Annotated in this window: 111 protein-coding genes (2 of these 111 only partly in view); 67 read left to right on the top strand and 44 right to left on the bottom strand. The window is 40.9% G+C overall.

The genetic code is table 11. From position 1 onward, the window contains the following. Together Q0A08_RS09240 and Q0A08_RS09235 are read right to left on the bottom strand one after the other, a co-directional pair. Positions 1-568, bottom strand: the 5' end (the start) of a protein-coding gene (locus Q0A08_RS09240) for a class II histone deacetylase (protein WP_438466555.1). The gene continues 599 nt to the left of window position 1, outside the view; the window shows 568 of its 1,167 coding nt (coding positions 1-568); the start codon lies at positions 566-568; its stop codon lies beyond the left edge, outside the window. 21 nt (positions 569-589) lie between these two features. Further along, positions 590-2,035 (bottom strand): Na+/H+ antiporter NhaC family protein, encoded by a 1,446-nt coding sequence (locus Q0A08_RS09235; protein ID WP_438466553.1) that lies wholly within the window; start codon positions 2,033-2,035, stop codon positions 590-592. Between the two features lie 193 nt (positions 2,036-2,228). Between Q0A08_RS09235 and Q0A08_RS09230 the strand changes: the two genes are divergently transcribed. From Q0A08_RS09230 to Q0A08_RS09220, 3 genes are all read left to right on the top strand, one after another. Further along, positions 2,229-3,047: a helix-turn-helix transcriptional regulator gene (locus tag Q0A08_RS09230; RefSeq protein WP_438466551.1), complete on the top strand. Its 819-nt coding sequence runs from the start codon at positions 2,229-2,231 to the stop codon at positions 3,045-3,047. A gap of 401 nt (positions 3,048-3,448) precedes the next feature. Further along, positions 3,449-4,255, top strand: coding sequence for an outer membrane protein OmpK (locus tag Q0A08_RS09225; protein WP_438466549.1), 807 nt, complete (start codon positions 3,449-3,451; stop codon positions 4,253-4,255). 216 nt (positions 4,256-4,471) lie between these two features. Next, a complete protein-coding gene (locus tag Q0A08_RS09220) occupies positions 4,472-5,374 on the top strand; it encodes a LysR family transcriptional regulator (RefSeq protein ID WP_438466547.1) in 903 nt (300 codons plus the stop codon). Positions 5,375-5,387: 13 nt separating this feature from the next. On the opposite strand, the gene Q0A08_RS09215 is transcribed toward Q0A08_RS09220, so the two are convergent. Next, positions 5,388-6,296: a LysR substrate-binding domain-containing protein gene (locus tag Q0A08_RS09215; RefSeq protein ID WP_438466546.1), complete on the bottom strand. Its 909-nt coding sequence runs from the start codon at positions 6,294-6,296 to the stop codon at positions 5,388-5,390. Between the two features lie 153 nt (positions 6,297-6,449). On the opposite strand from Q0A08_RS09215, the gene Q0A08_RS09210 reads away from it, so the two are divergent. The 3 genes from Q0A08_RS09210 to Q0A08_RS09200 all read left to right on the top strand — a co-directional run bounded on the left by Q0A08_RS09210 (position 6,450) and on the right by Q0A08_RS09200 (position 9,658). Next, complete coding sequence (locus Q0A08_RS09210) at positions 6,450-6,824, top strand: DsrE family protein (RefSeq protein ID WP_438466544.1); 375 nt, start codon at positions 6,450-6,452, stop codon at positions 6,822-6,824. A gap of 149 nt (positions 6,825-6,973) precedes the next feature. Then, positions 6,974-8,980 (top strand): 2Fe-2S iron-sulfur cluster-binding protein, encoded by a 2,007-nt coding sequence (locus Q0A08_RS09205; protein WP_438466542.1) that lies wholly within the window; start codon positions 6,974-6,976, stop codon positions 8,978-8,980. Between the two features lie 45 nt (positions 8,981-9,025). After that, the gene (locus tag Q0A08_RS09200; RefSeq protein ID WP_438466540.1) at positions 9,026-9,658 is read left to right on the top strand and encodes a DJ-1/PfpI family protein; all 633 of its coding nucleotides are present in this window, start codon (positions 9,026-9,028) and stop codon (positions 9,656-9,658) included. Positions 9,659-9,736: 78 nt separating this feature from the next. Here Q0A08_RS09200 and Q0A08_RS09195 read toward each other — a convergent pair whose 3' ends face one another. Further along, positions 9,737-10,036, bottom strand: coding sequence for a putative quinol monooxygenase (locus Q0A08_RS09195; protein ID WP_438466538.1), 300 nt, complete (start codon positions 10,034-10,036; stop codon positions 9,737-9,739). A 146-nt stretch (positions 10,037-10,182) separates the two neighbouring features. Between Q0A08_RS09195 and Q0A08_RS09190 the strand changes: the two genes are divergently transcribed. Next, positions 10,183-11,190 carry a GlxA family transcriptional regulator gene (locus Q0A08_RS09190; protein ID WP_438466536.1) on the top strand — a complete coding sequence of 336 codons (1,008 nt, stop codon included), beginning with the start codon at positions 10,183-10,185 and terminating at the stop codon, positions 11,188-11,190. A gap of 19 nt (positions 11,191-11,209) precedes the next feature. On the opposite strand, the gene Q0A08_RS09185 is transcribed toward Q0A08_RS09190, so the two are convergent. Both Q0A08_RS09185 and Q0A08_RS09180 read right to left on the bottom strand, forming a co-directional pair. Next, positions 11,210-12,082 (bottom strand): amino acid ABC transporter substrate-binding protein, encoded by an 873-nt coding sequence (locus Q0A08_RS09185; RefSeq protein ID WP_438466534.1) that lies wholly within the window; start codon positions 12,080-12,082, stop codon positions 11,210-11,212. Positions 12,083-12,270: 188 nt separating this feature from the next. Further along, positions 12,271-12,831 (bottom strand): TetR/AcrR family transcriptional regulator, encoded by a 561-nt coding sequence (locus Q0A08_RS09180; RefSeq protein ID WP_438466532.1) that lies wholly within the window; start codon positions 12,829-12,831, stop codon positions 12,271-12,273. 149 nt (positions 12,832-12,980) lie between these two features. On the opposite strand from Q0A08_RS09180, the gene Q0A08_RS09175 reads away from it, so the two are divergent. Then, on the top strand, positions 12,981-13,394 hold the full coding sequence (locus Q0A08_RS09175; RefSeq protein ID WP_438466530.1) for a 4-oxalocrotonate tautomerase: 414 nt from the start codon (positions 12,981-12,983) through the stop codon (positions 13,392-13,394). Positions 13,395-13,492: 98 nt separating this feature from the next. Continuing rightward, on the top strand, positions 13,493-13,888 hold the full coding sequence (gloA, locus tag Q0A08_RS09170) for a lactoylglutathione lyase (protein ID WP_438466528.1): 396 nt from the start codon (positions 13,493-13,495) through the stop codon (positions 13,886-13,888). On the opposite strand, the gene Q0A08_RS09165 is transcribed toward gloA, so the two are convergent. After that, the gene (locus Q0A08_RS09165) at positions 13,885-14,370 is read right to left on the bottom strand and encodes an SRPBCC family protein (protein WP_438466526.1); all 486 of its coding nucleotides are present in this window, start codon (positions 14,368-14,370) and stop codon (positions 13,885-13,887) included. The two genes, gloA and Q0A08_RS09165, sit on opposite strands and share 4 nt — an antisense overlap. A gap of 249 nt (positions 14,371-14,619) precedes the next feature. On the opposite strand from Q0A08_RS09165, the gene Q0A08_RS09160 reads away from it, so the two are divergent. Beyond that, a complete protein-coding gene (locus Q0A08_RS09160) occupies positions 14,620-15,684 on the top strand; it encodes a helix-turn-helix domain-containing protein (protein WP_438466524.1) in 1,065 nt (354 codons plus the stop codon). Positions 15,685-15,719: 35 nt separating this feature from the next. Here the strand turns inward: Q0A08_RS09160 and Q0A08_RS09155 are convergent, their stop codons facing one another. Then, positions 15,720-16,808: an alpha/beta hydrolase family protein gene (locus tag Q0A08_RS09155; protein WP_438466522.1), complete on the bottom strand. Its 1,089-nt coding sequence runs from the start codon at positions 16,806-16,808 to the stop codon at positions 15,720-15,722. A 134-nt stretch (positions 16,809-16,942) separates the two neighbouring features. Continuing rightward, positions 16,943-18,433 carry an MFS transporter gene (locus tag Q0A08_RS09150; protein WP_438466520.1) on the bottom strand — a complete coding sequence of 497 codons (1,491 nt, stop codon included), beginning with the start codon at positions 18,431-18,433 and terminating at the stop codon, positions 16,943-16,945. A gap of 164 nt (positions 18,434-18,597) precedes the next feature. Here Q0A08_RS09150 and Q0A08_RS09145 point away from each other — a divergent pair, with 164 nt between their 5' ends. After that, positions 18,598-19,494, top strand: a complete 897-nt coding sequence (locus tag Q0A08_RS09145) for a LysR family transcriptional regulator (protein WP_438466518.1) — start codon at positions 18,598-18,600, stop codon at positions 19,492-19,494. Here Q0A08_RS09145 and Q0A08_RS09140 read toward each other — a convergent pair. Beyond that, on the bottom strand, positions 19,491-20,129 hold the full coding sequence (locus tag Q0A08_RS09140; RefSeq protein WP_438466516.1) for a Crp/Fnr family transcriptional regulator: 639 nt from the start codon (positions 20,127-20,129) through the stop codon (positions 19,491-19,493). The two genes, Q0A08_RS09145 and Q0A08_RS09140, sit on opposite strands and share 4 nt — an antisense overlap. Before the next feature lie 73 nt (positions 20,130-20,202). Between Q0A08_RS09140 and Q0A08_RS09135 the strand changes: the two genes are divergently transcribed. Further along, on the top strand, positions 20,203-20,697 hold the full coding sequence (locus tag Q0A08_RS09135; RefSeq protein WP_438466514.1) for a GlcG/HbpS family heme-binding protein: 495 nt from the start codon (positions 20,203-20,205) through the stop codon (positions 20,695-20,697). Between the two features lie 95 nt (positions 20,698-20,792). Here the strand turns inward: Q0A08_RS09135 and Q0A08_RS09130 are convergent, their stop codons facing one another. The 3 genes from Q0A08_RS09130 to Q0A08_RS09120 form a co-directional block, all read right to left on the bottom strand. Continuing rightward, positions 20,793-21,245, bottom strand: coding sequence for an NUDIX hydrolase (locus Q0A08_RS09130; protein ID WP_438466512.1), 453 nt, complete (start codon positions 21,243-21,245; stop codon positions 20,793-20,795). Positions 21,246-21,332: 87 nt separating this feature from the next. Beyond that, complete coding sequence (locus Q0A08_RS09125; RefSeq protein WP_438466511.1) at positions 21,333-21,686, bottom strand: hypothetical protein; 354 nt, start codon at positions 21,684-21,686, stop codon at positions 21,333-21,335. Positions 21,687-21,832: 146 nt separating this feature from the next. Then, complete coding sequence (locus Q0A08_RS09120; RefSeq protein ID WP_438466509.1) at positions 21,833-22,975, bottom strand: substrate-binding domain-containing protein; 1,143 nt, start codon at positions 22,973-22,975, stop codon at positions 21,833-21,835. A 280-nt stretch (positions 22,976-23,255) separates the two neighbouring features. Between Q0A08_RS09120 and Q0A08_RS09115 the strand changes: the two genes are divergently transcribed. The 7 genes from Q0A08_RS09115 to xylB all read left to right on the top strand — a co-directional run bounded on the left by Q0A08_RS09115 (position 23,256) and on the right by xylB (position 31,866). Next, complete coding sequence (locus tag Q0A08_RS09115) at positions 23,256-23,813, top strand: formate dehydrogenase subunit gamma (protein WP_438466507.1); 558 nt, start codon at positions 23,256-23,258, stop codon at positions 23,811-23,813. A 1-nt stretch (position 23,814) separates the two neighbouring features. Continuing rightward, positions 23,815-25,398: a formate dehydrogenase beta subunit gene (locus tag Q0A08_RS09110; protein WP_438466505.1), complete on the top strand. Its 1,584-nt coding sequence runs from the start codon at positions 23,815-23,817 to the stop codon at positions 25,396-25,398. Between the two features lies 1 nt (position 25,399). Next, complete coding sequence (gene fdhF, locus Q0A08_RS09105; RefSeq protein WP_438466503.1) at positions 25,400-28,291, top strand: formate dehydrogenase subunit alpha; 2,892 nt, start codon at positions 25,400-25,402, stop codon at positions 28,289-28,291. 132 nt (positions 28,292-28,423) lie between these two features. Beyond that, positions 28,424-29,257: a formate dehydrogenase accessory sulfurtransferase FdhD gene (gene fdhD, locus Q0A08_RS09100; RefSeq protein ID WP_438466501.1), complete on the top strand. Its 834-nt coding sequence runs from the start codon at positions 28,424-28,426 to the stop codon at positions 29,255-29,257. A gap of 28 nt (positions 29,258-29,285) precedes the next feature. Then, positions 29,286-29,522 (top strand): formate dehydrogenase subunit delta, encoded by a 237-nt coding sequence (locus Q0A08_RS09095; protein ID WP_438466499.1) that lies wholly within the window; start codon positions 29,286-29,288, stop codon positions 29,520-29,522. Between the two features lie 194 nt (positions 29,523-29,716). Beyond that, positions 29,717-30,124 (top strand): cupin domain-containing protein, encoded by a 408-nt coding sequence (locus tag Q0A08_RS09090; protein ID WP_438466497.1) that lies wholly within the window; start codon positions 29,717-29,719, stop codon positions 30,122-30,124. A 194-nt stretch (positions 30,125-30,318) separates the two neighbouring features. Then, positions 30,319-31,866, top strand: coding sequence for a xylulokinase (xylB, locus tag Q0A08_RS09085; RefSeq protein WP_438466496.1), 1,548 nt, complete (start codon positions 30,319-30,321; stop codon positions 31,864-31,866). A 57-nt stretch (positions 31,867-31,923) separates the two neighbouring features. Here the strand turns inward: xylB and Q0A08_RS09080 are convergent, their stop codons facing one another. From Q0A08_RS09080 to Q0A08_RS09050, 7 genes are all read right to left on the bottom strand, one after another. Next, positions 31,924-32,814: an AraC family transcriptional regulator gene (locus Q0A08_RS09080; protein WP_238326174.1), complete on the bottom strand. Its 891-nt coding sequence runs from the start codon at positions 32,812-32,814 to the stop codon at positions 31,924-31,926. A 77-nt stretch (positions 32,815-32,891) separates the two neighbouring features. Further along, positions 32,892-33,686, bottom strand: a complete 795-nt coding sequence (locus tag Q0A08_RS09075) for an L-iditol 2-dehydrogenase (protein WP_438466494.1) — start codon at positions 33,684-33,686, stop codon at positions 32,892-32,894. Positions 33,687-33,714: 28 nt separating this feature from the next. Beyond that, positions 33,715-35,148, bottom strand: coding sequence for a mannitol dehydrogenase family protein (locus tag Q0A08_RS09070; RefSeq protein ID WP_438466492.1), 1,434 nt, complete (start codon positions 35,146-35,148; stop codon positions 33,715-33,717). Beyond that, positions 35,141-36,244 carry an ABC transporter ATP-binding protein gene (locus tag Q0A08_RS09065; protein ID WP_438466490.1) on the bottom strand — a complete coding sequence of 368 codons (1,104 nt, stop codon included), beginning with the start codon at positions 36,242-36,244 and terminating at the stop codon, positions 35,141-35,143. Before Q0A08_RS09065 ends, Q0A08_RS09070 begins: the two co-directional genes overlap by 8 nt. 18 nt (positions 36,245-36,262) lie before the next feature. Continuing rightward, positions 36,263-37,096: a carbohydrate ABC transporter permease gene (locus Q0A08_RS09060; protein WP_438466488.1), complete on the bottom strand. Its 834-nt coding sequence runs from the start codon at positions 37,094-37,096 to the stop codon at positions 36,263-36,265. A 7-nt stretch (positions 37,097-37,103) separates the two neighbouring features. After that, the gene (locus tag Q0A08_RS09055) at positions 37,104-37,964 is read right to left on the bottom strand and encodes a carbohydrate ABC transporter permease (protein WP_438466486.1); all 861 of its coding nucleotides are present in this window, start codon (positions 37,962-37,964) and stop codon (positions 37,104-37,106) included. 113 nt (positions 37,965-38,077) lie between these two features. Beyond that, on the bottom strand, positions 38,078-39,397 hold the full coding sequence (locus Q0A08_RS09050; protein ID WP_438466484.1) for an ABC transporter substrate-binding protein: 1,320 nt from the start codon (positions 39,395-39,397) through the stop codon (positions 38,078-38,080). Positions 39,398-39,878: 481 nt separating this feature from the next. Between Q0A08_RS09050 and Q0A08_RS09045 the strand changes: the two genes are divergently transcribed. Together Q0A08_RS09045 and Q0A08_RS09040 are read left to right on the top strand one after the other, a co-directional pair. After that, the gene (locus tag Q0A08_RS09045; RefSeq protein ID WP_438466482.1) at positions 39,879-41,723 is read left to right on the top strand and encodes a monovalent cation:proton antiporter-2 (CPA2) family protein; all 1,845 of its coding nucleotides are present in this window, start codon (positions 39,879-39,881) and stop codon (positions 41,721-41,723) included. Positions 41,724-41,815: 92 nt separating this feature from the next. Continuing rightward, complete coding sequence (locus Q0A08_RS09040; RefSeq protein ID WP_438466480.1) at positions 41,816-42,739, top strand: histone deacetylase family protein; 924 nt, start codon at positions 41,816-41,818, stop codon at positions 42,737-42,739. An 83-nt stretch (positions 42,740-42,822) separates the two neighbouring features. Here the strand turns inward: Q0A08_RS09040 and Q0A08_RS09035 are convergent, their stop codons facing one another. Next, a complete protein-coding gene (locus Q0A08_RS09035; RefSeq protein WP_438466478.1) occupies positions 42,823-43,824 on the bottom strand; it encodes a sensor domain-containing diguanylate cyclase in 1,002 nt (333 codons plus the stop codon). A gap of 237 nt (positions 43,825-44,061) precedes the next feature. On the opposite strand from Q0A08_RS09035, the gene Q0A08_RS09030 reads away from it, so the two are divergent. Both Q0A08_RS09030 and Q0A08_RS09025 read left to right on the top strand, forming a co-directional pair. After that, positions 44,062-44,325 carry a hypothetical protein gene (locus Q0A08_RS09030; RefSeq protein ID WP_438466476.1) on the top strand — a complete coding sequence of 88 codons (264 nt, stop codon included), beginning with the start codon at positions 44,062-44,064 and terminating at the stop codon, positions 44,323-44,325. Positions 44,326-44,530: 205 nt separating this feature from the next. Then, on the top strand, positions 44,531-44,932 hold the full coding sequence (locus Q0A08_RS09025) for a VanZ family protein (protein WP_438466474.1): 402 nt from the start codon (positions 44,531-44,533) through the stop codon (positions 44,930-44,932). Positions 44,933-44,971: 39 nt separating this feature from the next. Here the strand turns inward: Q0A08_RS09025 and ubiM are convergent, their stop codons facing one another. Next, positions 44,972-46,171 (bottom strand): 5-demethoxyubiquinol-8 5-hydroxylase UbiM, encoded by a 1,200-nt coding sequence (gene ubiM / locus Q0A08_RS09020; protein ID WP_438466472.1) that lies wholly within the window; start codon positions 46,169-46,171, stop codon positions 44,972-44,974. 168 nt (positions 46,172-46,339) lie between these two features. Between ubiM and Q0A08_RS09015 the strand changes: the two genes are divergently transcribed. From Q0A08_RS09015 to Q0A08_RS09000, 4 genes are all read left to right on the top strand, one after another. Next, on the top strand, positions 46,340-47,071 hold the full coding sequence (locus tag Q0A08_RS09015) for a sulfite exporter TauE/SafE family protein (RefSeq protein ID WP_438466470.1): 732 nt from the start codon (positions 46,340-46,342) through the stop codon (positions 47,069-47,071). Between the two features lie 16 nt (positions 47,072-47,087). Continuing rightward, complete coding sequence (locus Q0A08_RS09010; protein ID WP_438466469.1) at positions 47,088-47,486, top strand: DUF4345 domain-containing protein; 399 nt, start codon at positions 47,088-47,090, stop codon at positions 47,484-47,486. Positions 47,487-47,604: 118 nt separating this feature from the next. Further along, complete coding sequence (locus Q0A08_RS09005; protein ID WP_438466467.1) at positions 47,605-48,132, top strand: 2TM domain-containing protein; 528 nt, start codon at positions 47,605-47,607, stop codon at positions 48,130-48,132. A 23-nt stretch (positions 48,133-48,155) separates the two neighbouring features. Then, a complete protein-coding gene (locus Q0A08_RS09000; protein WP_438466465.1) occupies positions 48,156-48,560 on the top strand; it encodes an NUDIX domain-containing protein in 405 nt (134 codons plus the stop codon). Positions 48,561-48,692: 132 nt separating this feature from the next. Here Q0A08_RS09000 and Q0A08_RS08995 read toward each other — a convergent pair whose 3' ends face one another. Together Q0A08_RS08995 and Q0A08_RS08990 are read right to left on the bottom strand one after the other, a co-directional pair. Next, complete coding sequence (locus Q0A08_RS08995) at positions 48,693-50,135, bottom strand: NCS2 family permease (RefSeq protein WP_438466464.1); 1,443 nt, start codon at positions 50,133-50,135, stop codon at positions 48,693-48,695. A gap of 567 nt (positions 50,136-50,702) precedes the next feature. After that, entirely contained in the window at positions 50,703-51,737 is a 1,035-nt protein-coding gene (locus Q0A08_RS08990; protein WP_438466462.1) for a GlxA family transcriptional regulator, read from the bottom strand. A 170-nt stretch (positions 51,738-51,907) separates the two neighbouring features. On the opposite strand from Q0A08_RS08990, the gene Q0A08_RS08985 reads away from it, so the two are divergent. From Q0A08_RS08985 to Q0A08_RS08965, 5 genes are all read left to right on the top strand, one after another. Continuing rightward, positions 51,908-52,726: an alpha/beta hydrolase family protein gene (locus tag Q0A08_RS08985; RefSeq protein WP_438466460.1), complete on the top strand. Its 819-nt coding sequence runs from the start codon at positions 51,908-51,910 to the stop codon at positions 52,724-52,726. A gap of 836 nt (positions 52,727-53,562) precedes the next feature. After that, the gene (locus Q0A08_RS08980; protein WP_438466458.1) at positions 53,563-54,636 is read left to right on the top strand and encodes a GGDEF domain-containing protein; all 1,074 of its coding nucleotides are present in this window, start codon (positions 53,563-53,565) and stop codon (positions 54,634-54,636) included. Then, the gene (locus Q0A08_RS08975; RefSeq protein WP_438466456.1) at positions 54,633-55,706 is read left to right on the top strand and encodes an MASE2 domain-containing protein; all 1,074 of its coding nucleotides are present in this window, start codon (positions 54,633-54,635) and stop codon (positions 55,704-55,706) included. The genes Q0A08_RS08980 and Q0A08_RS08975 overlap by 4 nt, the downstream gene beginning before the upstream one ends. 663 nt (positions 55,707-56,369) lie before the next feature. Next, positions 56,370-56,891 carry a MerR family transcriptional regulator gene (locus Q0A08_RS08970; protein ID WP_438466454.1) on the top strand — a complete coding sequence of 174 codons (522 nt, stop codon included), beginning with the start codon at positions 56,370-56,372 and terminating at the stop codon, positions 56,889-56,891. A gap of 315 nt (positions 56,892-57,206) precedes the next feature. Further along, a complete protein-coding gene (locus Q0A08_RS08965; RefSeq protein ID WP_438466453.1) occupies positions 57,207-58,685 on the top strand; it encodes an alanine/glycine:cation symporter family protein in 1,479 nt (492 codons plus the stop codon). 116 nt (positions 58,686-58,801) lie between these two features. Here the strand turns inward: Q0A08_RS08965 and Q0A08_RS08960 are convergent, their stop codons facing one another. Beyond that, the gene (locus tag Q0A08_RS08960; RefSeq protein WP_438466452.1) at positions 58,802-59,845 is read right to left on the bottom strand and encodes a diguanylate cyclase domain-containing protein; all 1,044 of its coding nucleotides are present in this window, start codon (positions 59,843-59,845) and stop codon (positions 58,802-58,804) included. 489 nt (positions 59,846-60,334) lie between these two features. Between Q0A08_RS08960 and Q0A08_RS08955 the strand changes: the two genes are divergently transcribed. Then, the gene (locus Q0A08_RS08955) at positions 60,335-61,279 is read left to right on the top strand and encodes a class I SAM-dependent methyltransferase (protein ID WP_438466450.1); all 945 of its coding nucleotides are present in this window, start codon (positions 60,335-60,337) and stop codon (positions 61,277-61,279) included. Positions 61,280-61,357: 78 nt separating this feature from the next. Here Q0A08_RS08955 and Q0A08_RS08950 read toward each other — a convergent pair whose 3' ends face one another. Continuing rightward, a complete protein-coding gene (locus Q0A08_RS08950; RefSeq protein ID WP_438466448.1) occupies positions 61,358-62,245 on the bottom strand; it encodes a LysR family transcriptional regulator in 888 nt (295 codons plus the stop codon). A gap of 213 nt (positions 62,246-62,458) precedes the next feature. Between Q0A08_RS08950 and Q0A08_RS08945 the strand changes: the two genes are divergently transcribed. Continuing rightward, entirely contained in the window at positions 62,459-63,238 is a 780-nt protein-coding gene (locus tag Q0A08_RS08945; RefSeq protein ID WP_438466446.1) for a HalD/BesD family halogenase, read from the top strand. Positions 63,239-63,495: 257 nt separating this feature from the next. After that, the gene (locus Q0A08_RS08940; RefSeq protein ID WP_438466444.1) at positions 63,496-64,494 is read left to right on the top strand and encodes a methyltransferase; all 999 of its coding nucleotides are present in this window, start codon (positions 63,496-63,498) and stop codon (positions 64,492-64,494) included. A 76-nt stretch (positions 64,495-64,570) separates the two neighbouring features. On the opposite strand, the gene Q0A08_RS08935 is transcribed toward Q0A08_RS08940, so the two are convergent. Together Q0A08_RS08935 and Q0A08_RS08930 are read right to left on the bottom strand one after the other, a co-directional pair. Then, positions 64,571-65,251, bottom strand: coding sequence for an FMN-binding negative transcriptional regulator (locus Q0A08_RS08935; protein ID WP_438466442.1), 681 nt, complete (start codon positions 65,249-65,251; stop codon positions 64,571-64,573). A 65-nt stretch (positions 65,252-65,316) separates the two neighbouring features. After that, complete coding sequence (locus tag Q0A08_RS08930) at positions 65,317-65,898, bottom strand: GNAT family N-acetyltransferase (protein WP_438466440.1); 582 nt, start codon at positions 65,896-65,898, stop codon at positions 65,317-65,319. Between the two features lie 392 nt (positions 65,899-66,290). Here Q0A08_RS08930 and Q0A08_RS08925 point away from each other — a divergent pair, with 392 nt between their 5' ends. Beyond that, positions 66,291-66,806: a TIGR03546 family protein gene (locus Q0A08_RS08925; protein ID WP_438466438.1), complete on the top strand. Its 516-nt coding sequence runs from the start codon at positions 66,291-66,293 to the stop codon at positions 66,804-66,806. Next, on the top strand, positions 66,799-68,643 hold the full coding sequence (locus tag Q0A08_RS08920) for a TIGR03545 family protein (RefSeq protein WP_438466436.1): 1,845 nt from the start codon (positions 66,799-66,801) through the stop codon (positions 68,641-68,643). Before Q0A08_RS08925 ends, Q0A08_RS08920 begins: the two co-directional genes overlap by 8 nt. 121 nt (positions 68,644-68,764) lie before the next feature. Here the strand turns inward: Q0A08_RS08920 and Q0A08_RS08915 are convergent, their stop codons facing one another. After that, entirely contained in the window at positions 68,765-69,946 is a 1,182-nt protein-coding gene (locus tag Q0A08_RS08915) for a phytanoyl-CoA dioxygenase family protein (protein ID WP_438466434.1), read from the bottom strand. A gap of 96 nt (positions 69,947-70,042) precedes the next feature. Between Q0A08_RS08915 and Q0A08_RS08910 the strand changes: the two genes are divergently transcribed. Together Q0A08_RS08910 and Q0A08_RS08905 are read left to right on the top strand one after the other, a co-directional pair. Continuing rightward, positions 70,043-71,053, top strand: coding sequence for a LacI family DNA-binding transcriptional regulator (locus Q0A08_RS08910; protein WP_438466432.1), 1,011 nt, complete (start codon positions 70,043-70,045; stop codon positions 71,051-71,053). 122 nt (positions 71,054-71,175) lie between these two features. Continuing rightward, positions 71,176-71,577 carry an acyl-CoA thioesterase gene (locus Q0A08_RS08905; RefSeq protein ID WP_438466430.1) on the top strand — a complete coding sequence of 134 codons (402 nt, stop codon included), beginning with the start codon at positions 71,176-71,178 and terminating at the stop codon, positions 71,575-71,577. Between the two features lie 384 nt (positions 71,578-71,961). On the opposite strand, the gene Q0A08_RS08900 is transcribed toward Q0A08_RS08905, so the two are convergent. Beyond that, positions 71,962-72,828, bottom strand: coding sequence for a pirin family protein (locus Q0A08_RS08900; protein ID WP_438466428.1), 867 nt, complete (start codon positions 72,826-72,828; stop codon positions 71,962-71,964). A gap of 151 nt (positions 72,829-72,979) precedes the next feature. Here Q0A08_RS08900 and Q0A08_RS08895 point away from each other — a divergent pair, with 151 nt between their 5' ends. Then, positions 72,980-73,885, top strand: a complete 906-nt coding sequence (locus Q0A08_RS08895) for a LysR family transcriptional regulator (protein WP_438466427.1) — start codon at positions 72,980-72,982, stop codon at positions 73,883-73,885. A gap of 160 nt (positions 73,886-74,045) precedes the next feature. Here Q0A08_RS08895 and ppsA read toward each other — a convergent pair whose 3' ends face one another. Next, the gene (gene ppsA / locus Q0A08_RS08890) at positions 74,046-76,442 is read right to left on the bottom strand and encodes a phosphoenolpyruvate synthase (RefSeq protein ID WP_438466425.1); all 2,397 of its coding nucleotides are present in this window, start codon (positions 76,440-76,442) and stop codon (positions 74,046-74,048) included. A 325-nt stretch (positions 76,443-76,767) separates the two neighbouring features. Here ppsA and Q0A08_RS08885 point away from each other — a divergent pair, with 325 nt between their 5' ends. From Q0A08_RS08885 to Q0A08_RS08790, 20 genes are all read left to right on the top strand, one after another. After that, positions 76,768-77,571, top strand: a complete 804-nt coding sequence (locus Q0A08_RS08885) for a pyruvate, water dikinase regulatory protein (protein ID WP_438466423.1) — start codon at positions 76,768-76,770, stop codon at positions 77,569-77,571. Positions 77,572-78,034: 463 nt separating this feature from the next. Further along, a complete protein-coding gene (rnr, locus tag Q0A08_RS08880) occupies positions 78,035-80,668 on the top strand; it encodes a ribonuclease R (RefSeq protein ID WP_438466421.1) in 2,634 nt (877 codons plus the stop codon). A gap of 90 nt (positions 80,669-80,758) precedes the next feature. After that, positions 80,759-81,523: a 23S rRNA (guanosine(2251)-2'-O)-methyltransferase RlmB gene (gene rlmB / locus Q0A08_RS08875; protein ID WP_438466419.1), complete on the top strand. Its 765-nt coding sequence runs from the start codon at positions 80,759-80,761 to the stop codon at positions 81,521-81,523. Positions 81,524-81,539: 16 nt separating this feature from the next. After that, positions 81,540-82,622 (top strand): nicotinate-nucleotide--dimethylbenzimidazole phosphoribosyltransferase, encoded by a 1,083-nt coding sequence (gene cobT, locus Q0A08_RS08870; protein WP_438466417.1) that lies wholly within the window; start codon positions 81,540-81,542, stop codon positions 82,620-82,622. A 21-nt stretch (positions 82,623-82,643) separates the two neighbouring features. Further along, positions 82,644-83,447 carry an adenosylcobinamide-GDP ribazoletransferase gene (locus Q0A08_RS08865; RefSeq protein ID WP_438466415.1) on the top strand — a complete coding sequence of 268 codons (804 nt, stop codon included), beginning with the start codon at positions 82,644-82,646 and terminating at the stop codon, positions 83,445-83,447. 109 nt (positions 83,448-83,556) lie between these two features. Further along, positions 83,557-84,156, top strand: a complete 600-nt coding sequence (locus Q0A08_RS08860; RefSeq protein ID WP_438466413.1) for a histidine phosphatase family protein — start codon at positions 83,557-83,559, stop codon at positions 84,154-84,156. Positions 84,157-84,190: 34 nt separating this feature from the next. Beyond that, positions 84,191-84,808, top strand: coding sequence for a trimeric intracellular cation channel family protein (locus Q0A08_RS08855; protein ID WP_036179914.1), 618 nt, complete (start codon positions 84,191-84,193; stop codon positions 84,806-84,808). A gap of 10 nt (positions 84,809-84,818) precedes the next feature. Then, positions 84,819-85,427, top strand: a complete 609-nt coding sequence (gene cobO, locus Q0A08_RS08850; RefSeq protein WP_438466411.1) for a cob(I)yrinic acid a,c-diamide adenosyltransferase — start codon at positions 84,819-84,821, stop codon at positions 85,425-85,427. Further along, positions 85,421-86,533: an endonuclease/exonuclease/phosphatase family protein gene (locus tag Q0A08_RS08845; protein WP_438466409.1), complete on the top strand. Its 1,113-nt coding sequence runs from the start codon at positions 85,421-85,423 to the stop codon at positions 86,531-86,533. Before cobO ends, Q0A08_RS08845 begins: the two co-directional genes overlap by 7 nt. Before the next feature lie 142 nt (positions 86,534-86,675). Next, complete coding sequence (locus Q0A08_RS08840) at positions 86,676-87,971, top strand: diguanylate cyclase (protein ID WP_438466407.1); 1,296 nt, start codon at positions 86,676-86,678, stop codon at positions 87,969-87,971. A 172-nt stretch (positions 87,972-88,143) separates the two neighbouring features. Beyond that, on the top strand, positions 88,144-88,758 hold the full coding sequence (locus Q0A08_RS08835) for a YitT family protein (protein ID WP_438466405.1): 615 nt from the start codon (positions 88,144-88,146) through the stop codon (positions 88,756-88,758). 418 nt (positions 88,759-89,176) lie between these two features. Continuing rightward, positions 89,177-89,869, top strand: a complete 693-nt coding sequence (locus Q0A08_RS08830) for a pseudouridine synthase (protein ID WP_438466404.1) — start codon at positions 89,177-89,179, stop codon at positions 89,867-89,869. A gap of 61 nt (positions 89,870-89,930) precedes the next feature. Beyond that, positions 89,931-90,305, top strand: coding sequence for a DUF2750 domain-containing protein (locus tag Q0A08_RS08825; protein ID WP_438466402.1), 375 nt, complete (start codon positions 89,931-89,933; stop codon positions 90,303-90,305). 198 nt (positions 90,306-90,503) lie between these two features. Next, a complete protein-coding gene (locus tag Q0A08_RS08820; RefSeq protein ID WP_438466400.1) occupies positions 90,504-90,857 on the top strand; it encodes a BufA1 family periplasmic bufferin-type metallophore in 354 nt (117 codons plus the stop codon). Between the two features lie 20 nt (positions 90,858-90,877). Further along, on the top strand, positions 90,878-91,798 hold the full coding sequence (bufB, locus tag Q0A08_RS08815; RefSeq protein ID WP_438466398.1) for an MNIO family bufferin maturase: 921 nt from the start codon (positions 90,878-90,880) through the stop codon (positions 91,796-91,798). Continuing rightward, a complete protein-coding gene (locus Q0A08_RS08810) occupies positions 91,791-92,606 on the top strand; it encodes an HvfC/BufC family peptide modification chaperone (RefSeq protein WP_438466397.1) in 816 nt (271 codons plus the stop codon). The genes bufB and Q0A08_RS08810 overlap by 8 nt, the downstream gene beginning before the upstream one ends. A gap of 3 nt (positions 92,607-92,609) precedes the next feature. Beyond that, positions 92,610-93,137, top strand: coding sequence for a DoxX family protein (locus tag Q0A08_RS08805; protein ID WP_438466395.1), 528 nt, complete (start codon positions 92,610-92,612; stop codon positions 93,135-93,137). 186 nt (positions 93,138-93,323) lie between these two features. Continuing rightward, the gene (locus Q0A08_RS08800) at positions 93,324-93,821 is read left to right on the top strand and encodes a HugZ family protein (protein ID WP_438466393.1); all 498 of its coding nucleotides are present in this window, start codon (positions 93,324-93,326) and stop codon (positions 93,819-93,821) included. A 79-nt stretch (positions 93,822-93,900) separates the two neighbouring features. Beyond that, on the top strand, positions 93,901-94,527 hold the full coding sequence (locus Q0A08_RS08795; protein WP_438466392.1) for a TetR/AcrR family transcriptional regulator: 627 nt from the start codon (positions 93,901-93,903) through the stop codon (positions 94,525-94,527). Between the two features lie 144 nt (positions 94,528-94,671). Continuing rightward, entirely contained in the window at positions 94,672-95,412 is a 741-nt protein-coding gene (locus Q0A08_RS08790) for a DUF4344 domain-containing metallopeptidase (protein ID WP_438466390.1), read from the top strand. A gap of 19 nt (positions 95,413-95,431) precedes the next feature. Here the strand turns inward: Q0A08_RS08790 and Q0A08_RS08785 are convergent, their stop codons facing one another. The 7 genes from Q0A08_RS08785 to Q0A08_RS08755 form a co-directional block, all read right to left on the bottom strand. Continuing rightward, complete coding sequence (locus Q0A08_RS08785) at positions 95,432-95,989, bottom strand: cytochrome b (RefSeq protein ID WP_438466388.1); 558 nt, start codon at positions 95,987-95,989, stop codon at positions 95,432-95,434. 31 nt (positions 95,990-96,020) lie between these two features. Beyond that, positions 96,021-97,457 carry a sensor histidine kinase gene (locus Q0A08_RS08780; RefSeq protein WP_438466386.1) on the bottom strand — a complete coding sequence of 479 codons (1,437 nt, stop codon included), beginning with the start codon at positions 97,455-97,457 and terminating at the stop codon, positions 96,021-96,023. Continuing rightward, a complete protein-coding gene (locus Q0A08_RS08775) occupies positions 97,457-98,134 on the bottom strand; it encodes a response regulator transcription factor (protein ID WP_438466384.1) in 678 nt (225 codons plus the stop codon). Before Q0A08_RS08775 ends, Q0A08_RS08780 begins: the two co-directional genes overlap by 1 nt. Positions 98,135-98,471: 337 nt before the next feature. Continuing rightward, on the bottom strand, positions 98,472-99,284 hold the full coding sequence (locus tag Q0A08_RS08770) for a pirin family protein (RefSeq protein ID WP_438466382.1): 813 nt from the start codon (positions 99,282-99,284) through the stop codon (positions 98,472-98,474). A gap of 1 nt (position 99,285) precedes the next feature. Next, positions 99,286-100,539 (bottom strand): multidrug effflux MFS transporter, encoded by a 1,254-nt coding sequence (locus tag Q0A08_RS08765; protein ID WP_438466381.1) that lies wholly within the window; start codon positions 100,537-100,539, stop codon positions 99,286-99,288. A 166-nt stretch (positions 100,540-100,705) separates the two neighbouring features. Further along, positions 100,706-102,844: a TRAP transporter permease gene (locus Q0A08_RS08760; protein WP_438466379.1), complete on the bottom strand. Its 2,139-nt coding sequence runs from the start codon at positions 102,842-102,844 to the stop codon at positions 100,706-100,708. A 163-nt stretch (positions 102,845-103,007) separates the two neighbouring features. Next, positions 103,008-104,039 (bottom strand): TAXI family TRAP transporter solute-binding subunit, encoded by a 1,032-nt coding sequence (locus Q0A08_RS08755; protein ID WP_438466377.1) that lies wholly within the window; start codon positions 104,037-104,039, stop codon positions 103,008-103,010. A 479-nt stretch (positions 104,040-104,518) separates the two neighbouring features. On the opposite strand from Q0A08_RS08755, the gene Q0A08_RS08750 reads away from it, so the two are divergent. From Q0A08_RS08750 to Q0A08_RS08735, 4 genes are all read left to right on the top strand, one after another. Then, positions 104,519-105,133 carry an HAD family hydrolase gene (locus Q0A08_RS08750; RefSeq protein ID WP_438466375.1) on the top strand — a complete coding sequence of 205 codons (615 nt, stop codon included), beginning with the start codon at positions 104,519-104,521 and terminating at the stop codon, positions 105,131-105,133. 101 nt (positions 105,134-105,234) lie between these two features. After that, the gene (locus Q0A08_RS08745) at positions 105,235-105,975 is read left to right on the top strand and encodes a class I SAM-dependent methyltransferase (protein ID WP_438466373.1); all 741 of its coding nucleotides are present in this window, start codon (positions 105,235-105,237) and stop codon (positions 105,973-105,975) included. 284 nt (positions 105,976-106,259) lie between these two features. Beyond that, on the top strand, positions 106,260-108,215 hold the full coding sequence (acs, locus tag Q0A08_RS08740; RefSeq protein ID WP_438466371.1) for an acetate--CoA ligase: 1,956 nt from the start codon (positions 106,260-106,262) through the stop codon (positions 108,213-108,215). 151 nt (positions 108,216-108,366) lie between these two features. Then, positions 108,367-109,017 carry a LuxR C-terminal-related transcriptional regulator gene (locus tag Q0A08_RS08735; protein WP_438466369.1) on the top strand — a complete coding sequence of 217 codons (651 nt, stop codon included), beginning with the start codon at positions 108,367-108,369 and terminating at the stop codon, positions 109,015-109,017. A 7-nt stretch (positions 109,018-109,024) separates the two neighbouring features. Here Q0A08_RS08735 and yidD read toward each other — a convergent pair whose 3' ends face one another. After that, a complete protein-coding gene (gene yidD / locus Q0A08_RS08730; RefSeq protein ID WP_438466367.1) occupies positions 109,025-109,267 on the bottom strand; it encodes a membrane protein insertion efficiency factor YidD in 243 nt (80 codons plus the stop codon). 134 nt (positions 109,268-109,401) lie between these two features. Here yidD and Q0A08_RS08725 point away from each other — a divergent pair, with 134 nt between their 5' ends. Further along, the gene (locus tag Q0A08_RS08725; RefSeq protein WP_438466365.1) at positions 109,402-110,280 is read left to right on the top strand and encodes a prephenate dehydratase; all 879 of its coding nucleotides are present in this window, start codon (positions 109,402-109,404) and stop codon (positions 110,278-110,280) included. Between the two features lie 79 nt (positions 110,281-110,359). On the opposite strand, the gene gloA2 is transcribed toward Q0A08_RS08725, so the two are convergent. From gloA2 to Q0A08_RS08710, 3 genes are all read right to left on the bottom strand, one after another. Further along, positions 110,360-110,731, bottom strand: coding sequence for an SMU1112c/YaeR family gloxylase I-like metalloprotein (gloA2, locus tag Q0A08_RS08720; protein WP_438466363.1), 372 nt, complete (start codon positions 110,729-110,731; stop codon positions 110,360-110,362). After that, positions 110,724-111,977, bottom strand: a complete 1,254-nt coding sequence (locus Q0A08_RS08715; RefSeq protein WP_438466362.1) for a multidrug effflux MFS transporter — start codon at positions 111,975-111,977, stop codon at positions 110,724-110,726. The genes gloA2 and Q0A08_RS08715 overlap by 8 nt, the downstream gene beginning before the upstream one ends. 157 nt (positions 111,978-112,134) lie before the next feature. Beyond that, a complete protein-coding gene (locus tag Q0A08_RS08710; RefSeq protein ID WP_438466360.1) occupies positions 112,135-112,899 on the bottom strand; it encodes an alpha/beta fold hydrolase in 765 nt (254 codons plus the stop codon). Positions 112,900-113,095: 196 nt separating this feature from the next. Here Q0A08_RS08710 and Q0A08_RS08705 point away from each other — a divergent pair, with 196 nt between their 5' ends. Then, positions 113,096-113,722, top strand: coding sequence for a CDP-alcohol phosphatidyltransferase family protein (locus Q0A08_RS08705; protein WP_438466358.1), 627 nt, complete (start codon positions 113,096-113,098; stop codon positions 113,720-113,722). Positions 113,723-113,754: 32 nt separating this feature from the next. Continuing rightward, a complete protein-coding gene (locus Q0A08_RS08700; RefSeq protein WP_438466356.1) occupies positions 113,755-114,159 on the top strand; it encodes a hypothetical protein in 405 nt (134 codons plus the stop codon). 95 nt (positions 114,160-114,254) lie between these two features. Here Q0A08_RS08700 and Q0A08_RS08695 read toward each other — a convergent pair whose 3' ends face one another. Next, a complete protein-coding gene (locus Q0A08_RS08695) occupies positions 114,255-114,908 on the bottom strand; it encodes a cupin domain-containing protein (protein WP_438466354.1) in 654 nt (217 codons plus the stop codon). 175 nt (positions 114,909-115,083) lie between these two features. After that, positions 115,084-115,343, bottom strand: the final stretch of a protein-coding gene (locus Q0A08_RS08690) for a GNAT family N-acetyltransferase (protein ID WP_438466352.1). 274 nt of this gene lie beyond the right edge of the window; 260 of the gene's 534 nt are visible here — the last part of the coding sequence; its start codon lies beyond the right edge, outside the window — the gene reads right to left on this strand; the stop codon is at positions 115,084-115,086.

Raw genomic sequence — 115,343 nt, 5'->3', positions numbered from 1 at the left:
AAAAGGCGTCTTGGGTGCCATTACCATGGTGAACATCCCAGTCGATGACAGCGACACGCTTTACGAGTTTTTTCGCTTGGGCTGCCATAATTGCAATAGGGATATTACCCAGAAGGCAAAAGCCCGACCCCTCATGAGCTCTTGCATGGTGTCCAGGTGGTCTACCTAATGCATAGGCATTTTTAACCTGACCAGTCATGACAGCTTCAATCGCTTTCATCGTCATACCTGCTGATTGTTTGGCGATATCAAAGCCACCTTGCGCAAAAGGAGCCCCATCTCCAGCATCACCTGAGCCTTGAGCGCTGGCTAAAGTGAGGTCAGCAATATATTCAGGAGTATGAAAGCGGATAAGGTCTTCATACTCGGCTGGCGCCGCTTTTAATTCTGCTAAACCTTCAAGCACGCCACTGACTTCAAGTAGGTTTCGTAATCTTCGCTTAGTTTCAGCGTTTTCTAAGGCTTTGTCTGGCTGAAAATAAATACCAACATCGTTATAAATAGATCTTGGGCCTGGATCATGCCACATACAAATTTCGTGATATAGGAAGCCTGTGTTTTTTTTCATTATAAATATCTCTTAGTTTGGTTAGGCCATTAGATAAAAGAGTGCAGCAGACATCGCAGCAGCAATGGCGGCATAAGGTAGTTGTGTTAATGCGTGACTATAAGGAGAACAACCTGCTCCTTTTGAGGTAATCACAGTAGCATCACCAAAGAAGCATGCATGGCTACCAAAAACACCAGCAGAGATAAGTGCTCCCATTGTCATTGGAATATTGGCATCAAGGGCTTGGGCTAATGGGAAAATAACGGGTAGGGCGATAGCGTAAACACCCCAGAATGACCCTGTGGTAAAAGCTAATATTGAGAGTACTAAGAAGGTGATCGCAGGCAACCATACGGCGTCCATAAAAGGTACAACTTGATCTAGTACATAAGGTGATAGACCCAGTTCATCGTTTACCCTTTGTAGTACAAAAGAAGCCAGTACCACTACCATAGGTTGAATCATGGTCGAAAAGCCATCGAGAATTTGGTCGACTAACTTACCAAGAGTACCCAGTTTTTGGCTGATAAAAAGTGGTACGGTAAAGACTAGAGCGAAAACAATACCGTTAAGTGTGTTGTAATCGAAGTACCAAGTAGCCACCATAAATGCGACGAGAGGCAAAATAAAGTTACGTATTTTTGGGTTAGTAACAGCGCGAACTTCAATTTCATCTTCTTCAGGTAGCTCACCATTGGCGGCGTTTGCCTCGGCTTGTTTCATCGCCCCAAGTTTCGGAATCCAACCCATGCTAACAAAGGGCACCATGAGTACAGCTATCCAAGCGTAAAAAATATAAGGAATCAAATCCAAATAACCATTAAAGCCAGTACCTTCAGCAAAAACACCATTAGCTTCAAATAAGCCAATTAAAAAAATCGCCCATGTAGAAATAGGTACAAGCACACACATAGGTGCTGCGGTTGAATCCACCACATAAGCAAGCATTTGTCTGGAAACCTTATATTTGTCACTTAGTTTCTTCATGGACGAGCTAACTGCAAGAGCATTAAGGTAATCATCCACAAAAATCACAAGCCCCATTATCCAGCTAGCAATCAAGGTTTGAGATCGGTTTTTAGCATATTTGCTGACCCAATTACTAAAGGCAAAGGTACCACCAGAGTAATTTATCAGAGCAATTAAGCCACCAACTAAAAAGGTAATGCTAATGATCCAAGCGGTAATGCCATCGCTCAATACTTGAATGTTGGTATCTATCATGCGTTGAAAAATGTTTGCAGGGTCAAGTAATAAGAAGCCGACTAGGCTACCAAAGAGAAGTGATTCGATTGATCTGTGGGTAATGATGGCAGAGACCAAAACAGCAATAACTGGTAAGAGTACAAACCAGCCATAGTCTTGTTCGACAATGGTGCTATTTCCATAAAGGGCGAGGCCCATAGTAAAAATTGCAAAGCCAAACTTGAGTAGGTGTTTCAAGTTAGCTCCCGACCTTGTTGGGGTTAATTCGGCAGTTTTCATAGTGTTATCCTAATTCTTAGATTTATTATTATTGGCTTAAGATAAGCTTCCCACGCTAAATCAAAGTAAACGATACCCTTATTTCATTAGGCCAGTGTCTTAATGAAAGCTATTGCTGGTAATTCTGCAAATTAAGGATAATGATCATAGGAAGACTGCAATATAAGATTGAATTTGAGAGGCTGTTTATCTTATGGAGTTTAGAAGCATAGAGTGGCATAAACAAATCGCAGATATGATTGATGCGATCGGGTGTTCTGCATTTCCAGATGTGATCATTGATGTAATTAATGAGGTAGTGCCTTACAACCAAATCGTCATTATTTGTTATCACAAAGGTAAAGCACCGGTTTTTTGGCATTCTAAGGTCCCAGAGAAGCGTAAGAAGGCGGTTTTAGATCAATATTTGAATGGTTGTTACCTACTTGACCCTTGGTTTCATGCAGCCCAAAGAAACTTGCCACAAGGTTTGTATTTACTAAAAGATATCGCGCCAGATGATTTTTTTGCTAGTGAGTTTTACCGAGAATACTATCAAGCGATCAAGATACAGAACGAAGCTGTTTTCGCTATTGCTCTAACTGATGATATTCAGATTCAAATCTCAATGGGGATTATGGAAGATGAGGTCTCAGAGCAAACCTATAATAACTTGCTGGCGATTTCCCCAGTGATTTTTTCAACTGCTTATAAGCATTGGAGTAAGACGCTGAATTTGGACCCAGAAATCAGCCAAAGAGCCGCGATTATTCATGAACACGTTTCCCACACCTTTAAAACTTTTGGTAATCCCGTTTTAACTGATCGAGAAAGGGAAGTAGCGTTATTAATTATTCGAGGTTATTCCTTTAAAGCCATTGCCGAATTACTCGATGTGGCATTTGGAACGGTTAAGGTTCATTGCAAAAATCTTTATAAAAAACTAGATATTAACTCCCAATCTGAACTTTTTTCACTTTTTATTGATGCAGTAAATTTCTTAGATATTGATGAAATGTATGACCCAAAATAGAGGTTTTACCCTTTAACTTAGAACTTTCATTTAATTCTTTGACGCGCAATTTTTTCGCGAAAAATATAAAAAAACCAATTTCCATACAAAATTTTGTCATTTAACTGACATTACCCTTTTAAATCGTGCAAAAAATAGACATCTACATATTACGAAATTGTGATTTCGTTCTATTTTTGAACGTTATTCTTGACCAAATGGTAAGAATTCTTTTTTCTTGCACAATTGGTCAGGATTATTGCTTGATTTGTAATCAAATGTGAATGCAAAATGATTGCCGCTTTTTGGATACAGTGAAAATCTAACGGTTTTCTATCAGTGATGTTGTTACAAATTGGATTTGCTCCTAAAGCTAGAAAAATATTTATAAAAATTAATTAAACACTCTTGGGAAACTTCTAATGCGTAAGAATCTTTTAGTTTTAGGCGCTGCAGCTGCTCTTTCAGCACCTGCTTTTGCTGCTGATTACACAGATGGCGATATCCATAAAAACGATTACTCTTGGTCTCAGTTCAACCTAATGTATTCGGATGGCGAATTGCCAGGTGAATCTGATCATGACTATATTGAAATGGAATTCGGTGGCCGTTCAGGCATTGTTGATCTATATGGATACCTAGACATCTTTAACATCACATCTGATCAGGATAGCGACAAGCAATCTAACGATAAAATGTTCTTGAAACTTGCGCCACGTTTCTCTCTAGATGCTATGACAGGTAATGACTTATCTTTTGGGCCAGTAAAAGAAGTTTATATCTCTACTTTGTTTAACATCAGTGGTGGTGTTGATGCAGATGGTACAAGTGATGTAAATAACTACTTTGCAGGTATTGGTGCAGACGTTGAAGTGCCTTGGTTCGGTAAAGTAGGCGTAAACCTATACGCTTTGTATGATCAGTCAAATAGACAAATGAATGGTTATCAGTTCTCGACTAACTGGTTCAAACCATTCAAACAATTTGATAACTCTTTCATTGCATACCAAGGTTACCTAGATTATCAGTTTGGTATGGACAACGATGTAACTCTTGGTGATGCAACTTCTGGTGGTGCTATGTTTAACGGTATCTACTGGCATTCAGACCGCTATTCAGTTGGTTACGGTCTGAAAAGCTACAACCAAATCTATGGTATCGAGAACGGTGCTTCTAATGTGAAATCAACAGGTAACTCACACTACGTTGCTTTTACATACAAAATCTAATTCTGATTTAGATTTTGCTTAATAGGTAGAGAGGTTACCCTTTTCTTTTTTACCTATAAGCACTTTAAAAGCCTTGCTGATAATATCAGCAAGGCTTTTTTGTTTTTTTATTTAGTAATTGCCTACTAATAAATGCAAAGCTCTGGTGAATATTTGCACCATAGAAAAGATACTTTTTTTGTTAGTATGGTGCTTTAGGTTTGTTGAGGTGGCTGAGTGTTAAATTGGGATGATTTAAAGTTCTTTCTGGCTGTGTGTCGGGCAGGTTCTATTAGAGCTGCTGCGCAAAGCTTGGGAGTTAATCATGCAACCGTTTCTAGAAGAATTAATAACTTTGAAGCTTCCTTGGGTGAACGAGTGTTTGATCGAACCCAGCAAGGTTATGCGCGCACACGTCTTGGTGATGAGATTTTTGAAGAAGCTTCCTATCTAGAAGAAAGGCTCAGCTCTATTGATCGAAAAATAGTTGGCAAGGATGACAATCTAGAGGGTGAGGTGCGTGTCACCATGCCAGACTTATTAGGCCAACATTTACTGATGGAAGGTATCGTAGCTTTTTGTCGGCAATATCCTCTCATTGATGTGCAAATTAGTGGTACGGTTAAACTGCTTAATCTGGCAAACCGTGAAGCTGATGTGGCTTTTCGAATTTGTGATACTCCGCCGGATTATCTAATCGGAAGACGCTTAGCCTATATTCATCGAGCCTGTTACATCTCAAGGGAATTTGAAAGCCAACTTACGGATACTGACTGGATAGCTAAGCAAAAACTTATTGGCTGGACAGACAAATATCAAAGGCCAATTGGAATCTTAGCCAGCGCTTATCCAAGGTTTGAGGTACAGCATAAAATCTCTAATGGTGATTTTCAGCAAAAAGCCTGCGAATCTGGTTTAGGTATTTCTGTGATGCCTTGTCTTATTGGTGATACCAGCGAAAAGCTAGTACGTGTGCCTCCCTATGTGACAGAAAGAAAGTTTCAGCTTTGGGTATTAAGCCATCCAGATCTTAGAAAAAACGCCAAGATTCAAGCCTTTGTTCGCTTTATGACAGACTATATTTTGGATAAAAAAGACCTGATAGAAGGGGAGCAATATACTAAAACACGCCATGTTTAGAGGTGTTTTAGTGCTATCGCTGCTTGGTTTTATCCATCTGCTCTTTTAGATTTAGCGTCATCCAGTCGACAAATACTCTCACCCTTGAAGACATAAGTTTTGCATGAGAGTACACCACACTCACCGGCAATGGCTCAGGTTCATAGTCTGTTAGAATTGGAACTAAAGTGCCTGCGTCTAATTGAGCTTGCACTTGATAGGATAGAAATATCCCAACACCAATATCATCTAGTACCGCTTGGCGCATCGCACTTATTTCAGTGCAATAAAGTGGGCCATCTACTTTAATGCTAAGTACCTTATCTCCCTGATAAAAGTTCCAATTACCTCCGTGACTCAAAGGTGAGAAGCGAATACAAGGCAGTTTCAATAAATCCTTTGGTGTCTTTACGTAAGGGTAGTTATTTAAAAACCTTGGACTGGCGCAAATGACTCGACGTACGTGACCGACATTTTTTGCCACCATGGATGAATCCGCTAATGGACCAATTCGGATAGCCACATCAATGCTCTCTTCTACTAGATTTATGTTCTTATCTCCCAGTAACAGGTCAATCTTGATTTGATCGTGCTGCTTTAAAAACTGATTCACTAAGGGACTAACCTGTTGATTGCCAAAGTTTACCGGGGCGGTAATGGTTAGCTTGCCAGACGGTTTACTTTGTTGTGAGTTGAGTTCTAATTCTGCGTCTTCAATATCAAATAATATGCGACGACACCGAGAAAGATAGAGATGCCCCTCTTCTGTAAGGGTGATTTTACGTGTGGTGCGATTGAACAGTCGCGTATTGAGGTGTTCTTCAAGGCTCGCCAAGGTACGCACCACGGTAGGTAGTGAAGTATCGAGGGCTTCTGCAGCTTTGGTGAGGCTACCTGATTCGCATATCTGTACGAAGGTGTTCATGGCGTGAAGTTTGTTCAATATTATTACTCCATTTTTTGAAGTAGTTAAATTTATTTTTGATCATTTATTGCGATTAATAAATTAAAGATACTGTATCACAGACGGTTAGCCATTAGGTTCACCGCATATTAATCAAACGCTATTAAATAACATTGTAAAAGGAACACCCTTATGAAAGCTGCCATTTTAGTATTATCTGATCCAACTCACGGTAAAGAAGAAGCCCTAGGCCGTGTTTTTAACGCGCTAGCAACAGCCTATGACTTTCAACAAAAAGACGTTGAAGTAAAAGTGATGTTTAACGGTACTGGTACCCGTTGGATTGCTGAATTAGCTAATCCAGAAAACCCAGTGCATGGTCTATTTGAAGCGGTAAAAGGCACTGTTGCTGGGGTGTCATGTGGTTGTGCTGATGTGTTTGGTGCATCTGAAGTCGTGGAAGCATCAGGTTATGACTATCTCACTGAAAACGAAGTACCAGGTACACGTGGTTTGCCTAGTGTAAGTAACCTGGTCGAAGAAGGGTTCACTGTTTTAACTTTCTAATGACTACTTTGCTTTTGATATTTAAGGGTTTTCATTAAACCCTTAAATATTGAAATCGCTATATATGGAACGCCTTAAGCAGGGCTTCTACTTACCTCATTTTTTATTTTGACTTTTTAAACCAATATTTTATTTTTGGGAGTGGTGCCATGGATCAATATCTAATGTTTCATCAAGGGGAATTAGCGGTGCAAGCCATGGCCAATGAATCGGACATTGCTAAGCGAAATGGTGCTGTTTTAAGTGGCAGCATTCTACCCGGTGCCATTCCTTTTATTGCTCAGCAGAACATGCTGGTCGTCAGTAGTATGGATGCAAAAGGCCAGCTTTGGACCTCTGTTTTGTTTGGCAATCAGGGTTTTATTCAAGCTAGCCAGCATGATGCGTTGATGTTGAACAAAACGAAATTAGTATTGAATGAAGACGATCCATTTTGGCGCAATATTGAGCATAATCAACAGATAGGCGTGTTAGCGATAGAGTTAAGTACCCGCCGACGCTTTCGGATGAACGGCCGTATACAAACATTAGAGTTAAAGGGCGAAGTAAATGGTGAAGTTGAGGTAACGTCACCTTATCTTTATGAAGTGAAAATTCAGCAAGCCTATCCAAATTGCCCCAAATTTATCCAGCGACGTAATCTGAAATTGGACCCCTGTGCTTTTTCTGAGCAACTGCCGTCCTCCTTGTATGGCACCAGTTTAAAGCAACAGCAGCAAGATATAATACAAAGAGCGGATTCGTTTTTTGTGAGTAGTGCCAGCCCTGTTCAGGCAGAAGGTGTTGAGCAGGCGTCATTTAGTTTAGATGCCTCTCATCGCGGTGGCTTGCCTGGCTTTATTAAGTTTATGGCGCCCGATAAATTGCTTATTCCTGACTATAAAGGCAATAGTATGTTTAATACCTTGGGGAATATTCACCTTTACCCTAAGGCTGGCATTATTATTCCCGATTTTAACAATGCTAGGCTATTGCGCCTGACTGGCGAGGCCGAAATTCTGTGGGATCAAGAAGATACAAGTAACCAGAGTGCAGGAACTCATCGCTTTTGGGTATTGAAGGTAACATCTTGGCAGCAAAGCGCTGTACCTCAAGGTGTTCAGTGGTATTTTCAAGATTACTCTCCCCATAATCCAAGAGAAAAAGTGACCCAGAATAAGGTTCAAAGAGACCCAAATAAAGCCATGTATATGAGGGTGGCTAACGTTGTGCAAAAAAGCTCTCGAATCAAGTTATTTAGGCTAATAGGCGCAGAGGCTGAGTTACAAGGAAAGCATAGGGAAGCACCATTGCCTGAATTTGAAGCAGGCGCACATTTACCGATTGAGGTTGCTTTAGCAAATGGACAGAAGGTAATGCGTTATTATTCAATTCTTTCCTCAGTGGAAGAGCGTGACTTTTATGACATTGCTGTACAGCGTGAAGACAGGGGTAAAGGTGGGTCTAAAGTCATACATGAAACATTAGATGTTGGTGTTCAAGTGAAAGTCTTACCACCTAGAAGTGAATTTCCACTATTGGCAGACCAACACCACAAAGTAATCATTGCTGGGGGTATAGGTATCACGCCTATGCTAAGCATGCTACGAGAGGTTATCAAATCGCATGCATCCTTTGAGTTTCATTATACAGCTAGAAGTGAAGCTGATCTTGCCTTCAAAGAGGAGGTAATGGCACTTGCTGGTGACAGAGCATTTTTTTACACCAGTAATGCAGAAAAGGCGAAGCGATTAGACCTTGAATATTTGATTCAACAGGTTAAAACACAGAGCCATGTCTATATGTGTGGGCCGCTTGGACTGATCAATCAAGTCCGTGAACTCACTAAGGCACATGGTTGGGCAGACAGTCGTGTGCATTTTGAAAGCTTTGGTAATGCTAATCAACCAGGTGATAAAGGGTTTGAAGTACGACTTAAAAAATCGAATCAAGTTTTTATGGTGGACCCTAAAGAGACCATTCTTGATGTATTGAATCAGCATAATGTTTCAGTGCCATTTGACTGTAAACGAGGTGAGTGCGGCATGTGTGCGACCACCTTGTTAGTTGGTGAAGCTGACCATAGGGACCTGTATCTCACTAAAACAGAGCAAGCGCATCAGATCTGTGTCTGCGTGTCCCGAGCCAAAGGAGGCTCGTTAACGTTGGATTTATAGATGTGCCAGCAAAAGGTTACCTAAAGATAAGTAAAGGGAGTGATGATGAAAAAAGTGCTCTTGTTAATTGCCCAAGGGGTCGAACCATTAGAGATGTCTGCAATAACAGATGTTTTAGGTTGGGCTAATCTTGTGGGGAATGACGCTATTTCTGTAATAGATGCAGGTTTTCAAAGGCAAGTTAAAACCACCTTTGGGCTTAACTTAAACCTGAATTATTTAGTGAATGAACTGAATTTAGATGACTATGATGCGTTAGCAATTCCAGGAGGTTTTGAGCCTTCAGGGTTTTATGAAGATGCCTTGAGTGAGCCCTTTTTAGCGGTTATTCGTCATTTTCATCAAGCACAAAAAACCATTGCCAGTGTCTGCGTCTCATCATTAGCTTTAGGTGAGGCGGGTGTGCTTAAAGGTAAACACGCCACGGTTTATCATCAAAAAAATGGGACGAGAAAAGCACAGTTAGAAGCGTCAGGAGCCATCTTTGTGGATCAAGCTCTAGTATGTGATAGCAATATTATTACCTCTACTGGGCCTGGTACTGCCATTGAAGTCGCCTTCGCTTTATTAGCAAGGTTAACCAGTGAAAATAATGCGAATAAAGTACGTGAGAAAATGCGTATTCCTGCTTTAAATCTGCATTGGCTAGCAAAAGTACAAGTAGCAGAGATTAGTTGATTTCAGATGGTGTAATTTGAAAAACCGCTTTTAGTGTCATGCTAGAAGCGGTTTTTATTCGCTTTAATTTAGTGCGCTTTATTTTGCAGCTAAAATATTGGCCACCATAATGTTAGGCGCTTTGGCTAAAAGCGTATCTGCTTGAGACATTAAAGCTGCGGCAATTTTACCGTTAAGGTGAGCTTGCCTACCTTCCTCATGGGCAAAAGTATCGAAAATTGCAAAAGTCGTTTCACTAATTTGCACTGCGTACCAAGCTAAGGTTTGCTCTTCTTCATTTGCAAGTGTTAAGGCGCCTGTTAGTAACTCACTAACCGCAGCGGCTTTTTCTGGCTTAGCTTCGATTAGGGCGAGAATAGAGAGAGATGGTATTGTCATTGTATTTTCCTGTTTGAGTGAATATGACAGACATTCTAGGGGGAATATTGATTTGACAATGAGTGGCGAAAAAGACAATGATCATTTAATTTTCGCCAAAAATTATTATAAAATTTTAGTTAAACTTTTTTCTTGTTGAGGTGTTTATGGCACGTATCGTCATTGCTGCTTTTACACAAGCTCTGCCTTCTGCGTTAACTGGTATACAAGATCTTTTTTATTTAGCGGGTATGAAACTACCTGCAGGCCAAGAGCATGCTTATGCCAGTGATCAAATGGTATGGGCACCTGAATTAATCGTCGCCAGTGTAGATGGGAGTGCCATTATAGATGGACAAGGTCGTACTTATGCTGTGGATCAATCCATACTAGATATTGATCGATGTGATGCAGTATTGATTCCAGGTTTTGTGCCTAACCAAGTATCTAAACCACCGACAGCATTGCTAGATGACATTACAAAAGCTTGGTTAAAAAAGCAGTATCAGCAAGGGGCTATTATTGCAGGCTCTTGCAGTGGCGTGCTGGCTATTGGGGAGGCTGGTTTATTGGATAATAAGCGTTGTACGACGACCTGGTGGTTGCATGATGAACTAAAAAGACGCAATAAAAAGGCTTGTCCCTTGTGGGCCAGTGAGTTATTGGTCGATCAAAACATTGTCTCAGCAGGTGGTCCCTTATCTTGGGTAGAGGTCACATTACAGGTAGTGAAAATGTTGGCTGGTAATGCTCTAGCTCAAAAAATGGCAGATTTTGCTATTGTCGATACTCAACCTAAATCACAAAACTTTAGTGTGCCAAGAGGTTATAAAATTACCCAGCCCTTGTTTATTTCCCAAGCTGAAATCGCTATTCGCCAAGGTTATGGTTCGAGCATGTCGCCTAAGCAACTGGCTTTAGCCCTGTCCGTTTCTGAACGGACGCTACACCGAAAAATAAAAAACCTAACAGGGCATTCCCCTAAGCATTTTATAGATCAAGTACGGATTGAATATGCCTGTACTTTATTGGCTAATGATAATCAAAGTATTAGCGCCATTGCGCTAACACTAGGTTATTCAGATGATGCGGTATTTAGACGAGTGTTTAAACTGGTGATGGCCATGACTCCCAGCCAATACAAGCAGAGTATTAAACTGAAAACGCTATCTTAATGAAGCTTAAAAATAACCTCTAGTGGTTGGGCAGTTCGACGGGTGAGAACCAAAGCTCGCTTCTATTTAACGGCGTTTCTGCAGGAATAAACGGGTTCTCCAAAGTAATAAGTCTACGCTTGCCAAGCTCTGCTTTACGGATCGCATCAGCATTATATTTGTTAAAAATAGCCTCAAAGCTGCCATTTTCAATCATACGTTCAAGACCTTCTTCTAACCTAAGTGCCAGCGCTTCATTCTGCCTTGAGGTAAATAAGTAATAGGGCCAAGGGTAATATAAGACGATGCCATCTTCTATGACTAAGGTTGGGTTATCTTTTCCATATACCTCGTATTCTTTATATATTTCATTAACACCCCTAGGAAATAAATTATAGCGTCTTGGTTCTATCAGACTAAATAAAGAAACGTAAGGTGCTTGGCTGGCTGGAATATTATTGTGCTTATAAATTTCAATGTCTCCCCAGCCTATGCCTTGACCAACGCGAAATTGTTTAAGGTCATTTAGCGTTTTGACTTGGTCAAAAATGGCTTGATGTTCTTTATGAATAAAACTAATTCTGTAACCTAAAATACCTTTTCGTAGCGGAATACGGATAGGCCTAAGTTCTTCTTCTTTTTTAGGTGAGGTAGAGCTCCAAATGACATCTATCATACGACCTGATTTTACTTCTTGAAGCATTCTTGATTCAGTCATGGGGAAAGGCGAAGGGCTTAGTTCATAATCACCAAAATCAGGACGAGTTATTTCTAACGCTTGCTCAAGTATTTCGAACAAATCATGAAAGCGAGTTTCATGGATGTTCTCTACAGAAGGGTAAATGACCTTTTGCATTGCTAAGCTGTTAGAGCTTAAAAATACAAAAGATAAGATTAATATGAGTTTACTCACGTTTTAATGAAACCTCTAAAAAGGTTTGTATTAATGGCGCTTTGTACAATGTGCCTAAGCGATAAAGTAAAGGCCGTCTTAAATACCTTAACCTAGTTGATAACTTAGTTGCTAGATAATAGTACAGATTCATTATGGAAGCCGAACCTTATCTTTTGCTTTAACCTCTAAGTTTATCTTACTAAATACTATTTGGCTTTCATTGCAGCTTGAACTGAGTTTGCAATTTCATCGGCTAAATTTGGGTCTTGTACTGCACGGGCTAAAGTCACACCACCGATAATCATGGCAAGTTTTGCCCAGGTCTCAGTATCAATTTGTGTTGATTCAGTATTAGGTTTTTGCTCTGACATAGTGGCAGCGGCTTTCAATAACTCTTGCTGAAATAGGGTTTTTGTTTCGTCATCAGAACGAACTACTTCAGGGGTGAGACTCTGTAATGCACAACTATCATTCAGTTCTGTGCGGCGCTTTTCGCCTAAATAGAAGGCAATAAACTCTTCTAACCAAGTCTCGCCGTATTTTTCTTGATACTGCTTCAAACCCTGATCAAATTGGGAGACTCCTTCAGTTATAACTTCTTTAAACGCACCTGATTTAGAGCCAAAATGAGCGTAAAAAGCGCCAGATGTGACGCCCGCTTCATTTGCTAAACCATTCACGCCAGCGCCGTTATAACCATGTTCACGAAAGGTTTTATGCATAGATTTTAAAATTTTCTGGTGTGTTTGTTCTTTCTTGGTCGCCATCAATATCTCATAAAGCAGGTGAGGAATTAGCAGTATAACATTTAAAAATATAACGATCGCTATTTTATTCGTTGACAATATAGTGATCGCTATATTAATTTAAATAGCGATCACTATATTTTAATTTAAATTTTATTGGAGATACTGTTATGCCGCTTACCTTAATGTTAACTGAGGGTGTTTTACCTAAAGGATCAGAAAAAATTGCTATCGCTAAAATTACGGATTCCATGCTCAAATGGCACGGTTTAGTGGACCACCCAGTGATGAAACCTAATATCACTGCCGCATTTCACATCTTGCCCCAAGGCAGTACTTTCTCAGGAGGGAAAGAGATATCAGGTGCTTGGATAGAATGGAAAGTGCCTGCTTTTGCCTTTACAGAGAGAGAGGTTCAAGTTGGATTTGGACGAGATGCGAGTGAGATAGTACGCGAATTATCTGGCTTTAAACTTCCCAAAGATAATATCTATATCAATGTTGTTCATGCTGTTGATGGACTCTGGAATTTTAATGGAGAGCCTATGACAAATGCTGAAATAGGCGCTGCGATATCTAGTTAATTCGCACAGTAAGGCGAAGCTTAAGTTTCCTTAGTTTTCGCCTTACTTTTTATCAATGATGATAATAAGCATGCTTGAAAGCCGCAAAGGTGAATATGATGGATAAAGCTAAACCAAGAATCTTGCACACTATGTTACGTATTAGTGATATGGCCAACTCAACTAAATTTTATACCCAAGCTTTAGGAATGAGACTATTCAGGGTATTAGAGCAACCGAGTGAAAAATACACATTATTATTTTTTGGATATGAAGATGAATCAAGTGCTGCTGCTATCGAGCTAACTTACAACTATGGCAAGTATGAGTATGAATTAGGTAGTGGCTTTGGTCATATTGCCGTAGGTGTAGTAAATATAAAAAGCACCATAAAGCGAATTAGAAGCTTAGGTTATACCGTCGACCTTGAGCCTAAAAAGCTAAAATCTACTAATGAAACCATTGCCTTTATATCTGATCCTGATGGTTACAAAATAGAATTAATTGAGCGTTAATTACGGCTTCTTAAGCTCTCACTATGTTGTTTGAAGGCATTAAGCATGTCCATAAATTGGCTGCATAGTGTCATGTGTAAAAGAGGGGAGAGAAGTAAGCCAAGAAACTTAAGGTCAGGTTTAGCCCGAAAGGTAAGTAAGGTACGCGCAGGTGAGATTTCGCTTAGTTGAAAACTTGCATGGTTACCTCTAATCACAGTGGCCTTCTTGGCGTTGAAAATATCGACTTTCACTTCTAGGCGCTTATTTATCTCATCATAATGGGTGATTCTTTCTGCTGCTTTCAAACCCATTTTATCTTCTGTGAATTCACATATACGACCAGAGCAAGGTGCGCCAGATAAGCGAGGCGTATCATGAAGTTCATAAGACTTCACAACGGGTGAGTACCAGTTAGCAATATTCGAAAAGTCAGTTGCCATGGCATGCCAAACTTGTTTGATCGGAGTGTTTATTTCTACGGAAATACCAATATTCATCATGTTGCTCACTATCAATCTGGGAAGCTTACTCTAAGAGTATAACGATAGGTATTAGGGTGTGATGCAGGCAAAAATAAACTCTAGTGGTCTGTTTTTAGACCATGGATGAAATACGTTTTAGCTTATCTTTCGATTCTGTGTATTTAGCTAAAGGTTTGCCTTAGAATTGAAAACAACATAATTTAGCTGACGCTAAAGCTTTAGAGCTTAGATGATTAAGCAAAACTAAGACGTTAAAACGGAATTCTCATGCTTGCCATTCCCTTACCTTTTATCATGTCGTTTTTATTATTAGTCATTGCACTTTTTGTTAAGGTAAAGAGGCCCAATGAGGCCAAACTTCCTGTTATTTTTATTCTGCTGTGTGCCCTGAGTACCTGTGTTGTAGGTTTGCGCTGGTCATTTGATATAAGCTTTTTACGCTTTATTCAGCCTATTATTGCCTCTCTCATTCCTATGACGGCTTGGTTCTGTTTTGCTAGAGCACATGGGTCTAAGCCTCTTACTTTACCCGCTTTTCTATTGCACTTTCTCGGCCCCATCTTGGTTAGTTTAAGCGCCTTTTATTATCTGTTTTGGTTAGAGTTAAGTGACTTATTACTGGTCAGTCTTTATGTGATTTATGGCTTACTGCTATTGACGTCATCCTTTACTATGCCTGAGGAAGTTCGCCTTTCTCAGATTAACAGTCTTAGAAATGCAGAGCGAATAGCGGCTTTAGTATTACTTATCTCTGGAGTGATAGATGCTGTATTAGCGTTGGACTTTTTCTTTTATGAAGGTTTACATGCATCTTGGATGTTATCTTTTAGCTACCTTATTTTGATTCCATTAGTTGTCGCTGCTGTATTACATGTGGGCTTTAGTACATCTTTATCTGCCTCTGAGGTAAAAGAAGCCAAGCATAAACATGACAAAAAGGAACAAGATTTAGCCAAAACTGAGCCAGAACGTTTGAGCTTGGCACAAAATGAAGCCGAAGCGATCTTATTGAGCCTAGATCGTCTCATGCGAGAAAAAGAAGCTTTTAGAGATCCGGATCTCACCCTAAATCGTCTGTCCCGTAAACTTAGTATTCCTGCAAGGCAAATCTCTATGGCGGTTAATCAAATTCGTCAGCAGAACATTTCGAAAGTCTTAAATGAATACCGTATCGAATTTGCGAAACACAGGTTAATGCATAGCCAAGATACGATTACGGATATTTATCTGGCATCAGCCTTTCAGACAAAATCTAATTTTAATCGTGAATTTTCACGCCTTACAGAGCAAACCCCCAGTGAATTCCGTCGAACTGCTACTGGGAGCGCCTAGTGTTATAAAGCATCAAATTAGATAAGAATTTAGCGTTAACTGTCTTGCTTTAAAAAAGCTAAGATATCCTCGAACATAGTGTCATGTAAGGCCGATCGTGTGCTGCCAACCCCGTCTTTACATATGATGCCATCACCTTTAGCTTCCTCTTCTAAAATGGCAATGGCATTAGGTTTACATTCTTGCATAAAGCTAAAGTGTGTCGCCTTTTCATAAACCTTATAGCGACGATTTTTCAGATTAAGGTGCTCTGCAAGGAACCCAGATTCCTGTGCCTGAGGTAAATCCCCTATATCGATACCCGCCGCTAAAATAAGCACAGGAGAATTAAGTTTATTTAAACTAGTTCGTGAAAAACTCCGTGCTAATCCAAGGTCTAAAATAATGGCGTTTTTAATACGACTATCCACTAGTTGAGTGTTTTCAGGTTCATTGTTTTGTTTAAAGGCGAGGCCTAACTCTTCTTTTATCTGACAAGAACGAAAGGAGGCTAGCGTCTCACAGCCAGCAAGGTAGCCCTCTCGATTAAATTCCGCACCAACTAGTTGCATTACGGTCCACCCCCCTAAAGAGTGGCCAATCGCTGAGATCTTGTTTTCATCAATATCTTGTTGCCAAATTGAATCATTCAGTAGGTAATCTAGCGTGCGTTTTACATCATTAGGCCTTTCCCACCATTTCGCTGCCTGAATAGCTGATGTATTAAAGGTGGTGGTACCCGGGTGATTAACGGCGACAGCAATAAAGCCTTTTTGTACTAACTTCGACGCTAGCCAATTAAGGTTACGCCAACTGCCTCGATAGCCGTGAGAGAGTAAAACAAGAGGGCGCTTTTGTGTGATTCCCGTTTTGGATGTTTGTAATAGAAGCGGTGCATTTTTAATGACCTGAGTACCTTTAAAGGCAATATTGTCTGCAATCAATACCTGTTTTAAGGTGTCGCTGATTGCTTTAGATTGACCTAATTGAGGCTCTTTTGCGGCAGGATACCAGAGGCTAATCTCTAAAATTCGTTCAGAGTTTTGCGTTAGCTGTAATTGGTTAAAACCAATTTGATGAGCAGATACTAAACTAGAGAGTGGCACCATCATGATGCTGATAATAAGAAATATAAAGGCTTTCATTTAATACTCCACATTGGGTAAAAGTTAGGAGTAATATGGCTGAAAGCCAGTATAGATAAGCCCTAAAGCATGATCGAGGACGTCCTAAAACAGGTTTTAGGACCTTCCCTGTGACATTCCTTTTTGATTTATGCCTAATTTATGAGTGGTTTTACTCGACTATATAGCGTGAAGCTTATGCCTATAAAGACGAATAGAGCGGCAATAAGAAAGGTGTTATGTAAGGCATAAGTTACCTCATCAGAGCTTGCTAACAGCAATTGTTGGCTTCCTATAAAACGGAAGAAAATACTTCCCATAAAGGCTGCCCCTGTCATAAAACCAAGATTTCTTGCTAGGTTGAGTAATGCGGATGTCACCCCTTTTGTTTGAGGGTTTGTTTTACTCATAACATCTGCACTATTAGCCACCTGGAACAATGAGAAACCTAAGGTGATAGTAACCAGAGCAAATATATAGCCAATTACACCTGTCGCCTGATGGTTGAAAGACATTAAAAGACAGCCAAGTGTCATCAAGCATAAACCAATGAGCAACATATTCTTTGCACCAACTTTATCGCTTAATCGCCCCGCAGGAACGCCTGAAAGTACAACGACTAAGGGGCCTGTCGACATTACAAGGCCAACTTGGTATGCGCTTAAAGCAAGCGTAATAGATAAATAATAAGGCCCAATAACAAGGCAAGTCATGACTATCGAGGCTGTGATAGCGCAGCAAATGAAGCTTATTTTGAAATTCCGGTTATTAAAAATATGAGAGGGAATAAGCGGTGTGATATGTTTTCTTTCTTGTCGTTTTTCTATGTTGAAAAATCCCCAAATGCCGATTAGAGCTAAGACAAATAGGCCTACGTTTAGTCTCTCATGTAAATCCTTAAACTGGCTTGTCTCTAAGCTCATAGAAAGGGCAAAAGCACTGAGTGATATGGCTAATATTAGGTTACCTAATAGATCAAATTTCCCCTTCTTTTTGGTATTTGGCAAGCCATTTTCTTCAGGAAGTGATCTTGCTTCTTTTTCAGAAACTGCTGTTTTTACCTGGGGATCTGATGGCAAAGCTAAGTAAAGCAGGAAGAAGGCGATTATCGAAAAGGGAACAATAATTAAAAACAAAGATTGCCAGCCATATAAAGATAAACTGATGCCACCAATAGCAGGCCCCAATGCCGTTCCCATGGCAGATACCGAGCCCCATAACCCCATTGCTCTCCCTGCTTTTGCTTGGCTTTTACTCATTAATGCCATAGATAAAGCGAGTATTATTGCTGCCCCCAAGCCTTGAAATACTCTTGTGATGATGAGAAACATTAAGTTATTTGCCATCGCTCCAGCGAGGGAACTGACAGTAAAAATAAGAATGCCAATCAGTAATAATCGCCTGTTACCTAAGATGTCTCCTAAGCGTCCTAGGCTGACAATCAAACTTGTGATCACTAATAAATAGGCTGCCACAATCCATTGAACTTGTTGCATGTTGCTATGAAAAGCCAAGGTTAAATTCGGTAAGGCCACATTAATCATGCTGGTGGCGAGAGAAGCAACCAAAACAGAAAGTGAAAGTCCTAACATCATCCAAATACTGTGTTTAACGTCTTGTGTTTGAGTACTGCTTGAGTGTTGCATTATTTTCCTCGAAATAGCGTGGCTCGGATGAATAGGTTAGTGGGAGTAAGAGGGTGGCGGAAGATGCATGGTTTGCATTGTTAATATGCATGTAGCGCCATACATAAAAGATTCTCTGGTGTTATGCTTGAGTGGTTTGCTTACTTAAAGGGTTGCACCAAATTATGACTAAAATCGACTTGAACCTTCTGATTGCACTCAATGTATTGTTAGAAGAGACCAGTGTTGTCCGCGCTGCAAAAAGGCTGGGTTTAAGCCAATCCGCTATGAGTCGTTCTTTAGCAAGGTTAAGAGATATGACAGGAGATCCACTTTTGGTGAGAGCAGGACGAACGCTTATCCCTTCTCCTAGAGCCTTAGATATTCAGCAAGAAGTGAGTCAGCTGGTTTGTGGGGCAGAAGCCATTCTAAGACCTAGCGAAATGCTTGACCTCAGTCAGCTAGACAGATGTTTTGTGATAAGAGTCAGTGATGGCTTTGTTGAAACTTTTGGTCTCAAGCTTATTCAGAAAATAAAGGCAGAAGCAAAGGGCGTAAAAATCCACTTCTTACCCAAGCTATCAAAGCAGAGCACTCAATTAAGAGAAGGGCAGGTTGACTTAGATATTGGTGTGTTAGGTGCTAAAACCAGTCCAGAGGTTCGCATGAGGGCGCTTTTTAGCGATGAGTTTGTGGGTGTCGTCAGCCCTGATCACCCTTTAGCTAATGATAAGGTGACTTGCGCAAACTTTGCCGCTGCTGATCATGTACTGGTTTCGAAAGAAGGAGGCTTAGTGGGGCCGGTAGATAAAGCGTTAGAAGCAATGGGTTATCAGCGTAACATCGCCGTTTTAACAGGCGGTTTTAGTGCTTCCATTGCTTTAGTTAAAGGTGCTGATCTGGTGGCAAGTGTCCCTTCTAAGCACACGGCCAAATTACGCGAAGGCTTACATACATTTCAACTGCCCTTTGATGTACCTAGCATTCAAGTGTCTATGTTTTGGCATCCAAGAATGGATGGTGATCAAGCCCATAAATGGCTAAGAGAATGTGTGCTAGCTGTGTGTGGTGATGAAACTTAAGCCTGCTGTTTATAGGTTATTTTTCGATAACCAATTTCGATCACACCTTGTGCCTTTAGAAGGTTGAGGTTAATGCCTATCGCTTCCTTGGTGACACCTAGCATACCTGCCAGTTCTTGTTGAGATACCTTTAATTCGCTCGATTTTTGCCAGCGAGAAAGTTGCAATAACAGAGTATTAAGGCGCTCGTTTAAGGGTAAAAAGACAGCATTTTCAAAAGAGCGGTTATAGTGTTCGACGTAACCTGCCAAAAGATTTGCGATGCTTAAAGTTAGTTGAGGGTCTTGTTTAATCAGCAGGTTAAGGTCTTTAGAAGAGAGCTGACCAATCAAAGATTCTTCAATGGCTAGGGCGTCATTTGGGCGCTTGCCTGAACCAAAGCAGCCAATAAAGCCAAACCATTCACCTCCTAATAAATCTTTAATTATCAGCTCTTTACCTGCTTCGTCCTGCTTTTTGATACGTATTGTGCCTTGTTTAACAAAATACAGGCCATTGGCTTCTTCTCCGTGATAATGCACAAACTCATTTTTTTTATACTGATGAAATTTAAGCTTTTCAAAAATAGTGTGTTGGGTTGAGCTTTGAATACTGTCGAGCCAACCAAAACCTAATGGCGAAAATGTCTCTTTCATGGGTAATAACAATCCAGATTGTGGTTTCAAAAATAATCAAATGTCTAAATAAGTACTCCACGAAGGAGGACTTATGAAACACATATCTAATATTAAACTCATCGCCTTAGGCGCACTTTTTTCAACCAGCCTATTTGCTAAAGATTTGCCGCAGAAGTATCAAATGACGGCTGAATTTGCGGAACAAGTCGCTAAAGAAGCTATCAGCCAATGTCTTGATTCTCAAGTTAATATTTCGGCGTCTGTTGTGAATGACCAAGGCCGCTTAGTTTATTTTTACCGAGGTAATAATACGGGAGCGAATACCATACATACGAGTTTTCGTAAGGCTTACACCTCAGCCAGTCTTAAAATACCCACTTCACAGCTAGTCATGGCAGTAGAGGCCAAAGGCTATAGCCAACTAGGGAAAATGGAAGATGACATCTTACTTTTAACAGGTGGGCTGCCAATATATTACAAGAAAACCCTGATAGGCGCGATAGGGCTTTCTGGTGCTCCAAACCCACTCATTGAAGAAGAGTGCGGTAAAAATGCCATTGCTAAAGTACTAGGTGAGAAAGGCTGATTAAGACGAGTCCTTGTTTAATAAACCAGCTAACTTTTTAGCTGGTTTATTAAATCTAATACTTTTGTCGTGGCTTACTCATTGATATTGGTTTGTTATTTGAGGTTTATCTTGTACAAGGGATTAATTGGCCTATCTACAAAGTACTCCCAAATATGTTTGTACACCTTATGCTGATTAGGGAAGGGAGCGAGTGCTAACGCTTCTTCTAAAGAGCACCAAGCAAACTCGGTATGTTCATCATTCAATATCACGATTTGGTTCGGCGGACAGACAAGGGTAAACACAGGGATTAATTCAATTCTATTAGTACTATCTTCATAGAAGGTTTCTAAAAACTGAGCGTTATAGAGTTCTGTTGCTTGGATCTGGGTTTCCTCATGGAACTCCCGAACAATGGCTTGTACGGCAGTTTCATCTGCTTCAATAGAACCTGCCACATGGCACCAAAATCCACCTTTTTTACGCTTCATCAAGAGTATTTTTATCTGGCCATCCACCTCTGAGAGCGCGACACCAGATACAACGGAGGAGTTTATAGGAATCATTTTCTATCCTTGAAATGTCTTTGTTAAAAGGCTTTAACGAGTATTGTTAGCTGGTTAGATTAGGTGCACTAATGGCTTTACTGTGCTTTATTGCCCTTCCAAATCATCCATGGCATCTGGCTCTTGCACGTAGAAATGCAGGTTGTTTCTAGCATCTTTTAAAATGATGGCACGTTTAAATAGCTGCTGGTGTAGCTTTTTTTGAAACAGGCTTTCTTGCTCTTTCATGTTGGCAAGGGCGGTATCGTCTTCAAAGTAGCAGCGTACATCGAGGCTGGCTGGAAAGTTGCTGAAATTCACATCATACACAATGCCTAAGAAGCCCTTTGTTTTGTCTTCTATGCTATCTGCTCCAACGGCTGCAAAGAGTTGTGCTTCTACTGCATCAACGGCAGCGATGACTTTTTGATTAAGTTTTTGGGTAACTTTGGAGTGCTTCATAGAATTTATAGCTTACTAGTTGGATAAAAAGTGCCGTCATTGTACCAGCCTGTTTTTGATATGAAAGAGGCTGGTACAATGAAGGAATAAGTTCAACAAAGGCACTAAGACACTGTATCAAGCGTTGCCTAAATTAAGGTGTTTATTTAACTCGTTTTAAATAACCAATCTGTGCTTGATGTATTACCACTTTGCTCACATTGATAGCCTGGTAGTTGGTTGATCTGTGCTTGATACTCAGGATTAGATAGGGTGGCAATAAAGGCTTGAATGTCTTCATCTTGCTCAGCCTCTAACGGGTAAGCCCATAAGTAATACTCTTCAATGATGGGGGTAAAAGCGAGACCAAACCGTTTTGCCGCGGCTTCAACACCAAAGCCTACATCAGCCATACCTGAGGCAATATAGGCAGCGACTGCGCTATGGGTCAGCTCTTGGTTCTCAATGCCTGGGATATCTCTTGGGGAAATACCTTCATTGAAAAGTAATTGTTCGAATAGTTCACGAGTCCCTGAACCTTGTTGACGGTTGATAAAACGGTAACCCCCTTGTTTTAGGTCCTGAATGCTATTGAATTCAGATGGTTTTACTGGGGTAGCATCAGGCATCTCATGATCGTTATTTTTATCTTGCTGCTGCAGTTTTGCTAGGATACTTAATTTTTTGTTTTCTTCTTTATACATAAGCCCCTGTTGGCGACGGATAAAGCGAATAATGCCAAAGCGCTTAGGGTCGAGTAATTCTTGATAACGGCGCTTTTGTACATCGACTTCTAGACCGATAGGCTGATGGAAACCTGCTATTCTGCAGCGCCCTTCATTAAGCGCGATCAAAGCATGTTGCGGTGCGTGGTAATGAATTTCGACCTGATAATCCCGTACATATTGCGTCATCAGGGCAACCGCATAACCATGGCTGGCATAAATACGTACCACAGGGGCATGGTTAGAGAGCAGGCTTTGTAGTTCGACATTGAGCTCGGTCGCAAAACTTTCCATTTCTGGGTGGAGTCTGGCGTCAATGCGCTGATTACTCCATAAAAGTTTTTGCCCTAACTGAGTTAATTGTGCTCCACGGCCTTTTTCTTTCACCACTAATGCTTTTCCAAAAAAAGCTTCACTCTTCTCTAATATGTTCCAAGCATGGCGATAGGAGAGGTCACAATCCTTTGCCGCAGCGGTTAATTTTCCTTGTTTATTAATCTGATAGAGCAAAGGCAGCAAGCTTTCATGTAGGCGTTCGCCTGCATCATTTTCGAAATCCCAGCGGGGAATAATATTAATATGCATAAAAAATCATATTTGGTTGTTCACTTATGGGTGCTAAAGTGAGTTTATGTGAATATTTAGCCTATATTTAATGCTATATATGCACAAAAGTACATATCTTTATTTTGGTCGGGCAGAACAAAATGAGATAAAAGCATCATAAAAAGAATGATAAAACATCACTTTATAGTCGTTTACTGATGCCAGTCGGACTATTAGCTAAATTCAGGTTCACTTTTTTGGACCTGACTAGCTTGATAGAAGGTAAGTCAGTAATCGCCATTTTTGTTAAGGCAGGCATATGACAGACGCTAACACGCAAGGCTCAGAGCAGGCGAAAGCGCAAGGTTTGGCGAACCAAGCAGAGATTGAATCTGTAGTGGGTCGCATACTCGTTGAACTCAAAGACATTCCAGGTCCTCTTTTACCTATATTGCACGAAGTGCAGCATCAATTGGGCTATGTGCCTGATAGTTCGTTGCCAATCATTGGTAAAGCATTGAATATCTCTCGTGCAGAAGTGCATGGTGTGGTGACCTTCTATCACCACTTTAGTAGTAAGCCTCGTGGTCGTCATATTATCGAAGTGTGCCGCGCAGAATCTTGCCAATCTATGGGCGGACGTGACCTTGAAGCTCATGCTAAATCGGCCCTAGGTCTTGATTGGTATCAAACCACCATGGATAAAGAAATTACCCTAGAGCCTGTTTTTTGCCTAGGTAATTGTGCCTGTTCACCGGCGATTCGTGTGGGTGATGAAGTGTACGGTCGTATGGATGCAGAGCAGTTTGATGAAATTGTTGATGAGCTTCGCACTGTACCATTGGCGTTTAGCGCGAACCCAGCGGAGGTAAAATAATATGACAACGATTGTGAAAGTCTTTATCCCGCGTGATTCTGCAGCCCTGTCTGTTGGTGCAGAACGTGTTAGTAAAAAATTAACTCAGTTAGCAGCCGAGCAAGATACGGTTGTTGATTTGGTACGTAATGGTTCCCGTGGCCTTTTTTGGTTAGAGCCAATGGTCGAAGTAGACACCCCAGAAGGGCGTGTTGCTTATGGCCCTGTTGCACCTAAAGATTTGCCTAGCCTGATCGAAGCGGGTCTTTTGAATAATGCTTCACCAAGCGATCGCCAAGCGCATCCTTTGTACTTGGGGTTAACAGAAGAAATTGAATATCTAAAAAAACAGCAACGCCTGACCTTTGCCCGTGCTGGTATTATTGACCCTGTGAGCTTGACTGACTATAAGAGCACTCATGGCTATGACGGTTTAGTGCGTGCTTTAGATATGAGTTCACAAGCCCTAGTCGACGAAGTAAAAGAATCAGGCCTTCGTGGCCGTGGTGGAGCGGCTTTCCCAACAGGGATTAAATGGCAAACCGTATTAAATACACCAGCAGCACAGAAATACATTATTTGTAATGCAGACGAAGGTGACTCAGGTACCTTTGCTGACCGTTTGCAAATGGAAGCTGACCCTTTTGCTTTGATCGAAGGCATGACAATCGCAGGTCTTGCGGTTGAAGCGACTCAAGGTTACATCTACCTACGTGAAGAATACCCTCACGCAAAAGATATTTTGAACGAAGCCATTCAAGTGGCAGAGCAAAATGGCTACCTTGGCGAAAACATTCTCGACAGTGGTAAAACCTTCCACCTAGAAGTGCGCATTGGTGCCAAGGCTTATATCTGCGGTGAAGAAACCGCCTTGATGGAAAGCTTAGAAGGCAAGCGCGGCATGGTTCGACCTAAACCGCCACTGCCAGCAATTGAAGGTTTGTTTGGCCAACCTACCGTTGTAAACAACGTTTTATCTTTATCGACCATTGCCATTATTTTGGCTAAAGGCGGTAAGTTCTACCAAGAGTTTGGAATGGGGCGCTCTCGTGGCACCATGCCTTTCCAGCTAGCGGGTAACCTGAAATACCCAGGGCTTGTTGAGACGGCTTTTGGTATCACAATGAAAGAGCTTTTATTTGATTTTGGTGGGGGTACTCGTTCTGGCAGACCTATGCGCTCTGTTCAGTCTGGTGGTCCATTAGGGGCTTATCTGCCTGAATCTCAATGGCATCTAGAAATGGATTATGAAGCCTTATCTGCCGAAGGTGCTGTATTAGGTCACGGTGGTTTAGTGGCCTTTGATGACACAGTCGACATGTTAGAACAAGCACGTTTCTCTATGGAATTCTGTGTTGAAGAATCATGTGGTAAGTGTACGCCTTGTCGTATTGGTTCGACCCGTGGGGTTGAAGTAATCGACCGTATTCGTGCCGATGAAAACCGAGATGACAATTTAGAGCTGTTAGAAGATTTATGCGACACCATGGTGTCTGGCTCTTTATGTGCCATGGGCGGTATGACGCCTTTCCCTGTACAAAGTGCGCTTGAGCATTTTGGCGAAGACTTCCAAAAACCATCAAACAATCAAGAGGCAGGCCAATAATATGTTACATTTTTTTGATCCAAGAACTGACCTTGATAGCGAGATTGATTACGGTACGCCGCCGGCGACCTTCGATCCGACGCCAGACGCTGAGCTTATCAGCCTGAGTATTGATGGTAATGAAGTGCGTGTACCTGAAGGCACCTCTGTTATGCATGCTGCCGCTATGGCAGGTATTAATATTCCTAAGCTTTGTGCGACCGATTCCTTAGAAGCCTTTGGTTCTTGTCGTATTTGTTTGGTTCAAATTGAAGGTCGTCGTGGCTTTCCTGCTTCATGTACCACACCGGCAGAAGCGGGCATGGAAGTTAAAACACAAAACGATAAAATTGGTAAATTACGCCGCAATGTGATGGAGCTTTATATCTCTGATCACCCGTTAGATTGTTTGACCTGTCCTGCTAATGGCGACTGTGAACTACAAGATATGGCAGGTGCAGTTGGCCTACGTAATGTCCGTTACACAGGGCAAAGCGCGATTCCAAGCCATACTCACTTAGATGAGAAGAAAGATACGTCTAACCCTTATTTCACCTTTGATGCGAGCAAATGTATCGTTTGTAATCGCTGTGTGCGTGCCTGTGAAGAAACACAAGGTACATTTGCCTTAACCATTTCTTCTCGTGGTTTTGAATCGAAAGTATCTCCGGGGCAAGATGATGCCTTTATGGATTCTGACTGTGTTTCTTGTGGTGCTTGTGTGCAAGCCTGCCCAACGGCAACCTTGATGGAAACCTCGATTATCGATAAAGGACAGCCTGAGCATTCAGTGATTACTACTTGTGCTTATTGTGGTGTAGGTTGCGCCTTTAAAGCTGACATGAAGGGTGATGAAGTCATTCGTATGACACCTTGGAAAGGCGGTAAAGCCAACCGTGGTCACTCTTGCGTGAAAGGTCGATTTGCCTTTGGTTATGCCACTCACCAAGACAGAATTACTTCGCCTATGGTGCGTGATTCGATTGATCAGCCATGGCGTAAAGTGTCTTTTGAAGAGGCATTTGATTTTGCCGCGACTCGTATTAAAGGTATTCAAGAGAAGTACGGCCGCAACTCAGTAGGCGGTATTACCTCATCTCGTTGTACCAATGAAGAAACCTATCTGGTTCAAAAACTGGTTCGAGCTGCCTTTGGTAACAACAATGTGGATACCTGTGCCCGTGTTTGTCATTCACCAACCGGTTTTGGCTTGAAAACCACCCTTGGTGAATCGGCAGGTACACAGACATTTGATTCGGTTGAAAAAACTGATGTCATCATGGTCATTGGTGCTAACCCAACCGATGCTCACCCAGTATTCGGTTCACGTATGAAAAAACGTATCCGTGAAGGGGCTAAGCTGATTGTGGTTGATCCACGTAGCATCGACTTGGTAAATGGCCCTCATGTGAATGCGGATTACCATTTGCAGCTAATGCCGGGAACAAACGTGGCATTTGTGAATGCTATGGCTCACGTTATCGTTAATGAAGGGTTAGAAGCCGCTGACTTTATTGCAGAACGTTGTGAAACAGAAGCTTTCCATGAGTGGAAAAACTTCATCGCAGATGAGCGTCATTCCCCAGAAAACACAGAACAATTTACCGGTATTCCAGCGGCCTATATTCGCGGAGCAGCACGTCTTTATGCTACCGGCGGTAATGGTTCTATCTACTATGGTCTAGGTGTGACCGAGCACAGTCAAGGTTCATCTACCGTAATGGGGATTGCTAACCTTGCCATGCTAACAGGTAACGTTGGCCGTGATGGTGTGGGTGTTAACCCGCTACGGGGTCAGAACAACGTACAGGGTTCGTGTGACATGGGGTCTTTCCCGCATGAGCTACCTGGCTATCGTCATATTTCTGGACAAGCGGTACGTGATCTTTTCGAAGATGCATGGAAAGTGAAACTGGACCCAGAGCCAGGCTACCGTATTACCAACATGCTAGATGCTGCGGTTGAAGGCAGCTATAAAGGCTTGTATGTTCAGGGTGAGGATATTGCTCAGTCTGATCCAAATACAAAACACGTAGAAGCTGCGTTGCGTAATATGGAGTGTTTGATTGTTCAGGATATCTTCTTGAATGAGACGGCTAAGTTTGCTCATGTTTTCTTACCGGGAACCAGCTTCCTAGAGAAGAACGGTACTTTCACAAACGCTGAGCGTCGTATTTCGCCAGTGCGTAAAGTGATGCCACCTATGCCGGGTCTTGAAGATTGGCAGGTAACGCTAGGTCTTTCTAAAGCCCTAGGGTATGAAATGCACTATGAGCATCCGTCACAAATTATGGCAGAAATTGCGGCACTAACACCGACTTTCTCAAACGTGACTTACGAACGTTTGGATGAAGAAGGGTCGCTGCAATGGCCATGTAATGATGACACGCCAGATGGCACGCCTATCATGCACGTGGATGGCTTTGTTCGCGGTAAAGGCTTCTTTGCACTGACTGAATACGTACCAACCGAAGAGAAAGTGACACGTCGCTTCCCACTTCTTTTGACGACAGGTCGTATCTTGTCGCAATACAATGTGGGTGCACAAACCCGTCGTACCGAGAACTCCTCTTGGCATGGTGAAGACAGTCTAGAACTACACCCTCAAGATGCAGAAGACAGAGGCATTAACACAGGTGATCTAGTGTCCCTTGCCAGTCGTGCCGGTGATACTCACCTCAGAGCGATTGTCTCAGATCGCATGCAGCCAGGTGTGGTTTATACCACTTTCCACCACCCAGAAACGGGTGCGAACGTGATAACCACAGATAACTCAGACTGGGCGACTAACTGTCCTGAGTACAAGGTAACCGCGGTACAAGTGGATAAATTGATTAGTGAGACAGCAAACTCAGAATGGCAAAACCAATTTGCTGAGTTTACTGAGCAGCAAATCGCCTTTATTGATAAATAAGTTTAGGTGACATGTGATGAAGGGCTATATCTTAAGGGCTATGTCTTAAGGGCTTACACCTTTGGGACTTACACCTTTAAGGGAAGTCCTTCATACTTCTCACTTATTCACTAGAAAAGAGGCGAGCCAGTTTTGCAAGCAAATCAGTCCGGCAATTTATCAGAGCAGCTAGTTGTACAAGCGACTCATGAAGAAAATGTGATAGTGCGTAACCCAGAGGGCGAACTAGCACAAAGTGATTGGATTGCTGAAGAAGTTGCAGTGGCACTGGTGTATAACGGCATTAGCCATGCGGTGATGATGCTAACACCTCAGGATCTAGCTGACTTTGCAATGGGCTTTAGTTTGACCGAAGGCATTCTGACTTCAAAAAAACAGTTGCGTAGTCTAGAGCTGGTGGAATCTGAGTTAGGCATTGAAGTACGCATGGAAATAGCGACCGAGGCTTTTGTGAATCTAAAACAAAGGCGTAGGCAGCTAAGTGGTCGTACCGGTTGTGGTATATGTGGTTTAGAGTCATTAACCGCAGTGCAGCCAGATGTTGCCATACGAGATGCGCGTCCTATGCCAAGTTATCAGCTTATTGAAAAAGCCGCGGCTAAGTTAAAAGGGTCACAGCAGATTCAATCTCAATGTGGCGCAGTACATGCTGCAGCCTTATTTGATGCCAATGCTGAGCTAGTTTCTATTCGAGAAGACGTGGGAAGGCACAATGCCCTTGATAAGCTATTAGGTGCGATTGCTCGAAATAAGCAACAGGATAAATTGGCGGGTTTTGTGCTGGTATCAAGTCGAGCCAGTTTTGAAATGGTCTCTAAGGCCGCTAAATGTGGTATTCACACCTTGGTGGCTGTCTCTGCGCCAACCAAGATGGCCATTGCCTTAGCGAAACAAGCCAATATGAATTTGATTGGCTTTGTTAGACCCCAAAGACAAGTCGTATATGTGCAAGCGGTTGATGCCTAAGGCGCAACCATGAATCAGAGGATTTAACATGAGTGAAAATGAATTAAGCCAACTAATTAAAATGGCGAACCAAATTGCCTCAAACATAGGTATAGGTTCAACCGAAGAAGATTGTGTGAAAAAGGTAGTTACCCATATTACCGCATTCTGGGCTTTACCTATGCGCCAAAAAATTTGCGCTAATATGGAAGAGTTTGCAGAAGATTTAAACCCGATTGCCACGAAAGCTTTGCTTGAAATTCAGGCTAATTTAAAAGCGGCTTAATCACTGTTTCCTGTCTTAGGGAATCAAGAAATAAGGGCTTTAGTCGTTTTGTTTCTTGTTTTCTAAACCAGCTAATTCCTCCTTAGTTGGTGTTTTAATTTCCCGCACTTCTTTGAAGTGCGGGATTTTTTTGTTCGAGTATAGGGAAGGTGTCATACTCTTGATGCTTAAAATAATATGAAGGGACCTTAGTTATGCCTGCATCCTCAAATAAAGCGACACCGATTAATCTCGAACAAGCCTTATCTCATACCAAACACCTTGATGGACGAACCCCAACAAATTCTGATCATAATGATGGGAACAGTGCCTACGACACCTTGTCTGACTTTGGCAATGGCGGCATGTTTATTGCCAATTATACGGGGTTCAGTGAGTGGGAAAGGCACGCTAATGGGGATGAAATGGTGCAAGTTATCGAAGGTGAAACTAGCTTAGTTTTGCTGATTGATAACGAAGAAGTCCCAAATAAAATAAAGGCGGGTGAGTTACTTATCGTGCCACAAGGTATTTGGCATAGGTTTGAATCTCCAAAAGGAGTGAAAGTACTCACTATAACCCCTCAGCCGACGGACCATCAGATTGAAAGGCCAATAGATTAAGCTCGTTTTTCTTCGCTCTTTTTATCTTCTAAGTAAGTTTGAATAAAAGCTTTCTATGTTGAGCTAACTAAACCTTTTTTAGCAAATACTGATACGCATCTGTTGGCTTTGCCCAATTTGGTTGACTCAGACCGCCTTTGTTTTAACACTCTGTTTATCATGCTTAATATAAAGATAATAAGGGAGTGGATTAAATGTATTTAGGTTTAGATCTTGGTACCTCTGGGTTAAAAGGGGTGGTGATAAACCAAGCGGGTGAACTAATTGCGATAAGCTCTAAAAGCCTTGAGGTTAGCTCTCCTGAGCCGCTGTGGTCTGAGCAAGGTCCGCTATCTTGGTGGCAGGCGGTCAAAGAGGTAGTCGCCAGCTTACACCTGATTCTTGACTCCCAAGGACAAGACTTTAGCCAATTAAAAGGCATAGGCTTATCTGGGCAAATGCATGGTGCGACTTTTCTTGATAAGCAAGGCGAAGTGCTAAGACCTTGTATTCTCTGGAATGACGGCCGTAGTCAGCAAGAGTGCCAAGACTTAATAACCTTGTGTCCTAATCTATTAAACTTGAGTGGTAACTTGGCCATGTCAGGTTTTACTTCTCCCAAAGCCTTATGGTTAAAACGACATGAGCCAACGCTTTTCGCTAAGGTGCAATATGTCTTACTGCCTAAGGATTATTTGTCTTATCGTTTAACTGGCAAACTTGCCACTGATTGCTCGGATGCTGCGGGTTCTCTTTGGCTGAACCCTGCTACTCGCCAATGGGATACCTCTCTTTTAGCGGCTACAGATTTCACTCTGAATAATATGCCTAAGGTGCATGAAGCTTGTGATGTGATTGGGTGTTTGTCGGATGATGTAGCGGCCTTATTGTCTTTGCCACAAGTACCTGTGGTGGCTGGTGCTGGCGATAATGCCGCGGGCGCTGTGGGAATGGGGGTGGTTAATACTGGTCAAGGCTTAATTTCTCTAGGGACTTCTGGCGTGTATTTTAGTGTGAGTGATCAACACCGAGCTAACCCTGAAAAAACAGTACACGCTTTTTGTCATGCTCTGCCTAATCGTTGGCATCAAATGGGGGTGACATTAAGTGCGGCAAATTCCTTATCTTGGGTCGCTAAACTAGCTAATAAGCCCGTTGCAGATTTATTAAATACTCTAGATAGCTTCATTGAAAAACGTGGAAATTTACGAACTAAGTTAGTGTTCTTACCTTATTTAAATGGGGAACGTACACCTCATAATAACCCTATAATGACTGGTCAATTTATTGGCTTGGTGAACGATACATCCATTGAAGAAATGACTTTAGCCGTGTTAGAAGGCGTTGCCTTTTCCCTATTGGATTGTCAGAAAGCATTAGCTAATGACGATGGCGTTAAACAGGAACTGTCTTTAATTGGCGGTGGTGCTCGCTCTCCTTTGTGGCGTCAGATCTTATCGAATGTGTTAGATCAAAATTTGGTTTATCGAGATGGAGGCGAAGTGGCGCCTGGTTTAGGGGCTGCTCGACTTGCCATGATAGGTGTGAGATATGAAGACGCACTTTATGATGTGTCAGATGCTAAAGCACCTAATGATGTTCTAGAGAACCTGATAGCAGAAATTTGCGTTATGCCAGAGGTATTAGACGAACACCAACCTCAAGCTGAACTGGCTGAGTATTATCTGAAAAAACATGAGGTTTATAGCCAGCTTGCTAAGGCGAGTTTGGTATTTAATCAAAGCCTTACTGAGCTCGCTTGAGTCCAGTAAGCGCTTTTAGCAAGGCTTCTCTAGTAAGGCGTTTCTACTAAGACCTCTCTAGTAAGGAATTGCTTCATCATGATTATGACTTTGGCTGCGAAAATCCCTTGGGGTGACGCCTTTTAGTTCATGAAAACGACGATTAAAGTTAGCCACACTGTTAAAGCCCACTAAGAAGCAAATGTTGGTAATCTGCTGGTCTGTATCACTTAATAAGCTACAAGCACGACTAATGCGCACTCGATTTACAAACTCGATAAAACGATTCCCCGTGGCTTTTTTGAAGAAACGAGAGAAGTGGCTATCAGACATGCCAATCAGGCTTGCCGCATCTGACAGGCAGATATCTTTATTATAATTTTGCGAGACGTAATCCACGACGGTATTGATTTTACGTTGCAAGCTTTCATTGGATTTTAAGTCAATTTGTACAGTCGAAAGCAGGCGATAGTCATGGGTAGAGGCAAGCTTGCTTAACAGGGGAAGCGCATTAATAAGGCGTTGTAAGCCTTGGCTGTCGCGTACTTTTTCAAAGGTTTCTTTGAGGTAGTCTGGGTCAAAGTTTAAAAACTCTATGCCAGACTTTGCTCTTGCAAGCATAGGTAAAATCTCAGCCAGCTCTGGGATGATTTTTAAACCATTAGAGAAGGATTCGTGATCAAAACGTATCACCATATCTCTTAATTTAACTGGGTCTTGGTCGTTTTGACAAACCCAGTTATGGGGCAATCTTGGGCCGGTGAGAATGAGTTGGCCAGGAGTGTAAGTGCCTATGTAATCACCAATAAATACCTTGCCCGTGGTAGAGACAATAAAATGCAGCTCGTAATCATCGTGGGCATGCCAACGTATCAGGTCACAAGGAAAACCATGTTCAAGATAACGTATGGTTTCAACATGCTCTTCAATTAATTCAAGCTCTGGTGTATTTCGGTTTTTCATAGACATCTTACTTTCCTATTAGGCTCTTGCTCCAAATAATAGTGCACGCCTAATTTTCAGAGTGTAGCTATTTGGTTTGTATATTAACTCATCACATTGCCGCCATCGACATTGTAGGTCTGAGCGGTAATGTATCTGGCACCTTCTGAGGCTAAAAAGAGTGCTAAAGAGGCTATCTCTGCAGGCTCTCCCATATAACCTAAGGGGACAGCCTTACCAACAGCAGTCTTCTTTTCTCCCAGTGCGAGGTTTTCGTGTTTGGCAAATAGACTATCCACATGCTCCCACATAGGGGTATCTATCACGCCAGGCGAAATTGCGTTCACATTGATTTTATACTGAGCTAATCCAAGCGCTGCCGATTGGGTATAACTGATCACAGCGGCTTTCGTTGCACAATAATGGGAAACTAAGGCCTCACCGCGACGACCTGCCTGAGAAGCCATATTGATAATGCGACCCTCTATGCCCATATCGACCATCTTCTGAGCGACCTTTTGCAGGGTAAAGAAGAAGGCTTTAACGTTGATATCAAAAAGGCGATCAAAGCTTTCTTCATCGGACTCAAGTATTGGTGCCAAATCAAATACAGCCGCATTGTTTACCAGAATATCCAGTCGATCGAATTGCTCGACAGTGCTTTGGATTAACCTATCGACTCCTTGGCTGTCACAAATATCACAGCCGATATAAAGGGCTTTATTAGGGTAATCTGCGAGTAGTCCTGTTAAGGCGTCTGGCGTGTCTTTTGAGTAATCAGTCAGCACCACTTTTGCGCCGTTAGCCAAATAGGTTTGTGCAATGGCAAGTCCTATGCCGCCCGCTGAACCTGTAATCAAAGCCACTTTATTTTCTAAGTTTTGATTATCTAATGTCATATTAATTCCTTAAATTTAACCTTTGCTTCTAGGCTGAAAAACGCAGCTGAGTTTGCTTAATTGAGCGACTCAAACGAGAAACAAAATCAGGGTAGGCTTCTGGTAGGTCTTGCCAGAGGTAGGTATCTGTTGCAAAGGCATGAATGCCTTTTTCGTCATTGGTAAAAGCGGCAAGCTTATCCATGTTTGGCTCGTAATAGTTAACTTGCAACTTGCCTTGGGCGGTTTGATGGATAAAAACAAACCAGCTCGCAATGGCATCAATGGTTTTATTGGGAATGCCGCCTAATTGATAGATACCAGCAAGTGTCGGGTACACAAAAATTGGGAACTTGGCATAACCGTCTGTACAGATACGCTCTACCGTATCGCCAATATTGGTGTTACTAAAACGCAGAGCAATGACCTTGGCATAAGAAGAAAGATCGACCACAGACTGGCCTATGGCAGGAATCGCATCTTGCTTAATAAAGTTAGAGAAATAGACTTTTAACTCCATGTCCATCATAGCTTGGTCGAAATAATCTAAGCCTTTTAGCGCTGCTTGATAAGCCACACAGGTATGCCCTGCATTTAAAATACGGATTTTTGCCTCTTCAAACGGTGTGACATCTTCAACTAGCTGCACATCAACTTTATGTAAAGGCGGTCTTTCGCCTGCAAAGTCATCTTCTACAACCCATTGGATAAAGTCTTCCGCCATGACAGTCATGTTATCTTCAATATTGAAGCGTGACTGCACATCCTTTTGATGCTCTATGCTAGGTTTTGGCGTAATTCTATCAACCATAGAGGATGGAAAAGAGCAGTTCTCTAGTGCCCAAGCATGTAGAGATTCATCTTGCTTCGCTTTTAAAAATTGTAATAGACCTGTTTTTAAAAGTTTGCCGTTATGACGCAAATTATCACAGCAAAGCAGAGTAATCTTGCTGGCAGATGTTTCGCTACGCTTTTTTAAACCCGCATATAAAAAGGCATAAAGCGTATTACGACCTGAACTCAAATCATCCTTGATAAGAGGGTGATCTTGCATCAGTTGGTTATTTTCATCTAGATAATAGCCACCTTCTGTCACAGTGGTTGTGATCAATTGAATTTGATTATCGGCCATTAAATGATCCACTGTTTCAGGCTCAATTGCGCCATCAACAAGCTGGGTAATAGCGCGGATATGCTCGTATACCGCTTCACCTTTTGGGCTCATGGTTTTAAGCACATACTCACCGTTTTGCTTATTTAATTGAGTAAAACCTTGGCTATCCTGCGGGCGTATATTAACGCCGATTAAGCCCCAATGTTTGCCTGCTGGCTTAGATAATAAGCGATCGAAATACACCGCCTGATGAGCACGATGAAAGGCACCGACTCCCAAGTGCATAACACCTGGGGAGATTGCATCCTTCTCATAGTTTTGTACTAGCAGTTGATCTGCTCCACGCGTTGGGGCGAGCATGTTAGGCATGGCTGACTTCCTCGGCTAGCTTGGAGATAACACGGTCACTTTCGTTAAATAAAATAACCTCATCAAGGTCTATTTTGATTTGCACTAATTGCCCATCTTGAATATTACTGCGAGCAGAGGCTTTGACTATGATGGTTTGTTGGCTTTCAAGTTGAATGTGGGTATAAGCCTCTGAACCTAGGTGTTCGACTAGCTCAATTTTACCGCTAAGGTCGCCGCCTTCTGGTACCAAATGCATATGCTCAGGGCGAATACCTAGTTTGATAGAGCCAGGTACAGGACCATTGATACGATTGTTCGGGAAATTGATTTGGCCTACGCCAATATCAAGGGATAAGTTTTCGTCTTGGCGTGTTACATCAAATACATCCAGTAAGTTCATTTTTGGTGTTCCGATAAATTCGGCCACAAAACGGCTATTAGGCTGGCGATAAAGTTCTAGCGGTGTGCCGACTTGTTCAATTTGACCAGCATTTAGAATGACGACTCGGTCGGCTAGGGTCATGGCTTCAACCTGATCATGGGTAACATAAATCATGGTTGTACCTAATTTTTTATGTAGACGAGCAAGTTCTAAACGCATCTGTACTCTAAGGGCTGCATCTAGGTTAGATAGTGGCTCATCAAATAAGAAAACCTTAGGTTGGCGCACGATTGCACGGCCGATAGCGACCCTCTGGCGTTGACCACCAGAAAGTTCTTTAGGCTTACGCTCAAGTAATGGATCAAGTTGCAGAGACGCTGAAACGCTCCGTACCTTTTCTTCAATTTCACTGTCTGGCACTTTCGCAAGACGTAGAGCGAAAGAAAGGTTATCCGCCACTGTCATATGTGGGTAAAGGGCATAAGACTGAAATACCATCGCCAAATCACGCTTAGAAGAGGCAAGCTCTGTGATGTCTCGATTATCTAGATTAATACTGCCTTCTGAACTGGACTCTAAACCTGCTATGGTTCTTAGTAGTGTCGATTTACCACAGCCTGATGGGCCAACGAAAACAACAAATTCGCCTTCGGTAATAGAGAGATTGATGCCGCGAAGTGCATGGTAGCTGTCGTAGTGTTTTTGCAATTCTGTAATGGTTAAGTAGCTCATGATGTTTGTTCCTAAAAATTATTTTACAGCGCCGAATGTAAGGCCTTGAACAAGTTGTTTTTGGCAGAACCAACCGAATATAACGATCGGAGCGCAGGCTAAGGTAGAAGCCGCCGATAGCTTGGCCCAGAATAAGCCTTCAGGACTTGAGTAAGAGGCAATCATGGCCGTAAGTGGCGCGGCTTCTGAGGCGGTTAAGTTAAGAGACCAAAAGGCTTCGTTCCAACACAAGATGATGGATAAAAGAGCCGTTGATGAAATACCGCCAATGGATAGGGGCAAGACAACTTTAACGATTTCATCCCATGGGCTAGCACCATCCATTCGAGCGGCTTCTAGGATCTCTTTCGGTAGATCTTTAAAGTAGGAGAACAGCATCCAAATGATGATAGGCAGGTTCATCAATGTGAATATGATCACCAAGCCGGTACGTGAATCTAATAAGCCATAATCACGGCTTAAGATATAAATAGGTACTAATACACCGACCGCTGGGAGCATCTTGGTGGATAGCATCCATAGTAAAATATCTTTGGTTTTCTTGGTTGGGTTAAACGCCATCGCATAAGCGGCTGGCACCCCAATGATGAGTGCAATTAAGGTTGAACCAAAGGATGTGATAACTGAGTTAAAAGCATGTTTTAGATAGTCACTTCGCTCTTGCACTATGCCAAAGTTATCAAGGGTTGGCTCAAAGAAGAGTGATGGCGGCACTGAGATCGCCTGTAACTCTGTTTTAAAGGAGGTGATAAACATCCAAAAAATTGGGAAAAACAACAGGAGCGCAATCAGCCATGCAAATGCACCTGTGACAAAGGTTTTAAATTTACGTTGTTGATTAAGAGTCATCATAATTACCTCACACCGTTAGGTTTTTGCCGACGGCACGAATTAAGAAAAAGGCAACAATATTGGCTAGAATCACCGCGAATAAACCACCTGCTGAAGCGACACCAACGTCATACTGAAGTAGGGCTTGGTTATAAATCAGATAAGCAAGGTTCGTACTGTCATAACCTGGGCCACCGCCTGTCGATACGAAAATCTCAGCAAAAACGGCCAGTAAGAAAATAGTTTCTATCATGACGACCACAGCAATAGGGCGTGAGAGATGAGGAATGGTCAGGTAACGAAAAATATGCCAACCGTTAGCGCCATCCATTTGTGCTGCTTCTTTCTGCTCTGTGTCTTGAGACTGTAGAGCGGTCACGAACACTAAAATAGCAAAGGGAAGCCACTGCCAGCTCACCATGATAATGACTGACATGAGAGGGAAGTCTGACAGCCAATCTATGGGTTCTAACCCTAATGATTGGGAGATCCAGGCAAATACGCCATATACTGGGTTCATCATCATATTCTTCCAAATCAAAGCGTTGACTGTTGGCATGATGAAGAAAGGTGAGATCAGCAGTACTCGAACAATACCTTGTCCAAAGAAAGGTTTATCAATTAATGCTGAAAGGGCAACCCCGAGAACAACGGTAATAATGAGTACCGATATTAAGAGAATTAAGGTGTTGAGGACGGCAGGCATGAAGCCTGGGTCAGTGATGAAAAACTCAAAATTCATCCAGCCAACAAAGTTGTTTTGACCTGGGTAAAGCAGGTTAAAACGTATGGTTGAAAAGTAGATGGTCATGGATAAAGGCACTATCATCCAAATCAAGAGGAGGATGATTGAGGGGGCCATTAATAAGCGAGTAATTGAACGCTTCATGGAGTTGTATCTCTTATTATAGGTTTGAAAGTCGTCTTCTAACGGGTATGCCTGAAACACATTAAGTCGTAATAAAAAAGGCAGAGGTGATTAACCCTCTGCCTTTAATTTGGTTAGTAATAACCCGCTTGACGCATTTGACGATTTGCAGAAGTGTTGGCCGATTTCAGTGCTTGATCGACTGACATACTGCCAGCGAGTGCACCTGATACCATTTGTCCTGTTGTCGTTCCGATTGCTTGGAACTCAGGAATAGCCGCAAACTGAACGCCCACATAAGGTGACGGTTTCAATGTGCTATCAGCTGGATTAGCAGAATTGATTGCTTTTAACTCAGCTTTGGCAAATACCGCCGCTTCTTGGAATTTAGGGTTAGCATAAGTACTGCTACGAGTACCTGTTGGTACCGCCGCCCAGCCATTGGTTTCGCCTACTAGCTGGATATAGTCTTTCGAAGTTGCCCAACGGATAAAGGTTTGTGCTGCATCAGCGTTTTTCGTGCCAGCAGGAATCGCAAGCGACCATGCCCATAACCAGTTAGCACCTTTATCTGTCGCTTTAATTGGAGACTGTGCAAAGCCAACCTGATCAGCAACAGTACTTTGTGTTGGATCTGTTACGAAAGATGCTGCAATGGTGGCATCAATCCACATGCCGCATTTACCTTGGTTAAAGAGAGCTAGGTTTTCATTGAAACTATTACTACTTGCTCCAGGAGGACCGTATTTAGTCAGTAGGTCAACATAGAAGCTAACAGCACTTTTCCATTCCGCCGTTTCAAGTTGAGGCTTCCAGTCTTCGTCAAACCAGCGTGCACCAAAGGAGTTTGCCATGGTAGACACGAAGGCCATGTTATCGCCCCAGCCAGCTTTACCGCGTAAGCACATGCCATAAACCCCTTCGCCGGGATTATGCACGGCAGCAGCAACATCACGGATATGTTCCCAACTATCACGGTCGTTAATTTCCATACCAGCTGCTTTAACTAGGTCTTTACGGTACATCACCATAGAACTTTCGCCATAGAAAGGTGCTGCATACAAGGTGTTGTTATAAGATAGACCGCCACGAATAGAAGGAATGATATCTTCAACATCATAACTACCACTGGTGTCGATTGGCTCTAGCCAGTTTCTTTCACCCCAGATTGGTGCTTCGTACATGCCGATTGTCATGACATCATAAAGGCCGCTTTTGTTAGCGATGTCTTGAGTCACGTTTTGGCGTAATACACCTTCTTCCAGAGTAACCCATTTCACTTTGATATCTGGATTGGCTTGTTCAAAAATTGGCGTGAGTTTTTGCATCTCAATCATGTGGCCATTATTAACGGTTGCCACAGTGATTTCTGTTTGTGCATAAAGGTTTGCAGTGCTCATTGCAGCAGCGAGAGTAACAGCGCAAGCGAGCGAATTTTTAGCTAGGGTATTCATAGGTTGTTCCCCGGTTGGAGTATATTGTTTTTATAGTCTTACCTAATCTTGGTGTTCACTACCAAGTGTTGTTAACTATAGATGAGCAGAAATTGACTCTCTAATACATAAATACTCAATATAGATACTTTTTTGCTTATGTTTAATTAGATATCAATAAAAACAGTCATAATCGTATTACTTTAAAGCATCTTAAGCTTTATATGGCATTGTTTTATAAGCGCTTTTTAAAACCAGTTAGGTTTTGTTTTTATCTATACTAAATTGGCTACAAAGTATGAAGAACGGCTGTTTTGACTCAAAATAGGTTAGGTTTATAAGTTTTTGAGGGCATCTGACAAAAGTAATGGCTAGCATTAGGAAATTATTAGACCGTTTCTATCTTCCCAAGGTTGGGGGATAGGGTTAACATTCTTCATAAATTTTACTTATCAATTTTCACTGAATTATTCACAATCAATATTAGATTAAGGTGGTCCTCATGGCGGGTGGGTTAATGGAGCAAGCGTTTGTTTTTTTAGGAGCCGCTGTTGTGACGGTACCTATTGCGAAGCGCTTAGGTCTGGGCTCGGTATTAGGTTACCTGATTGCGGGCGCTATAATCGGGCCTTATGTGTTAGGTATCGTAGCGAACGATGTTAATGATGTGATGCATTTTGCAGAGTTTGGTGTGGTGATGATGCTCTTTCTGGTGGGGCTTGAGTTACAGCCTTCAGTACTTTGGAAATTAAGAGTGCCCATAGTGGGTCTTGGCGGGGCGCAGGTTCTCTTAAGTACAGGCTTAATGACGCTTGTTGCTATGGCATTTGGCTTACCTTGGCAAACGGCGCTTGTGGTTGGCATGATATTGTCGTTATCTTCCACTGCTATTGTATTACAGTTGTTAAATGAAAATGGTTTGATGAAGTCTCAATTAGGCCAATCTTCGTTTGCAGTGCTTCTCTTTCAAGATATTGCCGTGATACCTATGCTGGCTTTTATGCCGTTATTGGCATTGACAAGTCCGAGTGTGGTTGAAGAGGCGAATCAGTTAAGTGGTTGGCAACATGCCGCTCAGCTCTTTGTGGTGATTGCCGCTATTATCCTGGCAGGAAAATACCTATTAAGGCCTTTATTTCGCATTATTGCTGAAACCAAAATGCGAGAGATTTTCACCGCAACGGCTTTGTTTTTAGTTATAGGAATCGCGCTATTGATGAATGCGATTGGTGTATCTGCTGCCCTTGGTACTTTTATCGCAGGTGTTGTTTTAGCTGAAAGTGAATATCGCCATGAGTTAGAGGCAGAAATTGCGCCTTTCAAAGGCTTGTTGTTAGGCCTCTTCTTTATTTCGGTCGGCGCTAGCATTAACTTCTCAATCCTAATGGCTGAACCTTTGCAGATAGGGGCCTTGGTTGTTCTGTTAATGCTTTGCAAAATGTTGGTGCTCTTTAGTTTGTCTCGTATCTTTAAGCTTAAAGGTGGCAATGGCTGGTACTTTACCTTTGCTTTATCGCAAGCGGGTGAGTTCTGTTTTGTGCTTTTCTCATTTGCAGGCCAGCACCATATTTTAGGCAATGACATCATAGACCCTTTAGTGGTTGTCGTGGCGCTTTCTATGGCAGCAACACCTATCTTAATGATATTACAGGATAAAGTGATTGAACCTCTGTTTGTGAGAAAAGGCTGCAAACAGCAAGAAGCCGATGAAATCGATGATGGTGATACGCCAGTTATTTTGGCCGGTATGGGTCGCTTTGGCCAGATAGTGGCAAGGCTTTTATTGATGAAAGGCTATCAAGTGACTGTCTTAGAGCATGATGCAGGCCAGATTGAGCTACTGAGATCGTTCGGTACCAAAGTTTTTTATGGCGATGCTTCTAGGGGGGATCTATTACATTCTGCTGGGGCTGATCATGCTAAGTTACTTGTTGTTGCTGTAGATGAACATGAGAAAGCCATGGAGATCGTGACTCACGCAAGAAAGCATTACCCACATCTAAAAATTCTAGTCAGAGCAATAGGCCGTTTGGAAGTACATGACCTTAAAGTAGCAGGCGCTGATGCCATTGTTCGTGAAACTTTCCATTCAGCTCTCAACCTTGGTGAGCAAGCGCTTGAGTCTTTAGGGTTATCATCGCAAGAAGCGCAGAATGCTGCCGCACTTTTCAAACAGCATGATGAGCATAATGTCATGGCGATGGGAAGCTTCCATGAGGATGAGAAAAAATACCGTTCTCAAGCCCAAGAAAATTACGATGCTTTGGCTGCTGTTTTACAGGCTGATGTAAGCGACGAAGAGCGAGAGAACGCGCCAATAAATACGGCAAAACCAGCTACTGAATAGTGGTTGGATTCTAATAGGGCCTTCTTAGAAGGCTCTATTAATAAAAAATGGCCAACAAAGACTGAATTAACAGATAAAAATTAAGATCACCTATGCCTTTTTTACCCTTGGTTTATCATTCTCATTACTCTATTCCTTTTCCTGCTGGGCATCGATTTCCCATGCAAAAGTTTGCCCTGTTAGAAGAGGAGTTAAGACGGGTTGGGGTATTAACGGATAAAAATATGTTTAGTCCATCACCCATGTCACTTACCACGCTTATGCAGGCACATAGTCCAGAATATGTGCAGAGCTTTGTGCGAGGAAAAATGTCTGACAAAGCCATGCGAGAAATTGGTTTACCTTGGTCAGACTGGCTGGTGGAACGGACATTAAGAGCGGTATCAGGCACTTTATTAACAGCAGATCTTGCCCTTGAGTATGGTATTGCAGTCCACCTTGCTGGTGGTACGCATCATGCTCACAAGGACTATGGTACAGGCTTTTGTATTTTTAATGACCAAGCGGTTGCCGCTATTCATTTGATTGAGTCAGGTAAGGCTAAAAAAGTATTGGTTCTAGATTGCGATGTGCATCAAGGTGATGGCACTGCTGCCATGTGCGCCTCATATGATGCCATTGAAACCGTCTCTTGGCATTGTGAAGAAAATTACCCAGCAATTAAGCAAGAAGCGGGAATTAATATACAGATACCGAAAGGCGCAGGTGATGCTGAATATCTGGCTATTTTGAAAGCCGGTATTCCTAGGCTTTTAGACGAGATTAACTCTGATTTTGTCTTTTATGATGCAGGTGTTGATGTCCATAAAGATGACAGATTAGGTTTTTTAAATTTAACCGATGAGGGAATCTGGCAAAGAGATCAATATGTTATTAATGAATGTCGAAAAAGGGATCTGCCTATAGCTTGTGTGATTGGTGGGGGCTACGATAAAGATCAAACTAAAGTCGCGTGGCGTCATAGTATTTTGCATAAAGCTGCTAATGCCTTGATTACCCAAAATGACGAATACTAATTAAAGATTCATATACTGATTTAATTAGTGTTATTTAAAAAGAGCGGTATTGTCGTTTTGTGTTTTACCCATTATTAAGTTTACTATCCATCATCATCGCTTAATTTTGGCTCTAGAGGGTGTTGGTTTTTTTGCTCATGCTTACATTCATACATCTTGTTATCAGCCTGTTGAATGTAACTTTCAATCGAACTAGGTAAGAGACTATTGCATTCAATTAAACCGTAAGAGAAACCCACTTCGTATTCAAGCTCTTGAGATGAGACAACACTTTTAAGATTGTTTGAAAGCTTTTCAATCATTTCATCTGCAGCATTAAGGTCAGAATTAAACAGTAGGGCAATAAATTCATCCCCGCCGATTCGAGCCAATAGATCAAAATTTCTAAAGCTCGATTTCATCACACTGGCAAATAATTGTAGTGCATTATCTCCTTCACTATGGCCGTGTACATCATTGATCTGTTTGAAGTTATTTAAATCAAAATAGACTAAAGTTGCAGGCATGTTTTGCTTTTTATTGAAGTTTAAATAATGGTTGGCAACAAGCGTAAAGCCACGACGATTGGATAGGTTAGTCAGTTCATCCATGGTTGAAAGTTGAATGGCACAAAGTTCTTGTTCAACAGTATATGCAAGGTCCGATAGGGCGGTTAAGTCTTCCTCGGTTAGCTTCTTAGGTTTTTTATCTATGATGCAAAGGGTGCCTATTTTTTCACCGTTAGCTGCTGTTAAAGGATGACCAGCATAAAAGCGAATGTTGGGATCACCAGTTACTAAGGGATTATCAGTAAAGCGAGAGTCTTCAAGGGCATCTTTTATGTAAAAAGTGCTATCTCCTAAAATAGCATGACCACAAAAAGAGATGTCTCTTGGCGTCTCTGAAACCGCGAGTCCGTCACTCGATTTGAACCACTGTCGATTTTCATCAACTAGGCTCACCAATGCGATAGGGACATTGAATAGTCTTTTAGCCATTCTGGTGACTCTGTCAAAGCGCTCTTCTGGTAAGGTGTCTAAAATGTTTAACGCCTTGAGTGTTTCCAGCCGCTTTTCTTCAGTGTTTGGTAATTCAGGTTTTTTCATAAATTAGTCCATTATGAATTTATTGATGTTTAGCCTGCTACGGACTTTTAGGTAGCCGTTTTTTATCTGTGCCTATTTTTGAACCTTCTTCAATTATTAGACTAAGATTTAAGTGTAGTTACTTATTTAGTTGTGGCTAATTTTCACAAATAAAAATTAGTAATAAGACAAACTTGCTAGATACATACCTATCTGTTCAAATATGAAACAGATTGAAAGATTTTTAGGGGAAGGGTTATGCAATTGGATAAACCCATTGGTGCTTATCAAACGAGTTTAGCTGGGATACAAAAAGCTGAGCAACAAATGTCGAATGCGGCAAGGGATGTCGCTGCGTCTAGCGCGACCAGCCCTGATACTGAGCGACCAATACAAGCTACCCAAGATATGAATCAATCTTTGATAAAGCAGCAAGAAGCCAAGCTTCAATTTGAGGCATCGGCCAAAGCGCTAGAAGCCAGTAATGGAACACTGGGTAGCTTAATAGATATCAAAGTTTGATAAACTTTTAATAAAGGTGTTTGACTGGCTCTCCTCAGAATTCTCCTTTCCTTCTTTATCTTCTACTTTTCATACAAGATCCTTTGTACTCTGCTCATCACGCTGGCATCAATTTTGATTTTCGCATTTTGTGTCACAAAATAGACGAATCTAAAAACTCGGTATACTCTTAAGCACCAGTCTATTAAAACGTGTTTAGTATCCCATGCAAAAAATTCTCTTATGTGTCACTTCTTTGTTTGTCGCTTTTGTTTTTTGGATTATCTTTATGGCAAACACGGGACAAGATATGTGGCTATTTGAATTTACACGTAAAGTCCCATTTGGCGATAAGTTAGGTCACTTTTTCGTATTTGGGAGCTTAACTCTAATGGCTAATCTTGCCTCTCGTGGCAGCTTGATTCACTTTAAATTTGGTTCGATTTACTGGGGAAGTCTGGCGGTAATAATTTTTGTAACACTAGAAGAGTTAAGTCAGTACTTTTTCGCAACCCGCACCTTAGATCTATTCGACTATCTTGCCAACCTCATAGGGATTTTATGCTTTACTGGGTTGAGTCGTGAAATGATGAATACAGCCCTATTTCGAAATAGGGCCATCAATTAGGACAAAGCTTACTATTAAGGCGACTTACTCGCAGGTCCCTTAACGGACTTGCGTTAGTCTGTGGGTGACAAGTCTTTTAAAGGGCAATACCTTATTGCCAAGTCTGATACCGATTTTTCTGACGGCTTTAGCCAATGGTGCCTTATTGGTATAGAGGGTAACTATGGTATTGGTTGCATCATAAAGTGGTTTGCTTAAAAGTTTATGGCGGGCTTCGTATTCGTGTAACAAACGTTTTGACGCGATATTTTTTCCTTTACTGTGCGCCTTAATAATCAGCTGAGCGAGTGTGTCCGCCGAACGTAAACCTAAGTTGAAACCATGTGCTGTAACTGGGTGCATACCAACAGCAGCATCGCCAATCAGGGCAAAATTTTGGCTAATGAAGCGATCGGACATAACGCCAACGAGTGGATAGGCGATTGGTTTGCTAATGAGAGTCATCTTGCCTAACCTGTGATTCAACATGGATTGAGCCTCAGCACAAAAGGCCATATCACCTAAGGCAAGTAAGCGTTCTGATTCGCTGGCGTTGACGGTAATCACAATGGAAGAGGTATTCTCTGCAAGGGGTAAAATAGCACAGGTTTTATCATACTGAAAGCATTCTTGGGCGGTGTTATTGTGGCTGCCTTCATGCTTCATGTTGCACACTAACATAACCTTTCCGTAATCTTTCATTTTAGCGCTTAAGCCCATCATACGGCGTGTTTCAGAAAAACGACTGTCAGAAGATACTAAGAGTTTGCATTCGATCAGAACATCGTCAGATTCAATTAAACAAGTATCTTGATTAGTATGGAGTTTTTTTACCTTTTGTTCACAGATTAAGCTGATATTGGGTTGTGTTTTAACTTGGTTATATAGCGCTTGTCGGATTTGATAGTTAGCGACTAAGTAGCCAAGCGAAGCGTTTGGATCATCCGATCGATCAAACTCTAACGTCGATGTTGATTCATTCGATAAGGTATTAAGGTCGCCATTAATAACCTTAGCTTCTTTAATTGGGTGTATAACGTCGGCTGGAAATGTTTGCCATACCCCTAATTCAGACAAGATAGTTTTAGATAAATGTGTCATAGCAATATCTCTACCATCGAATTGAGGTTGCGCAATATTTTCTATTGATTGTTTGTCTATTAAGGCAATTTTCAGGCCTGATTGGGCAAGACTTAGCGCAAAACTTAATCCGGTTGGCCCTGCACCGATTATGGCAATATCTAGCTTTTTCTTGTCCATTACTTACCTCAATATCAATAAAACGTTTTAAAGGCAGGCTATCAGTTTGTACCCTTTTAAGGCTGATATAAGTCATGTGGTGAGATTAAAGGTGAGAATCTAGCTTAGATTTTAAGGGGCTTGGCTCTATGTTAAGCTTTCTCAAATTAATCAATAAAAAGAGTATGTATGGATTGGATGCTAGGGGCTTTTTTTGTGATGGCCTTGTTTGCCGCCATACTATCCACATTAGCTGGCTTTGGTTCAGCTTTGATCTTGATTAGTGCGACCTCTCTTATGTTCGATATAAAATGGAGCATAGCGTTAACCAGCTTCTTTTATTTCTATAACACCTCCTTAAAAACCTACTATTTAAAGCCCTATATCAACTGGCCACTGGTATTTAAGCTGAGTCTCCTTTCTATTCCTGGTGTGTTTATTGGCGCCTATTCTTTGTTATTTTTAGATGCGAACTGGCTTGTATTCATACTTGTCGCTATGTCTTTGCTTTACTTAGTAATTGATCTATTTCGTCTTATGCCAAATTACAAGATCAGTGATAGTGTCTTAATTTTTACGGGTTTTATCTATGGTCTTGTTTCGGGAGCCGTGGGTTCTGGCAGCCTCATAAAAGCCTTGGTTTTTAAACAGCTAGCATTGAAAAAGGAAGTTTTCGTTGCCTCTATGGCTGCCAGTGCCTTGCCATTAAATATCATTAAGATAAGTATTTTTACTTGGGCATCATTAGTTGCATTTGAGGATCTGTCTTATCTTATAGTCCTTTTGTTAGCTAGTTACCTAGGGACTCAGATTGGTAAATATTATTTATCAAAATTGAAACAGAAATGGTTTGATCATCTTGTTAGACTTATCTTACTGATGTTATCTATCAGCTTAATTTTTAAGGCTATAACAAATTAACTAAAAGGGATTAGTAATGACACTAGCGCAATGGATTATTCGTTTAAATGCTTTATTTTTTAGTCTTTACGGTTTGTTGTTTTTCTTTGTGCCGGAAACGCTTTTATTTTGGGTAACAGGCTCAGCTGCGAATACTACTTCTGCCATGATTGATACTCGGGCAACTTATGGTGGTATGAGTTTGGCGATTGGGTTATTACTTTTCTATTTCTCAATGAAACTGGTTTATGAGAAATTAGGCTTAGTATTCGTCATCTTAATTATGGGGAATATGGCTTTTGGTCGTAGTTTAGGTATTTTACTTGATGGTAACCCGAACCCGGTTATGTGGCTGTTTTTAGTCGGGGAGTTAGTTACCTTAATTATTAGTGCTGTCTTACTCACTAGAGGGCAGCTTAAGTCCCAATTAACTTAACGACAGTTTTATGTAAGTGATTGAAATATATAGGGTGTCACCTTGGTGTCATGCTGGTGTCGTTCTGAATCTTTGGGTCTGTTGTTAAAATTTATTCTTATTATTTTAAGGGATGGCTATGGGTGTTAAACAGTTAAGATTGGATAAAGGCTGGTCTCAAGAAGAGCTGTCACAACTGTCTGGTTTAAGTGTGCGTACTATTCAGCGTATTGAACAAGGCAATAAGGCAGGGTTGGAAAGTCTGAAATCCCTTGCTGCAGTCTTTGAGTTACAGGTATCTGACCTACATAAGATTGAACCTAATCTAATGGCTAGTTCCAAAACTGAAAAACAGGAGTCGGATAATATGAATGAAGAAAGTAGCAACAATGGGAAGGAATCAGCTGAAAAAGCTGCTGTCATTGCTCAGGTGAAGCGTATAAAAGCCTTTAATAAAAACTTACTTAGCTATGCAGGTGTCATCTTACTTTTATTGGTGATTAACCTGCTGACAAGTCCAGATTATTTTTGGGTAGTTTGGCCTGCGCTAGGTTGGGGAATTGCTTTATTGATTCAGGGATTAAGTGCGCACGAAGTTGTGAATGTATTTGGCTCTGACTGGGAAAAGAAACAAATTGAAAAGCGTTTAGGTAAAAATCAAGATTAACCGAACTAGAAGAGACTTTATTCATGGAGCAACACCCTTGTGTATCCTTTTTATTAATTCGAGATAATAAGATACTACTAGAAAAGCGTTCTTTATTAAAAACGTCTGATCCAGGTTTGGTCGCTATCCCTGGTGGACATATGGAGGAAGGGGAAACACAAGTGCAAACTCTGCACCGTGAAATGGATGAAGAATTAGCGATAAAGGCTTTGTCGAGTTATTACCTCTGTTCCTTGTATCATAAGGCAACCGCTGAATTGCAGTTAATTCATTATTATGTGATTCATGGCTGGCAAGGTGAGATTAAAGCACTAGAAGCCGATGAGGTGTTTTGGTCAAAGATAGAGATTTCTGATATAGAGATAGCATCAGATAGAATCGCTTTAAATGAGTACTTACGTTTACAGTCTATTTTGAATAAAAACTAAGAAGTTAGAATAAAACTAAGAAGCTAGAGCTACTTCTTGGTTCAATATCAGGTAAAACATTAAGCATTAAAAAAGGGCCTTCAATGAAGGCCCTTTTTCGTTTCTTAGGTATTAAGATTTGTTACAACAAACTTAGTGACCTAGGAAGATAAACTTCAGAATGAATAGCACAGTTAATGCCCATACACCTGCAGATACTTCATTTGCCTTACCACCACCAACTTTAAGAATGGTGTATGTTAGGAAGCCAAGTGCAATACCGTTTGCAATAGAGAAGGTGAAAGCCATCATTACAGTTGTAACAACTGCTGGGGCAAATTCAGTTAGATCGTTCCAGTCGATTTTCTTCAGAGAACTCATCATCAACATAGCAACGTAGATCAAAGCACCATCTACTGCGAAGGCTGGTAGCATTTTCGCTAATGGTAAGAAGAACATACCGAGTAAGAAAAGCACACCGATAGTTACCGCTGTCAGACCAGTACGGCCACCAACAGAGACACCCGCTGCAGACTCAGCGTAAGATGTTACCGGTGGGCAACCAAACGCTGTACCTATTACAGATGAGATAGAGTCAGCTTTAAGAGACTTACTTAGGCCTTCAATATTACCTTTTTCGTCTTGTAGGTTAGCTCGTTCAGCAACACCCATAAGAGTACCGGCAGTATCAAAGATGTTTACGAACAAGAAGGTTACAATGACAGGGATCATAGCGACTTCAAGTGCGCCCATGACATCCGCTTTCCAAAGAATTGGTTCGATAGCTGCAAAATCTGGTACAGCTAGCATTCCGCCATAGGCGACGAAGCCGGAAGCAGGTGCCCAAGACTTAGCTTCTTCAGCAACGACGAAGAAGTCAGTTGGTAGGATCCAAGTCATGATGAAAGCGACTAAAGTCGTGATACCAATACCCAGTACAACCGCACCAAATACTTTACGATAGCTAAGAACAGCGATCAGGAAGAAACTTAAAAGACCAAGCGCAGGCGCTTCAGGACCAAATTTACCAAAGCCAAAGTGTGTTAGATCAGCAAGAGCTAAGGCGTTATTTGGATCTGGTACTATCACCCCAGTGAAACGAAGACCGATAAAACCTAAGAACAAACCAACACCTGCTGTCATAGCAAGACGTAAGCTCATAGGAATACTATCTAGCATCCATTCACGTAATCGCGTCACACTCATTAACACAAAGAGCATGCCTGAAATAAAGACAGATCCTAGTGCAATTTCCCAGCTATAGCCCATAGAGCCAACAACAGAGAAGGTGAAAAATGCGTTAAGTCCCATGCCCGGTGCAAGACCAACAGGCCAATTTGCGTACAAGCCCATTAGAATGGTGGCAATCGCAGCACCAAGACAAGTGGCTAGGAATAAGCCGTCAAATGGCATGCCTGTTTTCGACATGATGATAGGGTTTAGAACGATGATATAAGACATGGTAACGAAGGTGGTTAAACCTGCCATCATCTCAATTTTGGGGGTGGTCTTGTGAGCAGCAAGTTTAAAGAGGCGTTCTAGAAAGCCACCTTTGCTGCCCTGATTATTATCATAAGCTTGGTTAACCTGATTCATAACTACAGTACTCTAATTATTTTAATCGTTTATGCCGCTTCTTTTTATTATAACGGCGCGATTGTTAAGTGATTTTTAAGTAAAAAGCCTCTTAACTGATTCGAGAAAAGAAAGCTGTGTTGGACCTTTCTTTCTCAATACTTGAACGATTGTACAGGTTTTGAACTGGGAATAAAGACTAGTAATTTCACATAGTGGTGGGTTTTACAAAAAGTTTGCACTTTTTATTTTGTGCCACACTTGCCTTTTTTCTTTATTTAAAATCTTGTACAAAAAACAGTATATGAAAGAATAATTTATCTCACGTGAATGAAATAAATAGTAGGTTATGAATAAAGTCAAAAAACATGAAATTGTCACATTATAAAAACTTATTATGATGTGAAATGATATTTAGTTGATTGAATCAGTCGTGTAAGTCCAACGAGGATATTATAATACAATTAAATAGTTCTTATAAAACAATGATATAGCTTTTTACTTCTTATTCTCATAAACAGGGTTTATTTTCATTATTATGAATGGGTCACATGTTATTCAGTCTCACCTTACTGTTGAATATTTAATTTAACTTGGTGATTTTCGCGCAAAGCGCTTTCTATAAGCGCCAGGTGTGACGCCAACCCTTTGTTTGAAGAGCTTTCTAAAAGAATTCGCATCTTGTAAACCTACTCGATAGGTAATTTGTTCGAACGCTTCTTGGCTTGATTCCAATAAATGTTTAGCTCTTTCTAAGCGTAAGTTTTGTAGGTATTGAATTGGTGTTTGTTGGGTCGCTTCCTTAAACCGGCGAATGAAATTGCGCATGCTCAAACCGAATTCCTGCACAAGGCCTTCCATACTGACCGGCTGGTGTAACTGCTTCTCAAGCCAAATCTGAATTCTTAAAATTTCATTATCATGATGATTCTTTTTAAATGTAGTGCTGGCATAAGGTGTTTGGCTGCGATCACCTGTATCTACCAAAAGTTTTTTGGCACACTCAGCAGCAAGTTGGGGTGAACCAAACTTACGAATAATATAGAGCAGCAGGTCGGCGCTGCTAGTTGAACCACCCGAGCACATAATCAGGCCATCATCAGTTACTGTTCGCTCTGTGTGTACCTTTACTTTAGGAAAGTGCTGTTGCATTTGTTCGCTAAAGAGCCAATGAGTTGTTGCTCTTTTATTATCTAATAAACCAGCTTGAGCGCTAACAAACGCCCCAGTACAGATATTGGCAATATAAGCACCTTGTTTGTGTTGTTCTTTCAACCAATTGCTCATGGGGCTTAATAGTGGCAACTCAGACAAAATATTAAACATGAACCCAGGCACTATGATAAGCCTAGGTGTATTTGGGGCTGCGGGAGTTGCTTGGATAATCGATTTTTCCGGTGTCAGAATTAAACCGCCAGTACTTTGAATACTCTTGCCAGTTAGTGATGCGGTTTCAAACTCAAATGGCTTCTCTTGTGCTTGATGCCTTTCTTCTTTCTGTGAGTTCGTTTTTTGAGATCTGAGTAAGTACTGATGAATAACATTGGCGGTTTCTAAAAACTCCATACTGGCCGCAACACTGGTAGAAGAGCAGCGATCAGCCATTAGTATTGTCACCTTCATTTTTATCCCTCGCTCGTTTTATTAAGTATAGGCATAAATAACCCTAAACAAGTCATTTATGCCTATGGTTGTGTTTAAAAGCAAGCCATAAACTGACTGAAGCCTTGTATCACTTGATTGTCTTAACGGCTGTGTTGTGGTGCTTTATTTGTATAAGGAGAGGGATAAGGATGAAGAAAATATTGTATAGCCTATTAAAAAAGCCTTTTTTTGGTCGTTTCAACAAACCTTGGCGTTGGCCTGATGATATTAATCAGAAGGATTGGCAAAGGCTTTCATTTGAGAGTGAATCTGGGGCAAAAATTTCAGCACTAATTGCTGAATCCCTTTCTGTAGATATAAAAGGAGCTGTTTTATTGTGCCACCCCATGGGGGTGTCGGCTAAAGGCTTCTGGTTAAGGTATGGCCATGCTCAGCTATTACGTCAATCTGGCTATCATGTAATGGTGTTTGATTTTAATGGTTTTGGTGAGTCTGGCTCAACGACAATGGATTTCCCACTAGATGTATTAGCAGCAGGCAATGCCTTGCAAAGTCAATATCCAAATCTTCCTCTAGGCTTAATAGGAGCATCCTTAGGAGGAGCTATGTCCGTTTGTGCAATGACAAGTCCAACTCACCCTTTTAAAGCGGCTGTCATTGAATCTGCTTTCCCTACATTAATGCACTTTTGGCGATCTTATCCTTTACCTAAGCTAGCGCTACAGTGTGTGCAATTGATTTACCCTTCAGGTGAGAAGCGGGTTCGTCCTATGCATGCCGCTAAAGCCTTAGCGGGTCGACCTGACATGCTCTTGATTTATGGAGAAGCAGATAAATTTACAACTGTTGCCCATGGTAAGCTTTTATTCGATGTTTTAAAGCAAAGTACTGAGGCTGAATTTTGGCAAGTTGAGGGAGCAATGCATACACATGCTTATGCTGCACAGCCAGAAGAATATGAAAATCGAGTACTAAGCTTTTTAGATAAAAGCTTAGTACTTACTTAATGGATTAATGAGATGAGGCCAAGAATATTGGCCTTTTGTACTTTAATACTAGGTTCCCTAACTTTCATCTGTAGCACTGACATTATGATTTGCCAATGTTCGTTTGATACGTAACCGATGTTGTTTCATTCTTTGGTTAAATTTACCTATATCGCTCTGTATTACTTCTGATTTATGACAGGAATGACGATTATGAGCGCCAAATAACACAAAGTTATTTAACCCCCATTGCTATTAATCTCTGACATTAGGTTGCATCATTTTTAGTTTAACTAAACACCTTTGTGGCAAGTGCAATCCTGATTTCACCTTTACAAGGCGTGTTCTCCTGCATCATAACTAGAGAAAATTATAGACAGAGATAAAACAAATTAACCAATTCTGAGTGTAAATTATGATTTGTTGTTTTTTGGAAAAGAGGTCGCGTTTGTAAGCTGTAACAACTAGTTTGATAAGGCATGCTTTAAAAATCGTGAATGTTTTTTGATGTGGAATCAGCGTTGTTGGCTATGAGTTTCTTGTCATGCTTTCTTAGAGGAGCTGCATATTTTATAAATTAAGATAATAAAACCTAAAAAATTAATTGTGAGTTTGATGTCAGTAAAGTGAGAGAAATAGATGAGTTAAATCAGTTTTATTAATATCTTATCGAAACGTTTGCTTTCTTTAGTTATAAAGAAATCATTTTTAAATTATTTTTTAGTTAAGTTGGTTTTATGGCGCTGTTTTTCACCTTAGTAATATGTTTTATTGGGCCTTTATAAATGCTTAAGCTTAAATAAAATAAAAATTAATTTTAAAAGTGATTAGCTTATTTAAGCTAATTGGAGGTGTGAGTGCGATTAAGTAAAGCTGCAGGGACATTTGATTATCCAATGCGCGTTGCAGGTTATTTATTGGTAATAATTAATGTTTACTTGGCCAGATTGCCTGAACTGGACTCAGCTGACCTTCCTATTTGGTTAACACTGCTATTTTTTATTATTTACCCTCATGTTGCTTTTGCTAGTTTTGTCTTAAAGCCCACTGCTAAAACTGAATCTAATAGCCTGTTAGTAGATATGCTATCCATAGGTGTAATGGCAAATTTAGTCTATTTTAACCCAGTTGTATTTCTTCCTTACTATATTGCTAATTCATCTGCTGTCTATGCACTTAAAGGGCCTGCGCTGATGCTTAAAGGCCTCATAGCGTTAGTGATTGGTATGCTGATTTCCATTCCCCTTTTTGGTTTTAAATTCGATTTAAACTTCAATACACTGGGTATCATTCCTGCCTTTTTCTATCTTTTTGTTGCTACCCATTATATGGGATATTTGTCTCACCTTAGGGGCATTGTTTTAAATAAAGCGAAGGCGAAAGCAGAAATACAAGCAAACAGCGATGCTGTGACCAAAATTGCAAATCGACGTTACTTTGACCTTCGTCTAGATGAAGAGTGGTTACGTAGTTATCGCAGCCAAACACCCTTGTCTATGTTAGCGATTGATATTGATCATTTTAAAGCTTACAACGATTTGTATGGGCACCCAGTTGGTGATGATTGTTTAAACCAAGTTGCTCAAACCATTGCTAAAAAAGTCACACGATCAAGTGATGTGGTCGCAAGAACGGGTGGGGAAGAGTTTAATATTATTCTGCCTAATACGAATCTTGAAGGGGCTCATATTGTTGCTAAAAAAGTACTGGAAGCCGTTCGCTCCTTACAAATAGAGCATAATGGTTCTGATGCGGATGACATAGTGACTGTTTCGGTTGGCGTTTCTTCTGTTATCCCCGTTAGTAGCTTTAGCACCAGAGGACTTATGCTCGCTACTGACCAAGCCTTATATCAGGCTAAAGGTGAGGGTCGTAATTGTATTGCTGTTAAGCCACTCTTTAAATCAAGTTTACCTAGGGTGGATGCATGAATAAGCTGGATGACTTGTCGGTCGAACAAGCCGCCTGGATTAGAAAATGTATTTATCGTTGTGCTTATCTTATTTGGCCTATTTTTGCTGCGATTGCCGTTTTAAACGCTATTAATAAGAGTGCTTCTTTAGACTCCTTATATTGGTTGGTGTTGGCCTTTGTATTTGCCAAGTTACTTCATTTTGTTAGCCAGCAAAGCAATAAACCTAATACTTATGTTCTTTATGAACTGCTTGTCGCTGCCTTTCTTCAAGGCGCCTTAATTGGGGTGGTAGATATTCAAGTGATACCTAGCTTGGCTATTCTTACTCCCATAGTAGCCTTTGCTTTTGTAGGCGGTTGGCTTTATTTTCTCATTAGTCTCGCTATTTGTTTTTTAGGGTTCGTTTTATACTTTTTTTGTATTGGCGTGAGTCTTTATGTGGTGTCTGACTTTGACCTTAACTTAGTATCCATTTTTGCCATTATTATTTTCCAAGTCGTGTTTACCATGGTCGCCTTAATTAATTATGGTACCTTTGAATCTGAACCTGACTTACAAGATAGCCATGAATATATAGACAAAGCCACAGGTCTTAAGAGCGGCCATTATTTAGATTATGTTTTAGAGAGTAAACGCTTTGACTTTTTATCAAGAGAGCAGTTAAAGGCAGATGAGACGGTTGTGGTTAGTTTGTTTTTAATTCGTATTGATAAGTTAAGTCAATTCTCAGAAGTTCGTACTCAAGACATTATGAACAAACAAGTTGCTGAGTTCTCTTATGACTTATTCTATTTAATCAATAGCAGTGATTTGCTGATTCGTTGGCAAGAAGACCAGCTGTTGTTAATTTCAGAGCGAAAAATTGATCTTTCAACAGAGCAAAGAGCCCAAACCTTAGTGACTAGTATGCACTCTCACCCAATAAAAGGGGCTGAGCTAACACCCTCTATTTTCTGCACTGATTTACATGTCACGCCTTCACGTACTCAAAAAAGTGACTGGTTTGATAAAATAAACCTTTGCCAAGTTGCTATGTTTAAACAGAGTAGAGTAAGTAGCTGGCAGTTTATTGATGACGACCATTAGCAACTCAAAAAGCTTTACTATAAAGAGTCACCAGCTCATTTGGAATAAAAAAGTAAAAAAAAGCGAACTCATAGAGTTCGCTAAAATTTGCAGGTCAGTGCAAATGAAACTTTGCTAAAAGAATTCTAGTTTGGCTGTTACTTCTCATACCGCCTTTATTCAATTCATCTTCTAGCGCTAAATTTTGTTGTCTTTTTAAGCATGCTTGTTTTTTGGCGCTATGCCTTAGTGGCTCTTTTTTGTACAAGTTAAATCTAATTTAACTTGGTAAACTTTAGTTTTTATTAAATGAGCGTTTAATTAAAAATAATAGTCTGCTTAGAATGGCTTTCTGTCAAACTTTAGTCTCATCGATTTTTGTCTTAGCTAGTTGTTGAAACTAGCAATAAAGTGAGGTTTTTAATAAATTTAACTTACATTTTTTGATTTTTAGAAGAAGATGAATTGTTTTAAGCTTTTTGTTACCAAATTTATTATAAAGTAAGCTCGTCGCTAATTGATTTGTTTATGTCGTTTTTGAGTTTTTCTGTTGGCCTGTCTGTTCGTCCCAATAAACTAAAATCTTAAATTTAAGGAGCGTGTTTCGTTTAGCCTTGAGCTGACTATAGGTGTCGGCTTTAACCTTTAAGACCATACTTTGCTTTTAATTGAGGTTTGTTCAAGATGACAATGATGAGTATTACCCGCTTCTCTAAGCGCTTTAATTTATCTCGTAGTACATTGCTTTATTACGAGCGCATTGGCCTATTAATGCCTTGTACTCGTTCCCAACATGGCTATCGCTACTATGGTGAAAAAGCTGAATTAAGGTTGCAAAGCATATTGGCTTATAAAGCTTATGGTATTGAATTAGGAAAAATAGCTCATCTCATTGATAGCCAAAATGAGCATGGGCAAAAGCAAGCTTTGCAAAATCAATTTAAGGCACTTGAAGTTGAAATTAACCTGTTAAGAGAACAGCAAAAAGCCATTGTCATGGCACTTGAAGAAACTGACTTAACTTCATCAGTACGATTAGATAAATTCCGTTGGGTGGCAATTATGAGAGCGGCAGGGTTTGATGATGATGCGATGAACAAGTGGCATCAGAAGTTTGAAAAAATGGAACCTGATGCGCACCAAGACTTTCTGAAAAGTTTACAGATAGAGGATGAGGAAATCGCAACCATTCGCCAGCCTAAATAAGTAAGTTTAAAAGGCTTGCTTCAATCAAAATAACCCTCAAGAAACAGCATTTTCAACAAACAAAGATAAGGTATCTTTATCTTATTTTGTCGATTTTATTCACCTTGTATTTTACATTAGGAAACCTTTGTTTCTGATAAGAAAAAGTAAAGGTTAATAATTACAATATACTGCAACTTTTCTTTCATATAGTCGAAAAAACTAATTTTTGCCATTAACAAAGTGGATTGCTAGTGATATCTTGCCCCCCGTAAAAATTAATCAAAATTGTTACAAGTATAAAAATAGAATCGAAATTAATTTAGGAGATAGGGTTTGCAATCAGTTTTAGACTTTTTGAACGGTATTATTTGGAGTCCGGCTCTAATATACCTTTGTCTTGCGGCAGGTTTATTTTATTCAGTTATCACTCGCTTTGTGCAGGTGAGATTGATTAAAGAAATGTGGCGCCTATTGATGAATAATAAGGGCTCTAAAGAAGGGATTTCTTCTTTCCAAGCATTGGCTGTTTCGTTATCTGGCCGTGTTGGTACAGGTAACATTGCAGGTGTCGCTGCAGCGATCGGTTTTGGTGGACCAGGTGCCGTATTCTGGATGTGGGTCGTTGCTTTCTTGGGTGCAGCAACCGCTTATACAGAATCCACACTGGCACAAATCTATAAAGAAAATGACGGTGGTCAATATCGTGGTGGCCCAGCTTATTATCTAGAAAAAGTAACGGGTCAAAAATGGTATGCGGTACTTTTCGCAATCGCGACCATTGTTGCTTGTGGCGTAATGCTACCAGGTGTTCAATCGAACAGTATTGGTAACGCAGTAGAATTGGCATTTGGTGCTGGCTCTATGGTTGATACTGGTATTGGTGTGATTAGCTCAACTAAAATCATGACAGCGATTGCTGTTGTTGCAGTGCTAGGTTTCATCATCTTTGGTGGTGTTAAACGTATTGCACGCTTCACAGAAGTCATTGTGCCTTTCATGGCGTTTGCTTACATCGTGATTGCTTGTGTCATCATTGTCCTTAATTTCGATCAAGTACCTGTTGTTATTGGTATGATACTTGGGGATGCATTCACACCTATGGCAGGTATTGGTGCCGCAATTGGTTGGGGTGTAAAACGTGGTGTTTACTCTAACGAAGCTGGCCAAGGTACTGGTCCTCATGCAGCAGCGGCTGCAGAAGTAGATCACCCTGCACAGCAAGGTCTAGTTCAGGCTTTCTCTGTTTATATCGATACCTTGTTTGTATGTTCTGCAACGGCTTTCATGATTCTTATCACAGGTGCTTATAACGTACACGGTGTAGGCGATATAATGCTGGTTCAAAACATTGCAGCAGATATTGCGGCGAATAGCCCTGCTTATACTCAGATGGCGGTTGAAAGCGTATTACCTGGTGTTGGTAAACCTTTCATTGCATTAGCTTTGTTCTTCTTCTCTTTCACTACTATTTTAGCTTACTACTATATTGCTGAAACGAACGTTGCTTACATCCACCGTACAGTTAAAGTACCTGGCCTGACTTTCCTACTAAAAATTGCACTTATGGTTGCAACTTTCTACGGTACGCTTAAAGCTGCAAACCTAGCTTGGGCTATGGGTGATGTTGGTGTTGGTCTAATGGCTTGGTTGAATATCGTTGGTATTATTGCCATCTTCTTCATGGGTCGTCCTGCGATTAAAGCTCTGAAAGACTATGAAGCTCAGCGCAAAGCGAAAGTGGATAAATACACTTTCGATCCTAAGAAGTTAGGCATCAAAAATGCTGATTTTTGGGAAGAGAAAAACAAGTAAGTGTTAGTGTTTTAAAGCGGGTTTACATAACCTGTTTTACTAACCCATAAAAAGCCCTGAGAGTGATACTCTCAGGGCTTTTTATTTATGGACCGTGCGTCGTTAAATAAAAGAACTTAAATCGCCATTACTTTATTGCGGCCAGATTGCTTAGCTTGAAACAGCGCATGTTCAGCTCGCTTTAAAATATAATCTTTGGTGTCATTGTCGAGATATTCAGATGCACCTAAGGAAATAGTGAGGTTGTTAACCGATTGCCCTGTTTGCTTATTGGTGAGAATAAGGTCACCTATATTGATGCGAATTGCTTCAGCAAGACTAGAGGCGTTATCAAGGTTTATTTGAGGTAATACCAAGGCAAACTTGCCACCACTAAAACGGTAAATCTCACCTATGCTAGAGCACTCATTACGGACTTTCTGAGCGATGAGTTGCAATACTTTATCACCTGTTTTTGTGCCATATGTTTGATTGAACGCTTTGAAGTGATCGATATCGATCAATATGAGAGAGAAATAACATTGTTGTTTAATCAGTGCTGTTATTACTTCATCAAAGGCTGTTCTGTTTGATATGCCTGTCAACTCATCAATATTATGTTCCATTTCAAACTCAGCTAAGAGTTGTTTTAAACCTTGAATCTCTTTAGTTTGCTGAGTGAGTTTCTCATGGAGCTGTAAGGATATTTTTTTGATTTGAGTGCAGTAGCTGACTAAGTCTCGAATAGTGTTGACTATGTAGTTTAAATCTTGATTATGCTCCTGGCTATTGTTACTTAGATGTTCAAAATCTATTTCGCCACGGTTAAACTGGTCCTCTAACTGGCTAGCTTGTTCGATAAGCCCTTGATCAGAAAATTCGCTGTTTTCATCCTGACTTTGTTTACTAATATTACCGAGTTGATGTTGTAGTTTGTTTAATTTGTGCTCAGCAGATTGGTTGCAAAAAGTATGGATTAGGGCATCACAGTCTTCTAATGAAAGTGCAGGCTTTCTTAATAATATGGCATCAACTTGTTCATTTAACAGTAGATTACTCTGCTTCATATAGGTATACCAAAGGTTATAGTAATGCGGGGTTATTGGTATATTTTGTTGTTGCATGATGGGGATGGTTAATTTGAAAATAGTCGCCGAATTTTCTAAATTATCTTGAAACATGGGTCTGTACCAATGATCTGTGCTAAGAATCTAGATAACCGTCCTGTTAAAGATTGTTTAGGCAAAGAATAGTTTAATCAACATGCTATTGATCGGTTTATAAGGCCTTCTTACCAAGTTCTCAGTATAAATTATAAGACATAATTGAGTGATTATTGAACAGTTTTTAATTCTGTAAATAGATCAATGAGTAAGCTTGGGTGCCTGCGGTTAAGTCATCTCTTCTCAGTCTTGCCAGAAAAAGTATCAAGCAAGGCGTCACTTTGATGTAATGTAGGTACCTTTCGAGAAGTGACAACACAGGGTGTTACTGTTTCTGCAAGACCCGAAGGGCGTGGTCTAAAGGCTTCATCTTTAAGTTGCGCCTCGCTATAAATCCAGCTGCTTATGTTCATACGCTGGGGCGAGAGGACTTATTCGCAGGTTCCCTTGGTGTCCTTTTAAGCCTTTTGACCTATAATGCGCGGCAAATCTATTTTTGGAGCTTTCATGTCTGTTTTAACTCCCTACAACGCACTATTAAATGCACTTGAGCAAGCGAATCTAGTGCAGAATGAACTTGCCCGTATTTTTCATGGGAGAGGGCACTGCTATGAAGGGTTAGAGCATATTAACTTAGATTTTTATCCGCCGTTTCTTTTCTTAGTGTCTTATCAAGCGATTGATGAAGCTGAGCTTGCAGCCTTAGCTGAGGCTATTTGGCAAAAAGTACCAGAGGTAGAAGGTAAGGTTGAAGGTTTAGTCTTTCAACAAAGAGCAGGGCGAGATACCAAAAACCAAGTGTTTTATGGTGAGCTTCCTCAACCTCATATCATTAAAGAGCAAGGGGTTCAGTATCAGGTTGATTTGTTAAAGCATCAAAATACGGGAATCTTCCCTGACATGTATAACGGTCGTGCTTTTGTGATGGAAAATGCAAAAACGAAGAAGGTGCTTAACCTCTTTTCTTATACTTGTGGCTTTTCATTAGCTGCGATGCAAGGTGGTGCTACTTCTGTTGTGAATATGGATATGAACAATGGCGTATTAAAACAAGGCAAAATTAATCATAAGTTAAATGGCTTTATGAAAGAGGTAAGTTTCTACCCTCATGATATTTTAAAGTCTTTTGGTAAGTTGAAAAAAACAGGGCCTTTTGATCTTGTGGTCATCGACCCTCCAAGCTTTCAAAAAGGCAGCTTTGAGCTAACAAAAGATTATCAAAAAATCCTAAGACGTTTGCCTGAGATAGTGAATCACGATGCTCAGCTGTTGTTATGTGCCAATAGCCCAGACTTATCTGAACAGGCGTTTATTGCATTGATTGCTGAGCATGCTGGGGATGATTTTATCTTCAATCACAGATTGGAAAACAGCCAAGGCTTTCCTGAAAAGGATAATGATAGAAACCTGAAAGCACTTGTTTATAAATATAAAAAGCCTCATGAAGAATAAAGGCATAGTGCTATAAAAAAGCTCAGGTACTAACTTACAGCGGATTAATTTATAGCACCTTAATTTTATCTCAGGGCATTAACTGTCAGAGCTAAGCCGCTTAATAAACTGCATGGCAGCTAACTTGTCTTTGGTGCGATCCGGATAGATAAGGTAGTAGGCTTTTTTGAGCGGTAATGTGATAGGGCTTAATTTGATTAGTTGACCTGATTTTAGCTCATTTTGTATTAATAAATCCTGTCCTAATAAGAGGCCTTTACCCTGTATCGCGGCCTCTATCGCCATGCTAGATAAGTTAAACTGCGGGCCTTTATTAGGTTCTTTTTCTTGATAGCCTGCTGCTCTCAGCCATTCCTTCCAGCCGGGTAAAAACTGATTATCATCTCCCCAATCAATATGAATCATGGGAAGTGTCAGTAAGGTATTTAAACTCTTTGCTAGTTGCTCATTAACAAGTGTCGGACTTGCAACCAGACTGACATTATCCTGAAAAATGAGTTGATGATTTAATGATTCTTCTTGCTCTCCAAAGCTGATACAAGCATCACAATTACTTAAGTTAAAATCTATGTGAGAGTGGCTGGCTTCAACCCGTATTTCTAACTCAGGGTCAGCCTGCATGGCATCTAATACCTTGGGCATTAACCATTTAGTCGCCACCGAAGGAAAGGCGTGAAGCGTAAAGATATCTTGCTGCTTTAATTGCCTAAGACTAGCGTAGCCCTGCTTAAGTTTCTCAACCACCTGCTCGGCAGTATATAAATACTGCTGACCTGCTTGAGTTAACTCAACTCCCTGTTTAGAGCGTTGAAATAGGGAAACATCTAATTGCTCTTCAAGCTGCTTAATTTGTTGGCTTACCGCGGCTGGTGTAAGGCAAAGTAGCTTGGCTGTTTTGGCAAAACTAGCTGTTTGTGCCGCACTTATAAATGTCAGTAAGCTGTTTGTACTGGGGAGCTTTAACATAGTTTGCCTTAATCTTAGTGGGATAATGGTGATTGCTCTGCCATTATTAAAGGTTAAAACAAGCTTCTTGTTAAGCCTTATTTATAAAATGGGGTGTTAAGAAAAATTTAACGATGACTGAAAAAATGATTGATTTTCATACAGCTGAAATGACCTTAACCTGTTTGTATAAACTTAACCGAGTGTCAAAAAATAACAATAAGGAAGGTCACAATGCCGTTATCGGATTATATCAATCAAGCTCAATATCCAATTGAAAACAAAAGCTTTAGACAAGCTTGTAAGCAATCTTTGCAGCAAGAAGGCGCGTTAGTTTTACCTAACTTTCTTCAAGAGCATGTGATTCAAGCTATTGTAGATGAGGGCAATCTAAAAAAGGATTCAGCCTATTATACTCAATCAAGTCATAATGTTTATTTGAACGAAATAGATCCAAGCTTCCCCCTAGAACACGCTAGAAACCAGCAAGTAAACTCCTCAAAAGGCTGCATTACAGATGATCAAATAGATCAAGATTCAGTATTAAGAAGCTTATATGATTCAAGCCTTTTAAGAGGGTTTCTAGCTAGCGTGTTAGAAGAAGAAGGGCTTTACGAATATGGTGATAACCTGTCTTCAATTAACTTGCATTATGCCAGCGAAGGGCAAGAGCTAGGTTGGCATTTTGATAACTCCTCTTTCGCGATCACCTTGTTGATCCAAAAGCCAGAAGCAGGTGGTGTATTTGAATACATAGAAAATATGCGAGATGCCGATGCGGGAGAAATGAATTATGAAGGCGTCAGTGATGTGCTTTCTGGCAAAGCACAAGTAAAACAACTTGCCATAGATCCAGGCGCACTAGTGTTATTCCGTGGCCGCAACGCCATACATAGAGTTACCCCAACCCAAGGCAACACCACACGTATGCTAGTGGTACTCGCTTATAACTCCAAACCTGATATTGCGCTTTCAGAAGCGGCCCGTATGACATTTTATGGACGGTTGGTGTAGCAACATAAAAAATAAAATCCAACTTAAAGTCCTGTTTCAATACATTGGTTATGGAAGGTATGACCAGACATTGGTCTTGTCTTTAAAACGTACTGATATTGTTGAGTTGATTGATTTAGCCAGCAGAATTGTGAAAAAGGTAAAGAGGCTCTTTTGATATACATCGAGTGTTTCTTTCTTCAGTCTCTTAAGAATCCCTTAAGTTTGCTTTGTCATAATAACGTTGTTTTTTATGAAGCAGACTGTAAGGGGAAGAGATGAATTCAGTTGAACAAATAGCACAATACGCGACAGGGCATTGGGTTTCACAAATGGTTTTTACATTTGTTAAGCATAATATGGGTGACGCGTTTCAGCAGCAAGCCGCGACAGCTACTCAAATAGCCGAGCGTACTGGCGTGAATGAAGATAATTGTTTTCGCCTTCTTAGAGCGCTTGCGCCATTAGGTATTTTAAAACAAGACAATGATCAATTCAGTCTCACTGAGCTTGGTGACTTTCTAACTACTAAACATCCTATGTCTCTTACAGATAAAGTGTTGCTTGAAGCCGGTTATGAGCATGTTCTTTTATGGACGCATTTATCAGATTACATGGTGAGCTCAACACCAGCGCCTAAAGCCATTTTTGATTTAGATAACTACTTTGGTTTGTTTGAAAAGAGACCAAAGCATTTAGATGTATTTGCCAAGGCGATGGGAAGTTATAGCCAAGATGAAATTGCCATGATTGAGTCTATGTCGTCATTAGATTTATCTGAGTTAGATACTCTGGTTGATTTAGGTGGTGCTTATGGTGATTTACTTGCTTCTTTATTGCAGCGTTATCCTAATTTAGAAGGGATTTTATTTGATCAAGCTGCTGTGATAGATAATGTATTACCACTAGATAGAATGACAAAACAGGCTGGAAACTTCTTTGAACAAGTACCTGAAAATCAAGATGGCTATTTCTTAAAACATATCTTGCATGATTGGGATGATGCGCTTTGCTTAAAGATATTAGGAAATATCAAGCACGCAATGAAGCCGACAAGTAAGCTATATATTGCTGAATTTGGGCCAGTTCCTGAAACCGATGAACCGCATTTAAGTAAGATGTTCGACCTTCATATGATGCTGACTTTAAATGGTAAAGAAAGAAGCTTAAGTCAATGGCATGAGTTGTTAGCAAGTGCTGGCTTTAAAGTAACAATGATACATGAGTCCTTCGGGCCTCTATCTGTTATCGAGGCATGCTTAGCAGATCCTGTTTAAAGGGCTAAATGTAATGAATGGTGGATTTCCCCCTTTTTCTTCCATTCATTACTTTTTTATTTAGTCTTCTGAGCGTCTAGTTTCCGCAACCTATATCCATGTTTCTCATGTATTCCGCCAAGGCTCGATCATCTAATCTTGGTGATTCTGAGAGGGCTTTGTAAACCCCTTCTTGGTCGGCTTTAGGTCTGTGTTGCCCAAGCTTTAATTTACCTTCTAGTTTTGTGATTTCGACTTTAAAGCCGACGATGGCGCTAAGTAGTTTGTGTTTGAATTCGTCTGTGACAGGCTCTTTATTTCCTTCTTCATTTGTTTCGAGTAATGAAGGCTCGTAAGCTTTTAATGTGTCGTTGATAACTTTTAGGGTGTCATCATCATTTAATAAACTTACTTTGCCATAGGCATGGGCAGCGGCGTAATTCCAAGTGGGAACAGCAGGGCTTTTAGCGTACCAGGTGGGAGAGATATAAGCATGAGGGCCTGAAAAAATAATCAGAACTTCTGTGCCCTCTAGGCTTTTCCAATGAGGATTAGCTTTGGCCATATGGCTATATAAAACGCCTTCTTGCTCATTCAGCAGGAAAGGTAAGTGAGTGCCATTTAGGTTATTTATTTCATGGTGTTGATGGCTTTTTATTTCGTCTTTATCGTCTGTTGTATTATTCGTGTTCGATACCAAGACAGCAAAGCTAAACGCTTTCATAAAAGCGTGGATCTGTGCTGTGTCTTCCATAGTTAGGTTTTTCGGGGTGTACATAAAAGTCCTTTTCTTTATGTTCCTAGTTAAAAACTAGGTTTTTAGTTGAGGGTTTAGCTGAGGGTTTAGTTGTTTAATTTAAGCTGAAAAAAGAGGTTTTCAGGCACATCACTTTTACTTTGGTTAAAACCTAAGTTTTTGAGTAGAGCAATGGAGGCGAGATTGCTTTCATCAACACCTGCAATAAGTGTGTCTGCTAGGTCTCTTGTTTTAATATGTTCAATTAAATGGCTGACGAGTTCGCTTGCAAAGCCTTTTCCCCAAGACGCTTGCGCTAGTAGATAACCTAGGTGTGCATTCTTCTGTCCTTCATCTGTTTGTTCAAGGTAGATAAAACTAAAGCCGATAAGTTGTTGTAATTCAGTTTGATAAACTAAAAATAACAGGCTCTCATCTAGCATGCGCTCGAACCAGATTTGGGCATTTTCTCGTGAGTTGATGTCTGAAAAATATGGCGGTAATTGAGACACGACCTCTGGGGTGAGGATCTTGATAATGCTTTGATAAAGTTCTTCTTTATCAATCTGCTTTTTATCTAGATGTTCTGTATCATGCCGTTTTTGACTAAGGCTGGCTTTGTCTGGTGAACTTAATAGGTTATTGGCCTCTAAGACAGTGAGTCTTGACGAACTAAATGTATGTGTCATTGCAAAGCCTCAATTTAAATATCGCTATGTAGGGAATCTGCGAATAAGTCCTCCCGCCTCAGCGTGTGGATAAAAGCAACTAGATTTATGGCGAGGAGCGCAACTTAATAGTTATTCTATTGATAAGATCCTTAACTTAAAGATAGGGCTTTTAGACCACGCCCTGCGGGTCTTTGAAGAATACCTAAACGGCATTTCAGAAAAAAGTATCTCCCTGTGTTGCCCCTTCTCGAAAGGTACCTACATTACATCAAAGTGACGCCTTGATTAATACTTTTTCTGAGAAGACTGAGAAGAGGTGACTTAATCGCAGTTTCCCTATGGAGTATATATCTTTTGAAGACAATCCTCTTTATCATCTGTGCCGTTTAAAATTATCGGATATATTCTCCATGCTGGAAATGCTCGCCAACTTTTTGAAGTTGCTAAACAGTGATGCTTCACCAAGTCAGATCTCGTTAGGGTTTGCCTTCTCTCTTTTCTTAGGTTTAACCCCTCTTATGAGTTTTCATAATCTCATACTCATTTTTATTGTATTAATGGTGAGAGTCAATTTAACGGCATTTTTTCTAGGCTTAGCGCTCTTTAGCTTAACGGCATTCGGGATTAATTCTGTTTCGATTAGTTTGGGGGAAGCTCTCCTGACATCATCCGAACTAAACGCATTTTGGACAGGGCTTTATCAAAGTGATTTCTGGCGACTCATGCAATTTAACCAAACCTTGGTTCTAGGTGGATTAAGCCTGTCACTTATTTTGTGCCTTCCTATTTTTATGGGCTCGCTGATTTTTATTAGGCTTTATCGTAAGCGTTTTATGGCTTGGATTAAGACGCTTAAAATTAGCCGTATGATAAAGGCAACTAAATTTTATCAAGTCTATGACAAGTTAGGAGTCCTAAATGACTAAGTGGATTCGTTGGACTGGGCTGGCTGGCTTTAGTGCTATTTTACTTTTGATATTGGCGTTCTGGTTTTTTGCAGCAGGCCCTTTAATCAAGCTTAGTATTGAAGCATTCGGCTCGAAGGCCTTAGGCGCTAAATTGGATGTGGCTTCTGTAGATGTTGAGCTTAACCCTGTGAAGCTGGTATTAAACAAGGTTGAGGCGACCGATAAAAAGCACCCTATGAAAAACCTTGTTAGCTTTGATAGGGCAGAGGCTGACCTTTTATTCTTACCTTTATTAATGGGTAAAATCATTATTGAGAATGTGTCGGTAGAGGATGTTGCATTTGATACGGATAGGCTGACTTCGGGGGCATTAAGCGCCTCTGACCAAACTGTTACCAAACAACCAAGCTCAAGTGATAATTCTCAGGCTGCTTCGACACAAGATAAAGATACATCAAACAAAGCAAATGACTTGTCTGAAAGAGCAGTAGACGCATTGCCAACAGCCGATGAGTTATTAGCTCGTGAGCCTCTGCTAACCGTAACTCGAGGTGAAGCAATGCAGGCTTCGATTGATGCGCATAAGCTTAAAATTGATCAAGCGAATCAAGCATTACCCAATAAGGCTGACCTGAAAAGTTATGAGGCTGAGATAAAGCAGCTTTTATCGGGTAAATTTAAATCGCTTGATGACTTTAAGGCCCGTAAGAAGACCTTTGATCAGTTAAAAGCTAAATTTAAGGCTGATCAAGCGGCAATAAAAGCGGCGAAACAAGCCTTGTCGAACGCGAATAAAGACATACGCCAGCAATGGCCAGAGCTACAAAGTGCACCAGGGCAAGACATTCATAATATTCAAAGTAAATACACCTTGGAGGCTGTTGGTGCCCAGAACCTATCGGCTTTAATTTTAGGCGATAAGATAAATGGCTATCTCCAGCAAGGCCTTGGTTATTATGACACCTTGTTGTCACTTCTCGCTTCAGACAAAAAAGAAGCAGATAAGGTAGCTGAGAAAGAAGGGCGCTTTGTGCCATTCGAGACAGATAGGCCTTTGCCTGACTTCTGGATTAAGTCACTCTCTTTCAGTCTCAAGTTAGCCGGTGGTGATGTACAGGTGCTTGTTCAGGATATTAGCCAGCAACCTGATGTGATTAATAAACCTATTAAGCTAAAAGCTAGCGGTAATAAGCTGACTCATATGGCCGCTTTTAAGCTAGATGGCGTGTTGGATTATCGACATCAAAAGGTGGATAACCAATTTGATTTAGCGATCCAAAACTGGCAAATCCAAGATCTAGCATTAGGGTTAGAAGGTTTAGATTTAAAGGCGGCGAGTTTAGACATCACAGGCCAAGCTAAGCTTGATCAAACATCGATTTTAGCCGACGCTCAAGGGGACTTTAGCCAAGCCAGCTTTAGTTCAAGTGTGAGTAATGGTTTCGCCAAAGAGATGTCTTTAGCCCTTGCTACAATTGATACTTTTAATTTTAGTGGCGATGTTACCGGGAAACTTAAGTCACCCAGTGTGGGTATTAAGAGTGATTTAGATAAGAAACTGAGCCGTGCTTTCAAGCATAGGCTTAAGCAAAGACAAGCAAAAGTAGAGCAGGACCTTAAGCGTAAGTTGAATGATAAATTAGCCCTGTATGCGGGTGATTATAAAGATGAAGTGAAACAACTTGATCTCATGGAAACGGATCTAGATTCGCTTTCGAATAAAGTATCTGATCTAGCGAAAAGCAAGCTCTCTAGTTATCAGGATCAGCTAAAAGAAGAGGCGAAAGCCAAAGCAAAAGCCGAACTTGATAAGCAAAAAGAAGATCTAAAGAAAAAGCTTAAAAGCTTATTTTAGTCAGTCGGTAATTTTGGTTGAGAGCTTCTTTTGATCAAGTGCTTTGCTTGGTTGAAAAGAGAAAAGAGAAAAGAGAAAGGTGGTTTCTTTAATAAGAACAACCTTTTCTGTTTTTAGGCGTTTATGCCTTTCTTCGGTTTTTATGTGAATTTAAGTGAGCTAGATAATCTATAAAGGCTAAATTATCATTCAGCGCTTGTACAGTCAGTTGGGCCAAGGTCATAGGTGCCATGCCCGCAATAGGGGCATCTTTATCTAGATTAGTTGGGAAGGCGTAACCATCACAAACGGCACTTAAAAGGGCTGTTTTTTCACTCTCGGTCAAGCTTGATTGCCAGTGTTCTTTGAGTGTGGGGTAGAGGGCTTGGCTAATGGCATATTGATCGACGGTTTCCATAGGCTTTGCAAAGCAAGAGGATATTTGCAATAGGTTGGCGACTCTAGATTGGCTCTTTGTATGATTACTGCCAGCGGCATGAAAGAGCGCAGGGCTAAAGAAAATGCCGTCGCCTTTTTCTAATGGAAGTTGTACGGCTTTTTGTTCAAAGTAATCTTTAAATGCTTCATTGCGCCAAGCAAGATAGCCTAATGGATAATGTTGTGAGTGGGGCAGAACAAGTGTTGGGCCTGTCTCAATAGGCATATCTGTATGGGCAATAGCGCCTTGGAGGGTGAGAAAGCTTGAGCTTGTTTGTAGATGTAAGGGGAAGCGGCTTACTTCTGCTTCTGTCTGAAAACCTAGGTGATAATCCCTATGTGGAGACTGAGCGACTCCTTCTGGATGGACTGTATTTACTTGGCTAGTAATCTGATAATGAGGGCCCAGCCAACTCTCACTGACAAGCTGTAGAATTGGGTTTTTATAATAATGCATAAAGGTGTCGGCTTGTTTGAGTGCGCTTTTTTCAAAGGCATTCCAAATACGGCTATTGCTACCCGCTTTTGCAAAGTGATCTCCTCCTAGATTGCTCTCTTTTTCTTCCATAAGTAGTTGATCAAAGACCTGACTCATGGCATCGAGATGGGCTAGGTTTGAATAGGCCTCTTTAATCACAATTACCCCAGGCCCATCTTTTAGTGCTTTCAAAAGTTCTGTTTTGCATGCCAGTGATTGAGCATCATTCTCACAATAAAGGCGAAGGTGCTTTCCCTGATAAATAGGGATGTTCTTGACGACATCTGATGCTAACGGGTAGTGAGATGTCTGTGTTTTCTGTTCACAGGTCAGTTTAAAGTCATCAATGCTGATGTCATTTTTGTTGTTAAAAGAGGTGTGTGCTTGGACTGATTTCATCTTGTGCATCTGGTTTGCTCCAGCGTTTTTTATTTTGATGAGAGAAATGCTAGCATGACAAGAAATCATCAGTGCCTCTAAAAAACATCAAAAAGACATCAAAAAATGCATGATAAGTTTTCGATTAAACAAATTGCAGCCCAAGCAGGTTTAAGTACGGCCACAGTGGATAGAGTGCTTAATGGCCGCAAAGGAGTGCGTTTTCAAACGAGATCAAGGGTGAATAAAGCGCTTGAGGAGTTAGAAGAACAAGAAGGTTTACAGAATACATTTGGGCGAACCTTGTATATCGATATTATTATGCAAGCACCTAAGCGTTTTTCTGATGCGGTAAAGCAGGCTATCTTGGCTAATCTAGCAACGCTACCTGGCTGTCGTATTCATCCAAGGTTTCATCTGTTTGAGTCTATTTCTCTGTCTGAGTTGAATGCATGCTTACTGGGGTGTGAGTCAAGTGGATCAAATGGTGTGCTTTTAAAAGCACCAGATGAAAGCCTTATCAAGCAAGGTGTTGATCACTTATTTGACATGAATATTCCTGTGGTGACCTTGGTGACAGATTTGCCTTATAGCAAACGACTTGCCTATATCGGAATAGATAATCGTGCTGCAGGTCGTACGGCAGCTTATATGCTGAGTAGGTTATTGAAGCAGCAACAAGCGAGTGTGGCTGTGGTATTGAGCCGTCAGGAATTTCGAGGAGAAGAAGAGCGAGAAATGGGGTTTCGAGGTTTGATTCGAGAGTCTTTTCCTTGGATTAATATTGTCGAGATCCCGGGCGGGCAAGGTTTATATCAAGCAACCTATGACAAGCTGATATCCCAGCTTGAACAAGATAGCGACATAAATTGTGTTTACAGTGTAGGTGGTGGTAACCAAGCTATTTTAGATGCGTTTGATACCTTATCTCGCCCAATTGACGTTTTTATTGGTCACGACCTCGACCAAGAAAATAGGGCTCTATTGATGTCTCATAAGTTGGACTTGATCATAGATCATGATTTAGAAGAGGATGTGAGGCGGGCTTTTAGCCAGATACTCATGTTTCAAAAAGTGATTCCAAAAGCCAGTTTGCTAGAGAGTAAAATTAATATAGTGACGCCTTATAATTTATAGACATCAATGATTTACTTACATTTTTATGCATTTCAATGAAGCGTATTAGAAATTTATTTTCGTCACTTGATATTACAGTAGGTTATGGCATGCTTAGTTTTTAATTTAATATTTGGCTGGTTATGTTAGTAGAAAAGATAGCAACGCGTTTCTCAGATATCGATGGCCTAGGCCATATAAATAACACCATGTTACCAGTTTGGTTTGAGGGAGCTAGAAACCCTATTTTTCAGATTTTTACACCAGATTTGTCCTTAAAAAAGTGGCAGTTAATTCTCGCTAAGTTCGATGTGGAGTTTCACGGGGAGCTGTTTTATGGTGAAGATATTGAGTTAAGAAGCGGTGTTTCACGTATTGGTTCAAGCTCTTTCGATGTGTATCAGGAAGCTTGGCAAGATGGACGTAAATGCGCATCAGGCACCGCTGTTCATGTTCATTTTGATCATGAAGAAAAAGCATCTAAGCCTTTGTCAGACGATTTGAAAGAAAAGCTGTTAAAGCATCCTTTTAGTAAAGACGATTAAGGAACCTGCGATTAAGTCACCTCTTCTCAGTCTTCTCTTCTAAGGTATATGGGAAAAAGTATCATACAAGGCGTTACTTTGCGTTTACTAATAGAAAGCCAGTGTAGGTACCTTTCGAGAAGGGACAACACAGGGTGATACTTTTTCTGAAATGCCGTTTAGGTATTCTTCAAAGACCCGCAGGGCGTGGTCTAAAAGCCCTATCTTTAAGTTGAGGATCTTATCAATAGAATAACTATTAAGTTGCGCTCCTCGCCATAAATCTAGTTGCTTTTATCCGCACGCTGAGGCGGGAGGACTTATTCGCAGGTTCCTTAATTTAACAAGCACTGGCATGTTTACATCCAGTGCTTGTTTTTGGTGACTTCTCATCCGTTTTTATTGTTAAAAACGGTTTGCTTGAAAGTCTGCAAAAGCTTGCATGACTTCTGCTTTGGTATTCATCACAAATGGGCCACCTCGGGCAACAGGTTCACCAATGGGTTGGCCTGATACCAAGAGGAAGCGGCTATCTACTTGAGTGTTAATGGTTACTTTTTCACCTTGGCTTAAAATAGCAAGATTACCTGCTTCTATCCTTGTGGCTTTGTTGCCTAGCGAGATTTGACCTTCGATTAAATATATAAAGGTGTTATCCGTTTTTGCGAGTGTTTGCTCAAACTTATCTCCAGCTTTTAAAGACACATCAAAATAGCTTGGTTTGACTGCTTCGTTGATAACAGGCCCTAGAGTACCTTGGTCTGTTTGCCCAGAAATGACTCGAATTTGGGTGCCTGTTGCTCGTTTTTCTAAAGCAATTTTATCGACGGGGAACTCTTGATAAGCTGGTTCAGAAAACTTGTCTTTGGCTGGTAAATTGACCCAAAGCTGGAAGCCCATTAACAAACCATCTATTTGTTCTGGCATCTCAGAGTGCACTATGCCTTTGCCTGCTGTCATCCATTGTACGCCACCTGGCTCAATGAGACCTTCGTTGCCAGCGCTGTCTTTATGTCGCATCTGGCCTGCTAATAAGTAGGTGACGGTTTCAAAACCTCTATGTGGGTGACTAGGAAAACCGCCAATATAGTCTTGTGCTTGGTCAGATTCAAATGCATCTAGTAGTAGAAATGGGTCCAGCATATTAAGTGTCTGTGTGCCTATGATGCGGGTGAGCTTAACGCCGTCTCCATCCATTGCCGCTTGTCCATTATGTATTCCTATTACTTCTCTATTAATAGCTGTGCTTTCATCTGTTTTTAAACTTGTCATCTTATCTCCTTGCTTCATATGTTCAGTGAAGCTTTAGGTTGAGTGAATATAGGGTTAGCTTATTCCTACTTTAAATTTGAATAAACAGCTGTAAAATCAAATGATCGTTCTTTTAATAAGAACAATATAATTCTGTTGCAAGGTAGAGAAAATGGGTCAACTAGAAGATATGCAGCTCTTTATCCGCGTGGTTAATGCGGGAGGAATTGGGCGAGCCGCAGAGCAGCTTGGGATTGCAAAGTCTGCAGTCAGTCGTCGTCTGAGTGAGTTAGAAGCACGGCTTGGGTGTCGTCTGATTCAGCGTACGACACGTACATCTAGCTTGACTGATATTGGCCAGCGTTACTATGCACAGGCGCAGAAGCTGATTGATCAGGTGGATGAAGTACACCTTGATATGGTAAATGAGTCGAAAGCCTTAAGTGGCAGTATTCGTTTAGCGGTTCCTCTTTCCTTCGGCTTACTGCATTTAAGCTCGGCGATTGACTTATTTATTAAGCAGCATCCAGGCATATCGGTTCAGCTAGACTTTTCTGATCGGCAGGTGGATCTTGTTGAAGAAGGGTTTGATTTAGCATTGCGTATAGCAGACCTGCAAGACTCTAGTATCCAAGCTCGAAAAATTTGTCCTTCTCATCATGTGCTGGTGGCAAGTCCAGATTATTTAGCACAAAAGGGCGAACCTAAAAAACCAGCAGACTTGAGTTATTTTGATTATCTAAAGTATGGCTCGGGGAGTCAGAGTCACTTTTCTTTATTCGATCAAAAAGGACTGGCACATAAGGTCAATCTCAACGCCAAAATGACCGCCAATAATGGGGACTTTTTATTACAGATGGTGAAGGCGGGTCATGGGGTTACTTTCTTGCCGAGCTTTTTAGCCTGGCAAGCATTGGCGACAGGAGATCTAGTTCAGATTTTAAAGACTTACACCTTACCTAGTTTAAATATCTATTTTGTTTATCCGCAGAATCGTTTTGTACCGCAAAGGGTACGGGCCTTGATGGATTTTGTGAGTACAAGGTTTGGTGATAACCCTTATTGGGATCAAGCCTAGAATTAGTTTGTCGCATTTGGTTTGTTGGATTTAGCTATTTAAAGAGTAAAGCTCAACCTTCTATAAGCAAAAAAAAGCCCCGCAATGAGCATTGCAGGGCTAAAAACTAGAGAGTAACGCGATCTAAATAATGATTAGATCACTTTACTGGGGGCCGCGATTAAACGGCTTTCTGACTTAATGAAGTGCTTTCAATAACTTCATTAAGGTGCAGCCAAGTTTCGACAACGGTATCTGGGTTCAAGGACACACTTTCGATGCCTTGCGCCACTAACCAGTCAGCGAAATCTGGGTGATCTGATGGTCCTTGACCACAGATACCCACGTATTTTCCTTTGTCACGACATGCTTTGATTGCCATTTTAAGCAAGATCTTTACTGCGTCGTTTCTTTCGTCGAACTTATCAGCAATCAGGCCTGAATCACGGTCAAGGCCTAGTGTTAGCTGAGTTAAGTCGTTAGAGCCAATTGAGAAGCCGTCGAAGTATTCTAGGAACTGATCAGCTAATAGTGCGTTTGAAGGCAGTTCGCACATCATAATCAGCTTCAGACCATTCTCGCCACGTACTAGACCTTGTTCAGCCAGTAGTTCGGTGACTAGGCGTGCTTCGTCTAGGTTACGTACAAATGGAATCATCAGCTGTACATTAGTGAAGCCCATTTCGTTACGAACACGTTTCATCGCTTCACATTCAAGTGCAAAACAGTCACGGAAAGAGTCATCTATGTAGCGTGCTGCGCCACGGAAGCCTAGCATTGGGTTTTCTTCATCTGGTTCGAACAAAGGACCACCAACAAGATTGTGGTACTCATTCGATTTAAAGTCAGAAAGACGGACAATGACTGGCTTATCAGCGAAAGAACAAGCAAGTGTGGCAACACCTTCGACTAATTTGTCGATGTAGAAATCAACTGGTGATGCGTAACCTGCAATGCGCTCTGAAATTTCTTCTTTCAAGCTAGCATCTAGGCTATCAAAGTTAAGCAGCGCTTTCGGGTGAATACCAATCATACGGTTGATGATGAATTCCAGACGCGCTAAGCCGATACCTTCGTTTGGCAGCATGGCAAAGTCGAATGCACGGTTAGGGTTACCGACGTTCATCATGACTTTAACTGGAATTTCTGGCATTTCGCCAACTTCAGATGTGATGATATCAAAGTCGATGAGACCTTCGTAAACCACACCTAGGTCACCTTGTGCGCAAGAAACAGTTACTTCTTGTCCATCTTTAAGGACGCTAGTGGCATCGTTACAGCCAACTACCGCTGGAATACCAAGCTCACGGGCTATGATTGCTGCGTGACAAGTACGACCACCACGGTTTGTGACAATCGCTGAAGCACGCTTCATGATAGGTTCCCAGTCTGGGTCAGTGATGTCAGTGACTAACACATCACCTTCTTGGATGCGGTCCATTTCAGTGATAGAAGAAAGGACTTTGACGGTACCAGAACCTATCTTGTGACCGATTGCGCGGCCATCAGTGATGATTTCACCTTCATGCTTAAGACGGAATCTTTCCATGCTTTGTGTATTTTCTTGGCTACGTACTGTCTCAGGACGTGCTTGTACTATGTAAAGTTTGCCATCGATACCGTCTTTAGCCCACTCAATGTCCATTGGACGTTGGTAATGCTTTTCGATGATGCAAGCTTGGCGAGCTAGATCTTCAACTTCTTGGTCGCTTAGAGAGAATTCTTTTTGCTTATCTAATGCAACAGGAACGATTTTAACAAACTCGTCATCACTGTCTGCATCTGCGTATTCCATTTTTTGGGCTTTGCTACCCAATGCTTTACGGACAACACTTGGGCAGTTGGCAGCCAAGGTTTGCTTGTGTACGAAGAATTCATCAGGGTTAACAGTACCTTGCACAACCATTTCACCTAGGCCGTATGCTGAGGTGATGAAAACAACGTCATCAAAACCAGACTCAGTATCCAGAGTGAAAAGAACACCGGAAGCGCCTATGTCACTGCGTACCATTTTTTGGATACCCGCAGAGATAGCCACGCCTTTGTGTTCAAAGCCTTGGTGAACACGGTATGAAATTGCACGGTCATTGTATAGAGAAGCGAAAACACGCTTGATAGAAAGCTTGATGTCTTCAAGGCCGATAACATTAAGGTAAGTTTCTTGCTGGCCAGCAAAAGAGGCATCAGGTAAATCTTCTGCGGTAGCTGATGAGCGTACAGCGAAAGACGCTTCGGCATTATTTTGAGCAAGTACGGCGTAAGCATCTTCGATTTCTTTGTTGAATTCGTCAGAGAACTCTTCTGTTTCTACCCACTCACGAATCAGTTTGCCTGCTTCTGCTAAGGCATGCACATCATCAACATCCAAAGTATCTAATAAATCGTGGATACGTTTGTTAAGGCCACTTTGCTCTAGGAAAGTTTGATAAGCATAAGAAGTGGTTGCGAAGCCGTTTGGAACTTGAATGCCAAGTTCAGTTAGATTGGAAATCATTTCGCCTAGAGAGGCGTTTTTGCCGCCCACAGTACCGACATCGTCAATACCTAAATCTTTAAACCACTTAATGAAATTGCTCACCTGTATCACTCCTACGTGCGATTTGTATTCGTTATTTTTTTGTTTGTTCTTACGAACGGTTTCTCTCGTGCTTGCGTCTTGAGCTTTGATTTTCAAAGTGTGATTACATGCTTATCTGTATTCTCGTGCGCCATTTGCTGATTTGCATTTGGGCTTGCCACCTTTACTCATTGAGCTCATTGTATGTAGCGAATGGGTAATCAACAAAATTGAATATTCGATGTGGTTTTATTTCAAACGGGAAAAGCTATGTCGTTACATAACAACATAATTGCCAGTTTAACCTGCAAAAATGTGACAATTTAACAACGACTTGGAGATAAAAATGAAGGTGTATTTTGTATCTGATGGGACGGCAATTACCGCAGAAGTATTCGGTTCTGCCATGTTGTCTTTTTTTGATGTGAAGATAGATACCAAAAGTGTGCCATTTCTAACGACTGTGGATAAGGCGTTAGGGTTTTGTCAGCAATTGGAAGAAGACGCGAAATCTGGGGAAGTACCTTTAGTGTTTTACACCATCTCAGATCATATTATTCGCGATAAAATACAAGCCTCTTGTGGTCATTGTTACAACCTGTTTGGCGATCTACTTTCACCTATTGAAAAAGCCCTTGGTGTACCAGCAAGACCCACTGCACAAAAGGCTCATGGTATTAAGGAAGGGGTCTACGATGGCCGTATAGATGCGATTAACTATGCTTTGGCTAATGATGATGGCTGTTCTGTAAAGAACTTAGAAGAAGCGCATATCATCTTACTTGGGGTGTCTCGTTCGGGTAAAACGCCAACCAGTTTATACCTAGCAATGCAGTACGGAATTAAAGCGGCTAACTATCCATTGAACGAAGATGATTTTGAATCAAATGGTTTGCCTAAAGTATTGAAACCTCATAAGAAACGCCTTTATGGCTTAACCATTAATGCGAATCGATTGCATGAGATTAGAACAGGGCGCATGGCTCAGAGTAAGTATGCTTCGTTAAAACAGTGTCGATATGAAGTGGCTGAAGTTGAAGCGATTTATCGACAAGAGCGTATTTTATATGTGGATTCTACTCATTTATCTGTGGAAGAAATTTCCACCAAAGTGATGCAGGATATGGAATTAGAGCGTCATAGAGCCTAACAAAACAAACACTAACCCATCTAAAAATTAGATGGGTTAGTGTTTATGACTGTTTTTTTTCTGAATTTAATTATAAATATAGGCTTTTTTAGCTGAATTTTGCGTTTTTCTTTTCATATCTTGGTGAATTTCACCCTTTCATATAGGGGTTTGTTGTGGAATTACCAATCAAACGAATAAATCGATCTATAAATCTTCTCCTTTTTTAAGCTTCGACCTAAAAGTGTCATTAAGCTTCTATAGAATATGAGGTCAGATCTTATAAAGAGATGGAATAAGCTTCCCTAAGGTAAAAACTTCTATCTGTGTTTGACGCACTGCTCTATAATAGTCGCGCGTTTGCTATGCTGAATCAGAAGCTAAATTAACAGTAAATGCTGAACATCGGGTTGTTTGACAATGTGATGTGCAAGGCTCTTCTATCTAGACGCCATCAAATTGATCAAATCAAGGAATACCAACGTTGTCTAAAAAAACCAACAAAGAACAAAATACTATCGATCCCTTTCAAGCGCGCGAAGCGTCAAAATATGAAAACCCTGTCCCCAGTCGTGAATATATACTCGAATTCTTAGCCTCAGAAAATAAAGCCTTTTCACATCCTGCTTTATGTGACGCTTTTAACTTGACTGGAGAGGACGAAATAGAAGCATTACGTCGCCGTTTGATTGCTATGGCTCGTGATCATCAAGCGAGTTGTATCAATAATGAATACTCGCCGTTAGCTCAAGATGATTTTCATGAAGGCTATATTCAGGGTAATAAAGAAGGACATGGCTTTTTATTGCGTGATGATGCCGATGACATTTTTATTTCTGCCCGCCAAATGCAGCTGGTTATGGATGGCGATAAGGTTCGAGTTCGCCCTTCTGGTCGTACCGTTCGTGGCCGTCTTGATGGTGTTATTGTTGAAGTACTAGAACATAAACATGCTCGTTTGGTTGGCCGCTATTATAAAGAAAGCCAAGCTGAGTTTGTGACCCCAGAAAACCCAAGACTGTCACAAGATATATTGCTGGCGAAAGATACCGGATTACATCCTGGGCACGGCCAGTATGTTGTCATTGAAATTACTGAGTACGCAGATAAGCGTAATGCTGCTAAAGGTGTCATTACTCAAATACTAGGTGACTTCATGGCACCAGGGCTTGAAATAGATGTGGCGTTACACAGATATGAAGTGCCGCACGAATGGCCTGATGCTGTTATCAAGCAAGTTAAGAATATCGGCGAAGAAGTTGAAGAAGAAGATAAAGTTAACCGTGTTGATTTAAGAGATCGACCTTTCGTCACTATAGATGGTGAAGATGCTCGTGATTTTGATGATGCGGTAATGTGTGAAAAAACACCGGGTGGATGGAAACTTTATGTGGCCATTGCTGATGTGTCTCATTATGTTAAAAAAGGCAGCGCATTAGATGCAGAAGCGATTGTTAGGGGCAACTCTGTCTACTTCCCTGGTCGTGTTATTCCAATGTTGCCAGAAGCTTTATCAAACGGCCTTTGTTCTCTAAATCCTGATGTTGATCGTCTGGCAATGGTCGCGGAGATTTCATTAACCTCTCGCGGAAAAATGCGCAGTTATAAATTCTATGAAGGTTTGATCCGTTCTCATGCCCGTTTAACCTATACCAAGGTTGCGCACATGATCGCTGAGCCTGTAGAGGGTGAGCGTGAGCCACAGGCCCAAGCATTAAGAGAAAGGTATGCTGATATCGTTTCTCACATTGATGATCTAGCAGGGCTTTATCAAGTGTTGCGTCAAGCGCGTGATGAACGTGGTGCACTTGAGTTTGATACGGTTGAAACTCGTATGGTATTCGATCAGTTCTCAAAGATTGATCAAATCGTGCCAGTAGAACGTAATGATGCCCATAAGCTAATTGAAGAATGTATGTTATGTGCAAACGTGGCGACAGCGGAATTCTTATTAAAGTCTGGTTTACCAGCTTTGTTCCGTATTCATGAAGGGCCAAAAGAAGAAAAGTTGATTGCATTACGTGATTACTTATCTGTTTTAGGTCTGTCTATTGGTGGTGGACTAAAACCAACACCAGATGATTACGCGACTTTATCAGCGGATATACAAGGGCGTTCGGATGCTCGTAGTATTCAAACTATGATTCTACGCTCAATGAGTCAGGCTGTTTACTCGCCGGATAACGTAGGCCACTTTGGTTTGAATTATGACGCTTATACGCACTTTACTTCGCCAATCCGTCGTTATCCTGATCTATTGGTACATAGAGCGATTCGCTATTTAATCCGAGGGGAAGGTCGACCTAAGTTACGCCAAGCTATTCGAGTTGCAGGTAGTGAAGAACTGAAAGCGAAAAAGATCTATGGCTATGATGATGCCGATATGGATGGTTTTGGTGATTCATGCTCTATTACTGAACGTCGTGCTGATGAAGCAACCCGTGATGTTGAAGCTTGGCTTAAATGCCAATATGTTGAGCAGCATCTAGGTGAAGAGTTTGACGGTGTGATCACAGCAGTGACACCTTTTGGTATCTTTGTCGAATTACAAAACCTGTTTGTTGATGGCTTAGTGCATATTTCTGCTTTAGGCAATGACTACTTCCACCATGACCCTGAAATGCAGGTGATTGTTGGTGAGCGTACCGCTAAGGTTTTCCGGCTTGGTGATAGATTGAAAGTGACTGTGGCTCAGGTGAATCTTGAGCAGCGTAAAATTGACTTAGCGATTGTGTCTGAGAAAAAAGCACCCCGTGCGGCAAAGCAAAAGCAATCTGATTTATCAGAGCTTGAAATGCAGTTAGCTCAGTTACCACCAATGGAATTAGGCGCGCCAAGTCGTCCTTCTAAACCCTCTGAGACGTTGACAGAAAAGCAGCCTAAGCAAGAAGGTGAGTCAACAGAGGGCGGTGCAGATAAGGCCAATTCGAAAAAGCGACATAAGAAAAAAAGCGTATCTAAAGGCAAGCGTATCCGTCAGAAAAAAACGGATACAGCTAACAAAGGTGCTAAGCCTGCGAAGAAGCCAAAAAGTGCAGCAGCAAAAAAAATAAGCGCAATTAAAAAAGCGAAGAAAAAAGGTAAAAAGAGCAATGCTAAGGCACGCTCTCAAGATTAAAGCAGGTAAATAACCTCTGCTGAATGCCTACTTAAGTATCTGCTTGGGTAGGCTTGATAACTAATAATATTGAGTTGAAAAAATATCACTATGTCAGATTTAGAATGGGTTTATGGTATTCATGCGGTTGAAAACTTATTGCTTCAGCAAGCTGAAAGAATAAAAGAGATACGTTTTCAAGAAGGCCGTGATGATAAAAAAATTAAACGTTTGCAGGTTTTATGTCGTGAGAATGGCATAAAAGTAAATGTTGTTGCGAGACGTGAAATTGACCAGCTTTTCAAAAGCAGCCAAGAGCGTGTTGTACATCAAGGAGTAGCTGCATTTGCGAAAATGACACGCTCTCAAGAAGAAGCTGATTTATATAAGTTAGTTGAAAACTTGGATGAACCACCTCTGATTATTATTTTGGATGGTATTACAGACCCGCATAACCTTGGTGCTTGTTTACGAAGTGCTGATGCTGCCGGTGCTCATGCGCTTGTTATGCCAAAAGATAAGTCTGCACCTTTAAATGCAACGGTTAGTAAAGTGGCTTGTGGCGCGGCGGAAAGTATTCCTGTTTATGCCGTGACTAACTTAGCCCGTACTATGAAGAAGCTACAAGATAAAGGTGTTTGGATATTTGGTACAGCAGGTGAAGCGACACAAACTGTGTATGAGCAAGATCTGACGATTCCATCTGCGATTGTTATGGGTGCAGAAGGAGACGGTATGCGTCGCCTTACTCGTGAACAATGTGATTACCTTGTGAAATTGCCTATGGCTGGTGTGGTTTCAAGCTTAAACGTATCCGTTGCTACGGGTATTTGTTTATATGAGGCAGTACGTCAACGTGCTGTGAAAAAAGCCTAATTTTTAGGGAAATAGAATGGCTAATGCTCGTTTTAATATTGCGCCTGTCAGTACAACGATGGATGCCGCACTAGAAGATAAGATTAATAATAAGACCAAGCCGTTAGGTGCGTTAGGACAACTTGAGTCTTTAGCTAAGCAATTGGGGCAAATTCAACAAAGCCTTGAGCCTGAAATCAATAAACCTCATATGATAGTGTTTGCGGCTGACCATGGGGTAGTAGCACAAAATGTTAGCCCTTTTCCGCAGGAAGTGACTTATCAAATGGTGCTTAACTTTTTGTCTGGTGGTGCTGCTGTAAATGTGTTTTGCGCCCAACATAAAGTGCCTTTTCGCATTGTTGATGTGGGTGTTAAGTCTATTTTTGATGACCATAACCTATTATCTAAACGTAAGGTCGCCAATGGCACGAAAGACTTCACTAAAAAAGCAGCTATGACAGAGTATGAGTTTAAAGCGGCTCTACAGGTTGGTTTTGACGAAGTAGACAGGGCTAAAACAGCTGGATCTAATCTAGTTATGTTTGGTGAAATGGGGATAGGGAATACCACTACGGCCTCTTGTATGATGGCTACTTTAACGGGATTATCAGCAGAAAGTTGTGTTGGACCTGGTACTGGTGCAAGTGAAGAGGGTATTGCTCGTAAAGCAAAAGTGATCGAGCAAACACAGCAAAGAATTAAAGACGATCACCCAAGAGATTTGTACCGAAAGTCTATTTCTGAATTAGATGTACAACTTATTGCTCAAGAGTGTGGTGGTTTTGAAATTATTGCTATGACAGGGGCAATGATACGTGCTGCAGAGCGCAAAATCGCGTTTGTTGTTGATGGTTTTATTTGCAGTGTGGCTTATTTACTGGCTTACAAGCTGGACGAAAATGTAAAAGGCTTTGCTATCTTTGCTCATGAATCACAAGAAACAGCACATGCAGCTTTATTACGCTATCTTGAAGTGACGCCTTTATTATCTATGTCATTAAGGCTAGGTGAAGGTTCTGGTGCAATTTTGGCCTTGCCACTGATTGAAAGTGCGACCTTATTTTTGAAAAACATGGCAAGCTTTGAAAGCGCTGAAGTGAGCCAAGAAAAAACTTAGTAATGCTAGGGTGGTAACAAGATGAAAGCATGGTTACTTGGTTTAATAGAGCAGCCTTGGCCGACAAAAGCCATGTTAATCGAAGGCTTTAAACGTTCTGTTATCACCTATAGTCGCTTGCCACTTAAACATGAGTGGCAAGATGATGCTCCCCATGTTCAAGCGGTTACCTTTTTACCTTTAGTTGGTGCCATTATTGCTTCAATTAGTACATGGCCTTTGCTGTTTGATTTCTCTGATTCTCTTTCTGCTTTGTTAATCATAATATCCAGTGTGATACTAACAGGTGCTTTTCATGAAGATGGCCTGATGGATAGCCTTGATGGTCTGATTGGTGGCTGGACGCAAGAACAAAGGTTAGAAATTATGAAGGACTCAAGGCTTGGGAGTTACGCTGCCATTGGTATTTGGTGTGTGCTTAGTCTCAAGTGGCTATTATTGACTCAAATTCTTGCTTTAACACAAAGTGTTTTGATAGGAGGACTTCTTTGGTTGTTTGTTCATGCTTTAGCTAGGGTAACCCCTATCCTTATCATGCACAAATTACCTTATGTTTCGTTGGGAAAATCTAAAGCTATATCTATGATTGGTAAATTAACGCCCCACGAATGGGTTTATGTTGGAGCACCAATCGCGTTACTTTCAAGCTTTATGTTTGCTTGGCACATAGGTACTTTCTTATGTGTATTAGTGGGTATTATTGCTACAGTATTTGGTCGTTATTTAAAGCATAAAATCTCTGGTTTTAATGGCGATACGCTAGGAGCCTCCGAGCAAATATCTGAATTAGCCCTACTGTTTTCGATTCTTATTTATTTTAGTTAAGGCGCCAGCGAATAAGTCCTCCCGACTGAGAAGAGGTGATTTAATCGCTGCTTCCTTAATTGTGTTTACCGATCTTTTTGTATTCCTGCTTGATTAATGCGAGGCCATTGTGAAACTCTTTTTAATACGACACCCTCAACCTGATATTGAAAAAGGCCTATGTTATGGGGCGATGGATCTTGATCTTGCGCCAGCATGGGAGGAAGACGCAGAGTTGCTTGCAAGCTGGTTGTTTTCTCGAATAAAAGGGACGAGTGTGAGTTTTCACAGCCCATTGCAAAGAGCGGCCAAACTAGCTGACTTTTTAGATCCTGAATCTCATAGTGTAGATGCTTTAAAAGAGCTCGATTTTGGTTTATGGGAAGGGCGTTTGTGGCATCAAATAGACAGAGAAGAGATAGATGCTTGGTCTCAAGACATCGTTCATAGTGCGCCTTATAAGGGTGAGTCGTTAGATCAAGTGAGACAAAGGGTGATGGGTTGGTGGCAGCAAAAGTATCAAGCGCTTCAGCATGCCCAAGAGATGCCTGATAATGTAATTTTAGTCGCGCACTCGGGCGTCATTAAAGTCTTAGTGAGTCAATTATGTGGCTGGCCTTTGGCGCAAAGTCATCTTATTAACCCCGGTATGATGAGTGTCACTGAGTTGTACCTCTCCGGTGATTTTGTACAGCTCAACCGTTTAGGTGCAGGGGATTGGCTTAATTAGCCATTGTCTTGCTTTCGATTTTAGGATATTTCTTATGTTGTATTATTTAGGCATGTTCGGCATCGCAGCGTTTGCGATTACTGGGGTTATTTCCTCTGGTAAGCGGGATATGGATCTCTTTAGTATTATTCTATTGGGTATGGTTGCCTCTTTAGGTGGCGGTACGATTCGTGATGTTATTTTATCCATGGAGACTGTTTACTGGGTGAAAGATACCTCTTATCTTTGGGTAGCAGTAGGTTCATCCTGCTTTGCTTTTTTTAGTATTCGTTACATCGCTAACCGTGAAACCTTATTCAATTATGCCGATGCTTTTGGTTTGGCACTTTTTACTGTAGTGGCGACTGAGAGAGTGTTGTTGTACCAATTCCCTGATACGATTGCGATCGTCATGGGCGTCATTACTGGGGTAGCTGGTGGCATCATCCGAGATGTTATTTCACATCGACCACCTTTGGTTTTAGGACGAGAATTTTATGCAACACCCGCATTTTTAGGCGCCGCTATGGTGGTTGCACTGTCAAAAATTGCACCTGGACATGAATTTAATGCGATTTACAGCGCGGCCTTTATTTTTATACTTAGAATATTGGCGATTCATAAAGGGCTTTATTACCCGAAATGGCTGCTGTATAAAAAAACAATCGACTAGGACAGACAAGATGGCAATTCAGCAAGAAGATGCAGATAAAAGAGAAGCGCGTTTATTAAAGAAAAAAGCAGTGGTTGATGGTCGTATCGCGGCTGCGACTGAAGAGCGTGGCGTGACGATTTTATTAACAGGTAATGGTAAAGGTAAAAGCTCCAGTGCCTTTGGGACTATGGCAAGAGCGCTTGGTCATGGTCACAAAGCCGCAGTAATTCAATTTATTAAAGGCCGTAAAGAGACGGGCGAACAGCTTTTTTTCTCTGAGCATCCGCAAGTGTCTTTTAGTGTGATGGGACATGGTTTTACCTGGGAAACCCGTGATCCAGAATTAGAGCAAAAAGCGGCGGAGCAAGCTTGGCAGTTAGCGCGTGAAAAACTATCTGACCCTTCTATTCACTTTGTATTGCTAGATGAAATTACTTATATGTATAAGTATGGCTATCTTGAGGTTAATGATTTAGTTGAAGCTTTGGCTAATCGTCCCGCTCACCAGAATGTGATGATGACTGGCCGTACCGCACCTAGGGCTTTATTAGACAGTGTCGATACCCATAGTAAAATTGCTGATGAAAAGCATGCTTTTAAAGCGGGTGTTAAAGCGCAAGTGGGTATTGAGTGGTAGTTCGAGTAGCGACCTATAATGCTGCTTTAAATCGCCCTTATGCAGGGGCACTTAAGCAGGTGTTAACCTGCTTTGATAAGCTTAACTCCCATACATGGGATAAGCAGGCTGTGGCGGTTGCATTAGTCATCCGCCATGTGAGGCCAGATATACTATTACTTAATGAGTTTGATTATGACGAAAGTGGCGACTCTCTTGCTGCGTTTTGTGAACATTATTTAGAAAACCCAGACTTACCACAGGCTCTGTTAGCGCCGCCCATTTATTACCCCGAACGTTTTTCTGCCCCCGTAAACACGGGTCTACCTTCAGGGCGTGACTTCGACAAAGACGGCGTTGCCTCCGACAAAGGTGCTGATGCTTTGGGTTTTGGTGCCTTTCCTGGCCAATATGGCATGTTAGTCTTATCTCAGTATCCTATTTTGACGGAAACTTTTAGAAGCTTTCAGCATTTTTTATGGGCACAAATGCCAAATGCAAAATTGCCACAGAAAAGTGAGAGGCAAGGTGGTGGGGATTGGTTTGATCAAGGTGATTTAGCCAAGTTACCTCTGTCGTCAAAATCCCATTGGGACCTGTCTGTTCAACTTGAAGAAGACGTTTTACATCTACTTTGCTCACACCCAACTCCCCCCGTATTTGATGGTGATGAGAGACGCAATGCATGCCGGAATCATGATGAGATACGCTTTTGGAAAGATTATGTGCAAGGTGAATCTTATATGTTGGATGACGCAGGTGTTGCTGGTGGACTAGCAGAAGGCGCTGAGTTCTTAGTGCTGGGTGATTTAAATGCCAGTCTAAAAGAAGGTGATGCTATGTCACAGAGTTTACAGTACTTGTTAGATGCTTTAGAGATTAAGCAAACACAGCTGCCAACAAGTGATGGGGCGGTAGAGCATTCACCTAATCTTCCCTGGGCTAAGTGGCATACGGCGAGTTGGCGATTGAATGCAGATTATGTGCTTTATCCAAGAACAATTGATAGACATTTCTCTGTACAAAAACAAGGTGTTTTTTGGCCTGAAAGCACGAGTCCCATGGCTAAAAGTGTGAAGCAAGCGTCTGATCATAGACTCGTTTTTATGGATCTTAAAAAGCGATAAGAACCCATATTTAAGTCTTTATATTTAGCTTCTAGGTATTCCCTGACCATTTTTACTTTTCCCTAATGGTAAAATAAACTTTTTACTTTCCCTTGAGCTAATGGTAAAAAATGCCCTGTTAAGGTTTAGGGATAACCTCTTTATGTTAGAAATTAATCCAGATAATCAGCTTATACAAGCCTTGTCTGCTTATGTGAATGAAGCCATATTAATCATAAAAGCAGAGGATGCTCAGTGTTTATATGCTTCACCTTTAGCGTGTCAGTACCTTCAATCTTGTGCTTCGAACTTGCAAGAAAATACGCTGTTTGAAATTGATAAAGAGCTTAGCGATTTTAATCAATGGCAGGCGTATGTGAGTCAAATTCAAATTGATAATGCTCATGCCCATTACACCTGTTTTTTACGTGATGATCGTTCTGAACTGTCTGTTGAGATCAGAGCGAATTGGATTCGCTTTCAAGGCGTCGAATCTATCTTAATGACAGTGCGAGATGTATCCGCACGTCATATTTACGAAGAGAAAGTATTAGAAGATAAGGTGTTACGTACTTTCACTCTTCGTGAAGCACAAGATGGCTATTGGGATTGGGACTTAGTTGAAAACACCCTTTACTTGAGCCCACATTGCTTCCATCTTATGCGGATTAATCAAAATGAAGTTAGCTGTTCAGTGTTAGAGCAGTGGTTAAACGTTATTCATCCTCAGGACAAAAAAACAGCCTTTCAAACAATCGATAATCACGTCAGAGGGAAAACAGAGAGGTTTAAGCTCAAGTATCGTTTAAAACAAAAAGGTGGCGAATATATCTGGGTTCAGGGGCGTGGAGCGACAGTAGAACGTGACGAAGACGGTAACCCAACTCGTATTTTAGGGGCTGTGATAGATATTACTGAATCTGAGTCTACCACTCAAAACCTCTTGTGGCATTCTCAGCATGATGCGCTTACAAAGGTATTTAACCGTAAGAAGGGTTATGAGTTCTTTCATGAATACCTCATACAAGCACAGCAATCTCAGAGAGATGGTCTGCCTGCTTTGTTCCAAATTGCCGTGCTAGATATCGATGACTTTAAGCGAGTGAATGATCAGTATGGGCATCTAGTTGGTGATGCTTTACTGCAGCACTTTACTGACTTTGTTCAAAGCTATATTGAAGGTGACATGATATTGGCCAGATGGGGTGGGGAAGAGTTTGTCCTATTAAGTTATGGCACCAGAGATATGGACTTTATTAACCTCATTGATCATTTGGTGAAACGTTACTCAAGTAGTACTTTTAAAGGGGATTTAGCAAAACCAATACATACCTCTGTGAGTGTAGGGGTGGCGTGCTTTAAAGGGGAGCAAGACTCAATCGCCTCTTTATTTAAAGCAGCAGATCAAGCTATGTATCAGGCAAAAGCTGAGGGAAAAAATACGTTTTGTTTGGCTTAGTAATACTAAGCCTTTATGTCATATATTAGTACGAAAAAGTGTACAGATTATTATACACTTGTTTTGTTTTTGCAAAAAAAACCAATGTTTAAAAGATTGTGAAATTACATGAATTCACTAAAATTCGCTTGCCTGAGCAAAGTTCAGGTTTTCAGTGAGTAGGAGACATGAAATGACCACAATGACAGCAACCCCTTTTAAACACACCAGAATTGAAGATGCTCAAGCTATCATCATAGGTACTATTCTTGCCGCTTTAGGTGTCAACCTTTATACCTCTGCAAGTTTACTATCTGGCGGTACTGCTGGCTTGGCTTTTCTTGCTCAATATGCTTTCCCATTTAGCTTTGGTGAAGTGTTTTTCGTGATTAACTTACCTTTCTATTACCTTGCTATTACTCAGATAGGTTGGGAATTCACCTTAAAAACATTTGCCAGCGTATTACTGGTTTCTTTCTTCGCAGATATCACTCCAATGTTTATTAGTTTTGAAGGCTTAAACCCTATTTATGCGAGTCTTGTTGGTGGCTTCTTGATGGGGGCTGGCTTCCTTATGCTGTTCCGCCACAATGCGAGTCTAGGTGGTTTGAATATCTTAGCGCGCTATTTAGCTCAAACCCGTGGTTACTCAATTGGTAAGTTCCAGATGATAGTGGACTGTATCATTGTGTTTATGGCTATTTTTGTTGTCGATCTAGAGGCCATTCTATTATCTGTATTGGGTGCTGTTGCACTAAACTTAATCTTGGCTGTTAATCATAAGCCTGGCCGTTATAGTGGCTTTTAAAGCGCTGTATCCTTAGCTTTCTTTAGATAAAGCTTAAGACGCTATTGCCCATCAAACCTTTTGGTGGGCTTAATCAACTATTTCCTCTTTACTACGTTCTCTTTTGTTCTTTGTTTTTCTTTCGTTTTGTTGTCTTACTTGGGGTCTTAAAGGACATTTAAGGTTAATTGTTTCACTATTCTCTTTGATAATGATTACTTAGAATTTTCTTAGGTATTTATCAGCTTGCCTCTTTGATAAAATAACGTATCTTGCATATCTAATTATGCCTAAAGCGGCGCTCTTCTATAGAAGGTGTTACAAGTGGGCTGGTTGGAACAAGTAGTGGATGATGTCCTTGCTGTATGTAAAAGAGGTTCTTCAAAAGGTTTGGCTCTATTAGCCAAGTCATTAAACGATTTATTTAAGAGTAACTAACTTGCGTTTAGATTATTACCTAGCCCATGCTGCTAATTTATCAAGAAAAGAAGCCAAAATAGCCATTGCTAGAGGTCGTGTTCTTGTTAACGGTGAAAGCAAATTAAAAGCCAATACTAGCGTGACAGATAACTGTGATGTGATATTGGATAAGAAGTCATTATCTTTTCAGCAAAACAGATATTATATGATGCATAAACCAGAAGGTGTGGTGTGTGCGCTACAAGATGATGAGCACTCGGTGGTGCTAGATTTATTACCAAACGAGATTAAGAAAGAGCTGAAAGTAGTCGGTCGTCTTGATAAAGATACAACCGGTTTATTGCTTTTGACTACAGATGGCCAGTGGCTGCATAAAATCACTTCGCCTAAACATGATTGTCCAAAAACGTATTTGGTCGATTTGGCAGATAAGATAGAGCAAGATGCAGTGAGTGCCTTAGAGCAAGGTGTGTTGTTAAATGGTGAAATAGATTTAACAAAACCAGCCAAAGTGGTTATTCATTCTGATAAACAAATTAGCCTGACAATCAGTGAAGGTAAATACCATCAAGTGAAACGTATGTTGGCTGCTGTTGGTAATAAAGTAGAAGCGCTACATAGAAGTCAAATTGGGTCGCTTGTATTGCCAGCAGCCTTACCACTTGGAGAGTTTCAAGAATTAAGCCAAGAGCAAGCCGCTTTGTTAGTTTAAAAGTTGACGATGAATTTCCTGATCATAGGATGATCAAATTAACTTAAATTGAGAGTGAAGTATGTCTGAAGAATTAAGTGTTGAGCAAAGAGTGCATTTGTTAGCCTCTGCTGATGATGAGCGTATGGCGTATTTTGTTAAGCAGGTTAAAACATTTGAGCAGGTGTGGAGCTTGAGTAATGAAGAAGGGTTCGTCATGGTTGAAACGGATGAAGGGGACTGTGTCATGGTCTGGCCTGATGCTGATTTTGCCGCACAATGGGCGGTTGATGATTGGGATGACTGTGAACCTGTTTCTGTTCCATTAACTGAATTTAAAACAAATTGGTTGCCTAGCTTAGAAGCCGATAACATTGATATTGCCGTGTTCCCAAATATTGAAGACGAAGGCAAACTCATTAAAGCCAATGAGCTTGCTGAAGCGCTTACCGCCTAAAAAATTAACCTGCTAATTTTTTTAGCAGGTTAATTCCTAAACGCCATTTCTATGACTATCATTATCCTTTATCAAATCAGTGAGTTAAAAAAATAAATTTTTTTTGCAACAAGCTGGAACCAAGTCAGGATATCTCTGTCTATCTTTACTAGATACGTATCAATTACTGACAATAAACTGACAAAAGAGATAGCCATTATGAAAAATACATTGAATAAAGCCCTTCTTGCTGGTGCCGCTTTAGCTGTTATGACAAGTGCTGTTGAAGCAAAGCCAAATGATCAACTTACTATTTCTGCTGAAGCGACTTCAAGTGTGAAAGAGAAGTTTGATTCTTGGGTTGCAGGTGATCGTCTAAAAGGTCGTAAAGATCGTTGTTATGGTATTGCCCTTGCTGGTGAAAATGATTGTAAAGCAGGTGCAGGAACAAGTTGTGCAGGTACATCTACAACTGACTTCCAAGGTAACGCGTGGACTTATGCTCCTAAAGGCAGCTGTGAATTTATTATGACACCTAATGGCACTGCCTCTAAAAGTGAAATAAAAGCTTAGTGCAGGAAAGCTAGTCTTTTATGCATGACTCTCATCTTTTGACTCAAAGAAAGATGGACTTCTCTGGTGCTGGGATCAATTTGAAACCCCAGCACTATGATGAGGCCATTGCCTTAGCTTCTCATGATTCTGCTGACAAATCGCTTTGGTTTGAAGTGCATACTGAAAACTATTTTGTAGAAGGTGGGCCTAGGCTGGCGTATCTGCAAAAAATCAGAGAATTATATCCACTCAGTTTACATGGGGTAGGGGCTTCCTTAGGTAATCCTTCCTTATTAACTGAACCTCATCTTAAGCAAGTTGCACAGCTTGTAAAAAAGTTTGATCCTTTTTTAGTGTCTGAACATGCGACTTGGTCTAGTAGTCAAAATGCCTACTTTGCTGATTTATTACCTCTGCCTAGAACGCAAAGCGCTCTCGCTAGTTTGTGTGAAGGGATAGAAAAATATCAAGAGGCGATAGGTCGAAGTATTTTAATTGAAAACCCTACTAATTATTTAGATTTTGTTGCTGATATGGATGAAGCAGACTTTCTAATGGAAGCTATGAAACGAACTGGGTCAGGCTTGTTATTAGATGTGAATAATCTCTATTTAAGCAGCAAAAATACAGGGATGGATGTAAATGCCTATCTGGATGGCTTAGAGGGCGAACGTATTGGAGAGATACATATCGCAGGTTTTGCGATAGATGAAAACTTTCCGGAGCGCTTACTGATAGATAGTCATGGTTCGCCCGTTGCTGAAGGTGTTTGGCAATTATTAGAACAGGTGCTTTCACGCTTTGGCCCTAAGCCTGTATTGCTAGAGCGAGATGACAATATACCTACCTTTAATGAGCTGATGACAGAAAGAAATCAGGCTCAATCCTGCCTTGACTCGATTACACCATTAACTAATTTAGCTGCGACTTCTAGGCTTAATGAGGTGAATTTTGAGTGATCATGAGGATTATATTCAAGCCTTCAGTCATTTTATGCGAAGTGGTGATAATAGCCGTTTAAGTGACTTTTTAACGAGTGAGCAAAGTGCTGTTTTCTTAAGTATTTATCGTAATGGCTTTTATAAAGCTTGTTTAAGTGCCCTAAAAGCAAATTTTACCAGCTTAACCTTTATTTTAGATGAAACCGATTTTAATCAAATTGCGACCGCTTATATTAATCTTTATCCACCTAGCCAAGCTACTTTGGTTGCTTATGGCATGGCGTCGAGTTCAACTCATGCTGAATTAGAGAAAATACCCAGCTTTCCAGTATTTCTGCTGCAACTTGAAGGGCAAGAACCACCGATTTCTATTCCTTGGCGGGCTTTATATGATCTTGCTTTATTAGATCAGACTTGGATTAGTACCCTAAATAAGAAAAACACACAAATTGTTAGCTTAGCTCAAGTGCAGTCTATGCTAGAACAAGGCGATGATTTATCTCTGATACCTTTTAATCTGATCGAGTCCGTGTCCTTGGTAAATACTGAGTTTGCTGCTTTTTCCAAATGGCAAAGACTTAAGTTCCATGGCGAAGGAATAGATGCTGCTCATCGAGAGGAGCAAAATATTCTTTTTTGGCAGTATGAAGGAGAGGTTCAGGCCAAATTACTTACATCTGCTGAAGCGCATTTTTATCACGCGTTTTTAGCATCTGCTTCAATAGGTGATGCCTTAGAAAGTGCAGCTCAACAGGGTGCTGATTTAGATATTTCTGCTTTGTTTGCAGATTTACTAAATGCATCTCTTTTAAAATTAGAGGTTTAAAGAATGATTGGAAAAATCAAAGCATTGTACATTTCAGCAATTGGCTTTGTAGAAACTTGGTTAAAAGACATTGTTTTATTAGGCTTGAGGTTTCAGCTTGCAAATGTGTTTTTCTCTTCTGGCTTAGCTAAGTGGAATGGCTTTTTTGTGCCTAACCCTGATAACTATGATTTGTTCTTGTACGAGTTCTTTTGTCCTGAAGAGATTAGACCAGGTGCTTTGTTATTGTGTGATCCACAAACACTTGAATATCAAGAAGGTTCATTAACCGTTAGCTTAATTGAAAATGCGGCTTTAATGGCTGGCGTAATGGAAATTATATTACCTCTGTTGCTATTTGTTGGATTGTTCTCACGCTTTTCTGCATTAGCATTAATCGGTATGACAGCTTTTATTCAATTGGCTGTATTCCCTGAGTGGTCTCATTGGGTTAACCCTGCTTCATGGTGGGTTGCTGTTGGCGCGGCTATTTTAGTCAGTGGTCCAGGTAGATTCTCATTCGATAAAGTTTTAGGCCTAGAGAAAAAATAGCCTAAGAAAATTGATGATTTTATTTGCTGAGCCTGATCATAACTGATCAGGCTTTTTTGTTTGAAAAGCATGATAATTTCTTATTAGAAACAAAAAATTAACGAAAAACTGTGTTAGCATCGAAGCTTACAGGGCTAAACATGTCTTATCGGACAGCTTTTAACTCAAAGGGAAACTAAAAACTCGATGAAAAATAAAAGATTGCAAAATCAGCTCATTGAAGAGATTGATGCATTTTTAACAACCCAGAAAAGTTTAATGTTATCGACCTCAAATGAAGCAGGTTTTCCCCACGCTTCTTATGCCCCTTTTGCTATCCATGACAACGAACTGCTTATTTTTATTAGCCAGCTTGCTGCACACACTCAACATTTATTAACGACACCAAAAGCGGGTGTTTTAATGATAGAAGATGAGAGCTTAAGCCAAGATGTATTTGCTAGAACGCGATTAAGCTACCAAGTACAAGTCGAAGCAGTGGATCGTGATGATGAATTTTGGCCTCAAGGTATTGCCCTATTAAAAGATAAATTGGGCGATAGGATAGATTTATTGAGCCAGTTGGGGGATTTTGTTTTGTTCCGCTTAACACCAGTGGATGGCCGTTTTGTGAAAGGTTTTGGGCGAGCTTATGAAATTAATCCTGGATCACTTGTTGATGAACTCACTCATATCACAAAATAATAAGAAATGAAGAATAACAAGCTTTTAGCCAAGCCTATGAGTTACTGCTTGAGTGTAAAGTGTAGGAGTATAAAATTTAATGAGTAAGCGTAAAATTAATAGAGAAGAAGTTAGCTCGCGCATTTTACACGCTGCTGAGCATGAATTTGGCCTGTATGGATATAAGGGGGCTAGCCTACAAAATATCGCTAAAAGGGCTGGGCTGCCTAAAGCAAATATTGTTTATTACTTTGTCTCTAAAGAGAATCTATATAAAGTGGTACTGAATCAAATTGCCAGTAGTTGGAATGATGTATTCGATAAAGCCACAATTGATGATGACCCTGCCGTAGTGCTCGATAACTTTATTCGTACCAAGTTAGCGCAGAGTATTGCTAAACCTCGCAGCTCTCGTATTTTTGCGATGGAAGTGATTCAAGGGGCTGCGCACATTAGTGAATATCTAAGAGAAGAGTTGCGACCTTGGTTGCAAGATAGGATCAATCTGATTGAATCTTGGATAGCTAAAGGCAAGATGAAAGCGGTTGACCCCACTAGTTTGATTTTTATGATTTGGGCGACAACACAACACTATGCTGATTTTGAATCTCAGATACTTACCTTGTTGGATCAAGAGCATTACGCTGAGAGTGATATGACCCGCATTGGCGATACTATAAGCCAAACTATTTTAGGGGGCTGTGGGCTTAGTATGCCGTCGGCTTAAGTTTCTATTTCACAACTCTCAATCTGTTACTTATTAAGGCTAATAAATTCATTATTAGCCTTTTTTATTACCAAATTTTAATGTGTTTAATTCTGTGTTTATCGTTAAGCTAAAGCTAATTAATAATTTTAAATAGGTGAACATGTGAGATTCTTTATTATTGTTTTGTTTGGCGCTTTCTCTCTTGCTGCACAGGCAAATTTAAATCTTAAATGGTTAGCACCAGAGCCTGAAAATCAAGCGATAAAGCAATTGCTTGAATCCTCAGAAGTGTTGAAAACCAGTATCGATCTGATTAATAACAACTGGCAATTAGAAGATGACATTTTGCTGCGTATAGGCGGTGAGGAAGATCCTTATTATGACCCTGAAACCAGTACGATTTATTTCTCCTATTATTTCGCCGATGAAATTGCGCAAAGATTTATTGCGGCTAACCCCAATGCCGATCTAGCTGCCCAGCAAAGTTTTGTTATCTCTGGAGTTGTGCATACCTTGTTCCACGAGTATGCCCATGTATTGGTGGATTATTTAAATTTGCCTGTACTGGGTCGTGAGGAAGATGCCGCAGATTCTTTTGCATCTTATGTTTTGATTACCATGATGGAAGATGGCCCTCAACTATTAAAAGATGGGGCAGACTTATTTTATCTTGAAAGTTTAGATCCAGAACCTTTTGCCTCTGTTATGTTATCTGACTCTCATAGTTTGCCAATCCAAAGGTTTTATATGGGCCTTTGTCATTTATATGCCAGTGATGAGCAGGCTTACCAATACCTTATTACGGATCATGGCTTTGATGAAGAATGGGTAAATACCTGCTTAATGGACTACGACATTATCATCTCTTCTTGGCAGGCTTTGTTAGCGCAAGAAGAGAGGTAATGGTAGAGAAAAAGGTGAATTAAATGCTTTGGCCTAGCATGCGGCGTAAGGTGCCATCTTTATCTATGATGTGATGTTTAAGCGCGCCAACAAGGTGTAAGCCAATCGCAAAAATCATCACATTAGCGCCGATGCCATGGATGCTTTCACCTACGCCTGCTAAAAACTCATTTTGGACTAGCATTCTGCGGGCATTCTCAGGGTCAGGGAAGCTTGCGACGAGTTCTAGACCAAAAACGTATAAACCTCTTCCTTCTGATAATGTCATTATTATGCCTGAGATTGGCATTAGCAGCATGCCAATGATTAGCGTCCAATGCATAATTTTTGCCAGTAGGTGTTCAACTGAGGTGTATTTCCCCGCAGGTTTTGGCCAACCATTCATGTAACGCCAGATAACACGAAGCAGTGCGATAAGCAGTAATATAACGCCGAAAGATTTATGAATAGGGAATAAAGAGAACTCTTTAAACTCTGTCATGTAAAGGCCTATTGCCATGAGTCCAATAAAGAGAATCGCAACTAACCAATGTAGACTAACGGTGATCTTACTGAATTTTGCTTGGGTATCTTTCATTTTATTTCTTACCTATCGTGCTTGATGTGAATTATTGTGGATGCTCATGCCACTTAAGCGTGGCTGTGCAGCCTGTTTCTAAATTGTTTTCTACGGTGTTTTTTAAGGTGAAGTGCCAGCCCTTCTGTTGTGCTATCTGAGTGACAATATCCAGCCCTAGTCCAAAGCTCTCTCTGTTAGATTTGCCTCTTTGCATTAGGTGCTCTGTATCCTTGATGCCACAGCCTGAATCCTGAACTGAGATAAACTTGCTCGAAACATTAATGATGATGCAGCCTTCAAAAGAGTGCTCGAAGGCGTTTCTGATGAGGTTAGAAATAACAATCAGTAGCAAGTTTTTCTCGATATATATGACGCCTTCATCAATGATATTGAGTTGGATGTTGAGCTCACGACCTTCGATTAGATAGCTAAGTTGATGCTTCACTTCAGACACAAGTGTTGCTAGTTCATGAGTGCTCAGTTTTTGTTTTTTAGGCTCACCTTGGTTGTTCTCTTCTTTGTCGGCTTGGGAGAGCCAAAGCAGTGATTCAGTCAAACCTTTCATGTTATTGCTGGATTGGCGTATGTGTATGAGAGGGTCCTTAACGTCATTCGACCCTGTTTCTTGGCGACGATCAATTAAGTCTAACGCGCTGCTAATGACAGCAATTGGTGTACGCAGCTCATGGCTGGCATTTTGTAGGAAGGTCTTTTCCCTTTCTTGGGTTTGCTTTATACGTTTAATACTTTGATTTAACACTTTTGCGATGTGTCCAATTTCTGATTGGTTCTTAAGTAAGGGATGGTCATCAAGTGATTGATAGCAATCTAGGTCTGTGGCTATTTGAGCCAATGATTCCATAGGTGTAAGCACTTTTTGGTGGAAACGATAGGCGATCCAAAGCACTAAGATGATGAGAAGAGTGAGTACTGTTAGCGTGGCTAAGGTGACAGTTTCAAAAATGTTGGGTGTGGGTACTTCTTCTATTTTGATGTCTTTACTAAATAAATAAGCAATAAAAATCTGTCTGTCACTTTTACCTGGGATTGCTGTGAGTAAGATGAAGTTAGGTTTAGCTGAGTTTTGATTACCTAGTTTTACCTGATTGGAATGTGAATTGTCTTTATCGTGCTTAATACGTAGCTTGACTAGTTCATAGTTCTCAACTTGTTTCGAACTAAGAGACTCTGTTAACCATGAAGGCAAGTTTTGCTTACCAATATAAACACTAAACTCGCCCATTACATATTGGGTTTGTGTGAGGGCATCAACCTTATCTAATTGAGCATAGTGATAACCAATTTTGGTTAAGCTCATACGGGCAGAAATATCTAATCCTTGATTGTAGATATAATAAATTAAGCCTGATGTACAAAGGATGACGGCAAGGGTTAATACAAGTAGTTTTTCTTGTATGAAGAAACGCAGGCTTTGTCGAGTAAGAGTGCGTTTGGTTGTATTCTTTATGGGAGAATTAAGCATCATTACTCTTCTCCTGCTTGATGGCGTAATGCCACACCAACACCGCGTAGGGTGTGTAGAATCGGCTGACTAAAAGGTTTGTTAACAAGCTTTCTTAATTGATATAGATGTGACTTCAACGCATCTGAATTAGGCGGCTTTCCTTGCCAAACAACCTCTTCTAAAGTCTCTCTACTCAATGGTGCTGGGCTTGCTTTAGCTAAGGCAACCAGTAACTCCCAAGCGACAGGGTTTAAATTGAGTGTTTTGTTTTGTCTTGTTGCTTCTCTGGTGTGTAGGTTGAGCACGAGGTCGTCAATCTTAAGCGTATTGTGCTGAGGTAAACTGCGATTCACTAAGGCTTTTATTCTGGCGACTAGTTCGGGTAAGGCAAAAGGTTTGACGAGATAATCATCGGCGCCTTGAGCAAATCCCTCAAGTTTATTATCTAAACTATCTCTTGCTGTTAGCATTAAAATCGGTGTGTTATTACCTTCATCACGTAAGGTTTTAGCAATGGTTAAGCCGTTTAACCTAGGCAGGTTTAAGTCTAGTAAAATAATATCGAAGGGTGTTTCTTGGGCAAGTGCCAGTCCTTGATCACCTCTTTCAGCATAGTCACACTCAATATCATCGAAGGCTAAATATTCAATGATATTACTGGCGAGTTGGCGGTTGTCTTCAATCAGGAGTACAAGCATCCTATTACCTTTTACATCTTTTAATTGAGGTGAGTCTGATTATTTATATGCTGTTAGGGTGGAGTATATCTGGTGAAAAATAAGTGTTTTCACCTTAACTTCACCTTGTGCTAATAATCAAAAATAGAGAGAGTAGATTATGCATAATATTAGTTGATTCGCACTAAGTCAGAGGGGGGGGTTGTAGGGAGAGACATATGCCTGTGTTAAATATAAAGGGAAGGTGAGTTAGCAAAAGGAAGGGCAGTTAAATTTTGCCTAGAGCGCCTTCAGCTTATGCTACTTTAATAATATAGTGAATTGTTTGCTAGGCTTTTACTGAGAAAAGCCTAGTTTGTTAGCCTAGCCCTCCTGCTTGCTGTAAACGTTTTGCTTGGTGGCGTATTTCTTCATTGGCAATATCTAAAGCAAGAAGGTTCGTATGCATTTGTCCGTATTGATGAACTATTTTATGAGGCCAAGGCGCGCTTGCTGCCAGCACAAATTGGCTATCTGTGATTGCCGTAACGGTTAAAATTTGAGTGTTTTCTTCTAATAGACCTAAATGCTCGGTCTTTAACTCTGTTGTACCAACTTTAAGAGTGCCGTTTCTTGGGTAGATAAAACCACGACTTTGGGTATCATGCTGAAAGTGCCATGACTCTCCTGCCTTTAGATTTATATCTAGATAGCTAATGTCTTGGCTAATTTTGTGACAAGCTTGTTCTCCTTGAAAAGCACCTAGCAAGATGCGTGTGTTACCTGTTTGAATAATGTCACTATTTTTAAGATTAAAGTAACGGCTACAGGCAACCTCTTCGTTTGGTGGTAAGAGTACCCAAAGCTGCATTATACCAATATCTTGCTGCTCATTATTCGCTTCATAGATCTCTTTATGCCAGATGCCTTTACCTGATGCCATCCACTGTAGACCTTGATCCTCTATCGTCCCTTTATGCCCCATTGAATCTTGGTGGATTAGCTTAGCATCATAGGGCATGGTGACTGTGGCGACGCCAGAATGAGGGTGCCAGTCTATCATTAACCTGTTTTTACCCGTCACTTTCCCTGCATCAAAGAGTACAAACGGCGCGAGTAAATGCCTTACTTTGTGATTGATGTAAGCGGGATGGCTTGCCTTACGTTCAATGATGTGAGCTATCTGGCGCATATTAGACTCCCTTCCTTGTTTGTTTGATAAGTGCGAATGCAAAGACACAAGTGATGAAACCTGATGCAGTCATCGTAAAAGTCATTGGCATGCTATTAACGCTATTGCTAAAGCTGATAATGGCACTGGCGAGTGCGCCTAAACCAAATTGCATAACACCATTAAGACCAGAGGCTAGGCCTGCATATTGACCTGAGCTTGAAAGGACACCTGCAATTGCATTGGCAGAGGTAAAGCCTAGCATGGCCATATAAAGAACAACGCCAAGGACAATATAAGGTAAAGGTAGAGCTAAACTTGCTGCGATAAATAAGTAGAGACCTATGATACCTAATCCAATCCCTGCCCAAATTAACTTTACGGTTGGATCGATATGACCAAGGTGTCTCGCATTGAGCAAATTAGTACTTATCATGGCGATTGCGTTAAGCCCGACTAATAAGCTGTAGTCTTGTGGGCTTACTTGATACAGGCTCATATATACAAAAGGGGAGCCCGAGACAAAAGCAAATAGCCCAGCAAATGACGCTGCGCCGGCAAACATATAACTTAAGGTCAGTGGGTTTGTTAAAACGAATTTATAACCTTTAAAAATTTGAGAGATTTGTACCTTATTCTCAGTTGTTTGGCTTGATGGGGAACTTGCTTTCTCTGCTTTGCTTGAGCTTGCTTGGCTATTGATAAAAAGTTGTGTGAAAAAGGTGATAAAAGCAAAAAAACCTAAGCAAAAGAAAATCCACTGCCAGCCAAGGTGAACAAGTATTTGGCTCCCTATCATAGGGGCAACCATAGGAGCGACAACAACAACGGCCATAATATAAGAGATAATTTGGCTGCTTTTTTGTTTACCATAATTCTGTTGAATAAGAGCAAATACCACGACGGAAGTCCCGCCTAAGAAACCTTGTGCAGCTCGGCCAAGAAAAAGCCCCGTTAAGTTATCACTTAATGCCACAATAAAGCTTGCGATAGCAAACCCTATTAACCCCCAATTGAGCAAGCTTGTTTTATTCAGCTTGTCTGCCAAGGTACCAAACACAAGCTGGCCTAAGGCAAAACTCAGCAGATAGATAGCAACACTTGCTTCCATGGCATCAATACGAGTTTCAAAAAAATCAGCCATTTGAGGCAATGCGGGTAGATACATGTCTATAGCAAGAGGAGAGAGTGAGAAGATCATTGCCATTAAGCAGACGAACCCCCAAAAAGGCATGCTCTGTGCGTTTGTGTGTGTTTGAGAACTTGAGTAAGACATGCTGTATTCCTATTGATTAGCTGTCTTAGTAGTTTAATTAAGCTTTATTCATGAATAAATTAGGCTGGTGGAAATGAATTGTTTCCATATGAGTTGATATTCTAAGTGATAGGGAAATATTAAAGAGGAAAGGCCACCTAAGTTTTAGGTGGCCGAAATGGATGAGCTAAGCGTGTTGCTCGTTTTGATTTAAAGTAAAGCTGCGTTTACCTGAAATAAAGACAGCTAAGAAAATGACTAAGCCCACAAATTGTAGCCCTATATGCAAATCTGGCCATAACATAGCAATGGCAGCGAAGAGTAATAGGCCTCTACTGACTAGATTTAACTTATCTTCTAAGTAGCCTTCCATCACAGCAACAAAGGCATATAAACCAAAAATGCCAAATACCGTAAGACGCAGTAGCGTTTCTGCATCACCGCCGATTAATGGGGTATAAGCCATTAATAGTGGAATGATATAAAGGCCTTTTGCTAGCTTCCATGCAGTGACACCTGTGCGCATTGGTGGTGTTTTAGCAATGGCCGCAGCAGCAAATGCGGTTAAGCAGACAGGCGGTGTGACGTTACTATCTTGTGATAGCCAAAAGATAATCATGTGGGCAGTGACTAAGAACATAGCGATGGCTTCTGCACCCAGTGCTTGCTCGTATAGCATGCCTTTAAAGTCACTTGGCACTTGGCTAAGAAGCTGTGTGGCTTGTTCGATTGGCATGCTTTGCCCCAATTGGCTGATAACGCTTGGATCAACCAGCATAAAGATAGCATGTGCAGTTTCAGGTAACTGACCTGATGCTAGCATTTCCAACATTTGGCTTTCGGCAATAAGGTTATAAAGCGCAGGCGCCGATAAAGTACCTAGGACGATATAAGACGCTGTTACAGGGAGCCCCATGCCTAAAATCAAAGAAGCAAGAGCAACCAGTATGATGGTAAAAAATAAACTACCGCCAGCCCAACTTGTGATCATCAAAGAGAAGGTATTACCCACCCCTGTGGTACTGATGACATTGACAACAAGCCCGATGCCAACTAGCAGCACTGCGGTGGTCGACATATTTCTCGCGCCTTGCGCCATGGCATCCAATATTTCGATTACGCCCATGCGATGAGTCTTAGATAACCAAGATGATGCAATCACGATTAAGATGGCGAAACCTGCAGCATAGGTGGGTGTAAAGCCTTGAATTAACATGGTTACCAGACCACCCAATGGCAGAATATGGTGCCAGCCTTGCTTTAAGACTGACATGGCTGATACGCCATCTTCCATTGTTTGTACAACATTACTGCGTTTTGCTTCCACTCGAACAAAAAAGGCAACGGATAAAAAGTAAAGTAGCGCAGGAATCGCAGCCACACTGATGATGGTGACATAAGAAACTTGCGTATAAGAAGCCATGATGAAAGCCCCAGCGCCCATGACGGGTGGCATTAACTGTCCACCTGTTGATGCTGCTGCTTCAATACCTGCTGCAAAACGTGCTGGAAAGCCTGCCTTTTGCATCAATGGAATCGTAATTACCCCAGTAGACACTGTGTTTGCTACTGATGAACCAGATACTGACCCCATTAAGCCAGAACCTAAAACAGCAACAAAACCTGGGCCGCCTACCATTTTACTGGCAGCCGCACGGGATAACTCGATAATAAAATCACCCGCGCCTGATTTAACAAGGAAAGCGCCAAATAAAATAAACATGAAGACAAAGCTCCATGAAATTCTAGAAATAGAGCCAAACATACCGTCGGTACTAAAGAAGCTACGGTATAACAAGGTTTCTAAGCTTAATCCTGGGAATGAAAAAGGCCCAGAGATTAGGCTTCCCCAGAGTACGACATAGGTTAGCGCAACAAAAATTAAAGCAGGAATAAACCAGCCAGCGGTTCTACGAATGAGCTCAAGTGCTAATAGAACAGCAACAGCTGACGCTATCCAGTCACCCGTGACAAAGGTCACCCCTCTATCATAGAGAGCATCTTCAAATAACATTATGTAGATAGGTAGACATATAAGAGCGGCCACCAAAACTAGATCTACACCTAAGGCAAGTTTTGATTTTGTTAACTTTGAGCTTGCTGGAGTAAGTAGGGTACACATGATACCAAAACCAGCAAAATGGAATGCAGATACCCAGAGTTCAGGGAAGGTGCCTAAGGTATTAATGTAGATATGGGAGAAAGCCATAAGAATACCAATAAGGTAAATCGCCCTATTGATGCCAGTACCGCTTCTGTGGGTACTTTCAAATTCTTTTAATTTAGCTTGGGTCTCTTCATCCATGTGGGGTTGGGTTGAGCTCATAACAACTTACCTTATGGTGCGACTGTTTAATCAGATAAGGAACAGTGCTTAATACTTATTTTAAAATAGAGAATAGTCTCTCTAGGCGCTGATTCTAGCCCCTAGAGAGAATGAGATACCAATTAAGATTTCTCAGGTATTACTGTACGTGTTTCGCTTTTTACTAGTTTGCCACTAGATGAGCTGGGATGCTGATACCTTGTTCACGGTAATAACGAGCAGCACCTGGATGAAGTGGTACAGGAAGGCCAGCAATCGCTTTTTCGATTGACATAACCGCAGTCGCTTTGTGGATCGCGCTTAGGTAAGTTAGGTTTTCGTATAGGCTTTTAGTCAATAGGTATACGTCTTCTTCTGGCAAATCAGAACGAGAAGCTAAGAAGTTAGGCTGTGCAATCGTATTGATCGCTTTTGTTTGTCCTGGATAAGTGTTTGCAGGGATAACATAGCGAGTCCAAAGAGTGTAATCACCGTTAGCTTCTTTCATTTGAGCATCAGTAAAGTCAAGTACTTGAACTTTATCACCCATAGCTGCATAAGCACGAGTAATAGCACTTACTGGTACACCAGCAGGAATGTTCATGCCATCGATTGTGCCGTTTTGTAGGGCGTCAGCACTACCGCCATAACCCATGTGAGCTAAGCTAAATTTGTCTGCATCAATGCCTAAACCTGATAGTAATTGGCGACCTGAACCTTCGGTACCTGAGTTCTTTTTACCAATTGAAAATTTATTATTACCTTTTTCTAACTGGGTCAAATCAGCAACAGTACCGCTTTTTACCAAATCAGATTTTAGGACAAAATGTTCAACGTTTTGCCAAAGCATTGAAATAGAACGCAAGCCTTCTTGTTTACCTGAGTTAGCGACTCGACCTTCACCATTCCAAGCCCAAGCGCCATATAGACCTTGTAGGATGGCAAATTGCGCCTGATTTTCACGTAACAGCTTAACGTTTTCACCTGATCCTGCAGAGCTAATTGCAGATAGTGAAATGCCATGCTTTGGCTCTAATTTAATTTTACTTAAAGTGGCAATAGCAACACCGACAGGGTAGTAAGTACCACCAGTGGATGCTGTTGCAAGAATGTAGTCGCTATCAGCTGCCACTGTGTGGGTTGCAGATAGAGTGATGGCAGTTGCGCTTGCTAAACCTAGAAGGCTTTTGCTGATTTTTTTAAGGCCCAGTTTCATTTTATTTTTCTCCTAATTGGGGGAATACTGAGTGTAAACTCGATATAACTTATATCAATATTCATGCCAGAATTGTAACCTTTTGATTTGTAAGAAATAAATTGTTTTTTCTTGATTTGAGAAGTGAATTACACCTCAATTGAGCAAAAAACAGCTGATAGCGATAATTATCTCTTAGGCAAAAAATTGCTTATGCCCTGAAAGCCTTATGCAACAAGGACTAAAGGTAACTTTAAGTTTGTTATGGTAGTAATGAATTTAAGAGTAGGCAAAAAATGGCTTATGATAATTGTCGACAAAAAGATGCTTTTTCAAACAAATTTTAACCATATACAAACAAGGTTTTTATAATGTGGTGCCAATTTATTTGTTAAAGTGGGGTAATGAAAACGAAAAAAGTATCAGTTTTATTAAGATGATTTAACATGAATTAGCGTCTTTTACTGATTGAATTAACACAATGTTAGTGGGTGTTTCTTATGGTAAAAGTGATACTTTTTGATCTGGGGAATGTGCTGGTAGACCTTGGTGAAACCGATAAATTAAACACCATGTTAGTGAGTCATGATAATGAAAAGAATGCTTGGTTAAAATGGTTAGCATCACCCAGTGTAAAGGCATTCGATACGGGTCAAATAGCGTTAGCAGATTTTGCGACAAGCTTGATTAAAGAGGTCTCTGGCAATAGGCCTGATTCAGTTCAGGTTAAACGCTTCTGTGATGAATTTACGGCGTGGCCAAGGGGACTGTTTGACGGTGCATTAGCGTTAATTGATTCGGTTAAGCCTCATATCCACAAAGGGATTTTATCTAATACAAATGCAGCTCATTGGCCAAGGTTGATGCAAGAGATGGCGTTGGCAGGTAAGTTTGATAGTTATTTTGCCTCACATCATTTAGGGTTTGCTAAGCCAGAGGTGGCGATTTATCAGCAAGTGTTGAGTGCCTTGAATGTTACACCGCAAGAGATATTGTTTATTGATGATAACCAAATAAACATTGATGCTGCCCGTGGCCTAGGTATGCAAGCCCATAAAGTTAAGGGTGTGATAGAGGCTAAGTCAGTACTTAATGACTATAATTTATTAAACTAAAATTGTACTTGTTGTCTTTTAAGAAAGTTAGGAGTGACTGTAAGTAAGACGTTTTAAGCTAATTATCTGTAATTTAAAGAATTTATTAAGGGAATGAGTTGATGCAATCTTATTTTGACTTTTCGTCAGATGTCTATTCAAAAGGGCGACCGACTTATCCGCCGGAGCTCTATCTATGGCTATCCAACCAAGTCAAAAATCAACAGTGTGTATGGGACTGTGCTTGTGGAACAGGCCAGGTATCCATAGATCTTGCTGCTTATTTTGAGCAAGTAGAAGCAACAGATATAAGCGAATCACAAATAGCGGAAGCCATCCCGCATCGTAAAGTAAATTATAAAGTCTCTCCTTCTGAAGTGTGTGAGTATCCAGACCAGCACTTTGACGCCATCTGTGTTGGCCAAGCATTACATTGGTTTGATCTAGAGAAGTTCTGGCCTGAAGTTAAAAGAACACTAAAGCCCGGTGGTATTTTTGCTTGTTGGGGTTATAGCTGGTTAAGTGTTTGTCCAGAGATAGACGACATTATTAATCGTCAGATTATGAGTAAACTAAAACCTCATTGGCCTGCGCAAAATAGAACTTTATGGAACCAATATGACGATGTGACTTTTCCATTGGAAATGTTGGACGTACCTGAGTTTGAATTATCCTTTAAATGGAATGCCTATCGTCTTTTTGATTATATGCAAACTTGGTCTGCTATTAGAGCGCTAGAGCATGAGGATGCAACGCAAGTGTTAGCTGATGCTTGGGATGCCATTATTAAAGTGTGGCAAGAACCCTTAGAAAAGCGTGAGGTAACTATTCCGTTTTTTGTAAAGGCTGGTCGGGTTTTGTAAAGAATTAATCTATGTTAAAAAAGAGGCTTAGGCCTCTTTTTTTGTATGTGAGTTCATGAAATATAAGAAATTAGAAGGATATCTTTATTATTAATGAAACTTATAGAGGTAGTTTCCTTGATGTCAAAAGTGAGGAACAGGCAATATACGTTAAAGTTTTACTCTAAGTGTCGGTTAAATATAAAAATAATGATTAAGACTAAAGTGTAATGGTTCTTAGTCTTTAGAAAGATATAGTGATGACAGCATCCTTGATAACAAATTTAAGAACAGGAGCAAAATCAATGGAACCTTTGACAGTTGCCGTACCAAGTGCCAGCAAGAAGAACGTCGGCATAGATCAAGAAACATTTGAACGTATGTACCAAGAATCAATTACTAACCCTGATGGTTTTTGGGGCGAGCAAGGTAAGCGAATCGATTGGATAAAAGATTATACCAAGGTAAAAAACACCAGCTTTGAGCGTGATAATGTGGATATCCGTTGGTACGAAGATGGTGTACTCAATGCAAGTTATAACTGTATTGATAGACATTTAGGTGATAAAGCAAATAAGGTCGCCTATTTTTGGGAAGGTGACTCTGAAGGTGAAGCAGAGCAAATCACCTATCAGCAATTACACGATGAAGTTGCCTTACTCTCAAATGGCCTGAAAAAGTTAGGGGTCACTAAAGGTGATCGTATTGCTATCTACATGCCTATGATCCCTCAAGCCGTATATGCCATGTTGGCATGTGCTCGTATTGGTGCGATTCATACGGTTATTTTTGGCGGCTTCTCTGCCCATGCCATTGCTGACCGTCTTAATGACTGTGAAGTAAAACTTGTATTAACTGCAGATGAAGGTTTACGAGCAGGCAATAAAGTCCCACTTAAACACAATGTAGACCTTGCCGTTGCAAATGATGCTTGCCCAAGTGTTGAGCATGTTGTTGTTTTCCCTCATACCCAAAAAGAGGTGGAGTGGAATGATAAACTGGATGTCGATTGGAAAGACTTAGTATCTTCTTGTGAGCCTGTTTGTCCGGCTGAGCCTATGCAAGCCGAAGATCCTCTCTTTATTCTTTATACATCAGGATCAACCGGTAAGCCTAAAGGCGTAGTGCATACAACTGGTGGATATATGGTTTATACCAGTTTGTCTCACGAAGTTGTCTTTGATTTACAACCAGATGATGTTTATTGGTGCGCTGCTGATGTTGGCTGGATTACAGGTCATAGCTATATTGTCTATGGTCCACTTGCTAACGGTACCAGCAGCGTCATGTTTGAAGGTGTGCCCACTTATCCTGATTGCGGCCGCGTAGGGCGTATTGTTGATAAATACAATGTTAATATTTTATATACCGCACCAACCGCTATCCGTGCCCTAATGTCTAAAGGTGATGAGCCTATTCAAACTAGCCATAGAGACTCACTAAGAGTGCTTGGTAGTGTTGGCGAGCCAATTAACCCTGAAGCCTGGTGGTGGTATTACACTAAAGTGGGTAAAGAAAGTTGCGCTGTTGTTGATACTTGGTGGCAAACAGAAACAGGTGGCATCATGATGACGCCAAGAGTCGGCGGTAAAGATATGAAGCCTGGCTCTTGTGTTGGGCCTTTGTTTGGAGTGCAACCGGCTTTAGTAGATAGTGAAGGAAACTTTGTTGCTGCTAACGGCGAAGATGTGGAAGGTGGTTTAGTCTTATTGGATTCTTGGCCTTCTCAAGCACGTACCGTTTATGGGGACCATGAACGTTTCATGCAGACCTATTTTAGTACTTATGATGGTATGTACTTCACCGGTGACGGTGCTCGTCGTGATGCAGATGATTATTACTGGATTACAGGTCGTGTGGATGATGTTCTCAATGTTTCTGGTCACCGCCTAGGTACTGCTGAAATTGAAAGTGCTTTGGTCGCTCACCCAGCGGTAGCAGAGGCTGCCGTTGTTGGTTACCCTCATGATATTAAAGGACAAGGTTTATATGTTTATTTAAGCCAGGTGGATGGAGTTGAGATTACAGACGCTTTGACTAAAGAGATACGTCAATTTGTACGCGATGAAATTGGACCAATTGCGACACCTGATTTGATGCAGTGGGCAGGCCAAGGTTTACCAAAAACACGATCAGGGAAAATCATGCGCCGTATTTTGCGTAAGATAGCTGCTAATGAGCATGACTCTCTTGGTGATACTAGTACACTCGCGGATCCAAGTGTGGTTGATGACCTGATTAAAAACCGCTTGAATCAATAATCTGATTGAGTGTTTAAATCAATTATCTGACTTAGTGCTAATCTGGCCGCTCTATTCTTACTCTCTTTAGTGTTACACTTTTGAGATAAGGGTAGCGCGGTTTTTTGCTCCCTATTATTTATAAAACAATAAAAAGAAGGTGAAGGGACTTATGTATTCACTGCTAATTGCTGATGACCATCCATTGTTTCGTGGTGCCTTAAAAGGTGCGCTATCGGAGCTATTTGATAATATTGAGATTAATGAAACTCAGGATCTTGATAGTACCCTTACTTTTTTAGCCACGAACCCTGATCTGGACCTTTTGCTGTTAGATCTTAATATGCCGGGAAGTGGTGATCTTTATGGTCTTATCCGCATTCGATCTGATTTTGTAGACCTGCCTGTAGCGGTTATCTCTGGTGAAGAAGATACCAGTGTGATGGCAAAAGTATTAGAAGCAGGCGCGTTGGGTTTTATTCCTAAAACGAGTCAGCCAGTTGATATTGCTAACGCCATTAATGCGATTTTAGAGGGCGAAATTTGGTTACCTGAACACCTTAAAGAGGCGGTCTTAAATCAACCTAAACCTGATTTAGATATGGTTAAACGCGTATCTGAGTTAACACCTTCTCAATATAGAGTTTTATGTTACTTACATGAGGGTTTATTGAATAAGCAAATTGCTTATGAGCTAAATATTTCAGAAGCGACTATTAAAGCGCATATTACTGCCATCTTTAAAAAGCTGGGTATTAATAACCGTACACAAGCTGTACTTATTGCCAGCGAGCTTAAGTTGCAAGTGACGCCGCAAGGTTAACTTTTTATTACTTACATTTGTGCTTGGAACACTTCTTTTCAGGCACAGGATCCATTCCACCTTCATGCAGAGGGTGACATTTCCCCAGCCGTTTGAGCCCTAAATAAAGGCCTTTAAAGAAGCCAAAGCGCTCCATCGCTTCTATCATGTAAGCGGAACAGCTTGGGTAAAAGCGACAATTACTGCCGATTAGAGGGCTAATCAGAATTTGATAGCCGCGGATTAGTTTAATTGCAACCCACTTAATCATGTTTGTTTTTTTATACCTTTTAAGCTGAGTCAGAGGTCGCTTTAAACGAGTCTCTTGCTTTAGTTTGATTGTTTGTTACTGTAGGGGATTATCCCACATTTAGTTATAAATTTTCAGTAGAAGACATTTAACCTATGCCAGATTCCTTACTTGCCCTTGATGCCAGCCATATTGTTGCTTATCAAGGGGAGCCCGGTGCTTATTCTCATCTAGCTTGTAAACATACCTTTCCAGATTCCAAAATGGTCAATTGTGCGACATTTGCACAAGCTATGCAGATGGTTGAGCAGGGTGAAGCCTTGTATGCCATGATTCCGGTTGAAAACTCGACGGCAGGTCGGGTCGAAGAGATTTACCGTGAATTACGTAAAACAGAACTCTATGTGGTGAAAGAGCATTTTGAGCCTGTTAATCACTGTTTGATGGCAAAAGCAGGTACCAAGCTTGAAGACATTAAGCAAATTGGTAGTCACCCTCAAGCATTAGCTCAATGTGATGAAGGTATTAAGGCGTTAGGTGCCACTAACCTTGCTATGTATGATACAGCGGGAGCGGCTAAGCATTTAGCAGAAACCGGCGAAGATGGATTGGGGGTTATTTCGTCAGAATTGGCTGCTGAGTTATATGGACTTGAAATTTTAAAGTCACATTTTAATGATAGAGAAGGGAATACCACTCGTTTCTTGGTGTTTGCAAAACAGCATAAATTACCACCACTTGATCCTGAACAAGTTTACATTACTTCCTTTATGTTTCGTGTACGTAATATACCTGCGGCGTTATATAAAGCTATGGGTGGCTTTGCGACACATGGTATTAACATGCTAAAGCTTGAGAGTTATATGGTAAATGGTGCGTTTACAGCGACTCAGTTTTATGTCGATGTAGAGAGTCATTTTCAAGCACCTGAAATGCAATCAGCATTAGAGGAGCTGCGTTTCTTCTCGGAAGAGATTCGTATGCTAGGCACTTATTATGCCGATGAATATCGCGTTGCTAAAAAGCCAGTCTAGGTCTTGGTTTTCAAATTAAGTGCTTTATTAAAAAAGGGATGCAAATACATCCCTTTTTTAATGTCTGTTGAGGCTTTTATTAGGCTTGATAAAGTTCTAGAGGAAGGCCATCCGGATCTTGGAATTTTCCTGTGTATTCATCAATCCGTGTATCTTCTACCTCAACACCTTGGCTCAATAAGTAAGCCTTATACTCAGTCACAGAGTCCACCACAAAGGCTAAGTGTCTTAAACCTTGAGCTTCTGGTCGGCTTGGTCTTGCTGGCGCGCCTTCAAAGGAAAAAAGCTCTATCTGGCCTCCATCAGGTAAGGCTAAATCAAGCTTATAAGAGCGACGCTCAGTTCGATAGTTTTCTGCAATGATCTTAAGCCCTAATATCTGACTATAAAAATGTTTCGATTTTTCATAGTTAGAGCAAATGATTGCTGCATGGTGTATGGCTTTAAGCATGGTTGTTTGCCAGCGTCTCTGCTTGTTTCGCCTGATTTGTCTTTTTCTCTGCATAGTACAAAAGTGCCAATGCAAGAGAGCACAAGAGAATATAAGCAATTGTCATAGGTACTAAGGTATTGTTGTACATTTGACCTATGCTAGTGCCGACAATATTCGACATGATAGAAGATATTGCACCTATCACTGCAGCAGCAATACCTGCCACATGACCCATAGGTTCCATTGCCATGGCGTTGATGTTGCCAAATAGTAAACCAAAGCAAAAAAACAAAATTCCCGCAAAGATTAAGAACATCCAAAGTTGCACTTCAAATAGAGACTGAACGATTAAAAAGATAATCGAGTTAAGTATGATGACACTAAATGCACGTTTACTTATGAGGTGCATACCTAGGCGTCCAACAATCTTAGAATTAACCAGTGATGACACACCAACTAAGAGTGCTAGTCCGCCAAAATAGATACTAAACAGCTTTCCCGTTTCAAATTGAACTTGAAATATTTGCTGAGCCGAGCTGATATAGCCGATAAGGCAGCCAAACATAAGGCCTGCACAAAACGTTAGGCTGACGGTACTCTTATTCGATATTACTTCTTTAAAGCCTGCGATAAAACCAGCTTTGGTAAAGGGGATACGCTGTTCTGGTTTAAGTGTTTCCTCTAAACGAAAGTTAATCCAAGTCAAAATAATAATGGCGTAAAGACCATACATAATGAAAATACCATGCCAGTTGGTGATGAGTAGAATCATCTCACCTAGGCTGGGTGCTAGCGCAGGCACTAGAATAAAAATCATCATGACTAAAGACATGACCTTAGCCATTTCTCGACCTTCATATTGGTCTCGTACTAGTGATACGGCCGAAATATAAGGACCCGCTGCACCAAGGCCTTGAATGATGCGGCCAGCAAGTAATACCTCAAAACTTTGAGCGAAAAAACAAACCAAGGTGCCAATAAAGTAGACAAACAGACCTGTATAGAGGACAGGCTTACGACCTAGGGCATCGGATAATGGGCCCGCGATAAGTTGGCCACTTGCCATACCTAAGAATAAGGCGCCAATGAGTAATTGTACTTTATTTGGGTTTTCCATCTGCAGATCTTGGGTAATCATGCCAAGTGCAGGGAGTAGGGCATCAATTGAAATTGCCACAATGGACATTAGCACTGCGGTTAATGCGGTAAATTCTTTAGCCGACATTTTTTGTTTTTGCATTGACTCTGCTCCAAGCTGACTCATGCCACACTCCTTGTAAATAATTGAGGCAAGAGTATATAGAAATTCACTTTTTTAAGTGACTTATTTTTTCGTTCAATTATGCAACTAGTGAGAAAACTTAGGCATCTAAGGGTGATAAAAAGGAGGCTAGAGCCTCCCTTTAATGTGTTTATTAATTTTATGCTTTTTGACAAAAACGCTTAACAAGACTGGTAAATGGCAAAGGTTTTTCTGCGTGTAACCAATGTCCTGTGGCGGGTATCATTTTTACTTGTGCTTTAGGGAACCAGTGTAAAATTGCATCCTTGTGCTGAGCTTGAATATAGTCTGAATTCTCACCTTTTATAAATAAGGTCTCACCCTTATACGCTTTTTCAAAAGGGGGAGTCGCACGGATTTGAGTGTAATTGTTAAAGAGGTTATCGATATCTACTTGCCAAGCAAAGCCTGCATCTGTCTTGATTAAGCTCTTTAATAGGAACTGTCTGACACCAAGGGTTTCAACATACGCTGCCAAAATAGTATCCGCTTCTTTGCGGTTTTTGATCTGATTAAGATCAATGGCTTTAAGTCCGTCAAAGATGCTGTGGTGACTTGATTCATAGTCAACAGGGGCGATATCAGCAACGATTAAGCGTGTTACCTTGTTAGGAAATTGAGAAGCGAACTGCATTGCAACTTTTCCACCCATAGAGTGTCCTAGCAAGAAGCACTCCTCAATCCCTTCTGCTTGCATCCAGGTGTTGATATGGTTTGCCATGATGTCGTAAGCGGCATTTTCTAAGGCGTCTGATTTGCCATGATTGGGTAAGTCTAAACAATAAACGGTGAAGTGCTCACTTAAGGATTGTGCAATAGAATGCCAATTATCACTGTTACCAAATAATCCGTGAATCACAACTAGGGGGACATTGTTCTGACCATACTTTTTGAAATGTATCATGGGCTTGTTATGCTCGTGTTGGGCGCTGAATAGTGGGTTTTATGTATTATGCTCAATTAAAATGAGCAAAGTATAAAATTATGTAATCATACCTTCAATTAAGCAGGATACAATCTGTGCTTGAATGAGGCTATGAGATGAATTGATGAGTATTTCTTAAATAGCAGTAATACTCGATCAAAGTAAATGGGAAACTATGTTAGATAGACATTTTATTAAGCTGCTTAAGTGGCCACTTGATGCCTCGGCCGCTTACTTAGTAAAGCAGCAAATTAGCGCCAACAAGGTCACCGTTTTTGGCTTTATCATTGGCATGATGGTAATTCCAAGTTTGGCTTTTGAGGCTTATGGGTTAGCACTTTTATTTATCATTATTAATCGTCTTTGTGATGGGCTTGATGGCGCAATTGCCCGTCAAACACAGCCAACTGATTTGGGTGGTTATCTTGATATTACTTTAGATTTTATTTTTTATTCAGCAGTGATTTTTGGTTTTGCTTTGGCAAACCCTGAAACAAACGCATTACCTGCAGCCTTTCTAATTTTTAGTTTTATGGGAACAGGTAGCAGCTTCTTAGCTTTTGCCATCATGGCAGAAAAGCGTCAAATTAAGCAGTTAGATTATGGTAAGAAGTCTTTGTTTTATTTAGGTGGACTTACCGAAGGAGCTGAAACCATTGGTCTCTTTATTTTTATCTGTTTAATGCCTGCTTACTTTACGAGCGCTGCTTGGCTGTTTGCCTCTCTCTGCTGGCTTACCACAGGCACTCGAATTTATGCTTCTTATTTGGCGCTAAAAACAAATGATAAAGGGTCTAATTAAGACCACTTCTTTACGTAAATCATAGGAAAAACATGGGCATCTTAACTGACATTTGTATGATACTAGCTTTGATTGCAAGCTTTAAACAAGGAGGCTATGCCAACCATATACCGGGCTTTTTAAATAAGTTTTTACCCCAGTGTTATCGTTTGATTGCCTTTGTGGCGCTTTGGAACGTACTTTGGTTTGCGACTCGTAATATTGATTACTTTTGGGGGCAAATGTCGCTTGTATCAGGTATCAGTACCTTGCTTATTCTGATGCCTTTAATTGAGTTAGAGAAGTTTCCTCGTTTTTTACAAAACTCGGTTTTAACCCTGACTATTCAGCGTTTAGCAAGCCAAATGACAGGATGGAATTATGTCATTGTGAGGATTTTTCTAGGGGCTTGTATACTGCAATACAGCACAACTTTAATTAAGCTGAATCTGGCCTAATGAGCTGATTCAACTTAATTAGTGCTAGGGACGCTGTGATTAAGTCACCTCTTCTTCGCCTGTTCTTTTAAGTGTGTGGCGTATTTTTAGGCTCTCTAGATGAGAGGGAGATGGCCTGTTTTCACTAGAATGATGGTCTCTTCCTCTACATAAGGGGTATGTTCACTCATATGAGGACTGCGTAACCAAGTGTGTTTTGGGTAAGCGCCATGCTCATCTCGAAACTCACCTTCAAGTACTAAAATCTCTTCACCACCAAAATGTCTATGAGGCTGAAAACGCTCTCCAGTAGGCCACTTAACTAGGGCCGTATGCTCGCCTCCAAATTCATGCAGGGGCATGACTTCTAATCCTCCAATACCTGCAAGCCATGTTTGTTCTTGAGTATTGATATTTACCTTTGCATTGTCACCTTGCTGAAATTGATTGAGTTTTACAAATAAGGTACAGCCGTTCTCACTATGAGGGGTATGTACAGAGTTGGCTGGGTGACGTAAATAAGATCCTGCAGGATAATCACCGTGTTCATCACTAAACACACCTTCTAAGACAAAGATCTCTTCCCCCTGAGGGTGAGGGTGTTGAGCAAAACTGGCTTGGGCCTGATATTTTACCAAGCTGGTGGTATGGCCAGATTCTTTGGCTTCTCTTTCTAATGGTTTTCTATGTACCAAAGGACTAGGGCTTGCTTGCCAATCTTGCTTTTGGCTTTCTATGACAAGGCGTTGCTGAAACTGCATATTAAGCATGGGATTTGTTCCTATGAATTTCTGATACTCTTATTGTATCGTTAAATAACATAAGAAAAGCAGTAGGCACAAATAGGTTGCTTAGGTACTTTTTGGTCTAGTTTGCTGAAAAATAAGGGTTATTTTTTCTTAAGTGAGAAATAGATGATACCTTTTAGTATCACCTAGATTGGTTTTAACTGGTTTTATACAAACCATAAACAGCATGATCTAAAATACGATCACCGACTTTTTCTGCATGGGTAATAGTGCCTTCTAACGTCATATTTAGACGCTCACACACCGCGCGACTGGCAAGGTTATCTTTTGCTGCACTGATTTGTATTTTCTGTATATCAAGCTCTGTAAAAGCGTATTGAATCAGGTGCTGGCATGCACGAGTGATAATCCCCTTACCTTGATAATTTGCACTTAACCAATAACCTATCTCGGCTT

Origin of the sequence: Marinomonas sp. PE14-40, from assembly GCF_051623805.1 — a bacterium.
Lineage (GTDB): Bacteria > Pseudomonadota > Gammaproteobacteria > Pseudomonadales > Marinomonadaceae > Marinomonas.
The sequence above is the reverse complement of the archived record's forward strand: the minus strand, read 5'-3'. Positions and strand labels throughout refer to the sequence as shown.

Bases quoted from the DNA above. Each gene is read 5' to 3' on its own strand.
- Q0A08_RS09235 (WP_438466553.1), bottom strand. From the start codon at position 2,035: ATGAAAACTGCCGAATTAACCCCAACAAGGTCGGGAGCTAACTTGAAA.
- Q0A08_RS08895 (WP_438466427.1), top strand. From the start codon at position 72,980: ATGGGTCAACTAGAAGATATGCAGCTCTTTATCCGCGTGGTTAATGCG.
- Q0A08_RS09080 (WP_238326174.1), bottom strand. From the start codon at position 32,814: ATGTCTATGAAAAACCGAAATACACCAGAGCTTGAATTAATTGAAGAG.
- Q0A08_RS08930 (WP_438466440.1), bottom strand. From the start codon at position 65,898: ATGACACATACATTTAGTTCGTCAAGACTCACTGTCTTAGAGGCCAAT.
- Q0A08_RS09165 (WP_438466526.1), bottom strand. From the start codon at position 14,370: ATGATGAATATTGGTATTTCCGTAGAAATAAACACTCCGATCAAACAA.
- fdhF (WP_438466503.1), top strand. From the start codon at position 25,400: ATGTTACATTTTTTTGATCCAAGAACTGACCTTGATAGCGAGATTGAT.
- Q0A08_RS08995 (WP_438466464.1), bottom strand. From the start codon at position 50,135: ATGAATCAGGTTAACCAAGCTTATGATAATAATCAGGGCAGCAAAGGT.
- xylB (WP_438466496.1), top strand. From the start codon at position 30,319: ATGTATTTAGGTTTAGATCTTGGTACCTCTGGGTTAAAAGGGGTGGTG.
- Q0A08_RS09225 (WP_438466549.1), top strand. From the start codon at position 3,449: ATGCGTAAGAATCTTTTAGTTTTAGGCGCTGCAGCTGCTCTTTCAGCA.
- Q0A08_RS09040 (WP_438466480.1), top strand. From the start codon at position 41,816: ATGCCTTTTTTACCCTTGGTTTATCATTCTCATTACTCTATTCCTTTT.
- Q0A08_RS08725 (WP_438466365.1), top strand. From the start codon at position 109,402: ATGCCAGATTCCTTACTTGCCCTTGATGCCAGCCATATTGTTGCTTAT.
- Q0A08_RS08940 (WP_438466444.1), top strand. From the start codon at position 63,496: ATGAATTCAGTTGAACAAATAGCACAATACGCGACAGGGCATTGGGTT.
- Q0A08_RS09155 (WP_438466522.1), bottom strand. From the start codon at position 16,808: ATGAAAGCCTTTATATTTCTTATTATCAGCATCATGATGGTGCCACTC.
- Q0A08_RS09090 (WP_438466497.1), top strand. From the start codon at position 29,717: ATGCCTGCATCCTCAAATAAAGCGACACCGATTAATCTCGAACAAGCC.
- Q0A08_RS08900 (WP_438466428.1), bottom strand. From the start codon at position 72,828: ATGACAAGTTTAAAAACAGATGAAAGCACAGCTATTAATAGAGAAGTA.
- Q0A08_RS09150 (WP_438466520.1), bottom strand. From the start codon at position 18,433: ATGCAACACTCAAGCAGTACTCAAACACAAGACGTTAAACACAGTATT.
- Q0A08_RS08920 (WP_438466436.1), top strand. From the start codon at position 66,799: ATGACTAAGTGGATTCGTTGGACTGGGCTGGCTGGCTTTAGTGCTATT.
- acs (WP_438466371.1), top strand. From the start codon at position 106,260: ATGGAACCTTTGACAGTTGCCGTACCAAGTGCCAGCAAGAAGAACGTC.
- Q0A08_RS08855 (WP_036179914.1), top strand. From the start codon at position 84,191: ATGTTGTATTATTTAGGCATGTTCGGCATCGCAGCGTTTGCGATTACT.
- Q0A08_RS08805 (WP_438466395.1), top strand. From the start codon at position 92,610: ATGATTGGAAAAATCAAAGCATTGTACATTTCAGCAATTGGCTTTGTA.
- Q0A08_RS09035 (WP_438466478.1), bottom strand. From the start codon at position 43,824: ATGAAAAAACCTGAATTACCAAACACTGAAGAAAAGCGGCTGGAAACA.
- Q0A08_RS08745 (WP_438466373.1), top strand. From the start codon at position 105,235: ATGCAATCTTATTTTGACTTTTCGTCAGATGTCTATTCAAAAGGGCGA.
- Q0A08_RS08820 (WP_438466400.1), top strand. From the start codon at position 90,504: ATGAAAAATACATTGAATAAAGCCCTTCTTGCTGGTGCCGCTTTAGCT.
- ubiM (WP_438466472.1), bottom strand. From the start codon at position 46,171: ATGGACAAGAAAAAGCTAGATATTGCCATAATCGGTGCAGGGCCAACC.
- Q0A08_RS09200 (WP_438466540.1), top strand. From the start codon at position 9,026: ATGAAAAAAGTGCTCTTGTTAATTGCCCAAGGGGTCGAACCATTAGAG.
- Q0A08_RS09045 (WP_438466482.1), top strand. From the start codon at position 39,879: ATGGCGGGTGGGTTAATGGAGCAAGCGTTTGTTTTTTTAGGAGCCGCT.
- Q0A08_RS08990 (WP_438466462.1), bottom strand. From the start codon at position 51,737: ATGAAGGTGACAATACTAATGGCTGATCGCTGCTCTTCTACCAGTGTT.
- rlmB (WP_438466419.1), top strand. From the start codon at position 80,759: ATGTCAGATTTAGAATGGGTTTATGGTATTCATGCGGTTGAAAACTTA.
- Q0A08_RS09125 (WP_438466511.1), bottom strand. From the start codon at position 21,686: ATGAAGCACTCCAAAGTTACCCAAAAACTTAATCAAAAAGTCATCGCT.
- Q0A08_RS08800 (WP_438466393.1), top strand. From the start codon at position 93,324: ATGAAAAATAAAAGATTGCAAAATCAGCTCATTGAAGAGATTGATGCA.
- Q0A08_RS08955 (WP_438466450.1), top strand. From the start codon at position 60,335: ATGTCTGTTTTAACTCCCTACAACGCACTATTAAATGCACTTGAGCAA.
- Q0A08_RS08705 (WP_438466358.1), top strand. From the start codon at position 113,096: ATGTTAGATAGACATTTTATTAAGCTGCTTAAGTGGCCACTTGATGCC.
- cobT (WP_438466417.1), top strand. From the start codon at position 81,540: ATGGCTAATGCTCGTTTTAATATTGCGCCTGTCAGTACAACGATGGAT.
- Q0A08_RS09160 (WP_438466524.1), top strand. From the start codon at position 14,620: ATGCTTGCCATTCCCTTACCTTTTATCATGTCGTTTTTATTATTAGTC.
- Q0A08_RS08865 (WP_438466415.1), top strand. From the start codon at position 82,644: ATGAAAGCATGGTTACTTGGTTTAATAGAGCAGCCTTGGCCGACAAAA.
- Q0A08_RS08775 (WP_438466384.1), bottom strand. From the start codon at position 98,134: ATGCTTGTACTCCTGATTGAAGACAACCGCCAACTCGCCAGTAATATC.
- Q0A08_RS08755 (WP_438466377.1), bottom strand. From the start codon at position 104,039: ATGAAACTGGGCCTTAAAAAAATCAGCAAAAGCCTTCTAGGTTTAGCA.
- Q0A08_RS09190 (WP_438466536.1), top strand. From the start codon at position 10,183: ATGGCACGTATCGTCATTGCTGCTTTTACACAAGCTCTGCCTTCTGCG.
- Q0A08_RS08825 (WP_438466402.1), top strand. From the start codon at position 89,931: ATGTCTGAAGAATTAAGTGTTGAGCAAAGAGTGCATTTGTTAGCCTCT.
- Q0A08_RS08975 (WP_438466456.1), top strand. From the start codon at position 54,633: ATGAATAAGCTGGATGACTTGTCGGTCGAACAAGCCGCCTGGATTAGA.
- Q0A08_RS09065 (WP_438466490.1), bottom strand. From the start codon at position 36,244: ATGAGCTACTTAACCATTACAGAATTGCAAAAACACTACGACAGCTAC.
- Q0A08_RS08885 (WP_438466423.1), top strand. From the start codon at position 76,768: ATGAAGGTGTATTTTGTATCTGATGGGACGGCAATTACCGCAGAAGTA.
- Q0A08_RS09145 (WP_438466518.1), top strand. From the start codon at position 18,598: ATGACTAAAATCGACTTGAACCTTCTGATTGCACTCAATGTATTGTTA.
- Q0A08_RS08985 (WP_438466460.1), top strand. From the start codon at position 51,908: ATGAAGAAAATATTGTATAGCCTATTAAAAAAGCCTTTTTTTGGTCGT.
- Q0A08_RS09140 (WP_438466516.1), bottom strand. From the start codon at position 20,129: ATGAAAGAGACATTTTCGCCATTAGGTTTTGGTTGGCTCGACAGTATT.
- Q0A08_RS09205 (WP_438466542.1), top strand. From the start codon at position 6,974: ATGGATCAATATCTAATGTTTCATCAAGGGGAATTAGCGGTGCAAGCC.
- gloA2 (WP_438466363.1), bottom strand. From the start codon at position 110,731: ATGCTTAAAGCCATACACCATGCAGCAATCATTTGCTCTAACTATGAA.
- Q0A08_RS09110 (WP_438466505.1), top strand. From the start codon at position 23,815: ATGACAACGATTGTGAAAGTCTTTATCCCGCGTGATTCTGCAGCCCTG.
- Q0A08_RS09030 (WP_438466476.1), top strand. From the start codon at position 44,062: ATGCAATTGGATAAACCCATTGGTGCTTATCAAACGAGTTTAGCTGGG.
- Q0A08_RS08835 (WP_438466405.1), top strand. From the start codon at position 88,144: ATGACCACAATGACAGCAACCCCTTTTAAACACACCAGAATTGAAGAT.
- Q0A08_RS09055 (WP_438466486.1), bottom strand. From the start codon at position 37,964: ATGAAGCGTTCAATTACTCGCTTATTAATGGCCCCCTCAATCATCCTC.
- Q0A08_RS08710 (WP_438466360.1), bottom strand. From the start codon at position 112,899: ATGATACATTTCAAAAAGTATGGTCAGAACAATGTCCCCCTAGTTGTG.
- Q0A08_RS08925 (WP_438466438.1), top strand. From the start codon at position 66,291: ATGCTGGAAATGCTCGCCAACTTTTTGAAGTTGCTAAACAGTGATGCT.
- Q0A08_RS08765 (WP_438466381.1), bottom strand. From the start codon at position 100,539: ATGTCTTACTCAAGTTCTCAAACACACACAAACGCACAGAGCATGCCT.
- Q0A08_RS08715 (WP_438466362.1), bottom strand. From the start codon at position 111,977: ATGAGTCAGCTTGGAGCAGAGTCAATGCAAAAACAAAAAATGTCGGCT.
- Q0A08_RS09000 (WP_438466465.1), top strand. From the start codon at position 48,156: ATGGAGCAACACCCTTGTGTATCCTTTTTATTAATTCGAGATAATAAG.
- Q0A08_RS08735 (WP_438466369.1), top strand. From the start codon at position 108,367: ATGTATTCACTGCTAATTGCTGATGACCATCCATTGTTTCGTGGTGCC.
- Q0A08_RS08700 (WP_438466356.1), top strand. From the start codon at position 113,755: ATGGGCATCTTAACTGACATTTGTATGATACTAGCTTTGATTGCAAGC.
- Q0A08_RS09135 (WP_438466514.1), top strand. From the start codon at position 20,203: ATGAAACACATATCTAATATTAAACTCATCGCCTTAGGCGCACTTTTT.
- cobO (WP_438466411.1), top strand. From the start codon at position 84,819: ATGGCAATTCAGCAAGAAGATGCAGATAAAAGAGAAGCGCGTTTATTA.
- bufB (WP_438466398.1), top strand. From the start codon at position 90,878: ATGCATGACTCTCATCTTTTGACTCAAAGAAAGATGGACTTCTCTGGT.
- Q0A08_RS08760 (WP_438466379.1), bottom strand. From the start codon at position 102,844: ATGAGCTCAACCCAACCCCACATGGATGAAGAGACCCAAGCTAAATTA.
- yidD (WP_438466367.1), bottom strand. From the start codon at position 109,267: ATGATTAAGTGGGTTGCAATTAAACTAATCCGCGGCTATCAAATTCTG.
- Q0A08_RS08795 (WP_438466392.1), top strand. From the start codon at position 93,901: ATGAGTAAGCGTAAAATTAATAGAGAAGAAGTTAGCTCGCGCATTTTA.
- Q0A08_RS09180 (WP_438466532.1), bottom strand. From the start codon at position 12,831: ATGGCGACCAAGAAAGAACAAACACACCAGAAAATTTTAAAATCTATG.
- Q0A08_RS08770 (WP_438466382.1), bottom strand. From the start codon at position 99,284: ATGCGCCAGATAGCTCACATCATTGAACGTAAGGCAAGCCATCCCGCT.
- Q0A08_RS09025 (WP_438466474.1), top strand. From the start codon at position 44,531: ATGCAAAAAATTCTCTTATGTGTCACTTCTTTGTTTGTCGCTTTTGTT.
- Q0A08_RS09015 (WP_438466470.1), top strand. From the start codon at position 46,340: ATGGATTGGATGCTAGGGGCTTTTTTTGTGATGGCCTTGTTTGCCGCC.
- Q0A08_RS09195 (WP_438466538.1), bottom strand. From the start codon at position 10,036: ATGACAATACCATCTCTCTCTATTCTCGCCCTAATCGAAGCTAAGCCA.
- Q0A08_RS08960 (WP_438466452.1), bottom strand. From the start codon at position 59,845: ATGTTTCAAGATAATTTAGAAAATTCGGCGACTATTTTCAAATTAACC.
- Q0A08_RS08905 (WP_438466430.1), top strand. From the start codon at position 71,176: ATGTTAGTAGAAAAGATAGCAACGCGTTTCTCAGATATCGATGGCCTA.
- Q0A08_RS09075 (WP_438466494.1), bottom strand. From the start codon at position 33,686: ATGACATTAGATAATCAAAACTTAGAAAATAAAGTGGCTTTGATTACA.
- Q0A08_RS09060 (WP_438466488.1), bottom strand. From the start codon at position 37,096: ATGATGACTCTTAATCAACAACGTAAATTTAAAACCTTTGTCACAGGT.
- Q0A08_RS08750 (WP_438466375.1), top strand. From the start codon at position 104,519: ATGGTAAAAGTGATACTTTTTGATCTGGGGAATGTGCTGGTAGACCTT.
- Q0A08_RS09095 (WP_438466499.1), top strand. From the start codon at position 29,286: ATGAGTGAAAATGAATTAAGCCAACTAATTAAAATGGCGAACCAAATT.
- Q0A08_RS08935 (WP_438466442.1), bottom strand. From the start codon at position 65,251: ATGTACACCCCGAAAAACCTAACTATGGAAGACACAGCACAGATCCAC.
- Q0A08_RS09115 (WP_438466507.1), top strand. From the start codon at position 23,256: ATGACAGACGCTAACACGCAAGGCTCAGAGCAGGCGAAAGCGCAAGGT.
- Q0A08_RS09175 (WP_438466530.1), top strand. From the start codon at position 12,981: ATGCCGCTTACCTTAATGTTAACTGAGGGTGTTTTACCTAAAGGATCA.
- Q0A08_RS08915 (WP_438466434.1), bottom strand. From the start codon at position 69,946: ATGCACAAGATGAAATCAGTCCAAGCACACACCTCTTTTAACAACAAA.
- Q0A08_RS08695 (WP_438466354.1), bottom strand. From the start codon at position 114,908: ATGCTTAATATGCAGTTTCAGCAACGCCTTGTCATAGAAAGCCAAAAG.
- Q0A08_RS08780 (WP_438466386.1), bottom strand. From the start codon at position 97,457: ATGATGCTTAATTCTCCCATAAAGAATACAACCAAACGCACTCTTACT.
- gloA (WP_438466528.1), top strand. From the start codon at position 13,493: ATGGATAAAGCTAAACCAAGAATCTTGCACACTATGTTACGTATTAGT.
- Q0A08_RS08910 (WP_438466432.1), top strand. From the start codon at position 70,043: ATGCATGATAAGTTTTCGATTAAACAAATTGCAGCCCAAGCAGGTTTA.
- Q0A08_RS09120 (WP_438466509.1), bottom strand. From the start codon at position 22,975: ATGCATATTAATATTATTCCCCGCTGGGATTTCGAAAATGATGCAGGC.
- Q0A08_RS09210 (WP_438466544.1), top strand. From the start codon at position 6,450: ATGAAAGCTGCCATTTTAGTATTATCTGATCCAACTCACGGTAAAGAA.
- Q0A08_RS09070 (WP_438466492.1), bottom strand. From the start codon at position 35,148: ATGCCTAACATGCTCGCCCCAACGCGTGGAGCAGATCAACTGCTAGTA.
- Q0A08_RS08840 (WP_438466407.1), top strand. From the start codon at position 86,676: ATGTTAGAAATTAATCCAGATAATCAGCTTATACAAGCCTTGTCTGCT.
- Q0A08_RS09050 (WP_438466484.1), bottom strand. From the start codon at position 39,397: ATGAATACCCTAGCTAAAAATTCGCTCGCTTGCGCTGTTACTCTCGCT.
- Q0A08_RS08945 (WP_438466446.1), top strand. From the start codon at position 62,459: ATGCCGTTATCGGATTATATCAATCAAGCTCAATATCCAATTGAAAAC.
- Q0A08_RS08785 (WP_438466388.1), bottom strand. From the start codon at position 95,989: ATGAAAGATACCCAAGCAAAATTCAGTAAGATCACCGTTAGTCTACAT.
- Q0A08_RS08950 (WP_438466448.1), bottom strand. From the start codon at position 62,245: ATGTTAAAGCTCCCCAGTACAAACAGCTTACTGACATTTATAAGTGCG.
- Q0A08_RS08970 (WP_438466454.1), top strand. From the start codon at position 56,370: ATGACAATGATGAGTATTACCCGCTTCTCTAAGCGCTTTAATTTATCT.
- Q0A08_RS09130 (WP_438466512.1), bottom strand. From the start codon at position 21,245: ATGATTCCTATAAACTCCTCCGTTGTATCTGGTGTCGCGCTCTCAGAG.
- Q0A08_RS09005 (WP_438466467.1), top strand. From the start codon at position 47,605: ATGGGTGTTAAACAGTTAAGATTGGATAAAGGCTGGTCTCAAGAAGAG.
- Q0A08_RS09230 (WP_438466551.1), top strand. From the start codon at position 2,229: ATGGAGTTTAGAAGCATAGAGTGGCATAAACAAATCGCAGATATGATT.
- Q0A08_RS09010 (WP_438466469.1), top strand. From the start codon at position 47,088: ATGACACTAGCGCAATGGATTATTCGTTTAAATGCTTTATTTTTTAGT.